Source organism: Arthrobacter sp. StoSoilB19, from assembly GCF_019977275.1.
In the GTDB taxonomy this organism is placed as follows: domain Bacteria; phylum Actinomycetota; class Actinomycetes; order Actinomycetales; family Micrococcaceae; genus Arthrobacter.
In genome coordinates, this window is the sequence record NZ_AP024650.1 from 1,713,296 (window position 1) to 1,828,638 (window position 115,343).

The window sequence follows — 115,343 nt, forward strand, 5'->3', positions numbered from 1 at the left end:
GCGCCGAGGAGAAAGTGCCGGCCCAGCCGTCGCGGCAGATTGTCTCCGAAAGCACGGCCCAACAGGTCCAGGACATCCTTGAAAGCGCTGTCACCGAAGGCGAAATCAAGGACGCCGGGATCGACGGCTACCGCGTTGGGGCCAAGACCGGCACGTCCGAATCACCGTGCGACGACGGCAAGTCCGGCTACTGCGGGTACACGGCCTCCATCGTGGGAATGGCGCCGATGGATGATCCGCGGTTTATTGTGGAGGTGGTGCTCCAGCGGCCGAAGGGCAGCATCTACGGCATCACCAACGGACCGGTGTTCCGGTCCGTCATGAGCCAGACGCTGCGGACCTACAACGTCCAGCCTTCCACCGGCCAGCCGGCCAGAATGCCTCAGTACGCCAAGTAGCAGCTGCGCCACGCCGGAAGTACCAGCAGCATCCAGCGCATCACAGTGCCCGGCGCGAACCATGCCGGGCACGCACTAGCACCATCGGAGATCCCCTTGTCAGAGTTCACCACGCCCGGCAACGACACGGCCCGGGACGACACGCCGGGCCGCTTCCGGCCTGCAGCCGTAGCGGCCGTGCCGCTGGCCGCCGTCGGACAGGCCGTTGGCGTAGCCGTCCCCGCCCCCGCCGCCGACGTGGAAATCACTGGCATCTCGATCAACTCACGCACCGTGGAGCCCGGCGACCTGTATGTGGCCCTCCCCGGGGCAAGCAGGCACGGGGCTGACTTCGCCACGGATGCCATCGGGGCCGGAGCTGCCGCCGTCCTCACGGACGAGGCCGGGGCGCGCCTGCTTGCCCTGTCCGCGGACACGCCCGTGCCCGTGCTCGTCCTCGACAATCCGCGCAACGAGGTGGGCCCCCTCTCCGCCATGATTTACCGGAGCCAGTCCGGCGACGGCCGCCCGCTGCAGCTTTTCGGCGTCACCGGGACCAACGGGAAGACCACCACCACCTACTTCATCACCTCCCTGCTGCGTGCACTGGGCCGCCAGCCGGGCCTGATCGGCACCATCGAGATCCTGGCCGGCGCAGAGCCGATCCCCAGCCTCCTCACCACGCCGGAATCGCCCGAAGTCCACGGGCTCCTCGCCCTCATGCACGAACGCGGGCTCGACACCGCAGCCATGGAGGTGTCCTCCCACGCCATCTCGTACCAGCGGGTGGATGGCCTGCTCTTCGACGTCGCCGGATTCACCAACCTCACCCAGGACCACCTGGACCTGCACCACACCATGGACGGCTACTTCGCCACCAAAGCCGAACTCTTCACACCGGGGCGCGCCAGGGCTGCCGTGGTGACGGTCGACGACGAGTGGGGACGGCGCCTGGCCGCCACCACCCAGGTGCCCGTCACCACGCTCAGCACCAGCGGCCAGGCCGCCGCGGACTGGACGGTCAGCGCTGCCTCGCCGCGCGGGCTCGGTACCGACTTCACCCTGACCGGGCCGGCCGGCGCCGTCCTGAACATCCACACCGGTTTGCCCGGCAGTTTCAACGTTGCCAACGCGGCCCTGGCGACGCTCATGGTGCTCACGTCCGGGGTGGAAGTCCCCGACCTCCAGGCCGCCCTGGACAGCAGCGACCCGTTCACCGTGGCCGTGCCGGGACGGATGCAGCTGGTCGCCGAGCAGCCCGCCGCCGTGGTGGACTTCGCGCACAACACCGACGCCCTGGCGCGGGCCCTGGAGGCAGTCCGCTCGCCGGAACCGGACTCCCGCCTGATCGTTGTCTTCGGCGCCACAGGCCAGCGGGACCAGGGCAAGCGGCCGGCCATGGGAGCCATTGCCGCCCGGCTTGCTGACACCGTGATCATCACCGATGACGACCCGCACGACGAAGACGCAGCAGCCATCCGGGCTGACGTGCTCGGCGGTGCCCGGGAGGCCGTGGAAAAGGAATCCCTGCAGGCTGACATCCTTGAGGTCTTTCCGCGGGACGAGGCCATCCGGCACGCCGCAGCGTTGGCGCGGCCGCAGGACACCATCCTGGTGGCAGGCCGCGGCCACGAGGTCTGGCAGGAAGTGAAGGGTGTGAACCTCGCCCTGGACGACAGGGTGGAGCTGCGCAGCGCCTTGACAGCCAGGGGATTCAACGTTCTCCACGACGACCGGATAGAGTCCTAGACCGAGATGATTGCATTTACTGCGGCGGAAATCGCCGAAATCACCAGCGGGCGCCTGGACGCCGATCCCGGAATTACGCCCCTCTCGGTGGTGACGGATTCACGCGAAGCCACCCCCGGTTCGCTGTACGTCGCAAAGCCGGGCGAGAACGCCGACGGCCACGACTTCATCGACGCAGCCTTTGCAGCGGGCGCCGTCCTGGCACTCGTCGAGCGCACCGTCGAGGCGCCGGAAGGCACTGCCTACCCGGCCGTCGTGGTTGAGGATGCAGTCCTGGCAATGGGCGCCCTTGCCGCCGAAGCCGTCCGGCGGATCCGCTCCGCCCGCTCAGAAGGGGGGGAGCAGCTTACCGTCGTGGGGATCACCGGTTCGGCCGGCAAGACCACCACCAAGGACCTGCTGGCCGGCATCCTGGCCGGACAGGGCAACACCGTGGCGCCGCAGGGCTCCTACAACGGTGAGGTGGGCGTTCCGCTGACCGTATTCCGGGCGGACACCGACACCCGCTACCTTGTCATCGAGATGGGAGCCACGGGCATCGGCCACATCCGCTACCTCGCGGAGATGGTCAAGCCGGACATCGGAGTGGTCCTGGCAGTCGGAACAGCACATGCCGGCGAGTTCGGGGGCGTGGAAAACATAGCGCAGGCGAAGGGCGAGATGGTTGAGGGCCTTTCCGCCGCCGGCACCGCCATCATCAATCTCGACGATGAACGCGTCGCCGCCATGCGCAGCCGTACCCCGGCCAAGGTCCTCGGCTTCTCCGCCGACGGACACCGGGACGCCCAGGTGCAGGCCCTGAATGCCGACACCGACGCCGGCGGCAGCCCAGAATTCGACCTGCAGCTGCCCGACGGCGGTGCTCCCCGCCACGTGGCCAGCCGGCTTATCGGAGCGCACCACACTGGAAACCTGCTGGCAGCCGCGGCTGCCGCATGGGCCGCCGGAGTACCGGCAGACCACATCGCAGCTTCGCTGAGCAGCCAGGCCGCCGCCAGCCGCTGGCGCATGGAACGCACGGAGCGGCCGGACGGCGTCACCGTGATCAACGACGCCTACAACGCCAACCCCGAATCGATGCGCGCAGCCCTCCGCACGCTGGCCGACCTTGGCCGCGGCCGCCGCACCTGGGCGGTCCTCGGAGCCATGCTGGAACTGGGGGATGACTCCATCCGCGAGCACACCGCCGTGGGCACCCAAGTGGTGCGCCTCAACATTTCCAGGCTGCTGGTGGTGGGCCGGGAGGCGCGGGCGCTCTACGTCTCCGCCGTGCAGGAAGGGTCCTGGGGCGACGAATGCCTCTTTGCCGAAACCGTGGAGGAGGCCCACGACATCCTGGACACCGAACTCCAGCCGGGTGACCTGGTGCTGTTCAAGTCCTCCAACAGTGTGGGGCTTCGCCATTTGGGCGATCGGATAGCATTACCCCCAACCCCGACCCCTGCCGACGAAAGGAGCACTCTGCTGTGATTGCTCTGCTGATCGGCGCAGGCCTGGCCCTGCTCTTCGCCCTGGTGGGCACCCCCCTTTTCATCCGCCTCCTGGTGCACCGCGGCTACGGCCAGTTCATCCGCGACGACGGCCCGACGTCGCACCACACCAAGCGTGGAACGCCCACCATGGGCGGAACCGTCGTCGTAGCCGCGGTACTGCTGAGCTACGGGCTAACGCACCTCATCATGCTGATGATGAACCCGGATTCGCCCGGGCCGTCCGCTTCGGCACTGATCCTGCTGTTCCTCATGGTCGGAATGGGCCTGGTGGGATTCCTGGACGACTTCATCAAGATCTCGCGGCAGCGGAGCCTGGGCCTCAACGCCAAGGCGAAGCTCATCCTCCAGGGAGCCGTCGGCATCATCTTCGCCATCCTGGCGTTGAACTTCCCCAACAGCGCGGGCCTGACGCCGGCGTCAACGAAGATTTCGCTGGTCCGCGACCTGCCATGGCTCGACCTCGCCTTCGGCGGAACCGTCCTCGGCGCCATCCTGTTCGTCATCTGGTCCAACCTGATCGTCACCGCCGCCACCAATGGCGTGAACCTCACGGACGGCCTGGATGGCCTTGCCGCTGGAGCCTCGATCATGGTGTTCGGTGCATATACCCTCATGGGCATATGGCAGAGCAACCAGGCCTGCGGCTCGCCCCGGGAAGCCGGCAGTGGCTGCTACCTGGTCCGGGATCCCCTTGATCTGGCCCTGCTGGCGGCGATCCTGAGCGCCGCCCTGGTGGGCTTCCTGTGGTGGAACACCTCGCCGGCCAAGATCTTCATGGGCGACACCGGGTCATTGGCTATTGGCGGAGCGGTGGCCGGCTTTGCCATCCTTTCCCGGACCGAGCTCCTGCTCGGCATTGTGGGCGGCCTCTTCGTGCTGATCACCCTGTCCGTCATCATCCAGGTGGGCTACTTCAAAGCCACCGGCGGAAAGCGCGTGTTCAAGATGGCGCCGCTGCAGCACCACTTCGAGCTGAAGGGGTGGGCCGAAGTCACCGTCGTGGTCCGGTTCTGGATCCTGGGCGGCCTCTTCGTCGCTGTCGGGCTTGGCATCTTCTACGCTGAATGGGTTGTTCTGCTGTGACCGTTTCCCCCCGCCTGGCAAATCTTGTCTCCTGGGACTCAGACTGGGCCGGCCTCCGCGTGGTCGTGACCGGCATCGGAGTATCCGGCTTCGCCGCCGCAGACACGCTGATCGAACTCGGTGCACGCGTGGTGGTGGTGGATGCTGCCACCAGCGACACGGCCCGGGCCCATGCCGACACCCTGAAGATCGTGGGCGCCGCCGACGTGCTGCTGGGACCGGACGCCGTCACCCACATACCCCGCATCGACGGCGAACTACCCGAACTGATCGTGACGTCACCCGGATGGCGCCCGGACCAGGCCCTGCTGGCTGCCGCGGCCCGGGCACACATTCCCGTCTGGGGCGACGTCGAACTAGCCTGGCGGGTGCGCACCCGGGAAGGCCGGAAGACGGCCGACTGGCTTGCCATCACGGGCACCAACGGCAAGACCACCACGGTTGGACTCACCGAATCGATGCTGCGTGCCGCCGGGCTCAAGGCGATCGCGGTGGGAAACGTCGGCACCCCTATCCTCGATGCCCTGCGGGACCCCGTGGAGTACGACGTCTTCGCCGTCGAACTCTCCAGTTTCCAGCTGCACTGGGCGGAATCCGTGTCGCCGGTAGCCAGCGTCTGCCTCAATGTGGCCGAAGACCACGTGGACTGGCACGGTTCCTACGACTCGTATCTCGCCGACAAGGCGAAGGTCTACGAGCGAACCCAAAAGGCCTGCATCTATAACGCGGAGCAGGTGGAAACCGAACGCATGGTGGAAAACGCGGATGTGGTGGAGGGTTGCCGCGCTGTGGGCTTCACGACGGTCACTCCCGCGGTCAGCATGCTCGGAGTGGTGGAAGGACTACTGGTGGACCGGGCGTTCATTGAGGAACGCAGGAACAGCGCTGCCGAGCTGGCCTCAATGACCGACCTTGGTCCGCTGGCTCCGCGCCACATGGTTGCCAATGCCCTGGCCGCCGCCGGCCTCGTGCGCGCGTACGGTGTGGACGCCAAGGCTGTCCGCCAAGGCATCCTGGACTATGTCCCGGGCGACCACCGGATCCAGCCTGTAGCCCGCCTGAACGGCGTCCTTTGGGTCAACGACTCCAAAGCCACCAACCCGCATGCGGCGTCCGCATCCCTGTCGGCCTTCAGCAACGTGGTCTGGATCGCCGGCGGCCTCTCCAAGGGCGTGAGCTACGACGACCTGGTGAGGGACCACGCAGCCCGGCTCAAGGCCGTGGTACTGATCGGAACGGACTCCTCCCAGCTCCGGGAGGCCCTCCGGCGACACGCGCCCGATGTCCCGGTGATCGAGCCGGGGGCAGGCGAGACTGAAGGAGTGCAGACTGCTCCGGCGCCCGGTGGCACTTCCGCCGGTTCCACCGGCAACGGAGAACAGGTGATGTCCCGGGCCGTTGCGTCAGCGGCACGGCTCGCCGAATCCGGCGACACCGTGCTGATGGCGCCGGCAGCTGCTTCCATGGATCAGTTCTCTTCCTACGCTCACCGTGGTGGTACTTTCATCGACGCTGTCCGCGAGCTGGTGGAAGGGAAGGCCCAGACCGGCGAGGAGTAACGATGGTCAGCACGCCCACCCGGCCGAAGGGTGGCAAGCCGCAGGGTGGCAAGCCACGCCCCGGCTCCACGGCCACCCGGCAGCCTGCTGCGGCGGGCGCGAAGCTGCGGACCCTCTACCGCCGGTTCTGGTCGGCGCTGGAGGGGACAGGCACGTCCCGGAACGGCTCCACGTACTACCTCATCCTCGGCGCCACGCTTGCGTTGACGGCTATCGGGATCATGATGGTCCTCTCCGCCTCCAGCGTTGAGTCCATCGCTGCCGGCAAGTCCCCCTACGGGGACGCCCTGAAACAGGGGATCTTCGCAGCGATCGGCATCTTCACCATGTTCGTGCTCTCGCGGATCAACGTCGTCTGGCTGAAACGCCTCGCATGGCCCGCCGTGGGTGTTGCCGTGCTGCTCCTGGGCCTGGTGCAGGTGGTGGGAGACGAGGTCAACGGCAACCGGAACTGGATCGACCTGGGCGGGATCACCTTCCAGCCTTCCGAAGCGGCCAAACTCGCCCTTGCCCTGTGGCTGGCAACGGTGCTGGCCCGGAAGGGCAAACTGCTCAGCCGGTGGCAGCACGTGCTGGTCCCCGCAGTGCCCATGGCAGCCATCGTCATCGTGCTGATCCTGGTGGGCAACGACCTCGGCACCGCCATGATCATCATGATGATCATGGCCGCCGCACTGTTCTTCGCAGGTGTTCCGCTTTACCTCTTCGGCATCGCCGGCATCATCGCTGCTGCCGGCACCGCTGTCATGGCCATCACCAGCTCCAACCGCATGTGCCGCATCACCTCGTGGTGGACCGGCCAGTCCTGCGCCGACGGCATCGACGCCAACTACCAGGCCACCAACGGCATGTACGGCCTTGCCTCCGGCGGCTGGCTGGGTGTGGGCCTGGGGCAGAGCCGGCAAAAGTACAGCTGGATCCCCGAAGCCCACAACGACTTCATCTTCGCCATCATCGGCGAGGAACTCGGCCTGGTGGGGACCGTCGTCGTCCTGGTCCTTTTTGCCATCCTGGGTGCCGCCATCTACCGCGTGGTGGTGGCACAGGAGGACATGTTCCACCGGGTCCTGGCCGGCACCATCATGGTCTGGCTGCTGGGCCAGGCAACCGTGAACATGTCCGTGGTCACGGGTTTGATGCCCGTCATCGGCGTGCCGCTGCCGTTCATTTCCTACGGTGGCTCGGCGCTGCTGATGTCACTGTGCGCCGTGGGCGTTGTCCTCTCGCTGGCGCGGGAGCAGATGGCTCCGGCCATGCGGCCCAAACGGATGCTGAAGTTCAAGGCCCGGCCAGGGCGGAAACAGAACCAACCAAAGAATTCCAGAAAGCGTGCCTGACCCCAAATGAGTGCGACACACCCTTCCATTGTCCTGGCCGGCGGCGGAACGGCGGGCCATATCAGCCCGCTGCTCGCCATCGCCGCCGCCCTCCGGAGCGAAGCCCCGGATGCCGCCATCCTGGCGGTTGGTACGCCCTCAGGCATGGAAACCCGGCTGGTTCCGGCCGCCGGCGTGCAGCTGGCCACGATCGACCGCGTGCCGCTTCCGCGCAAGCCCTCCGCAGACCTGCTCCGCCTGCCGGCCAGGCTGGCCGGCGCAGTCCGCCAGGCCGGCGCCATCCTGGACCGGGCGCAGGCCGATGTCCTGGTGGGCGTAGGCGGTTACGTGTGCACGCCGATGTACCTGGCGGCGCGGAAGCGCCGGATCCCCGTGGTGATCCATGAAGCCAACGCCCGTCCGGGACTGGCCAACCGTGTGGGGGCCTTCCTGAAGGGCCGGGTTGCCGTGGCCTTCGAGGGCACCCCGCTGCCCAATGCCGTGCACGTGGGCATGCCCATGCGGAAGGAGATTTCCGGCCTGGACCGGAAGAGCGCCCGCACCGCCGCACGCGAGGCGCTGGGGCTCGATCCCCAGCAGCCAACCCTGATCGTCACCGGCGGTTCCTCCGGCGCCCAGAGCATCAACCGGACAATCGCCGCCGCCGTTGGCCACCTTGCGGACGCCGGTATCCAGACCCTCCACATCACCGGCCGCGGCAAGACAGTCCTGGACCAAACGGGCCAACCCCTCGCTGCGGATGGCTACCGGCAGGTGGAGTACATCGACGGCATGGAGCTTGCCTATGCCGCGGCCGACCTTCTCCTGGCCCGGTCGGGAGCGGCAACGGTGAGCGAAGTGGCCGCAGTCGGCGTCCCGGCAGTCCTGGTGCCGCTGCCCATCGGAAACGGGGAACAGGCGCTGAACGCGGCCGGCCTGGTCGCCGCAGGCGGAGCAGTGCTGGTGGCCGACCGTGACTTCACTCCGGAATGGGTTGCCCGGGAGCTGATCCCGCTGGTCACCGATAAAGCACGGCTGGCCGAAATGGAAGCCAAGTCCTACCGGCTCGGAATCCGAAATGCCGACCAGCGCATGGCTGGTCTTGTCCTGGAAGCGGTATCTGCATGAGCCCCCACAACACCCCCCGGCTGGAATCCCTGGGAAAGGTGCACTTCATCGGCATCGGGGGAGTCGGCATGTCCGCCGTGGCCCGCATCATGGTGGCGCGCGGAGTCCCGGTCAGCGGATCCGATGCGAAGGACCTGCCCGTCATGGCCGACCTCGCCGCGGCCGGGGCGCGCATCGCCGTCGGCTACTCCGCCGGAAACCTGGCCGACGCGCAGACCGTGGTTGCGGGCTCGGCCATCCGCGGGGACAACCCCGAGCTCGCCGCGGCGCGGAAGGCGGGACTGCCCGTGCTGCACCGGTCCCAGGCCCTGGCAGCCACCATGGGCGACGACACCGTGGTAACGGTCGCTGGAACACACGGCAAGTCCACCACCACCTCGATGGTGACGGTGCTGCTCCGCGCGGCGGGCCTGGATCCGTCCTTTGCCGTCGGCGCCAACATCCCTGCACTCGGCGTGAACGCTGCGCATGGTACGTCCGGGATCTTCGTTGCCGAGGCTGATGAATCCGACGGCTCCTTCCTGAACTACCGGCCCCGCATCGCCGTCGTCACCAACGTGGAACCTGACCACCTTGATTACTACGGCACCGCTGAAGCCGTCTACGAGTCGTTCGACCGCTTCACGGCCCTGTTGCCCGCTGACGGCCTCCTGGTGGCCTGCGCCGACGACGCCGGAGCCCTGGCCCTGGCGGAGCGGACCCGGGCGCGGGGCAACACACGGGTGGTCCTGTACGGCACCGGTGATGCGGCGGACGTCAGGCTGGACGACGGCGGCCCGGGGCAGGTTGCCATATCCGCCGGCGGTGCGCGGTTGCCTTTGTCATTGCAGGTGCCCGGACGGCACAACGCGCTGAACGCCGCAGCCGCCTTTGCGGTGGCCCTCGAGCTCGGGGTGGACGCGGCAGCCGCGGCCGCCGGCCTGGCCCGCTTCTCCGGCGCGTCCCGCCGCTTTGAGCTCAAAGGTGGGGCACGGGGCGTGCGGGTATTCGACGACTACGCCCACCACCCCACGGAGGTTCGCGCCGCCCTCACCGCAGCCCGCTCGGTGGCAGGCGGCCACAAGGTCCATGTCCTGTTCCAGCCGCACCTGTTTTCCCGGACCCGTGAATTCGCGGCAGAGTTCGCCGATGCCCTGAACCTGGCCGATACCGCCCTGGTCCTGGACATCTACCCGGCGAGGGAAGACCCGATCCCGGGCGTCACGAGCCAGCTCATCGCGGACCACCTCACGGAGGGCGGTCGGCTGGTCACGGCCGACGACGCCGTAGGCACCCTGGCACGGGCCGCTGCGGACGGGGACGTTGTCCTTACCGTGGGCGCCGGCGACGTCACAGCCTACGGCCCGAAAATTGTGGAGGCGCTGAGTGCCTAGCTCCCGACGCCCCACCTACGCCCCGGCCGCCCGGAACAGGCGGCCCGATCCCGGCTCCGGGAAAACTGCCGCGAACAACGCAGGTGACAATGCCCCCAATGGGGCCGCATCTTCCCCGACCCCCGCAGCCGGTGGCAGCGGCGACGTGATTACCGCGTCCCGCAGCGTCCCGGACCAGGCGCCCTCCAATCCGGCCAAGGAACAGCAGGCCTCCGGCGCGACAGTCCTTGCGTTCCCTGAGCCCAAAGGCCGGCGCCGCCGGAAGAAGATCCTCCTCGCCGTGGGAACGGTGCTGGTTCTGGTGGCCGGGCTGCTGGCCGGAGCCGTCTACTCGCCGGTCCTTGCCCTGCAGAACGTCTCGGTGACAGGCACGCGGCTTCTCACCCCGGCCCAGGTGCAGGCTGCGCTGGAGCCCCTGCGCGGCAAGCCGCTGCCGCAGATCAGTGACGACGACGTCCGCAGGCTCCTGGACAACCTGATCCAGGTCAAGTCCGTGTCCGTCGAGGCACGGCCGCCGTCCACCCTCGCCGTCGCAGTGCACGAGCGGGTGCCCGTGGCGCTGGTCAAGCAGGGGGAGCAGTACCAGCTGGTGGACGTCGACGGCGTCCAGCTGGCAACCACGGACGATCCGGCGTCGGCGTCGCTGCCGGTGATCGACGGCGGCGCCGGCGCGATCGGCCAGGACCTGTTCCGCGCCACCGCCGCCGTCCTGGGGGCCCTGCCGGCCGACGTACTGGCGAAGCTCTCGAACGCGTCCGCGCAGTCCGTGGACGCCGTTGAACTCAAGCTGGTGGACGGCCAGACCATCGTGTGGGGCAACGCCTCCGAGAAGGAACTCAAGGCCAAGGTCCTGGCCGCCCTCCTCAAGGCTCCGGCCGATCCCAAGAATCCGGTCAGGGTCTACGATGTCAGTGTGCCCCGGCACCCCGTGACGCGCTGAGCGCTTTCTTTCCCGGTATTAATCCGACACGCGGACCCGGTTATTGAATGTGGGAACCAGAGGAAATACCGTCACAGACAAGAGTTACTTGACATAACTATAACCTTCAACTCGAAGGTTAAGGTTGCAGGCTTCAAGCTCTCCATCAGTTTTCGCAATAAGACACGAACAAGGGACACGTAACGTGGCAGCTCCGCAGAATTACTTGGCCGTCATCAAAGTCGTCGGCATCGGCGGCGGTGGCGTGAACGCAGTCAACCGCATGATCGAGGTCGGCCTCAGGGGTGTTGAATTCATCGCCATCAACACCGACGCCCAGGCCCTGCTCATGAGCGACGCCGACGTGAAGCTCGACGTCGGACGGGAACTGACCCGGGGCCTGGGCGCCGGCGCCAATCCCGAGGTGGGCAAGCAGGCCGCCGAGGACCACGCGGACGAGATCGAGGAAGTCCTGCGCGGCGCCGACATGGTCTTCGTCACCGCCGGTGAAGGCGGCGGCACCGGTACCGGCGGCGCGCCCGTCGTCGCCCGCATTGCCCGCTCGCTCGGCGCCCTGACCATCGGCGTGGTCACCCGCCCGTTCACCTTCGAGGGCCGCCGCCGTGCCGGTTCCGCCGAGGCCGGCATCGACGCCCTGCGCGACGAGGTGGATACCCTGATCGTGATCCCCAACGACCGTTTGCTGTCCATCAGCGACCGCAACGTGTCCGTGCTCGACGCCTTCCGCTCCGCGGACCAGGTCCTGCTGTCCGGTGTCCAGGGCATCACCGACCTCATCACCACGCCCGGCCTGATCAACCTGGACTTCGCCGACGTCAAGTCCGTCATGCAGGGTGCCGGCTCGGCCCTCATGGGCATCGGTTCCGCCCGTGGCGAAGACCGCGCCGTCAAGGCGGCCGAACTGGCCATCGCCTCGCCGCTGCTGGAAGCGTCCATCGACGGCGCCCACGGCGTCCTGCTGTCCATCCAGGGCGGCTCGGACCTTGGCCTGTTCGAAATCAACGAGGCCGCGCGGCTGGTCCAGGAAGTGGCCCACCCCGAGGCCAACATCATCTTCGGCGCCGTCATCGACGATGCCCTGGGCGATGAAGCACGCGTCACGGTCATCGCTGCCGGATTCGACGACGTCAAGGCCACCTCGCCCTCCATGGACCAGTCCCAGCCGCAGACCGCCCCGCAGCGGCCCGCTGCCCCTGCCGCGGCGCCCGCCTCTGCCCACCCCCAAAACGGAAACCACCAGGGCAACGGAAACCACCAGCAGAACGTCCAGCCGATCCATGCCGGTGTTGGTGCCGCGGGACTCAGCAACTGGGGGCAGCAGCGCCCCGCTGCCGTCCCCGCTGACTCGGGCTTCGACGTCGACCTGCCCTCCGTCGTGGAGCCGGACCTGACCGGCACCCACCCGGATGACCTGGATGTCCCCGACTTCCTGAAGTAGGCACCGGTTTGTTTCACTGGCGCGCCGACATCCTCCCCGGGGTGTCGGCCGCATTCACCGACGTGCATGCGGGAAACCTTGCCCTGCATGTAGGAGACGATCCCGCTGCCGTCCTGGAGCGCAGGGCACGCCTGGAGCGGTCCATCGGAGTCGCGCCCCGGGCGCTCCGCTTCATGAACCAGGTCCACGGGACCAGCGTGGCGCTGATGGAAGCGGAGTCTCCCGGCCCTGAAGCCGACGCCATGGTGTCCCGCGGACTTCCGCTGGCCGTCATGGTTGCGGACTGCATTCCGGTGCTGCTTGCCGGGGAGTCCGCGGCCGGGCCCGTGATTGCCGCGGTGCACGCCGGCCGCCCGGGCATCGCAAACGGTGTCCTTCCTGCCGCCGTGGACAGCATGCAGTCCCTTGGCGCGTCACGGATCCGGGCCTGGCTGGGACCCTCAATCTGCGGGTCCTGCTACGAGGTTCCTGCAGCACTGCGGGATGAGGTGGCTGCCGTGGTCCCCGCCGCCCGGAGCACCACGTCCTGGGGGACACCTGCCCTGGACCTTCCTGCCGGTGCGCGCAGCCAGCTCGAGGGTGCGGGCGTGGGCGTGGAATACGCAGGGGGCTGCACCCTTGAGACGGAAACGCTCTATTCGTACCGCCGCGACCGCAATACCGGCCGTTTTGCCGGGTTGGTCTGGTGCCATGACTGAGGTTGCAGGTACCGGGCACGGCAGTGCGGATGACTCGCGCAGTGCCGAACTTGCGGAACGGCTTGCCGCCGTACGGAAGCGCATCGCAGCCGCGGCTGCGGGCGCCGGCCGCGGGGACAGGCTGCCCTCCCTGATCGTGGTCACGAAGTTCCACCCCGCGGACGATATCCGGCGCCTGGCCGCCCTTGGAGTTACGGATGTGGGCGAGAACCGGGACCAGGAGGCTGCCGCCAAAGCCCTCGAGCTGGCAGACCTGGACCTGACGTGGCATTTCGTTGGCCAACTGCAGACCAAGAAGGCCAAGTCCGTGGCCCGCTATGCCTCCGCCGTCCATTCCGTAGACCGGCCCCAGCTCGTGGAGGCGCTGGCCAAGGCGGTTCGCCACGAAATGGACGCCACCGGGCGGGCACCCCTGGACTGCTTCATCCAGGTCAGCCTTGAGCACGACGGCGGCACGCACCGCGGCGGTGCGGACCCCACCGACGTGCCACTCCTGGCAGAACGGATCGCCGGGTCGGAAGGCCTGAACCTGGCCGGCGTGATGGCAGTTGCCCCGCTGGGCGCGCCACCTGAGCCGGCGTTCGAACAGCTCGCGGGAATTTCCGCCCGGCTGGCTGCGGACTACCCCTCCGCCACTGCCATATCGGCAGGCATGAGCCAGGACCTGGAGGCGGCCATCAAGTTCGGGGCGACACACCTGCGAATCGGTTCGGATGTTCTCGGTTCCCGTCCCGCCGTGGGGTAGCGTCGGAGCTATTGGAAGTGATGGGCGGGGGACTCCAGTGCTGTCAAATCATTGGGCGGCCCGCTTACGGGACACGATTAGGAGTCGACCATGGCCGGCGCTCTGCGCAAGACAATGATCTATCTTGGGCTCGCCGACGGCGATGAGCATTACGAGCCCGAGCAAACGACCACACGTAAGGATGAGGACGAACCGATGGAAGTTGACCGCGAGGAACGCCGCGCTCCGGCGCCGGTCCGCGAAGTCAGCCGCGAGGCGTCCTACGCCCCTGAAGAGGAATACCGCGCCCCTGTGACCCCCATTAAGCGTGCGGCTTCCAGCCGCGAAGAGAACACTGGACTTCGCCAGATCACTACCATCCACCCGCGCTCCTACAACGATGCCAAGCTCATCGGTGAGAGTTTCCGGGACGGGATTCCGGTGATCATGAACGTCACGGACATGGGTGAGGCCGATGCCAAGCGCCTGGTGGACTTCTCGGCCGGACTTGTCTTTGGCCTGAGGGGAAGCATTGAGCGGGTGACCAACAAGGTGTTCCTGCTCTCACCGTCCTACGTTGAAGTGATCGGTGACGACAAGAAGGCCAGCGATACGCAGGCCAGTTTTTTCAACCAAAGCTGAGCGCAGAGGCTGCACACAGATGCCAGGCAGGGACACCTGTCTGGCATCTGTGCTGAAATAGACAAGACACCGGCAGTACGATCCCGGCCGCCACGATGGATGGGCCGCACGAACATGGAGATATGAAATAAGTCATGGGAATTGTTTTCGGACTTCTCTATCTCGCCCTGCTGCTGTTCTTTGTCGCCCTCATCATCCGCCTGGTGTTCGACTGGGTGCAGATGTTTGCCAGGGACTGGCGGCCCCGGGGCGCGGCTCTGGTGGTGGCGCACGCCGTGTATTCCATTACCGACCCGCCGCTGAAGGGCCTGCGGCGCATGATCCCGCCGCTCCGGCTCGGCGGCGTCTCCCTGGACCTGGGCTTCCTGATCCTGTTCATTGGCGTCAGCATTGCGATGAGCGTCACCAGGGGACTGGCCTGATTTACCCACCAGGGCCGGGCAATGCAAGGTGTTCCCCCGGGAACAGCTAGTGTAAAGCGAAGAAACCTCGCGTTTGACACCGCAGTGTTGAATTAGAGTAAGCAGACCAAATTTAGGTACCGTAGTTTTGACGGCCGGAAGGCCTACTGACTAACCAGACCAGTGAGGTGACCAGATGGCTTTGACGCCAGAAGACGTTGTCAACAAGCGCTTTCAGCCCACCAAGTTCCGCGAGGGCTATGACCAGGACGAGGTTGACGACTTCCTGGACGAAATCGTCGTTGAACTCCGCCGCCTGAACCAGGAAAACGACGAGCTCCGCAAGAAGCTCGCCGAAGCAGGTTCGAGTGTTCCGGCCAGCTCAGCTGCCGCCCCCGTGGTGGAGAAGGTCCCCGCGCCGGTCAAGGCCGACAAGGACGAGGCCCGTGAAAAGGCTGAGGCCGAGGCGAAGGCTGCCGAAGCCAAGAAGAAGGACATCCAGCCGGCTGCCCCGGCTGCCGCCGCACCGGCCGCCTCTGCAGGCGTGGCCACTCCTTCCGCTGAATCCGCTGCCGGCCTGCTGGCCATGGCGCAGCAGATGCACGACCGCCACGTCGCCGACGGCCAGGCCCAGAAGGACAAGATCATCGCCGAAGCGCAGATCGAAGCCAGCAGCCTCGTCAACGACGCCCAGGAGAAGTCCCGCAAGATCCTCGGCGCGCTGGAGCAGCAGCGCTCCGTCCTGGAACGCAAGGTGGAGCAGCTCCGTGGCTTCGAACGCGACTACCGTTCACGCCTGAAGGCCTACATCGAGGGCCAGCTCCGCGACCTGGATGCCCGCGGCTCCGTAGCGACCCCGGAAGTCAGCGAAGCCAACTAAGTCTGGCAGCACGTATTCTGAAAGCCGGTGGCTGAGGATTCCTCGGCCGCCGGCTTTTGGCATTGAGACCCAGCACCACGAAATTGAAAGCACCATGACTGACGAACTCGCTGCGGATGCGGCACGCCCCGTCCCACCCTCTTCGCGCCCGCGCCGGGCAGTGCTGCTGTCCCTGTTCGTCGGGTTCGCGGTTTTCGCCTACGTCCTGGACCAGCTGACCAAACTCTGGGTGACTTCCACCATGGTGGAAGGGGAGCGGATTCCTGTCCTGCCGCCCCTCCTGCACTGGTACTTCATCCGGAATTCAGGCGCGGCGTTTTCCATCGGTGAGAATGTCACGTGGGTGTTCTCCATCATCATGGCCGCAGTGGCTGTCGCCATCCTTTTCCAGGTGCGCAGACTGGGTTCCGCCTGGTGGTCCCTTGCTTTGGGCCTGCTGCTTGGCGGGGCCTTGGGCAACCTCACCGACCGGCTCTTCCGGGAACCGTCCTTCGGCATGGGGCATGTAGTGGACTTCATCCAACTGCCCAATTTCGCCATTTTCAACATCGCCGACTCGGCCGTCGTCTCGGCCGTCACCATCATCTGCATCCTGACCATCCGGGGAATCGCGCTGGACGGAATGCGGCTGGGAAACGCGCACAAGGAAAAGACCGCCCATGACTGAGCGCATTGTGGTGGCTGACGAATACGGCGGGACGCGGGCGGACGCCGGGCTGGCAGGCCTTTTGGGGGTATCCCGCTCGGTGGCCGCGTCACTGCTGGCGGACGGCCACGTCCTGAACCGGGGCAAGGCACTGGGAAAGTCGGCGAAACTCATGGCCGGGGACATCCTGGATGTCACCGTCCCGGACCGGCGTGATCCGCTGGAAGTCGTGGAGGAATTTGTGGAAGGCCTGAACATCCTGCTCGACGACGACGATTTCGTCGTTGTCGACAAACCCGTGGGCGTGGCGGCCCACCCCTCACCCGGGTGGGTGGGGCCCACAGTGGTAGGCGGACTGGCCGCCGCCGGGTACCGCATCTCCACCTCGGGTGCCCCGGAGCGGGCAGGCATCGTCCACCGCCTCGACGTCGGGACTTCCGGGGTGATGGTCGTCGCAAAGTCCGAGCGGGCCTACACAGCCCTCAAACGGGCCTTCAAGGAGCGCACGGTGGACAAGGTCTACCACGCGGTGGTGCAGGGCCTTCCCGATCCCCTGACCGGCACCATCGACGCCCCCATCGGCCGCCACCCCGGGCATGACTGGCGTTTTGCCGTCATCGAGGACGGCCGCCCCTCGATAACCCATTACGAGGTCCTGGAGGCATTCGGCAAGGCCAGCCTCGTGGAGGTCCACCTTGAAACCGGCCGGACCCACCAGATCCGGGTCCACTTCTCCGCACTCCGCCACCCCTGCGCCGGCGACCTCACGTACGGCGCCGACCCCCGCCTTGCCGCCACCCTTGGGCTTACCCGCCAGTGGCTGCACGCCCGCGCACTGTCATTCGACCACCCCGTGACGGGGGAGCGCGTCACGGTCACCAGCGACTACCCCCAGGACCTGGCTTACGCACTGGAAGTACTCGAATCGGGACAGGCCTGACACGGGCCTCCTGGCGGAGCAGCAAAGCGGCAGCGCTTAGAATGGTGCGGTGAGTTCCAGCAAAGATTCGTTTGTCCACCTGCACACCCACACCGAATATTCCATGCTGGATGGAGCTGCCCGGCTGGGGGAGCTGTTCGACGAAACCGAGCGCCTGGGCATGCCTGCCCTCGCCACGACGGACCACGGCTACCTGTTCGGTGCCTTCGATTTCTGGCGAAAGGCCACGGACAAGGGCATCAAGCCGATCATTGGCGTCGAGGCGTACGTAACCCCCGGCACCGCTCGGACGGACAAGGAACGCGTCCGGTGGGGCGACGAATCCCAGCGCAAGGACGACGTCTCCGGCGGTGGGTCCTACACCCACATGACGCTGCTGAGCTACAACAACGTGGGCATGCGGAACCTGTTCCGGGCCTCGTCCATCGCCTCGCTTGACTCGGTGTTCGGCAAGTGGCCCCGGCTGGACCGCGAACTGCTGAACACCTACTCGGAAGGGCTGATCGCCACCACCGGATGCCCCTCCGGTGAGGTCCAGACCCGGCTCCGGCTCGGCCAGTACCGCGAAGCCTTGGAAGCAGCGGCCGAATTCCGGGACATCTTCGGCGCGGACAACTACTTCTGCGAACTGATGGACCACGGGCTGGACATTGAACGGCGCGTCACCGGTGACCTGCTGCGGCTGGCCAAGGACCTGAACCTGCCGCTGGTGGCCACCAATGACCTCCACTACACCCACGAGCACGACGCCAAGGCACACGAGGCGCTGCTGGCCATCCAGTCCGGCTCCACGCTGCTGGAACCTACCTATGACAACGGCGGTTCGCGGTTCGCGTTCTCCGGCAGCGGCTACTACCTCAAATCTCCCCAGGAGATGCGGGAGCTCTTCCGCGACCACCCGGAGGCATGCGACAACACCCTGCTCATCGCCGAGCGCTGCGAGGTGTCCTTCAACACGGATGCCAACTACATGCCGCGGTTCCCCTGCCCGCCAGGCGAGGACGAAACCTCCTGGCTGGTCAAGGAAGTGGACAAGGGCCTGAAGTACCGTTACCCGGGCGGCATACCGGACGAGGTCCGCAAGCAGGCCGACTACGAGCTCGGCGTCATCACCTCCATGGGCTTCCCGGGCTACTTCCTGGTGGTTGCCGACTTCATCAACTGGGCCAAGAACAACGGCATCCGGGTGGGCCCCGGGCGTGGTTCGGGTGCAGGCTCGATGGTGGCCTACGCCATGCGCATCACCGACCTCGACCCCCTGCGCCACGGACTGATCTTCGAACGGTTCCTCAACCCGGACCGCGTCTCCATGCCCGACTTCGACGTCGACTTCGATGACCGGCGCCGTTCCGAGGTCATCGACTATGTGACCCGGAAGTACGGCGACGAGCGCGTGGCCATGATCGTCACGTACGGCACCATCAAGACCAAGCAGGCCCTCAAGGACTCCTCCCGTGTCCTTGGCTACCCCTTCAGCATGGGCGAGCAGCTGACCAAGGCACTGCCGCCGGCCGTGATGGCAAAGGACATCCCGCTGGCGGACATCCAGAACCCGGAAGCCAAGCGTTACAGCGAGGCGGGGGACTTCCGGCAGCTCATTGCCACCGACCCCGAAGCCGCCAAGGTTTTCGAGACGGCACTGGGCATTGAAGGCCTGAAGCGGCAGTGGGGCGTGCACGCGGCCGGCGTGATCATGTCCTCCGACCCGATCATCGACGTCATCCCCATCATGCGCCGTTTCCAGGACGGCCAGGTGATCACCCAGTTCGACTACCCCACGTCCGAGGGCCTTGGCCTGATCAAGATGGACTTCCTGGGCCTGCGGAACCTGACGATCATTTCCGATGCCCTTGAGAACATCAAGATGAACCGGGGCATCGAGCTGGACCTGGAAAACCTCGAGCTGGACGATGCCGAGTCCTATGAACTCCTGGCCCGCGGTGACACCCTGGGTGTCTTCCAGCTCGATGGCGGTCCCATGCGGTCGCTGCTCAAGCTCATGAAGCCTGACAACTTCGAAGACATTTCCGCCGTCCTGGCGCTCTACCGTCCGGGCCCCATGGGCGCCAACGCGCACACCGACTACGCGCTGCGCAAGAACGGGATCCAGGAAGTGATCCCCATCCATCCGGAACTCGAGGAACCCCTCAAGGAAATCCTCGGCGGCACCTATGGCCTGATTGTGTACCAGGAGCAGGTCATGGCCGTGGCCCAGAAGCTGGCAGGCTATTCCCTGGGCCAGGCAGACATCCTCCGCCGCGCCATGGGCAAGAAGAAGAAGTCCGAGCTGGACAAGCAGTTTGCGGGCTTCTCCCAGGGCATGCAGGACAACGGCTACTCCATGGAGGCCGTCAAGACCCTCTGGGACATCCTGCTGCCCTTCTCCGACTACGCCTTCAACAAGGCGCACTCCGCCGCGTACGGCGTGATCTCCTACTGGACCGCGTACCTCAAGGCGCACTATGCGCCGGAATACATGGCGGCCCTGCTGACCTCGGTGGGCGATGACAAGGACAAATCGGCAATCTACCTCAACGAGTGCCGGCGCATGGGCATCACGGTCCTTCCGCCGGACGTCAACGAGTCCGCCCTGAACTTCACTCCGGTGGGGAACGACATCCGCTTTGGCATGGGTGCCATCCGCAATGTGGGCGTCAACGCCGTCGAGGCCATGGTGGCCGCCCGCGAAAGCGAGGGCGCCTTCACCTCGTTCAAGGACTACCTGATGAAGGTGCCGGCCGTGGTCTGCAACAAGCGGACCATCGAATCCCTCATCAAGTCGGGGGCGTTCGACTCACTGGGCCACCACCGCCGTGCCCTGGCAATGATCCATGAAGAGGCGATCGACTCCGTCATCACCCTCAAGCGCAACGAGGCCATTGGCCAGTTCGACCTTTTCGCCGGATTCGAGGAAGCGGGTTCGGAGTCGTCCTCCCTGAGCATCGAGATTCCGGACCTGCCCGAGTGGGAGAAGAAGGACAAGCTCTCCTTCGAGCGGGACATGCTGGGACTCTACGTGTCGGACCACCCGCTGCAGGGCCTCGAGGGACTTCTGGCCCAGCACGCCGAGATGAGCATCACCACTATCCTGGGCGAGGACGGTCCGCAGGACGGCGCCATCATCACCATCGCGGGCATGATCACGTCGCTGAGCCGGCGCATCGCCAAAGCCAGCGGCAACGCTTACGCCCGGGCGGAGGTCGAAGACCTGGGCGGCTCGATCGAGGTCATGTTCTTCGGGCAGGTTTACGGGCCCATCGCCTCCGTCCTCGCCGAGGACCTGATCGTGGTGGTCAAGGGCCGGCTGCAGAAGCGCGACGACGGCGCCATCACCCTGAACTGCATGGAGTTGTCCGTCCCGGACCTCAGCGAAGGGCTGAACGGGCCCCTGGTGATCACCATGCCCACCCACAAGGCCACCGAGGCCGTGGTCACCGAGCTGGGCGATGTGCTGCGCACCCACCGGGGCAATTCGGAGGTGCGGCTGCACCTGCAGGGAGACACCCGCACGGAAATCATGGGCCTGCCGGTCCACCTCCGCGTCAACCCCAGCCCGTCGCTGTTCGGCGACCTGAAGGTCCTGCTGGGCCCCGCCTGCCTGGACGCCTGACAAAGGAACAGCCGACGGCGGCCGGCACCTGCCGCCGTCGTGCCCTGCCCGGGTGCGTGGCTGGGGCTGGGGGTGGGGCTGCGTGCCGCGCCTAGATTTCGTAATCCAGCGGCATGGGCTGCCCGTAGGCGCCGCCGTGGTACAGCAGGGGTGATCCCTCGCCGCCCACCTGGCCGTCCACCACCTGGACCACCACCACCGCGTTGTTCTCGAAGGAGAGCCGCATCTGCACCTCGCCGATCAGCCACCCTGCGACGTCCTTCAGAATGGGCACACCGTGCGGACCGATCTCCCAGTGGTTGCCTTCGAAGCGGTTGCCCGGGCGGGCAAAGCGGGCGGCCAGTTCCTGGTTCTCCAGCCCCAGCATGTGCACACCCAGGTACTGGGTGTTGGCCACGGCCGGCCAGGACCTTGAACTGCGTGCCATGTTGAACGTGAACCGGGGCGGCTTGGCGGACAGCGACGCCACCGAGGTGGCGGTGAAGCCGTAGGGCTCGTCCTGGTAGTTCACGGTGATGATGGCAACGCCCGCGGCGTGGCGGCGGAACATCTCCCTGAACGTCTGCTCGAACGGCTCGCTGCTGTCGGTCACCGGAACTCCTGCACTAAGTGGTGTAACTCTTCCTCCAAGCCTATTGGCCCGCGGCCGGGGCGGAGAACAGCCGCACGCACTGCGTGGCCGGATTACCTGGCAGGAACCTTTGTTAAGGTGTGATGCATGACAAACTCCGCACGGCGGCTGCCCTGGTCCCTGCTGCTGGTTCCGGCGGCGGCCGGAATTCCGGCAGGCATCCTGTGGTGGCTCCTGGCGCCGGGCGGATTGAACCTGGTTACACGGGATCCCGCCCTGGCGTCGGGCACGGTTCCCCTGGTGTGGCTTCCGCGCGACCTCACCCTGGCAGGGATCCTGGTGCTGGCCGGTTGCCTCCTGGCCGTGTTCCTGGCGGATGGCAGGCGTGCGGACCCGCAGGCGGCCCTGCTGACCGGCCTTGCCGGAGCGCTGGCAGGCAGTGTACTCGCCTGGGGGACCGGGGTTTTTGCAGGCCGGCTCTTGGGACCTGCTGTTGATGCGTCGGCGAACGCCAGCATCGCCTTTTCCCTCCGGGCGTGGCCGGTGCTGCTGCTGTGGCCTGCCGCCACGGCAATGTCGGTCTTCGTGCTGGAACTGTTCGGCGGGGCGGGCAGGAAGCCCCGGGAGAAGGGGACGGAACAGGCAGGCGCGAACGGCCCCGTAAAATAGTCCGGTGACCACTTTCCCGGAGTTTCCCGCCCCCGCGGCAGCCGCCGTCGATTTCCGCACCGTCGACCTTCGCGGCCGCAACCTGACGCTCGCAGCCCTGCGCGCCGCCGTTCCCCGGGCCAAGGGCCAGACCGTGGCGGATGCCGAAGAAAAGGTCCTGGAGATCATCTCCGCCGTCCGGCAGCGCGGCTTTGCGGCGCTGGCGGACTTGGCGGAAAGGTTCGACGGCGTGGCCCAGGGCCACCCGCTGGTCCCCAGGGAGGCGATTGACGCAGCGCTGGCCCAGTTGGAACCGGAGGTGCGGGCCGCGCTGGAGGAATCGATCAGCCGGGCACGGAAATTCGCTGACGCCCAGCGCCCCCGCAACGTGGACGTCGAACTTGGCGACGGCGCCGTGGTCAGCCAGAACTGGGTCCCCGTGGCGCGGGTGGGGCTGTACGTTCCCGGCGGCCTTGCCGTGTATCCGTCATCGGTGATCATGAACGTCGTGCCCGCACTCGCGGCAGGCGTGGAATCCGTTGCCCTGGCCTCACCGCCGCAGAAGGAGTTCGGCGGCCTGCCGCACCCCACCATCCTGGCCGCAGCGGCGCTGCTGGGCGTCACCGAGGTCTATGCCATCGGCGGTGCGCAGGCCATCGCCGCCTTCGCGTACGGCGTCGAAGCCTCACCGGCCGGTCCCGCGCTGGAGCCCGTCGATGTGGTGACAGGGCCCGGGAACATCTTCGTCGCCACGGCCAAACGGCTGGTCAAGGGCGTTGTCGGAATCGACTCCGAGGCGGGAACCACGGAAATCGCCATCCTGGCCGACGACTCCGCCCAGCCGGCGCTGGTTGCCGCAGACCTGCTCAGCCAGGCCGAGCACGATCCCAAGGCCGCATCGGTCCTGATCACCGATTCGGAAGAGCTGGCCGCGGCCGTGCGCGCTGAACTGGAGCTTCAGGCCGCTGCAACCAAACACTCGGCGAGGGTCCGGGAGGCGCTGTCCGGCCCGCAGTCCGGCGTCGTGCTGGTGGACGGACTGGAGCAGGGGATCGCTGCCTGCGACGCCTACGCCGCCGAGCACCTGGAAATCATGACCCGCGATGCCGCAGCCGTGGCTGCACGGATCCGCAATGCGGGGGCAATCTTCGTCGGCGACTACAGCCCGGTGAGCCTGGGCGACTACTGCGCAGGCTCCAACCACGTGCTGCCCACCAGCGGCACCGCTGCCTTTTCGTCGGGCCTGAACGTCACCACCTTCCTGCGCGCCATCCAGGTGGTCAACTACAGCCGGGAAGCCCTGGCAGAGGTCAGCGGGCACATCGTGAGCCTGTCCCGGGCCGAGGACCTTCCGGCCCACGGCGACGCCGTCACGGCGCGGTTCCCCGGCCAGGGGTGACACCACTACATGTAGTAATTACAGGATTGTTATTACCCCACATGTGCCCGTAAACTGGGAGGCGCCACAGCATTGCCCCCGGCGGTGCTGATGGCTTCCAAGGAATCTTGCACACCACAAGCGAAAAGGGGGGAACGACATGTACTGCCCGTTCTGCCGCAACCCCGATTCCCGCGTGGTGGACAGTCGGATGGCGGATGACGGTTCAGCCATCCGCCGGCGCCGGCAGTGCCCCGAATGCGGCCGCCGGTTCACCACCGTGGAAACAACCAGCCTCTCCGTGATCAAGCGGTCCGGGGTGGGCGAACCCTTCAGCCGCAGCAAGGTCATCAACGGAGTCCGCAAGGCCTGCCAGGGCCGCCCCGTGAGCGAGGATGACCTCGCCATGCTGGCCCAGGAAGTCGAAGAACAAATCCGGGCGTCCGGTGCAGCCGAAATTGACGCCCACGAGGTGGGCCTGGTGATCCTTGGACCACTGCAGAAACTCGACAAGGTGGCGTACCTGCGCTTTGCCAGCGTGTACCAGGCGTTCGAGTCCCTTGAGGATTTCGAAACTGCTATCGCCCTGCTCCGCCACGAGGCCGAAGAGGACGCCAAAGGCCCGGCCGGCAACGCCAAGAGCTCCGAGAAGAGCCCCCTCTAGACTCCGGTGGCGGCAGCGGAGGGGAAGCCGCAGCCGCCACCGGCACCACTCCTACTTGGCCAGCTTGTGCTTCAGGGCGATTTCCAGGGCGGCGCCCACGATGCCTGCCTCGTTGCGCAGGACAGCCGGGACAATCGGGGTGCGGAGCTTGAGGTTGGGTAGGTACTCGTCCGCGCGCTTCGAGATTCCGCCGCCCACGATGAACAGTTCCGGCGAGAACAGGAACTCCACGTGGGAGAAGTAGCGCTGAAGCAGCACACTGTACTCGTCCCATGACAGCCCGTCCCGTTCCCGGGCCACAGCGGATGCCTTGGATTCGGCGTCGAAGCCGTCAATTTCAAGGTGGCCCAGCTCGGCGTTGGGGACCAGTTTGCCGTCGAAGATGAAGGCCGAACCGATGCCTGTACCGAGGGTGATGACCAGGACCGTGCCGGACACGCCGGCGCCGGCACCGTAGCGTGCTTCGGCCAGGCCGGCGGCGTCGGCGTCGTTGATGACCTCCACGGGACGGCCCAGCCGCGCGGTAAGGAGGGCATCGATGTCGGTGTCCAGCCAGCTCTTGTCCACGTTGGCGGCCGAATGGACCACGCCGTGCTGGATGATCCCCGGGAACGTCACGCCCACGGGAGAGCCGGCTTCAGGAGCCTCGGGGCGCGCAGAAAGCTCGGCCACCACCAGGGCCACGGCCTCGGCCACAGCCTCCGGGGTGGCGGGCTGGGGCGTGGGCACACGGAAGCGCTCACCCAGGAGCTTGCCCTTCTTCAGGTCGACAATGCCGCCCTTGATGCCCGTGCCACCGATGTCGATGCCGATCAGCGGTGCGTTCTTGTGCGGTTTTTCGTCCTTCTTGGCCAATGGGATTCCGTTCGTGTGACAGGGGCGGGCAGGAAAAGGGGCCGCTTGCGCGGCCGGTAACAGGTGTCCGGTCTGCGCCGGCAGCATGCCCGTGCGGGCATGGCCGGGTTACGGGAGGGTGAGGATTTCGGCGCCGGTCTCGGTGACCAGCAGGGTGTGCTCGAACTGTGCGGTGCGCCGACGGTCCCGGGTGACCACGGTCCAGTCGTCGCTCCACATGTCCCACTCCACGGTGCCCAGGGTGAGCATCGGTTCGATGGTGAACACCATGCCGGCCTCGATCACCGTGTTGTACGCAGGCGCGGCATCATAGTGCGGAATGATCAGCCCGGTGTGGAATGCCTCGCCAACCCCGTGGCCGGTGAAGTCGCGCACCACGCCGTAGCCGAACCGCTTGGCGTAGGACTGGATGGCACGGCCAATGACGTTGATCTCGCGTCCGGGCGCCACGGCCTTGATGGCGCGGTTCAGCGACTCCCTGGTGCGCTCCACCAGCAGCCGTGATTCCTCGTCAACGTCCCCCACCAGGAAGGTGAAGTTCGTGTCGCCGTGGACGCCGTTGATGTAGGCAGTGATGTCGATGTTCAGGATGTCGCCGTCCTGGACCACCGTGCTGTCCGGAATGCCATGGCAAATGACCTCGTTCAAGGACGAGCAGAGCGATTTGGGGAATCCGCGGTAACCGAGCGTGGACGGGTAGGCGTTGTGGTCCAGCAGGAACTCATGGCCCACCTTGTCCAGCTCATCCGTGGTGACGCCCGGCTGGATGTGCCTGCCCACTTCAACGATGGCCTGGGCCGCGATCCTGCTGGCAATCCGGATCTTCTCGATGGTCTCCGCGGATTTGACCTCGGAACCGGTGAACTTTGCCGGGGCGGGCTTGCCGACATACTCCGGACGGGGGATGGACGCCGGGACGGGACGCTGCGGACTCACGGTACCCGGGGTCAGGGTGCCAATGGGTGCAGTCGAGGCAAGGGAAGGCATAGATTGATCATATAAGGCACCACAGAACGCCTAACAACCGACAAGCGGCGGAGGGCACGCGTAAGTGTTTGTGTTACGTGGATCACCCCCGGCTTTCCCTGTCGCCGGAACGAGGAGCAACGATGACTGAGTACTGGTTCAACATCAAGACCCACGAGGTGGAAGAGGACCGGATGTCGGACTGGAGCCAGCTCATTGGGCCCTACCAGACCCGGGCGGAAGCCGAACACGCCCTGGAAAAGGTCAAAGCGCGCAACGAGGCCTGGGAAAAGGGCGACGACGACTGACCCGTTGGGTGCGTCCGGCCGCGCTGCAGCCGGCTTACCCGGGCGGGTTTAGAACGAGTGCTCCGGGCCGGGGAACTGGCCTGACCGGACGTCCTCGCCATAGGCGGTGGCGGCGTCGAGCAATGTGCTGCGCAGGTCCGCGTACTGCTTGACGAACTTGGCCATCCGGCCGCCCCGCAGGCCGGCCATGTCCTGCCACACGAGCACCTGGCCGGTCGTCGCCTTGCCGGCACCGATGCCAACCGTGGGAACGCTCACTGCCGCGTCGACCGCCGCCGCTGTTTCGGCAGGGACCATCTCCATCAGCACGCAGAATGCCCCGGCGTCCGCCAGCGCGACGGCGTCGTCAATCAGGCGCCGGGCATCGTCGCCGCGGCCCTGGACACGGTACCCGCCCAGGGCGTGTTCGCTTTGGGGGGTGAAGCCGATATGGGCCATGACCGGAATGCCTGCCTGCACCATGGCCCGGACCGTTGGAGCGTAGTACTTCCCGCCCTCGATCTTCACGGCGTGGGCCAGCCCTTCCTTCAGGAAACGGACACCGGCGGCCACGGCCTGTTCGGCGCTGACCTCGTAGCTGCCGAACGGAAGGTCCGCCACCACCAGGGCGCGTTTGGCGGTCCTGGCGACGGCCCGGCACAGGGGGAGCAGCTCGTCCACGGTCACCGGAAGGCTGGTCTCGTTGCCGAACACGTTGTTCGACGCCGAATCGCCAACCAGGAGCACCTCGATGCCGGCTGCGTCAAAGATCTCGGCCGTGTATTGCTCGTACGCGGTAAGCATGGCGAACTTGGTGCCGTCGTTCTTGGCCTGCTGCAGGTGGTGGATGCGGACCTTTGCCGGCTTCCGTTCCGCCGGGGCCGGGGCCGCAGCCGCGGCCGGTGTGCCCGGGCCGCTTCCGTAAGGTGCGGGTACTTCTGCGGACGCGCTGGAGTCGGAGCTGTTGCTGGAGGCCATGGGATGAGCGTAGTGCGGTACCCGGCGTCCTAGCTACCGCGGGCGGCGCCGGTCAAAGGTGATTAGCGTCATAGCGGCGCTTTGGACGGGTGCCAAAGGGCGCTGGAGACCCGGGCGGGGGGCGGCCTGGGCGGCCGAACAGGTTAATGCTGTGTTACGCACGGCGCAGGCTCAAGCATCGGCGCCGAATGATTAGTACAGTGATGATGAACTGCTGCCGGCTTTCCCCTTTGCGCGGGCCCCGGAGCATGAACGTTGACCGGAGAAGAGGCCATCATGGACCGCCAGCAAGAATTTGTCCTGCGCACGATCGAAGAGCGCGACGTACGTTTCGTGCGGCTGTGGTTCACCGACGTCGTGGGTTCGCTGAAGTCCGTGGCGCTGGCGCCGGCGGAAGTCGAGGGAGCGTTCGAGGAAGGCCTCGGCTTCGACGGTTCCTCCATTGAGGGCCTGGCCCGCGTCTTCGAATCGGACATGCTGCTGCAGCCGGACCCGGCAACCTTCCAGATCCTGCCGTGGCGCGGCGAGACGGAGCAGACCTCACGCATGTTCTGCGACATCCTGACTCCCGACGGCGAGCCCTCCACCGCTGATCCACGCAACGTCCTCAAGCGGACCCTTGCCAAGGCCGCGGACATGGGCTTCACCTGCTACACGCATCCCGAGATCGAGTTCTACCTGCTCAAGTCCCAGGAGCCGGGTCCGGACGGCGCACCCGTGCCGGTGGATGAGGGCGGCTACTTCGACCACGTTCCCGGCGGCGTGGCCCAGGACTTCCGCCGCACCGCCGTCACCATGCTGGAATCGGTGGGAATCTCGGTGGAGTTCAGCCATCACGAAGGCGGTCCCGGCCAGAACGAGATCGACCTTCGCTACGCCGACGCACTGCAGACCGCGGACAACATCATGACGTTCCGCACGGTCATCAAGGAGGTGGCCCTGCAGCAGGGAACCTACGCCACCTTCATGCCCAAGCCGTTCACCGACCACCCCGGTTCCGGAATGCATACGCACTTCTCGCTGTTCGAGGGGGACAGCAATGCGTTCTTCGAGGCAGGTGCCGAGTTCCAGCTGTCCAAGACGGCCCGCCAGTTCATTGCCGGCATCCTCAAGCACGCCCCCGAGTTCACGGCAGTCACCAACCAGTTCGTCAACTCCTACAAGCGCCTGTGGGGCGGCGGCGAGGCTCCCAGCTACCTGAGCTGGGGGCATAACAACCGTTCCGCCCTGGTCCGCGTGCCGCTGTACAAGCCGGGCAAGGGCCAGTCCGCCCGCATCGAGTACCGCGGCATCGATTCCGCGGCCAACCCCTACCTTGCCTATGCCGTCCTGCTCGGTGCAGGGCTGAAGGGCATTGAGGAAGGCTACGAGCTGCCGGCAGCCGCTGAGGACGACGTCTGGTCGCTCAGCTCGGCCGAGCGCCGCGCCATGGGCCACGATCCGCTGCCGGCAAGCCTGCACGACGCCATCCGCTCCATGGAGGACTCGGAGCTGATGCCGCAGATCCTGGGCGAGCAGGTCTACGAGCACTTCCTGCGCAACAAGCGCGCCGAATGGCAGGACTACCGGCTGCAGGTGACGCCCTACGAGCTGCAGCGCAACCTCGGCATCCTCTAGGTGCCAGGCGTGAGCCTGGCACGCCGCCTGATCGCGGCCGGATTCAGCGACCTGGAGAAGGGCGAACGGTTCCTTTCCGCGCGCGAACTCGAGGGCCTGGACCAGGACAGGCTCTTTGCCGGGCTGCACCTTGCGGCCAGTCCGGATACCGCGCTGCAGTCCCTGGTCCGGCTGATCGAAAAGCACCCGCAGCTGCGGGAGCTGGCGGACGCCGAGCCGGAGGCCAGCGAACCGATGTACCGGGTCCTGGGGGCCTCGGAGGCTTTGGGGGAGTTCCTCATCCGGCACCCCGAGCACCTGGAGGCCTTCGAGGTCCGCGCCAGTCCCGAGCCACTGCCGGCCAACCCGGGGCTGTTGCGCGCCACGCTCCTGCAATCCGTGGGGGCCGACCCCCGGGCGGCCCGTCCCGTGGCCGCCGTTACCGGCGTGGACGCCTATGCCGCCCTGCGCACCGCCTACCGGCGGGGACTTGTCGATCTCGCCGTCAAGGACCTGTGCGCCGCGGATCCGCTGGACTTCCTGCCATCGGTGGGCGGTGAACTGGCGGACCTTGCTGCTGCCGCCATCGAGGCTGCCCTCGCCGTCTCCCGGGCCGAGGCCGCGGAGCAGCACAGCGCTGCCGATGTGGCCGACGTCGGCCTTGCGGTGATCGGTATGGGCAAGTGCGGCGCCCGGGAGCTGAACTACATCTCCGACGTCGACGTCATCTACGTGGTGGACGCCGGCAGCCTGGAGGACGCCCACGCCAACACCATCGGCACGGCATTGGCGAGCGGGATCTCGCGGGCCATTTCATCAGTGGCCAGGGAGCCGGGACTTTGGGAGGTGGACGCGAACCTGCGGCCCGAAGGCAAATCGGGGCCGCTGGTCCGCACCCTCGCCTCCCACGAGACGTACTACGCCAGGTGGGCGGAAAGCTGGGAATTCCAGGCGCTCCTCAAAGCCCGTGCCATCGCCGGTGACGCCGCCCTGGGCCGCGCCTACGAGGACGCCGTGGCGCCGCTGATCTGGAGCTCGGCCGGCCGCGAGGGCTTTGTCGAGTCCGTCCAGGCGATGCGCCGCCGGGTCACCGAGCACATCCCGGCCGCCGAGGAGCAGCGCCAGATCAAGCTGGGGCGGGGCGGCCTGCGTGACGTCGAATTCACCGTCCAGCTGCTCCAGCTGGTGCACGGCAAGGCGGATGAGACATTACGACGGCGGGACACCACCTCCGCGATCGCCGCGCTGTCAGCCGGAGGGTACATCGGCCGTTCCGACGCTGCCGCCTTCGACAACGCCTACCGCTACCTCCGGCTGCTGGAACACCGGATCCAGCTGTTCCAGCTGCGCCGCACCCACCTGATGCCCGTGGCGGAGCCTGCGCTGCGCTCACTGGCCAAAGCCGTGCTGGGCCCCTTCTCCAACGAGCGGCCCAGCCCGGACTCCCTGTTGTCCGCATGGCAGCGCACCAAGCGTTCCGTCCGTGAACTGCACGAGCGCATCTTCTACCGGCCGCTGCTGAACACCGCGGCCAAGCTCAGCAGCGAGGACGCCAGGCTCACGCCCGAGGCAGCGCAGGGACGGCTGGCTGCCCTCGGCTACCGGGACCCCCAGGGGGCAATGCGCCACATTGAGGCGTTGACGGCCGGGGTAAGCCGCCGGGCCGCCCTGCAGCGCCAGCTCCTGCCCATCCTGCTGGACTGGCTCGCGGAAGGCGTGGACCCGGATGCCGGCCTTCTTGCTTTCCGCCGCGTCAGCGAGGCCTTGGGCACCACGCACTGGTACTTGGGCATGCTCCGGGACTCCAACGCCGCGGCCGAGCGCCTGTGCCACATGCTCTCCAATTCGCGGCTGATCGCAGACCTCCTGGAAGTTTCGCCGGAATCCGTCGCCTGGTTGGGACAGGACAAGGACCTGGTGCCGCTGGGCTTCGAGGCCCAGTGGCAGGAAATCACCGCGAAGATGGCACGGCACGCGGACCCGGAAAGCGCCATGCGCCTGATCCGCCTGATCCGGCGGCGCGAAATCCTGCGCATCGCTATCGCTGATTCCGCCGGCCTCCTGGACCAGGAACGGGTAGGCGGGGCGTTGGCCGACACGGACCGCGCCGCCGTCCTGGGTGCCCTGCGGGTGGCAGAAGGCATTGTCTCCGCCGGCGGCCCGCTCAAGACCACGGTGCTGGTGGTGGCCATGGGCCGCCAGGGCGGCCGCGAGATCGGCTACGGGTCCGACGCCGACGTCATGTACGTCCACCGCGCACTGCCGGGCTTCTCCGAAGCGGAGGCGCAGGAACAGGCCGCCCGCATCGTTGCCAAGGTATCCAGCCTGCTCACGCAGCCGCTGAAGCCTGCCATCATGGCGGAACGTGTCCTGCAGATGGACGCCGACCTCAGGCCCGAGGGCAAGAACGGGGCCATGGTGCGCTCCCTGGACTCGTTCGCCGAGTACTACCGCCGCTGGTCCCTGATCTGGGAAGCGCAGGCCCTGCTGCGGGCACGCCCCATGGCCGGCGACGACGCCCTGGCCGCTGACTTCATCAGGCTCATCGATCCCATCCGGTACCCGGAGTCCGTCTCGGAGCAGGACGTGCGCGAAATCAGGCGCGTCAAGGCGCGGGTTGAGTCCGAACGGCTGCCGCGCGGCGCCGACCCCGCACGCCACCTCAAACTGGGCCGCGGCGGCCTCAGCGACGTCGAGTGGCTGGTGCAGCTGCTGCAGCTCCAGCACGCCGGGAAGCATCCGGAGCTCCGGACCACCTCCACCCTGGAGGCCCTGGCAGCCGCGGCGGAACTGGGCCTGTTGGACGGCGCCGATGCCCGGCTCCTCGCCGAGGCCTGGCGGCTTGCCAGCCGTATCCGGTCAGCCAATGTCATCTGGAGCGGCAAGGCCTCGGACGTCCTGCCCTCCTCGCGCCGCGATCTCGAGGCTGTGGCCCGCTGGTGCGGCTATGAACCGGGCCGCGCCGCCGCGCTGGAGGAGGACTACCTAAGGGTGAGCCGCCGGGCCAGGGCAGTCTTTGAACGCCTCTTCTATGGGCACTGAACCAGCGCCGTGGGTCTGGCTGGTCCCGCTGCGGGACCTTGATTCGGACGCCCGCGCCATCCAGCTGGGCGCCATCGCGGAAATGTCGCTGGTGCCGGGCCAGGACCGCTTCGTCGGCGACCCGCTGCGGATGGCCCTTGCGGGACTGGAGGAAGAATCACGACGGCCGTACGTGGTCGAGGCCGGAGGCAGCGCCGTCGGCCTGTTGACCCTGCAGTCCGGGGCGGCAACGCTTGCAGGCTGGCCTGACGACCACTCAGCATGGCTGCTGCGCGGGTTCCTCATCGACCGGCCCCACCAGGGCAGGGGCCTGGGCACGCTCGCTGCCGCCGCCGCTGTGGAGGCCGGACGCAAGCTCACCGCGTGGCACCAAACTGGCGAGTCCGGCGTCGTACTGTCCGTCAACCAGGAAAACCCTGCGGGCCTGTCCGCCTACCGCCGCGCCGGCTTCGTCGACTCGGGACCGTATACCGGCGGGCCGGCAGGGCCCCAACGAACCATGTTCCGCAGCTTTTCGGCAACGGTACCGGCGTAACTCTCCGTACCGGCATTGCGCTTAGCAAGCGTTTGCCCGATCATGTGGATTGGCGGTGTTCTCCAACCTTGTTGGGGGGAAGGCTGGACAGTCTTCGTTCCGGGGGGCATTCGTCAGGGGGGCCGGCTCCCGGTCTCAGCACGTCTGGAGCCGGGCCCCCACCTAACAGCTGCCGCCCGTGCCACTGAAGGAACGGGCAACGCAAAAGGCGGCCACCGGTTCATCACCGGTGGCCGCCTTTTACTGTTCAGGATTCCTGCTGGGCAGGGCTGGAACTAGACGCCGTAGTAGAGCTCGAACTCGTAGGGGTTCGGGCGCAGGGACAGCGGGCGGATCTCGTTTTCGTACTTGTACTCGATCCAGGTGTCAATCAGGTCCTGGGTGAAGACGCCACCGGCCTGCAGGAACTCGTTGTCCTCGCGCAGGGCCTCCAGTGCTTCCTCCAGGGTGCCCGGAGCCTTGGGGATGTCCTTGGCTTCCTCGGCAGGGAGCTCGTAGAGGTCCTTGTCGATCGGAGCCGGCGGCTCGATGCGGTTGCGGATGCCGTCAATGCCGGCCATCAGCTGCGCAGCGAACGCCAGGTACGGGTTGGAGGAGGGGTCCGGAGCGCGGAACTCGATGCGCTTGGCCTTCGGGTTGGAACCGGTGATGGGGATACGGATACCGGCAGAGCGGTTGCCCTGGGAGTACACCATGTTGACCGGAGCCTCGAAGCCCTTGACCAGGCGGCGGTAGGAGTTCACCGTGGGGTTGGTGAAGGCCAGGACGGCGGAGGCGTGCTTGAGCAGGCCACCGATGTACCAGCGGGCGGTGTCGGACAGGCCGGCGTAGCCCTTCTCGTCGTAGAACAGCGGCTCGCCACCGTTCCAGAGCGACTGGTGGCAGTGCATGCCGGAGCCGTTGTCACCGAAGACCGGCTTCGGCATGAAGGTGACCGACTTGCCCCACGCGTCAGCGGTGTTCTTGATGACGTACTTGAACTTCTGCAGGTCATCCGCAGCGTGGGTCAGGGTGGTGAACTTGTAGTTGATCTCAGCCTGGCCGGCGGAGCCAACTTCGTGGTGGCTGCGCTCGACCTCGAGGCCGGCTTCGTCCAGGGCAACACACATGGCGTCGCGCAGGTCAGCCTGCTTGTCCTGGGGAGCAACCGGGAAGTAACCGCCCTTGACGGCCGTCTTGTAGCCGAGGTTGCCGCCTTCTTCCTCGCGGCCGGTGTTCCAGTAGGCTTCCTCGGAATCGATCTTGTAGAAGCTGCCCTGCGGGGAGGACTGGTACTGGACGTTGTCGAACACGAAGAACTCAGCTTCGGGGGCGAAGAACGCGGTGTCGGCGATGCCGGTGGAAGCCAGGTAGGCCTCAGCCTTCTCGGCTACGCCGCGGGGATCGCGGTGGTACGGGTCTCCGGTGCGCGGGTTGACGATCGAGAAGTTCAGCGCGAGGGTCTTCTCCATGCGGAAGGTGTCCAGGAACGCGGTGGTGACGTCCGGGATCAGCTGCATGTCAGATTCGGCGATGCCCTGGAAGCCACGGATGGAGGAACCGTCGAAGAGCTGGCCGTTGACGAAGAAATCAGCGTCAACACTCTTGGCGGGGACGTTGAAGTGCTGCTGGACGCCCGGAAGATCGGTGAAGCGGATATCGACGAACTTTACATCTTCGTCCTTGATGAACTTGAGGACTTCGTCCGCAGTCTTGAACATCTATGCTCCTAACGCATATGTAAATATCTGGCATGCAAGCCACATGATCCAGCGCAATCCAAAAGCAGGGAGAACGCGGGGTTTTCCCTGCTGCGTACCTGCCGGGGGATTGCTTGAAACTGCTAACAGACTATGGATGCGGCATTTCCCGTCCGTGTCCGCTTTGTTTCGGGCAGGTTACAGAATGCCCTGCTATGACCACGCTATCTTCCGTCCACACTGTGGTCGAGTCCTATCCACACTGTGGGCGCGCCGCCGTGCCGGGGATCGGTAAGCTTGGACGGTGGTAGATCGCAAAGACATTGGGTCCTGGCTCAGCGGACCGGACACCTCCGGTATTTCCAAATATCCGGGGGAGCGGCTGGGCCTTCCGGAGTCCGGTCCGGGCTCCATTGCCCGGGCGGGCCGCAGGATCGCAGCAATCTGCATCGACTGGGGGATCGCCCTGCTGATCAGCAACTTTGCCTTTGCCGGTGACTCCTGGGCCACCCTGGCGGTCTTCGCGATTGAGCAGATCCTGCTGGTGGGAACACTCGGATACAGCATCGGGCACCGGGTTATGGGCATCGCCGTGGTGAAGCCGGGAGGCGGCACCCCCGGACCCCTTGCGGCCCTGGTGAGGGCCGTGCTGCTCTGCCTGGTCATCCCCGCCGTGATCTTCGATCCGGATCAGCGCGGCCTTCACGACAAGGCAATGAACACGCTCCTCATCCGCCGCTGAGCACCGCGTGCCCCTTCTGCGCGTCCGCCGATTTCCTTAGCCGTTCACTTTCCGGTCCTTGCGCTGCCGGCGGAAGGCCGGCGCGTTGGTGATGACCACGCCGCCGATCACGATGGCGCCGCCCACCAGTTGCGCCGCTGTATGGACGTGCCCGGCGAGGATGGTGAGGACTGCTGTGAAGACCGTGATGAGGTTGAGGAACACCCCTGCGCCACCGGCGGGCAGGACCGTCAGGGCGCGGTTCCAGAGCAGGTAGGACAGCACCGACGGGAAGACGGCGATAAACAGCAGGGACGCCAGCGCGCTGCCGGTTGAGGGGAGGGCCAGTCCGCCTGTCAGGAAGCGGACCGGGGCCAGCAGGGCCACCGCTGCCGCTGCCTGGACAGCTGTGGCCGTGATCGGCGGGATTTTGGGGGCCAGGCGGCCGATGACTGTGTACGCCGTCCAGACAACCACGGCGCCCACCATCAGGACTTCGCCGGTCCCGAAACCGGCGGAGAGCAGCCTGCCGGCATCCCCTCCGCTGATCACGATCAGGACGCCGGCCATGGCCATCAGGACGCCGGCGACCGACAACGGTGTCAGCCGTTCGCGCAGGAAAACGGCGGCAGCCAGCGTGATGAGAGCGGGATTGAAGGCGTTGATCAGCGAGGCGTTGAACGCATCGGTGTGCTGCAGGGCGACATACAGCAGGAGGTTGTAGCCGAGCAGCCCGCACACGCTGAGCGCGAGAAGCCACGGCCAGGCGGCCAGGACCGACCGCCAGTCTGGCCGCTCCACAAGCCGGGCTATCACCAGCAGCGGCACCAGTGCGATGGCCCAGCGCAGGAGAACCAGGCTCAGGGGTTCAATGCTTTGGACGGCGCCCGCACCCACCACATAGTTGCCGGCCCAGAACAGCGTCGCCCCCAGGAGGGAGAGGACCGCGACCATTCGCTTACGGCCCTGGGCGCGTGGGGAGGACGGCCCTCCCTTGGCTGACGGCTGTGCCTGCAGTCCTGCATCAGAGGAGTCCACGGTCAGTGATGCGTCCGCCTACGCCCGGCTGGACGCAAGTTCAGCGGCAGGCGCTTCCGCCCCCGGGGCGCTGAGGAAACCGCGCCGTCCGGCCCAGCGCTCAAAAAGGAGGGTGGCGAACGGGAAGACGGCGGAGACGCCCGCCAGCAGAGCCACCATGAAGGGCCAGCGCTGCACCCGCCACAGCATCAGCGCGGCAACCCCATAGCCGACAAACAGCGCGCCGTGCACAGGTCCCGCCACCTGGACGCCAAGCTCAGTGGTTCCGGCGATCCATTTGAAGTACATCCCGGCCAGGAGCGCGGCCCAACTGCAGGCCTCGGCCACTGCGAGGATACGGAAGGCGCGGATGACGGTTGTCCTCGGGTTCATGGTCACGTCCTGTCATGGGTGGATGTCTGGGTCCGGCAGTGGGGGAAGGGGTGCGCCGTTAAGGCGCGCAGGCGGTTTAGGCTAGCGGTTCGGGCAAGCGGTTGGGGCGCAAGAAAAAACGCCCCGGCCGGCAGTGCCGGTACCGGGGCGTTCCCACCAGCTAGCGTCCGCGGTTGGGACGGGCCTTGTAGGGATCGATGCCCTTGGGAATGGGAAGCCGGGTACCCATCGAGGCGATGCGCTTGGACACGGTGCTGACTTCCAGCTTGGTCAGTTCATTCTTCATCTTGCCCATGTGCTTGGCCACCTGGCTCAGCGGCACCTGGCCTTCGCCGTGCCCGGTCTGGATGGTGTGCACAGGAACGTTGGGCAGGATGCGCGCCAGGCGCTTGCGCTCAGCATCGAGCAGCGGCTTCACGCGGTGGGCGGGGCCTTCACTGACAAGGACGACGCCGGGCCGGCCCACGGCGCGGAACACGGCATCCTGCGTGCGCGGATTGACCGCCACGGGCTGTTCCTCGGTGATCCAGCCACGGCGAAGCGTGCCCAGGGCAGCGCCGGAGGCGCCGGGCTGGTTTTCGATCTGTGCAAAGGCGGCGCGTTCGGCGCGGCGGGACAGGATGAAGGTGGCCGCCAGCAGGCCCAGCGGAATGCCGATGATCAGGCCGGTAATCCAGTTGTCCAACCAGAAGCCCACCAGGAAGCTCACCGCCACAACGCCCAGGAACGCCAGCAGCATCAGCCACGGAACCATGGGGTCGTGGCGGCGGGTCATGGTGAAGACCTCGCCGATCTGCTTAAGCCTGCTGGGCTTCTTGGCCTTTGCTTCCTTCGGCTTGCGCGTGAAGAGGCCGCGCTTCACCGCGCTCGAGCCAGACGGGGTGGAGTTGCTGGAGTCAGGGGATTTCGCCATAGTGCCTCAATTCTACGTGACAAAAGCCAAGGGCCGGACGCTGGAATCTTCCGGCGTCCGGCCCTTGGCCAGTTCATGGCAGGAGGTCAGGAATGTGCTGCCAGGAGGGTGGCGGCTTCCTGGCGGGTGGTGCCGGAGTCCTGGATGCCGTCGGCGATGTGGGCGAGTTCGGCGGGGATGTCGCGGCCTTTTTTGCGCATGGCGGTGGCCCAGAGCCGGCCGGCGCGGTAGGAGGAGCGGACCAGGGGGCCGGACATGACGCCGAGGAAGCCGATTTCCTGGGCTTCGTGCTGGAGGTCCACGAATTCCTGGGGTTTGACCCAGCGGTCCACGGGCAGGTGCCGTTCGGAGGGGCGCAGGTACTGGGTGATGGTGATCAGGTCGCAGCCGGCTGCGTGGAGGTCGCGGAGTGCTTCGCTGATTTCTTCGCGGGTTTCGCCCATGCCCAGGATGAGGTTGGACTTGGTGACCATGCCCAGGTTCCGGCCCTGGGTGATGACGTCCAGGGAGCGGTCGTAGCGGAACGCGGGGCGGATCCGCTTGAAGATCCGGGGCACGGTTTCGACGTTGTGCGCGAAGACCTCGGGGGCGGAGTCGCAGATGGCCTTGATGTGCTCGGGTTTGCCGGAGAAGTCCGGGATGAGCAGTTCCACGCCGGTGCCGGGGTTCAGTTCGTGGATTTTGCGGACGGTTTCGGCGTAGAGCCAGACGCCTTCGTCTTCCAGGTCGTCGCGGGCGACGCCGGTGACGGTGGCGTAGCGCAGCTGCATGGATTGGACGGAGCGGGCCACCTTGGTGGGTTCGAACCGGTCCAGGGGTGAGGGTTTGCCGGTGTCGATCTGGCAGAAGTCGCAGCGGCGGGTGCATTCGGAGCCGCCGATCAGGAAGGTGGCTTCCTTGTCTTCCCAGCATTCGAAGATGTTGGGGCAGCCGGCCTCTTCGCAGACGGTGTGCAGGCCTTCCTTTTTCACCAGGTTCTTGAGTTGGACGAATTCCGGGCCCATCTGGACCTTGGCCTTGATCCACTCCGGTTTGCGTTCCACCGGGACCGCAGCGTTGCGCTGCTCAATCCGCAGCATCTTCCGGCCTTCAGGTGCCAATGTCACAGTAGAGCTCCTTCAGGGCTCGAAACCAATGCTTCTTCATGCTTGTGGAATTCCTCCACGAACCGGTCCACGATATCCGCGGGCCGAATGTCCCGGCCTGTTTCCAGGGACATGGTGGTCACGCCGGCGTCGGTGATGCCGCAGGCGATGATCTGGCCGTAGGGTGCCAGGTCGTTGCTGCAGTTGATGGCAATGCCGTGCATGGTGACGCCGTTCAGGACCCGGATGCCGATCGCGGCGATCTTGCGGTCGGGGCCCTTGGCGTCAGCCTTGATCCACACGCCGGCCCGGCCCTTGATGCGTTCGGCCTTGATGCCATAGTCCGCCATGACCGTGATCATGATGTCTTCCAGCCGCTCCACGTAATCCCGGATGCCTGCGCGGTTCCTAAGCTTCAGGATGGGGTAGGCAATCAGCTGGCCCGGCCCGTGCCAGGTGAGTTTGCCGCCACGGTCCACCGCAACCACCGGCGTACCGTCAAACGGCCGCTCATGGTCCTCGGTCAGCTTGCCGGCCGTGTAGACGGCGGCGTGCTCCAGAAGCAGGACTGTGCTGGGTGCAGCTCCGGAGACAACCTTGTCATGGAGTTCGCGCTGGGCATCCCAGCCTTCCATGTAGTCAACGAAGTCAGGGGCAAGACCCAGCTGTGAAAACTCAAGAGTCATGGCATCCAGCTTAGACCCCGCAGCCGCACCGGCCCGGTTTAGTGTCCAAGCTCACCGGCGCCCCGCTTTGTGACCGCGGCGGCCACGCCTGTGGATAACTTCTGCAGCAGGGCCGAAACTCGACTAGACATGCAGTATGGACGATGCACAGGCGCCGGAGGTTCCCGGTTATGACGTCGGCAGGTTGCTGGGCCGGGGCGGCAGTGCCGACGTGTGGCTGGCCAGGGAACAAAGGACCGGCAGGGATTGCGCGCTCAAATGCTTCCGCGGCGCAGGCCGCCGGTCCCTGGGCAGCACGGCCGTCAGCGAAGAGGATGTGCGGCGGGAGATCCGGATCCTGTCGGTCCTGGACCACCAGCACCTCATCACGGCGCACGACGTGGTCCGGGTGGCAGGGCCCGGCGGCGGTACGGCCTTGACCATGGATTATGCCGCCGGCGGCTCGCTGGCCCAGTTGGTGTCTGCCCGTGGCAGGCTCACCGTAGGCGAGACGGTTACCGTCCTGACTCCCATCTTCCAGGCCCTGGGCTACCTGCATGGAAAAGGCTTCACGCACTCGGATGTCTCGCCCGGGAACGTGCTGTTCACCGGGCAGGGCAAGCCCATGCTCTCTGACCTCGGCGTCGCCAGGATGCTCGGCGACCCGGGCAGCGCGGCGACCTTTGGAACTGGCGGATTCCTGGATCCTTCCCCCGTGGACGCCGTCCGCGCCGGCCTCCAGCCAGGGCGCGATGTGTTCTCCGCGGCGGCCCTGGGCTGGTTCTGCCTCACGGGTGAGGCGCCCGGCCGCACTGCCGATCGTCCGCCGTTGTCCCTCCTGGTTCCAGGTGTCCCCAAGGATCTGGCGGCTGCCCTGGAAGCAGGACTGAACGAGGACCGGAGGCTGCGCCCTGACGCGGTGTCGCTGGCCGCGGCCGTTTACCGCAGCGCCGAACCCCAGCCGGTGGACCTCTCCGATGCCGTCCATCCCACCGTCCTGCCAGAGCTGCTGACACGGCGGCACGTTCCCGGTCCGTCCAAGGGCGGCAGCCTTCGCATGAAACTCCAGGGCATGCGCCGCCGGATGGAAACCTGGCGCTGGCCAGCGCGGCCGGTGCCGGCGCCGAACACCGCCCTGCCGCAGTCAAGCGCCCTGCCGCCGTCAAACGCGGCGCCTGCGCCGCGCGGAAGGCACGCGGATGGGACTGTTGCCGGCCGGGGCACTCGGGTGGTGGTGAGTGCAGTCATGCCGGCAGTTGCTGCGTTGGCAGCCGGAATATGGTGGTTGTCCGCGGCCGCCGGCCAGGGGGCGGGCCAAGGGGCGGGGCCGGATGGTCCCGCAGCCGGTCGGCCGCCGGTGTCCGCAGCCGCATCCGGGACTGTTGCCGGCGGGACGGAAGCGGTTGGTTCCGTTGACGAGGCCCGGCAGCGGGCAAGGGCTACTGATCCCGTGGTTGCCGTGCAGGGGCTGGCGGCGCTGCGGGATTATGCCTTCAGAGCAGGCAGGTTGGAGCTGCTGGGGGACGTGAACGCCGCCGGGTCACCTGCAGCTGCCGCCGACGAGCGCATCGCCGGCCAACTCCACCCTTCCGGGCACCGCCTCGCCGGATTTACCAGCACGCTGTCCGGGGTGGCGGCCGAAGACGGCGGGACCCCGGACCGGGCGGTGCTGGCGGTGACATCGGCCACCTCCGGGTACCAAACACTCGATGCGGCGGGTGCTGTGCTGGCAGCGGGGGCTCCCAGCCCGGAACGGCGGCTTCGGCTGGTCCTGGTGTTCGTGGACGGCCAATGGCGGGTCAGCGACATTCTGGCGGTCCGCGCGTCCGGGGAAGGGCCGGGCTAGGCGGCGGGGTCCTGGCCGGCCACCCAGCGGGCGGCGTCTTCCAGGCGCCCGTGCTGCCATTGGAATCCGGCCGAGGACAGGACTGCCGGTTCCATCCGCTGGCTGTGCAGCAGCAATTCCTCGCCGAGGCCCGGCATCACGGTGCGCAGCACGGGGGCCGGGACCCTGAGTATGGCGGGCCGGTGCAGGGCGTGGGCCAGCGCCGCGACGATCGTGTTGACGTTCGCCTGCTCCGGCGCGTTCACATTCACTGCGCCGGAGACCGGTGTTTCGAGGAGGAAGAGGAAGGCGGCCGTAACGTCCGGAAGCGTTACCCAGGGCCAGAACTGGCGGCCGTTGCCGAACGGACCACCAACTCCCAGGCGCAGCAGTGGAAGCAGCTTTCCCAGCGCGCCACCGGAACGGCTGAACACCACCCCGGTGCGGGGCGTCACCACGCGTACCCCTGCCGGCGCCATCAGCGCAGCCTGCTCCCACTCAACGCAGATCTGCGCCAAAGTCCCGGAACCGGCGGGTGCGTCTTCACGCAGGACAGTATTGCCGGCGTCGCCGTAGAAGCCGGACGCCGACTGGCTGATGAAGGTTGCCGGCGGGGCATCCAGCTGTGCCATGGCCTGCACCAGTGTCCTGGTGGGCCCCAGCCGGGAACTGAACAGCTCCGCCACCCGCTTCCGCGTCCAGGGTCTGTCGCCGATTCCGGCACCTGCGAGGTTGACGACGGCGTCTGCCCCGGCAAGGACGCCGGGGTCCAGGACACCGGCCGCCGGATCCCAGCGGATTTCGGTGGCACCGGCAGGCGGCCGGCGGACCAGGGACACCACCGAATGGCCGGCGCTGCGGAAGGCTGCGGACATGGAGCTGCCGATGAGCCCGGAGGCGCCGGCCATGACGATATGCATGGTCCATCTCACCACGGCAGCAAGGGCTGTGTACCTCCCGCGGCGCAGGGGAGGGGTTGACTATGATCGAACGATGACCTCTTCGAGCTACTTCCGTTTCCCGCATTTGCACGGCGATCTGGTCACTTTCGTGGCCGAGGACGACGTGTGGATTGCGCCCCTGGACGGCGGCCGCGCGTGGCGCGTCTCGTCGCTCCAGCTTCCTGCCCGCAACCCGCGTTTCACCCCGGACGGCAAGCGCCTGGTCTGGACGGTTGTGCAGGGAACGGCGCCGGAAGTTGTGTCGGCACGGGTCGACGGCGGCGGGTACCGCCAGCGCACCTACTTTGGCCACAGCACCACGAAGGTCAAGGGATTCACTGCCGGCGGTTCGGTGGTGGTCACCAGCGCCTTCCGCCAGGCCGAAAGCCGGCACACCCACGCATACAGTGTCCCTTTGGAGGGCGGCTGGGCGCAGGAGCTCCCCTACGGGCCGGTGGAATCCGTTGCATTTGGCCCCGAGGTGGGCGACGAACGTCCCGTGGTGCTGGCCAGCGTGCTGTCCCGCGAACCGGCCTGGTGGAAGCGGTACCGTGGCGGGACGGCGGGAAAACTGTGGATCGACCGCGACGGCAACGGGGAGTTCGAGCGGCTGCTGCCGGACGTTGACGGCAACCTCACCGATCCCCTGTGGGTGGACGGCCGGATTGCCTTCCTGTCCGACCACGAAGGCTACGGCAACCTGTACTCGGTCCTTCCCAACGGACAGGACCTGCGGCGCCACACCGACCACCAGGACTTTTACGTCCGGCACGCCGCCTCGGACGGCAAGCGCGTCATTTTCGAATCAGCCGGCGAACTCTGGGTCCTGAATGATCTTGGCTCGGAGGCTGTAAAGCTGGACATCACCCTTGGCTCGGCATCGCAGACCAGGCGTCCCGCCCTCCTTGATGCCGTCAAGCACCTCGGCGCGGTGGCGCCGGATGCGGCGGGGGCCGCCAGCGCGGTGGAGTCGCACGGAACCATCCACTGGCTGCGGCACAAGGACGGGCCGTCCCGCATCATCGAGGCCACCCCGGGAGTGCGGGCCCGGCTTCCCCGGCCCTTGGGGGATGGCCGCATCGCCTACATCGCGGACCACGACGGCGTGGAGGCACTGCATATCAAGGACATTGCCGCTCCAGTACCGCACGGCGCCGGGCACGCGCCGGCAAGCGGCGGCAAGGCCGGCGCAATCTCTGAAACTCCCGATTCTGGAAATCCCGCTCCCGCCGATACGGCACAGGACGGCGCGGCAGGGCCGGAAACGGTCAGCCTGCCGCAGCCTGTTCCCGCGTCCGGCGCGGCAGTGCTGTCCGGAGGGGCCGTCCACGTGCCCGCGGACGACGAACAGCAGGCAGATGTTGCACCGCAGGCCCCGGCCCCCGCGGCCGACGCCCAGGAACCCGCGGCAGAACCAGGCATCACCGTCCCCACGCCGTCACGCGCCAGTTCGCTGGAAGCAAGCCCCGACGGCCGCTGGGTTGCCCTGGGTACCTCGTTTGGCGACGTGCACGTCCTGGACACCCGCAGCGGAGATCTCTCGCGGGTGGCCAGCATTGGCGAAGGCAGCATCTCCGAGCTGGCATGGTCGGCGGACTCCCGCTGGCTGGCCTGGTCTGAACCGGTCACGTCCTTTGGCTCGCGCAGCCGGCTGCGCCTGGCCACCGTTGACCAGCTCGATGCCGAACCGGTGGACGTGACCGACGGACGCTTCCGCGACGCCTCGCCCGCCTTCACCCCGGACGGAAAGTTCCTCGCCTTCCTGTCCAACCGCAGCTTCGATCCCGTGTACGACGGACACTCGTTCGACCTCTCCTTCCCCAGCCCCATCAAGCCGTACCTCGTGGCACTCGCCGCGGAGACGCCGTCGCCCTTTGGCCCTTCCGTTGATCCCGCGGGCGCCGGGCCGGAAACCACAACGGACGCGGATGCCACAGCCGGCGCCGAAGCACGGGATGATGCCGTGCCTGCCGTGCACGTGGACGCGGAGGGCCTGGCGCACCGCGTCATCAGCGTTCCCGTGCCGCAGGGCAACTACAGCTCGCTGAAGGCCGTTGACGGCGCCCTCCTCTGGCTCGACTCAGCCCTGGCCGGCGTGACCGGCGACGGAAAGGCCAGCCAGGAGGACAAGGACGCCAGCCCCAGCCTGGTCCGGTACGACATCGGACGGCGCAGGCAGACCACCCTGGTGGACGCCGTGGACAGCTACCGGCTCTCCGGCGACCGCAGCAAGGTGGTACTGGTTTCCGACAAACAGGTCACCGTGGTGCCTTCTGACGCCAAGGCGGACGAGGACTCCGGCAAGGCAGTCAAAGTGGACCTGGGCCGCATCCGCGTCCTGATGGACCCGCTCAGCGTCTGGGGACAGGCGTTCGATGAAGCCTGGCGCCTGCAGCGGGACTTTTTCTGGACCGAGGACATGGCGGGGCAGGACTGGGAATCCATCCACGCCCGCTACCGGCCCCTGGTCGGGCGGCTGGGCTCCCACGATGACCTGGTGGACCTGCTGTGGGAACTGCACGGCGAGCTGGGGACATCGCACGCATACGTGCGCCCCGCTCCGGTTGCCGAACGCGGCAGCCGGGGACAGGGCAGGCTGGGCGCAGACCTGGCGCACACCGCCCACGGCTGGGAAATCAGCCGCATCCTGGCCGGCGAGTCCTCCGACCCGCTTGCCATCTCCCCGCTGACCAGGCCCGGGGTTGGGGCCAAGGCGGGAGACATCCTGCTGGCCATTGACGGCGTCCCGTTGTCCGGAGCCGTCACCCCGGCCATGCAGTTGGTGGGAGCGGCCGGCCGTGCCGTGGAGCTGACCCTCCTCAACGGCCCGGGGCACGGCGGTGCCCAAGGCACCCAGCGCCGGGTCGCCGTCGTGCCCATCAAGGATGAGGAGCGGCTGCGTTACCAGGAATGGGTTGCCGGCAACCGGCGCACCGTCCGGGAAGCGTCCAACGGAACCTTTGGCTACCTGCATATCCCGGACATGATGGCCAACGGCTGGGCGCAGCTGCACCGCGACCTCGATACGGAAACAGCTCTTGACGGCCTGATCGTCGATGTCCGCCGCAACCGTGGGGGACACACATCGCAGCTCGTCGCGGAACTGATAGGCCGCAAGGTCACCGGATGGAGCATGCCGCGCGGGGAAAAGCCGCGGACCTACCCCCACCACGCACCCAGGGGGCCCGTGATCATCCTCGCGGACGAGTTTGCCGGGTCCGACGGCGACATCATCACCCAGGTCTCGAAGCTGCGTGGCATCGGCCCGGTCATCGGAACACGTACGTGGGGCGGTGTGGTGGGCATCGACAACCGGTTCGCGCTGGCGGACGGCACCGGCGTCACCCAGCCCCGCTATGCCAACTGGTTCAGCGGCGGCGTGGGGTGGAGCGTGGAGAACTACGGCGTTGATCCGGACATCGAAGTGACCTTCCCGCCGCACGCCTACGCCGCGGGGCGCGATCCCCAATTGGAGTACGGCATTGGGGCGCTGAAGGAAATGATCCAGGAACTGCCGACCGACCGGCCGCCGGCGCGTTCCGGCTACCGCCGGTTGAAGCCCGCTCCGCTGCCCGCCCGCCGGCAGGAGAGCTAGCCTTCACCGGCAACAGCAAAGGCCCTGCCTTTCCGGGATTGCCCGGAAGGCAGGGCCTTTGCGTTGTGCAGACGGTGGCGCTCAGATCATGCGCTCAAGGCCGGCGTGGCCTAGGACTGCAGGGTGGCGTCCAGGGTGATCTCGATGCCGGCCAGGGCCTGGGACACGGGGCAACCCTTCTTGGCGGCTTCGGCAATGCGCTGGAAGTCTTCCTGCGAGATGCCGGGGATGCGGGCCTCCAGGGTCAGGTGGCTGCCGGTGATGCCGGTGCCGGGCTGGAAGCCAACCTCGGACCTGGTGTTGACCTCCTCCGGCGTGAATCCCGCCTGGCTGAGTTCGTGGCTGAAGGCCATGGAGAAGCAGGCGGAGTGGGCTGCAGCGATCAGCTCTTCGGGGCTGGTCTTTCCGCCGGCAGCCTCCGTGCGCGCCTTCCAGGTGACATCGAAGGTGCCCAGGCCGGAGCTGTCCAGGGTGGTGTTGCCAGAGCCCTCGGTCAGGCTTCCGGTCCATACCGTGTGGGCGTTGCGTGTTGTAGCCATGTCTCTCCTCAGCGTCGATTCGATCCGGGCCCGGCACCCGCGGCCGGACCCACCGTTTTCCATCCTAGGGACCAGGCACCTCCGGTGCACGGATTGTCCGCTCTCAGAGGATTATGACCGGGGTCCCCGGGGTGGAGCGGTTACTGCCAGATGGCGGCGATGGCGATGTTGACCAGGGCCAGCCCGCCCACGCCATGGGCGAGCACGGTGGAGACGGGCTGGCCGTTCTTGGCCTTGCGTGTCCCAATGACAGCCAGGACGGCGACCACGACGGCGATGACGAACTTGATGCCCAGCTTGGCGTAGTTGGGATCCTTGTCCGGCAGGAACGGCAGGATGCCCATCATGGCGATGCCGGTCAGCAGTTGCAGGAAGGCGCCGTCACGCTGGCGGGGGTGCACGGTGGGCGTCCGCATCGTGGCGATCCAGTAGCCCACGATCATGGCGGCTCCCACCACGTGCAGGAAAACCAGGATGTTGAAGAGAATATTCATGGCTCCAGCTTAGCCAGTCAGTTCTACGGCCCGTAGCAAAGCCACGCGCACGGGGGCTCCGGGCGCAGGCGGCTGCGTTGGTTAAACCGCGACGGCGGTGCCGGCTGCGGGAGGTTTCCCACCCATGCCGGCACCGCCGTTGTCGTATTGCTGCGGAGGCTAGAGCCCCAGGTCCGCTTCGAAGGCGCCTTCTTCGAGGCGTGCCTTCAGGGTCTGGAGGAACCGGCCGGCGTCGGCACCGTCCACCAGGCGGTGGTCGTACGTCAGGGACAGGTACATCATGGAGCGGATGGCGATCGAGTCGTCACCGTTTTCGTCAGCAACCACGACGGGCCGCTTGACGATGGCGCCGGTGCCCAGGATGCCCACCTGCGGCTGGTTGATGATCGGGGTGTCGAACAGCGCGCCCACCGAGCCGATGTTCGTGATGCTGAACGTGCCGCCGGACAGTTCGTCCGGGCCGATCTTGCCGTCGCGGGTGCGGGAGGCAACGTCGGCGATCTTGCCGGCGAGGCCGGCAAGGTTCAGGTTGCCGGCGTCTGCGATGACCGGAACCAGCAGGCCCTTGTCAGTGTCGACGGCGATCGCCAGGTGTTCGGCGTTGTGGTAGGTGATTTCCTGCTTGTCCTCGTCGTAGGCAGCGTTGAGCTTGGGGTGCTGCTTGAGGGCCTCGGCCACGGCCTTGGCGATGAAGGGCAGGAACGTCAGCTTGGTGCCGTTCTGGGCCTGGAAAGAGTTCTTGGCCCTGGCGCGCAGCTTGGCGACCTTGGTCATGTCCACCTCGTGGACCTGGGTGAGCTGGGTGGAGATCTCCAGGGACTCGCGCATGCGCCGGGCAATGACCTGGCGGATGCGGGGAGCCTTCTGGGTGGTGCCGCGCAGCGAGGAGGCAGCTCCAGCCGATGCGGCCGGTGCGGATGCGGCAGGGGTTGCGGCCGGTGCGGCAGCGGGAGCCGCCTTGGCTTCAGCGGCGGCGATGACATCCTGCTTGCGGATGCGGCCGCCGACGCCGGTGCCGGACAGTGAAGTGATGTCCACCCCGTGCTGGTTGGCCAGCTTGCGGACCAGGGGAGTGACGTAGCCGGATTCGGACCCGTTGGCCGGTGCGGCCTCCTGGGCTGCAGGGGCTGCAGCGGGAGCGGGGGCTGCCTTGGGCGCTTCCTGGGCGGGTGCCGGAGCAGCGGGGGCCGGGGCGGCAGCCGGAGCTTCCTGCTGGGGGGCTTCCTGCCGGGGAGCCTCGGCGGGGGCCGGTGCAGCCTGGGGAGCCGGAGCAGCGGCAGCGCCGGAGCCGATGACGGCCAGCACGGAACCGACTTCAACGGTCTCGTCCTCATTGACCCGGATTTCCTGCAGCGTGCCGGCAACCGGGGACGGGATCTCGGTGTCCACCTTGTCCGTGGAGACTTCCAGCAGGGGCTCGTCGACCTCCACCTGGTCGCCAACGGCCTTGAGCCAGCGGGTGACAGTGCCTTCGGTGACGCTTTCGCCCAGTGCGGGGAGGGTTACTTCATGGCTTTCGCCGCCGCCTGCGGCCGGTGCCTCCGGTGCGGAATTTTCCTGGGCGGAAGTTTCCTGGGCCGGGGCTTCAGGAGCGGGTGCCTCGGTGGAAGGTGCCTCCGCAGGAGCGGGAGCTTCCTGGGCCGGTGCCGCAGCGGGAGCTTCCCCGGCTGGGGCGGAACCGCCGCCGGAGCCGTCACCAATGCGTACCAGGGGTGCGCCTACCTCGGCGGTCTCGTCTTCAGCGACCAGGATTTCTTCAATCACGCCAGCTACAGGAGAGGGGATTTCAGTGTCTACTTTGTCGGTGGAGACTTCGAGCAGCGGCTCGTCCACCTCTACCCGGTCACCTACCTGCTTGAGCCAGCGGGTGACGGTTCCTTCGGTGACACTCTCACCGAGGGCGGGCAAGTTAACGGATTCAGACATGTCGTCCCCGTTCTCCTTATTGATCTTTAGTGCGAATGATTGCTGCCTTGTTGGAAGCCTAGTGCACCCGGTCTGGACGACCGGGTGCACCGGGCCTGGTAATGCTGCGGAAAACTAGCCGTGCAGCGGCTTGCCGGCCAGTGCCAGGTGCGCTTCGCCGAGGGCTTCGTTCTGGGTGGGGTGGGCGTGCACCAGCTGGGCCACGTCCTCCGGGTAGGCTTCCCAGTTCACGATCAGCTGGGCCTCGCCAACCTGCTCGCCCATGCGTGCGCCGATCATGTGGACGCCCACCACGGGGCCGTCCTTCTGGCGGACCAGCTTGACCAGGCCGGAGGTACCCAGGATGGAGCTCTTGCCGTTGCCGGCCAGGTTGTATTCCTGGGTCTGCACCTGGTCTTCGCCGAACTTTTCCTTGGCAGCCTTTTCGGTGTAACCAACGGTGGCGATTTCGGGGTCGGAGTAGGTGACCTTGGGGATGTTGATGTCCTCGACCACCACGGGCTTCAGGCCGGCAATTTCCTCGGCCACGAAAATGCCCTGCTGGTAGCCGCGGTGGGCCAGCTGCACGCCGGGGACGATGTCGCCTACGGCGTAGATGTTGCCCACGCCGGTGTGCAGGCGCTCGTTGGTGATGACGAAGCCGCGGTCGATGGTGACGCCGGCTTCCTCGTAGCCCAGGTTGGCGGTGACGGGGCCGCGGCCGACGGCGACCAGCAGCAGGTCGGCTTCGAAGGTCTTGCCGTCCACCAGGGTGACCTTGACGCCGTCGTCATTCTGCTCAACGCCCTGGAAGAAGACGCCGGTGGAGAACTTGATGCCGCGCTTCTTGAAGGCGCGCTCGAAGTTCTTGACGATCGTTGCGTCCTCGTTGGGAACGAGGGAGGGCAGGCCTTCGACGATGGTGACGTCCACGCCGAACGACTTCCAGACCGAGGCGAACTCGACGCCGATGACGCCGCCGCCCAGGATGATGGCGCTCTTGGGGATGAAGTCCATGGTCAAGGCCTGGTCGGAGGTGATGACCTTGCCGCCGATTTCCAGGCCGGGAAGGGTGCGCGAGTAGGAACCGGTGGCCAGGACGATGTTCTTGCCCTTGTACGCGGTGCCGTTCACCACGACGGTGTCGGTGCCCTGCAGCTTGCCTTCACCCTCGATGACGGTGATGCCCTTGGACTTGATGAGTCCCTGCAGTCCCTTGAACTTGCCGGCGATGATGCCGTCCTTGTACGCGTTGACGGCGTTGATGTCGATGCCGTCCAGGGTGACGTTCACGCCGTACTTGGCGGAGTCACGGGCGTGGTCGGCCAGCTCTGCGGAGTGCAGCAGGGCCTTGGTGGGAATGCAGCCGTTGTGGAGGCAGGTGCCGCCCAGCTTGCCCTTCTCCACGAGGCCGACGGTGAGGCCGAGCTGTACCGCACGCAGCGCCGCAGCGTATCCGCCGCTGCCGCCACCGAGTACCAGGATGTCGAATTCTTGCGCAGTTGCCTGATCGGCCACTAAAACGCTCCCTCGCGTGAACGATGACGCGTTCTGCGCGCATCATCTGGTCTTGGAACTTGCCCTGCCGTGATTATGTCAGCAGGGCAACTCTCTTGCATTTGTGACTACCGTGGTTCACCTTAGCGAACCACCTATCCATGCTCCACCTTGGCGCTGCGTTTGTGGAGCGCTTGTGTCCAGTGTCACGCGGCCCTGTGGCACAGCAATCACTGCACCGCAGGGCCGCGCGGCACGGGGCCTGGAGCCCGTGACCCAGGCAGTTTGCTCAGGCCGCAGCCAGGATGTCCTCCACGTAGGCAACCAGGGTACGGACAGTGCATCCGGTGCCCTGCTTGTGGGTGTAGCCGTAGGGGCTGCCGTTATTAAAGGACGGCCCCGCAATATCGATGTGCGCCCAGGGGATCTGTTCGCCCGCTTTGTCCTTACCCACGAATTCGCGAAGGAACACAGCAGCGGTCATCATGCCGCCGTGGCGTTCGCCAATGTTGGCCAGGTCCGCCACCTGGGAATCCAGGCTGGGGCGCAGCTCCTCCGGCAGGGGCATGGGCCAGACCAGTTCGCCGGCACGGTCGGCCGCCGCCTTGAGGGCGCCCGTGACGCTTTCCGAGCCCATGACACCGGCAGTGCGGTTGCCGAGGGCGATGAGCTGCGCGCCGGTCAGCGTGGCCACGTCGATGATGGCGTCCGGGTATTCGCGGCTGGCTGCAACGATGCCGTCCGCCATGACCAGGCGGCCTTCGGCGTCGGTGTTGAGGACTTCAACCGTCTTGCCGCCGAACATGGTCAGCACATCGGCCGGGCGCGACGCGCCGCCGCCCGGCATGTTCTCCGCGATGCACAGCCAGGCGGTCGCCTTCACGGGCAGGCCCAGGCCGGCAAGGGCCAAAACAGTATTAAGTACGACGGCGGCGCCCGCCATGTCGCTCTTCATGTCGCCCATGTTCAGGGCCGGCTTGAGGGAGATGCCGCCGGTGTCGAACGTGATCCCCTTGCCGACCAGCGCAACCTTGGCGGTGGCCTTGGCGGGGGAGTACTCCACCTTAACCAGCCGCGGCTGGCGGGTGGAGCCCTTGCCCACGCCCATGATGCCGCCGAAGCCTTCCTTCTCAAGCCGCTTCTCGTCCCAGACGGTGACCTTGACGGGGAGTCCCTTGGCAAGGTCCTTGGCGGCCTCGGCGAAGGACTCCGGGTAAAGGTGGCTCGGCGGCGTGTTGACCAGTGAGCGGGTCGCGTTGACGGCCTTGGCCACCAGTCCTGCCCGCTTCAGTGCGGCGCCCAGCTCCGTGCTGCCTGCCAGTTCCGTGAAGATGACGGCATTGCGGACGGGATCCTTGAGCCCGTCCGTGGAAGACCGGAACTCGGTGAAGGCGTAGGCGCCCAGCGCGGCACCCTCGGCGACGGCCGAGACATCCTGCACCGTCGCCGTCGGGAACGCCAGGGTTACGGTGGCGAGGCCGGCCAGCTGCCGGACCGCGGATCCCGCTGCCCGGCGGAGTGCCTCACCGGTGAGCGGTGTGCCTTCCGGTACCTTTCCCACTCCGGCGAGGACCAGGATGCCGGCGCCGGTTTCGGGCAGTCCCGGGAGGCGGACCAGCTGGTCCGCCGCGCCGGTAACTCCGAGTGCCTTGAGGGAGTCAGCCAGGGCCTCCGCGGACTTCGCCGTCAGCGGGTTGTCCAGCAGGACGGGCCCGTCGCTTCCCTGCCCTACCCCGATCACCACGGCATCGCTGGGGTTCCTCTTAAGGTCCCGCGAGACGGTACTAAGGTTGACTTCAGTATTCTTGACCACAGGGATGAGTCCTCAATTCTCGAAACGATCGGGCAGGGATGCATGTTGGGCGCTCTGCCATGGTGGCCCGGATCCGGCCGTTCTGGACGGTGCCCGGGTGGTTGCAAGCCCGCCTGGCAGGCCAGTTCCGATCGTAGCCGTTCCCCTGCGGAGCGACAGAATTTCCTGAGATGTGCGCCACACCGCGGCCCGGAATGCCGGGTGCCCCTGCGGCGTTATGAATGATGTCCACCCGTACCCCTGAAAGGAACACGCCGTGCTTGAACGGATTTCCGGCTCCCTGCTGGACCCCGACGCGCTCTATGCCAGCAACATCGAGCTGTTCCACAGCCCGGAGCTGCAGGGGCTGAACCTGGTCATGGGTTTCACCGGGTTCGCCGACGCCGGCCATGTGGTGAAGCAGATCAACGCCGAACTGCTGGATACCCTCGACGCCCAGCCCGTGGCGGTCTTCGATGCGGACCAGTTGATTGACTACAGGTCCCGCCGGCCGCACCTGAGTTTCGTGGAAGACCACATCCAGGACTACCAGGAGCCCCGGCTGGCCCTCTACCGACTGGTGGACGGGCTGGGGAAGCCATTCCTCCTCCTGGCCGGCTTCGAACCTGACCTGCAATGGGAACGGTTTGCCCGTGCCGTGGTGAATATCGTGGAAAAGCTGGACGTCAACCTGGTCACATGGATCCACTCCATCCCCATGCCCGTGCCGCACACCCGGCCCGTGGGCGTGACGGTACACGGGAACCGGCCTGAGCTGATCGAGGGCATCTCCGTGTGGAAGCCCACCGTTGAAGTTCCCGCCGCTGTTGGCCACATCCTGGAGCTGCGCCTCGTGGAGGCGGGCCGCAATGTTGCCGGCTACGTCATCCACGTCCCGCACTACCTCGCCGAGGCCGAGTACCCCACCGCCGCCGTCGCCGGCCTGGAATATCTTGGCGCCGCAACGTCCCTGATGCTGCCCACCGACCGGCTCCGTGAGTCCGGGCGCGAGGTCAGCCGGCAGATTGCCCAGCAGATCGAGGCGTCCGAGGAGGTCCAGCAGGTGGTCTCCCGCCTGGAGACACGCTACGACGAGAAGGCCGACGGCATCGTCCGCCGGTCGCTCCTGGCCAACGAGAACGACGAGCTTCCCGACGCCGACGACCTGGGTGCCGCCGTGGAGGCCTACCTGGCCAGGGAGAACCCGGGGCAGTAGCGGGACGTCACGGCTTCCGGGCTGCGGGCGCGCGCCGGGCATAATGAACTGGTGACTGCTCCCCGCGCCTGGCTTATCTGGACCATTGGAATTTTCGGGTACCTGGTGGCCGTGGCGCAGCGGACCTCCTTCGGCGTGGTGGGGCTCGAGGCCACGGAGCGGTTCCACGCCACGGCGTCCGCCATCTCCTTCTTCACCGTCCTGCAGCTGCTGGTGTACGCCGGGCTCCAGATCCCGGTGGGCCTGCTGGTGGACAGGTTCGGCTCGCGTGCCATGATCGCAGGCGGCGCTGTCCTGATGGGACTCGGACAGGTGCAGCTGGCCTTCGCCGAAAGCATCCCCGGGGGAGTCCTTGGCCGTGTCCTGGTGGGCGCCGGCGACGCCATGACCTTTATCTCGGTGATCAGGCTCATCCCGCTGTGGTTCTCCCCCGCCCGCGTCCCCCTGGTCACGCAGTTGACCGGCATGTCCGGCCAGTTGGGTCAGCTGTTCAGTGTCCTGCCCTTCGCGCTGGTCCTGCACCTGTCCGGCTGGACCCCCGCTTTCCTGATGCTGGCAGGAATGTCCGCACTCGCCGTCGTGCTGGTACTCCTGCTCCTGCAGGATGTCCCACCGGGGACCGAACGGCCGCACGCCCGGCAGGGGCTCAAGGCCACCGGCGCCTCACTGGCCCGTGCCTGGAGCCAGCCCGGAACCCGGCTGGGAATGTGGAGCCACTTCACCATCCAGTTCAGTGGCACCGTCTTTGCCATGACGTGGGGCTACCCGTTCCTGATCTCGGGCCAGGGCCTGGACGCAGCCACCGTCGCAGCGCTGATGGCCCTGTACGTTGCCGCAGCCATGGCAGTGGGCCCGTTCATCGGGCGCTTCGTTTCGCGCCATCCACTGCGCCGTTCCACCATGGTGCTGCTGATCGCCGGCGCCACCGCCACGGCATGGGCCGCGGTGCTGCTGCTGCCCGGGCGCGCTCCGCTGTGGCTGCTGGCAGGCCTGGTGGTGGTGCTCGCAATCGGCGGCCCCGGTTCCATGATCGGCTTCGACTTCGCGCGGACCTTCAACCCCGCGCACCGGATCGGCACTGCCACCGGCATTGTCAACGTTGGTGGCTTCATCGCTGCCCTGGTCTCCATCTTCCTGATTGGCCTTGTGCTCGACGTCCTGAACGCCACCGGGTTTTCACAGGGGGTGCTCTACGGCCTGGCACCCTTCCGGCTGGCTTTGAGCGTCCAGTTCCTGCTCCTGGGCATCGGTGCCGCAGCCATCCTGGCCTCCCGCCGGAAGGTCCGCCGGCAAATGGCCGCCCAGGGCATCGTGGTTCCGCCACTGCGCAGCGCCATCGCCCGGCAGCGCCGTGAAAGCCTGGCCCGCCGCCGCCAGCCGACGCCCACGGACGACTGAGCCACTCCCGTTCGCGGGTTCCCCGCACTCTTCCTCCACGGCACCGGTTACCCACATAGCCGGACTGGCCACTGCCCGCGCCCCCGCCGGCGGCGAATGCTGGAGCTATGACAGGTTCAGAACGATTAATTGTGCGCGGCCCGGAAGACATCCTTGGCTTCATTCCGCATTCGCTCGGGTACTGGCCAGCTGCCAGCCTGGTGGCCATGACGCTGCACGGCACCACGCTCGGAGCCACACTCCGGCTTGACCTTCCGGGTCCGGCGAACCAGGCCGACCCCGCCGCGTTTGCCCGTGCCGTCCGGCGCTACCTTGAATCAGACCAGGACGCTGACGGCTCTTTGCTGGCTGTCTTCACCAGCGACGCCGGAATGGGACCGCCATCCGCCTACGACCTCCTGGTCGACACGGTGCGACGTGCGCTGGACCAGGCCGGGATGCCTGTCCGCGATGCCTGGTTGGTGGGCGATGAGTACTGGCGGGACGCCCTGTGCAGCGACGCCTCCTGCTGCCCGCTTCCGGGACGTCCCGTGCAGGAGATCAGGGACAGCATGCTGAATACGGAGATGGTGTACCGGGGCAGCAGCATTGGACCCGCGCCACGAGCGGGGAGCCAGCCGGAAGCCCCGGTCCCCGCCATGCACCTGGCGGCCGTCCTTGAGGCACAGGCCGGCTGGGAGGACGAGCTCGGCGGGCAGTCCCGCAGCAGGGCACAGTTCAACGCAGTGCTTGACTTCTGGGAGTTGCTGCTGGAGCGGAGCCATGACGGGCAGTGGATTCCGGACGTTGAACGGGACGCCTTCCTGCGCGCCACGCTGCTCGTTCCCACCTGGCGCGACGCCCTGCTCGTGATGGCTGCGGCGGGACGGGCCGCCGCGGAGGCAGGCGCAGAACAGTTCGGCGTCCTTTCCGAGGACGGGGGCGACGTTTCCGCAGTGGCGCTGCCGTTGCTGCCTCCGCCGGGATTCGCCGGCCGGCAGCAGCGCCGGGCGGGCGGTGCCGCTTCCGGCGCTGTTCCTGCCGGCTATGGCGAGGTCCTCATGGGCCTGGCGCCGGCCGCGCCGGACTGGGCCGGACTGGACGCGCTGGACCGGATTCTGGGGCACCTGGCAGTGTTGGGCGGACACCCGGCCGCAGCAGCGCTCACGCTCCGAGGATGGGTGGCCTGGTCCCGGGGACGCGGCTCCTACGCGGCTGCCCACTTGGGCCGGGCGCTTGAGCTTGAACCGGAGTACCGGCTTGCCGAGCTCCTGCTGGATATCGTGGGCAGGGGGACGCTTTGTGGCTGGGCCGCCCGGAAGGAGGCGGCCTGGCAAAAGTTCCCGAAGGATCCTGCTGGGGAGAAGGAGACGCTGTGAGCCGGACCCGAGTGTCGTGAGGCCGGCCGGACATGCCCCGGCCGGGCCGGGCCCGCCGGGGCAACCGTAACGGATGGCGGCAGGGGAGGTTGGATCCGGGCAAATCGTGAGACAATGGATGCCGAGACCCGGTTGGGTCCGTGTATCGAGTGCTTGTAAGCGTCCCCGCAAGGGAACATTACAGCCACTCCGGGAGTTGTCTTAAGTGACTCTGCCGGCCGTGGTGGTGCTTGGTTTCCACCACGGACTTGACAGGGTCATAGTGGTGTTGCCCGTATGGTGATTCCACAGACCACCGCTAGAAAGGTTTTCTGTGACCCCGTCTTCCACGAAGAAGGATTCCGCCGCCCAGGATGTCTTGTCCCCTGAGGAGAAGCAGGCCGCGACCAATGCCAAGCGGGCAGCTACGCGGGCAGCCAACAAGGCTTCGGCCGGCGAGGCTGCAGGCGACAGCAAGCGCGAGCCCAAGAAGCGTGGGCCCAAGCCCGGCGCCAAGGCCGCAGCCGAGGCTGCGGGAAAGTCCGCCGCCGGTGACGTTGACCCGGACGAGGTCGAAGACGTCGAGGAAGACCTCGACGACATCGTCCTCGAAGGTCCGGACGCAGCAGAGGACGTCGACGCCGACCCCGTCAAGGGTGCCGCCGGCAGCGGCAAGGGCTTCGTCTACTCCGATGCAGACGACGACGACGCGCCCGTGCAGCAGGTTATGTCTGCCGGCGCCACGGCCGACCCCGTCAAGGACTACCTGAAGCAGATCGGTAAGGTGGCGCTGCTCAATGCGGAGCAGGAAGTCGACCTTGCGCTGCGGATCGAGGCCGGGCTGTTCGCCGAGGAAAAGATCGCCGCGGACGACGGCTCCATGGATCCGAAGTACAAGCGTGAACTCGAATTCATCATCCACGACGGCAAGCGCGCCAAGAACCACCTGCTGGAAGCCAACCTCCGCCTGGTGGTCTCTCTGGCCAAGCGCTACACCGGCCGCGGCATGCTGTTCCTGGACCTGATCCAGGAAGGCAACCTTGGCCTGATCCGCGCCGTGGAGAAGTTCGACTACACCAAGGGCTTCAAGTTCTCCACCTACGCCACCTGGTGGATCCGCCAGGCCATCACCCGCGCCATGGCCGACCAGGCCCGCACCATCCGTATCCCGGTGCACATGGTCGAGGTCATCAACAAGCTGGCACGTGTACAGCGCCAGATGCTGCAGGACCTGGGCCGCGAACCCACGCCCGAAGAACTGGCACTGGAACTGGACATGACGCCGGAAAAGGTGGTCGAGGTCCAGAAGTACGGCCGCGAGCCGATTTCGCTGCACACCCCCCTGGGTGAGGACGGCGATTCCGAATTCGGCGACCTGATCGAGGACTCGGAAGCCGTTGTTCCGGCTGACGCCGTGAGCTTCACCCTCCTGCAGGAACAGCTGCACTCCGTCCTGGACACCCTTTCCGAACGCGAGGCCGGCGTGGTTGCCATGCGCTTTGGCCTGACTGACGGACAGCCGAAGACTTTAGACGAAATCGGAAAGGTCTACGGCGTCACCCGCGAGCGGATCCGCCAGATCGAGTCGAAGACCATGTCCAAGCTCCGGCACCCCTCCCGGTCGCAGGTGCTGCGGGACTACCTGGACTAACCTCTTCCGCACGACAAAACAGGGGCCGTTCGGGAACCCACTGCACGGTGGGTTCCGGAACGGCCCCTGCTTGTTTATGAGCTCCCTCCGTGCGGCTAAAGGCCTGCGGGGCCCGTTAAACGCCTGCGGGGCCTTTCCGTAGTGGAAGGGCCCCGCAGGGTTCGTTGTTACCGATGCCTCATCTAGTCGATTTCCACGGCAGCTTTCTCGTGAAGCTTTCCCGTCTCGTCGTGCCAGCCGGAGCTCAACGGCTTGAGCGTCGCCTCCACTGCACGGGCGTGGTGGCCGCAGAACAACAGCTCACCGCCGGAGGACTCGAGTACAACCCGGACATATGCCTGAGCTCCGCAACGGTCGCACCGGTCGAGTGCGTTTAGTGTGCGGTCTGCCACTGCTGTTGTCATGTCGGCCTCCTTAGTAGATCAGTACATCTATATAACCAGTATTCGTATCCGATCCATCGCAAGGATGGGGCAAGTTCGCTGTCCGCGTATCCGCAAGGTTAGGTCAAGAATTGCCCAGTTCCGCGGATCACGGAGGCTGGTGGCGCGGCGCACAAGGCGCTGCGGGTGTGGCAGACGGCTGTCGCCGCTGCCGCCGACTACCCTAGAAGGTGCGGTCCCAGCGCCGCTTCCACGTCCCTGAAGGAGTTCATCACCAGTGGCACCAAGCTCTGAGTACACCGCCCGGCACCTTTCCGTACTGGAGGGCCTTGAAGCCGTCCGCAAGCGTCCGGGCATGTACATCGGCTCAACGGACTCGCGCGGCCTCATGCACTGCCTCTGGGAGATCATCGACAACTCCGTGGACGAGGCGCTTGCCGGGTTCGGCCACGACATCCGCATCATCCTCCACGCGGACAACTCCGTGGAGATCCACGACGACGGCCGCGGCATCCCCATCGACAAGGAACCCAAGACGGGGCTCACCGGCGTCGAAGTGGTGTTCACCAAGCTGCACGCCGGCGGCAAGTTCGGCGGCGGCTCCTATACCGCCTCCGGCGGCCTGCACGGCGTTGGAGCGTCAGTGGTCAACGCCCTCTCGTCGCGCCTGGACGTCGAGGTGGACCGCGGCGGCAAGACCTACCGGATGTCCTTCCGGCGCGGCGAGCCCGGACGCTTCAAGGACACCGGGTCCCGCCCGGACCCCGCAGCGCCGTTCACTCCGTTCGTCGATGACTCGGTACTGGACATTGTGGGCAAGGCCAAGCGCGGAGTCACCGGGACCCGGATCCGCTACTGGGCGGACCGGCAGATCTTTACCCCGGATGCCAAGTTCTCCTACGAGGACCTTGCTGCCCGCGCACGCCAGACCTCCTTCCTGGTGCCCGGCCTCAAGCTCACCGTGCGGGATGAGCGCAAGCTCCCCGGAACCCCGGGGGAAGCCGGCCCGCACGAGGAGGTCTTCCACCACGACGGCGGCATCTCCGAATTCGCCGAGTTCCTGGCCGCGGACCCGGCCGTGACCGACGTGTGGCGGCTGCATGGATCAGGGAAGTTCAAGGAGACCGTCCCGGTCCTTGACGAACGGGGGCACAGCCAGCTGGCCGAGGTCGAACGTGACTGCGAAGTGGACGTTGCACTGCGCTGGGGCATCGGCTACGACAGCACCGTGCGAAGCTTCGTCAACATCATCGCCACCCCCAAGGGCGGCACGCACCAGTCAGGGTTTGAGCAGGCGCTGGTCAAGACTTTCCGGAAAGCCGTGGAAACCAATGCCCGCAAACTCAAGGCCGGCAACGACAAGATCGAAAAGGACGACATCTTCGCCGGCTTGACCGCGGTCCTGACCGTACGGCTCGCCGAACCACAGTTCGAGGGCCAAACCAAGGAGATCCTGGGCACCAGCGCCGTGCGCGCCATCGTGGCCCGGGTGGTGGAGCGGGAGATCTCCGCCAAACTGTCCTCCAGCAACCGGAACGACAAGACCCAGTCGGCCCTGCTGCTGGAAAAAATCGTCAACGAGATGAAGTCCCGCATCTCGGCCCGCGTGCACAAGGAGACCCAACGGCGCAAGAACGCGCTGGAAACGTCCTCGATGCCCACCAAGCTCGCTGACTGCCGGACGGACGACGTCGAACGTTCCGAACTGTTCATCGTGGAAGGCGACTCCGCGCTGGGCACCGCCAAGCTGGCCCGGTCCTCCGACTTCCAGGCCCTGCTGCCCATCCGCGGCAAGATCCTCAACGTGCAGAAGGCATCGGTGGGGGACATGCTCTCCAATGCCGAATGTGCAGCGCTCATCCAGGTGGTGGGCGCGGGGTCCGGCCGCAGCTTCGACATCAATGCCGCCCGGTACGGCAAGGTGATCCTCATGACTGACGCCGACGTTGACGGCGCCCACATCCGGACCCTGCTGCTGACCCTGTTCTTCCGCTACATGCGGCCCATGATCGTGGAGGGAAGGGTGTTTGCCGCGGTTCCGCCGCTGCACCGGGTGGAGGTCATCAACGCCGGCCAGAAGGCCAACGAGATGATCTACACCTACTCCGAGGCCGAACTGCACGTCCTGCTGGCCCGCCTGGCCAAGGAGGGCAAGCGGTACAAGGAGCCGATCCAGCGGTACAAGGGCCTTGGGGAGATGGACGCCGAGCAGCTGGCGGAGACCACTATGGACCCGCGGCACCGCACCCTGCGCAAGGTGGGGATCGAAAACGCGCAGCAGGCAGAGGAGATCTTCGACCTGCTGATGGGCTCCGACGTCTCCCCGCGCAAGGACTTCATCATCGCCGGCGCGTCCAGCCTGGACCGGGAGCGCATCGACGCCTGACCGGGCGCAGGGTCGCCGGGCGCTGGGATGGGTTCGGCGATCCCGGGGCTTTGACAAGCCCACCCGCCGGGTTGAAGCGCGACGGCGGCGTCAGCCCAGCAGCCCCGGAACCACCAGCAGTGCCGTGGGCAGCGCCAGCAGCAGGACGGACCCGGCCAACACGGCGCTGCGGACGGCCGCAGGAAGCTGGGGCTGGGGGGTCAGGAGGCGGCTGACCCGGGAGGCCGCGGTCCTGACCGCGTCCGAGCCCGGTCCGCCCGACGCCGACTCCAGCCCGGACAGGGCCAACGAGGGCGAGGACGGGCGGATGTCGCCGGCGCCCGCGTTTCCGGTCGACCCGCTGGCAACGATGGCTATCGCCTTGATGAGGGTGGCCTTGCTCTCCGTCCGCAGTGCGACGTCGTCGGCCAGCATCTCGATCAGGGAGTTGACCGATTCCTGTGCAAGCCGGGTGGTGGGCAGCCACGGGAGGGCCTGCCGCCAGGCGGCAAAGGCCCAGAGCAGCAGGTGGTGCCGCTGGCTGAGGTGCGCGTTCTCGTGAATCAGGACGGCCCGCAGCTCGTCCGGTTCGAGGGCGGCCATCAGGCCGTCCGACAGCACGGTCACGGAGCGGGCGCCCCCCGGGAGGCAGTACGCGACGGGGGAGTCGTGGCTGATCACCAGCGTCCCGGCATCCTGGGCCGATGGGGAGGCCAACAGTGCGAGCAGTTCACGGTGCCGGCGCCGCTGCCGCTGGATCTTGTAGTACGTCAGCAGCAGCGTGAACACCAGGTGGGCCGTCAGCAGGGCAGCAGTGGACAGTGCGAAGATATGCCAAAAGCCCAACGCCGTGGTGGGGGCATTGAACAGCACCATTCCCGCCAGCGCGCGAAGCCCTGCGATGAGGTTGTCACCGATTGGTTCCAGGCCATAGACCAGCATGGCGCCGATCATGGAGAGTCCACCCGCGAGCGCGATCGCCTGCCACAGCAGCATGGCCGTGAACGGCGACCTTGCCGGCCATTGGGCCCGTGACAGGAGAATTGGCACCGGCCAGGCCAGGATTATCGCCAGGACCGCCAGCAGGTATGAGGCCCAGAACATGGTGTGCTAGAGGTGGCCCAGCAGTTTACGCAGCGTCTCGGCTTCACCTTCGGAAACGGACCCGATGAAGCGGGCCAGGACGGCCTCGCGGTCCGGGGCTGATCCGAGGACCTCATGCATGAGTTCGGCGGTGTGGTCCGCGCGGCTGGACACGGCCTGGTACCGGTGCGGGCGGGTTCCGCGTTCGCGTTCCACCAGCCCCTTCTTTTCCAGGCGGGAGAGTACGGTGAGCACCGTGGTGACGGCCAGTTCCTTGCCTTCGTGGCCCGGTCCGCCCTGCGCCGCGGACGTGCGCGCCAGCTGATCCCTCAGGGTATTGGCCGTAGCCGCTTCCTGGCCCGCCCAGAGCAGGTCCATGACTGCCCGTTCCAGTTCACCAAGACTAGCCATTTCACTTTTCCTTTTGTTTCCCCGCACCGCGCATTCTAAGGCGCCCGGTGACGTCGCGCGGTTGTTCAACTACATAACCAAATCTACCCCGAAAACCGCCCGGGTTCTACATCGGGTAGAACATGTGGCGCGCCGGCCCCTGCCGCGCCATGCTAGGGGAGGGCGATTGGTTTTCGCCCGCCACTGCCAATGTTCTACACTTTGTAGAAGTTACAGTTCTACAAAGCGTAGAAAACTACATTGGCTAAACAGTAGGGACTGCCATGGACGCCTTGGAAATCGCACGCTGGCAATTCGGCATCACCACCGTCTACCACTTCATGATGGTGCCGCTGACCATTGGCCTGGGCCTGGTGGTGGCCGTCATCCAGACCGCCTGGTACCGCACCGGCAAACCCGAGTACCTGCGCATGACCAAGTTCTGGGGAAAGCTGTTCCTCATCAACTTCATCATGGGCGTGGCCACCGGAATCGTGCAGGAATTCCAGTTCGGCATGGCCTGGAGCGAGTACAGCCGGTTCGTGGGTGACGTCTTCGGAGCCCCGCTGGCCCTCGAGGCCCTCCTTGCCTTCTTCGTCGAGTCCACCTTCCTGGGACTGTGGATCTTTGGCTGGAAGCAGCTAAAGCCCGCCATCCACCTTGCCTGCCTCTGGGTGGCCGTTATTGGATCGGCCCTCTCCGCCTACTTCATCATCGTGGCCAACAGCTGGATGCAGCACCCAGTAGGGGTGGAAATGATCAACGGCCGGCCCGTCATGACCGACGCGTGGGCCGTCTTCACCAACAACACCGCGCTCGTGGCCGTCCCGCACACCCTGTTCGGCGCCCTGGCCGTGGCCGGCGGCTTCCTCCTGGGCATCGCCTGGTACCATCTGTGGCGGAGGCGGCACGACGGCGTTGACACGGTGGGTGCCGACGGCAAGGTCATCCCCGGTGAAGACGTCCGCATCCCCGGCCGTGACCGTACAGACCACAGCGTATGGATCCGGTCCTTGCGGATCGGCGCCGTGGTGGCCATGATCTCCTTCGCCGGCACCGCGGTCACCGGCGACCTGCAGGGCAAGCTGATGTTCCAGCAGCAGCCCATGAAGATGGCCGCCGCGGAGGCGGCCTGCCACGACGGCACCGGTTTCTCCGTCCTGAGCGTCGGAAACGTGGGGTCCAGGAACTGCGACGACGTCGTGGCCGTCATCGAGGTTCCGGGCATCCTGTCCTTCCTTGCCAAGGGCGACTTCACCACCGAGGTCAAGGGCGTCAACAGCCTGCTGCCCGAGTACAAGGCCAACTACGGGACCAACCTGCCGGACAACCCCATCTACGGTGAGCGGGCCGGCCAGGAAATCGAATACGTGCCCGTCATGGAAGTCACCTACTGGGGATTCCGGATGATGATCGGATTTGGCGGACTCGCCGCCCTGGCAGCATTGGTGGCGCTGTGGCTCACCCGCAAGGGGACCGTGCCGGAGTCGCACTGGATGATGCGGCTGGCAGTCTTTGGCATCCTGGCCCCCTTCGGCGCCAATGCCGCCGGCTGGATCTTCACCGAGATGGGCCGCCAGCCGTTCGTCGTGGCGCCCAACCCGGATCCCAGCGGCATCGACCAGGTGTTCATGTTTACCGCCGCCGCCGTGTCGCCGGGTGTCTCCGCAGGGGAACTGATCGCCTCGCTGGTGGCCCTGACGGCCGTCTACGCAGTCCTGCTGGTGGTGGAGGTGAAGCTGCTGGTCAAGTACATCCGCGGCGGCGTGGTCTCCGCAATGCCCGAACTGGTCCACGCGCCGGTGGACGAGAACGAGGACGCCACCCCGGGACCCGGCGGCCCCGGGGACGCGAAACACGCAGACGACGTCCTGGCCTTCGCCTACTAGCCCGAAACCAAGCAGAGGAAACAAACAATGGAACTGCTTCCCACCATGTGGTTCATCGCCATCGCGGTGCTGTGGACCGGCTACCTCTTCCTGGAGGGCTTCGACCTGGGCGTGGGGATGCTGATGAAGCTCTTCGCCCGCGACAACACCGAGCGCCGGGTGCTGCTGAACACCATCGGACCCGTCTGGGACGGCAATGAGGTGTGGCTGCTGACCGCCGGCGGCGCCACCTTCGCAGCCTTCCCGCTCTGGTACGCGTCGCTGTTCTCCGCGCTCTATCTCCCGCTGCTGGTCGTCCTGCTGGCACTGATCTTCCGGGCGGTGGCGTTCGAATACCGCGGCAAGGTGGACACGGACAGCTGGCGGAACCGGTGGGACTGGGCCATCGCGCTGGGTTCCTTCTTTGCCGCCTTCGGTGTGGGCGCCGCACTGGCCCTCACCACCACCGGCCTTCCGCTGAACGCCAACGGCGACCGCGAAGGCGGCCCCATGGCCTGGTTCAGCGGCTACGCCCTGCTGGGCGGTATCGCCGTGGTGGGGTTCGCGCTGCTCCACGCGCTGGCGTTCCTCGCCCTCAAGACCGACGGGGAGGTACGGCACCGCGCCCGCCAGTGGTTCGTTCGGCTCCTGCCGGCCCTGCTCCTGCCTATCGCGGCGTGGGCCCTCGCCATCCAGTTCATGGACGGCAAACCCTGGACCTGGGCCGCCGTCGTCCTGGCCGTTGCTGCGGCCGTTACTGCCTGGCTGCTGGCCCGGAAGGGCTCCGAAGGCCGGTCCTTCCTGGCCCTGGGCGCCTTCCTGGTTCTGGGCACGGCGTCCATTTTCGGGGCCGTGTTCCCGGTGGTGCTGCCCTCCACGCTGGACAGCGCCTTTGACCTCACCATCTCCAACGCCTCCTCCTCGGACTACACCCTGGGACTGATGAGCATTGTGGCAGCCTTTGGCCTTCCCCTGGTGATCGCCTACCAGGCCTGGACCTACTGGGTCTTCCGCCGCCGCGTCAGCGCCGCCCACATCCCGGAAGCCCACAGCTTCCTCCCGGCGGTGGCCGCCAGGGCGTTCACCACCAAGGGCTGACGTGCGGCCAACCTTTCCCGCCGGTCCGGCCACCCGTTCAGCAATCTACTGGCTGGGCGTCCTGGCCGCGCTCAAGGCGCTTTCCCTGGTGCTGATCGGCCAGGCCGTGGCCTCCGTCCTGGCCGGACTCGTGGCCGGAAACCCGGGCTGGGCAACCCAGCTCGCCGCCGGGCTCGCCGGCGTCGTCCTCCGCTCCCTGAGCGTCTGGGGCCAGGCCGTCGCGGGCCGCCGGGCGGCGCTGGGGGTCAAGGAAGAACTCCGGGCAGAACTGCTGGGGCGTGCCCTGCGCACGGGCGTCCGGTCCTCCGGGCCGGGTGACGGCGGCCTGGCGGTGCTGGCCACCCGCGGCCTGGACGCCCTGGACAGCTACTACACCCAGTTCCTTCCCGCGCTGGTCAACTGCGCCGCCGTGCCGCTGCTGCTGGGGGCACGGATCCTCTTCGCGGACTGGGTGAGCGCGCTGGTCATTGTGCTCACGGTGCCCCTGATCCCGCTGTTCATGGTGCTGATCGGCCGGTACACCGAGGACAGCGTCCGCCAGGCCCAGTCGTCGCTGGCCCGGCTGTCCGCACACATGCTGGAGCTCGCCAAGGGCCTGCCGGTCCTGGTCGGACTGGGCAGGGCAACCGCCCAGCGCAAGGCCCTCGAAGAAATCTCCGAAGAGTACCGCTCCCGCACCATGGGCACCCTGCGGACCGCGTTCCTGTCCGCCCTGGCCCTGGAACTCATCGCCACTATCTCAGTCGCCGTGGTGGCGGTCTTCATCGGCGTCCGGCTGGTCCACGGCGACATGCCGCTGGAGGCCGGCCTGCTGGCGCTGCTCCTGGCACCGGACTGCTACCTTCCGCTGCGGGAACTGGGCACCGCCCACCACGCCAGCGACGACGGCCGGGTGGCACTCGCGGAAACAGCCGCCGTGACCGGCGCGGCCGAAGCGATACCCCTGCCGGCGGCCAGGGCCGGCAGGCCCGGTGCCCCACTCGAGGTCACCGGACTCACGGTGACCTACGCCGGCCGGTCCGGAGCCGCCGTCGGCCCCCTCACCTTCACCGCCCCCCAGGATCGGATCACCGCCCTGGACGGACCCAGCGGTGCCGGCAAGAGCACTGTCCTGGGCGTACTGGCCGGAACCATCGGCGCCGGTGACGGGACGGGCATCACCGGATCCATTAGCGGCCTGGACCGCAGTTCCGTAGCCTGGGTGCCGCAGCATCCCGTCATGGTGGCCGGAACCGTGCTGGAGGAGGTGCTGCTGTACCTCTCGCCGGACCCCACCCATGGCCCCGACCGCTTTACCGGCGAAGAGACTGCCCGCCGCTGCCTGGAGAGGGCCGGAGCCGCCCACCTGGCAGCGAAGCACCAGGCGGAGCTGAGCCCGGGCGAGCTGCGCCGCGTGGCACTGGCCCGCGGACTGGCCAGGATCGAGGCCGGTGCCACCCTACTGCTGCTGGACGAGCCCACGGCACACCTGGATGACGCCTCCGCACTCATTGTGGAGGAGGCCATCCGGCGGCTCCGCGGCCAGGCCACCGTGATCCTGGTGGCCCACAACCAGCGCACCCGCCGGCTCGCAGACCTGCTGGCGCCCGTCGTGCCGGCGGTCCGGGCCGCGGCAGCACGGCACCACAACGGGGGTGCAACCGGCATCCTGCCCGGCCCCGGGAGAAGCGGCTCCACCCAACCCGGCTCCGCCGACGCCGCTTCCGCCGGCAATGTCAGCGCACGCGTTGACGACGCGGCGGAAGCCGGCACCAGCGGGTCCGTCAGGAGTGCCGCAAGCGTCCAGCCTGCCGCAAACGTCCAGGCTGCCCCAAGCGTTCGCGCTGCCCCAGGCGCGGCCCGCCTCCTGGCGGCCCTCCTGGCGCCGGTGCGGGGCAGGTTCGCCGCCGCTGCTGTCGTGGGCACCCTGGCGGCCGTCTTCGCCGTCGCGCTTTCCGGCCTTTCCGGCTGGCTCATCATCCGGGCCAGCGAGCAGCCGCCCATTCTCTACCTGCTGACGGCGATCGTCGGCGTCCGGTTCTTCGGCATCGGCCGGGCCGTTTTCCGCTACTGGGAGCGGCTGCTGCTGCATGATGCCGTCTTCGCCGCGCTCACCCGCCTGCGCGGCCGGCTCTGGGAATCTCTGAGCCGCAGGGCGCTGTCGCTGCGCCGGCTCCTGCAGGGCGGCAACGTGCTGGGGACGGTCATCGACGATGTGGACACGGTCCGCGACCTCCTTCCACGCGTGGTCCTGCCACCCCTCACGGCGCTCGCGGTTTCCGTCCTGGCCGTGGCTGCCACCGGCGTGCTGGTGCCGGCGGCCCTTCCCGCAGTGGCCGGCGCGGCCATCAGCGGCCTGCTGCTGGCACCCGCGGCCGCCCTGTGGGGAGACCGCAAATCCGCCAACGCCGAGCAGTCCCTGCGCTCCGGGGTCCTGCGCCGCGTGACGGCAGCCCTGGACGCCAGGGCGGAACTGCACGCAAACGGCGTGGCAGCCCGTGTGCTTGAGGCGCTGCTGGCGGAGGACCGCGACGCCACGCGCGCATCCCAGCGCTCAGCCTGGGCCGACGGGCTGGGACACGCTGTTGCCACCGCCGCCTGCGGCACCGCCGCACTGGCCGCCGCATGGCTGGCGGCTCCCGGGGTCCTTGCGGCCCAGGTTGCCCCGGCCACGGCAGCCGTGGTGGTCCTCCTGCTGCTGGCACTGGTGGAACCCTACGCAGCGATGACGACGGCGGTCCGCCAGTTCCCCGCGCTCCGTGCCGTGATGCGCCGGGTGGGGGAGTCGGGCGCCCTTGACGGCCGCCTCGACGTGTCTGCTGGGATGCAGTCCGTTCCCGGCCGCGCCGGCGGCACTCCGGGCCTTGAACTGGTGGACCTGGCCGCGGCCTGGCCCGGAGACGTCCCGGTCTTCTCCGGCGTGTTCGCGGTGGCGGGTCCCGGGCGCTGGCTGGCGGTCACCGGACCATCGGGGTCGGGAAAGTCCACCCTGCTCTCGGTGCTGCTTGGCTTCCTGCCGCCGGCCGCGGGACGGGCGCTGGTCACCGGCCGGGCGGCGTGGTGTCCGCAGGAGGCACACCTGTTCGACTCCACCATCCGCGGCAACCTCATGCTGGGCCGGCCGTCCGGGAAGGGTGCACCAACCCTGGCGGACGACGAGCTGGAGTCTGTCCTGGCCGCCGTCGGACTTGCCGGCCTGGTGGCCCGGCTGCCGGCGGGCCTGGACACCCGGATCGGTCCCGGCGGTGCCTTCCTGAGCGGCGGCGAGCGCCAGCGGCTGGCCGTGGCGAGGACCCTGCTGACCGGTGCGGAGGTGATCCTGCTGGATGAGCCCACTGCCCACCTGGACGCCGAATCGGCGGCAGCCATGCTGGCGGACCTTCGCACGGGACTCCGGGACCGCACCGTGGTGCTGGTTACCCACAATCCCGCTGACATCAAGGCCGGCGACGCCAGGCTGGATCTTTCGGCCTTCGCCGGACAACCCCGGGAATCGTTGGCCGCTTCCCACTAAGGCGGGACGGTCCCCGGCGTGCCTGCGCCTTTAGCCGCTGACGTCGTGAAGGTGGTGGACGACGTCGTGCAGGAAGTACTGGGACAACGTGAGGACGGTGAACTGCGAGCCGTTGCTGCGCAGCCCCTTGCGTCCCCAGTCGTCCTCATGGACTCCGGCGAAGGACTCGGCGGCCTGGTGTCCTTCCGCCGCCAGTTCGCGGCCCACCTCGGCCGGATCGGCGTTGGCGTAGTCCTTCTCGATGGCGGTCCGGTCCTGGTCCCAATCCTCGAAGCGGGCGTCATCCTCTGCCAGCATCAGGTTCAGCCGCTGGTCGAACAGCGCGAAAACGTCCCGCACATGGCACGCGTACTCCAGCGCGGACCAGGTGTGGTCATCGGGGCGCTGCGCCGCGTCCGGCCGGCGCAGGACGGCGAGCCACCGGGGGATCAGGCTTTCGATGCTTCCCGGTACCGTTGCCGGGGTGGCGCTGGAAGCGTCGAAATGGCATTCCGGGCAGGGGCGGGACAGGACCCAGGTCCAGTCCTTTTCATCAGGAACGATAGGCATGGGAGCAGTCTAAGCGGTGGGCCGAAAGACTCTGGGACCCGTGCAGCGCCCGGCATAGCCTTGCCGCATGAGCCCGGAAGAGCGCGGGGGTGCGGAAAGCGGTGCGGAAAGCGGTGCCGAAAGCATGGTGCGGCTGGCGGGCCTGACCAAGCGGTTCGGCCGCAACACTGCGCTCGACGGCGTGACACTCACCATTGGGCCGGGCGAGGTGTTCGGCTACCTGGGCCCCAACGGGGCAGGCAAGACCACCACCATCCGGCTCCTGATGGGGCTGCTGCGGCCCACGTCCGGTACAGCGTCGGTGCTGGGACTGGACGCCTGGCGGCAGTCCCGGGACGTCCACCGCCTGGTGGGCTACGTGCCAGGTGAGCCGGCGCTTTACGACCGCCTCACCGGCAGCCAGCACGTGGCCTACTGCGCCCACCTCCGGCACCGGGACGACGGCAAACGGGCGGCCGAGGTGGCGGCCCGGCTGGAGCTGGACCTGGGCCGGCCCGCACGCACGTTGTCCCGCGGCAACCGCCAGAAGCTCGCCGTGGTCCTGGCGGTGATGTCGCGGCCGCGGCTGCTGGTGCTGGACGAGCCGACCAGCGGAATCGACCCGCTGGTGCAGCAGGTTTTCCATTCCATCCTGCGTGAACATACTGCCGAGGGCGGCTCCGCCTTGTTTTCCTCCCACGTGCTGGGCGAGGTGGAGCGCGTGGCAGACCGCATCGGGGTGGTGCGCCAGGGACAGCTGGTGGCGGTGGAGCGGCTGCAGGACCTCGCCGCACGTTCACTGCACCGGGTCCGGGCCCGCTTCGCGGCGGAGGTGTCCGCGGCGGAGTTCGCCGGCGTGCCCGGCGTGCGGGACCTGCTGGTGGATGGGACCACGTTGAGCTGCAATGCGCCGCAGGCGGCCCTGGATGCGCTGCTGAAGCTGGTCAGCGCCCGGGAGGTGGTGGACTTCGAATGCTCTGAAGCGCCGCTGGAAGAGACGTTCCTGAGCTACTACGGAATGGACGGACCCGGCAGCGCCAGCCTCGCCGGCGCGGGAACGGCGGCGCGCCATGCTGGCTAACGTCCTGCTGAAGACGCTCCGGGACCAGGGCAGGCTGCTGGTGGCGTGGGCCGTCTCCCTGGCACTCATCGTGGCAACGTACGCGGCAGTTTGGCCCGCGGTTAAGTCACAGCCCTCCATCAGCAGCTTCATCGAGCAGATGCCGGAGGCGTTCCGCTCGCTTTTCGCCACCTCCAGCGCCGACATGTCCACTCCCACCGGATACATCCAGGTGGAGCTGCTGTCCTTCATGGGGCCGATTGCGGTGCTGATCTATGCCATCAGTTCCGGCGCGGGCGCCATCGGCGGGGAAGAGGACCGGCACACGATGGACCTGCTGCTTTCCAACCCCGTGGGGCGGGGCCGGGTGGTGGTGGACAAGTTCCTGGCCATGGTGCTGGGCACCTTCCTGCTGGCCGCCGTGCTGGGAATATCGCTGGTGCTGGAGGGCAGCATGGTGGACCTGGTCCTTCCGGCCGGCAAGGTGGCTGCCGCCATGCTGCATTTAGCGCTGCTGGGCGTCGTTTTCGGTACCGGTGCCCTTGCCCTTTCAGCAGGGACCGGACGGACCGGCCTCAGCCGCGGTGTTCCGGCCGTGCTGGCCGTCCTCGCCTACATCGTCAACGCCCTCGCGCCGCTGGTGGATGCCTTCGACCGCATCCAGAAGGTGTCGCCGTTCTTCCAGTACGTTGCCCACGACCCCCTGCGGCAGGGCGTGGCCTGGGACAGCGTGCTGGTGTCCGCTGCCACCGTTGCCGTGCTGCTGGGGCTTGCCGTCGCCGGCTTCCGGCGCAGGGACATAGCGGGCTGAGCGCCGGACGCGCGGCATCGCCCGTGGCGCCCGGGCTCTATTCCCCGGCTGCCGGTCCGTCCGTCCATGCCATGGCCGGGCCCACTGCTTCGACGGCCTGTGAGAGCGGGACGCCGGAGCCGTCGCGGCGGCCATGCTCCTGCGGCAGCGACCGGGCCACCCCGGCAGCGGATGAAGCCTTGGCCGGGCCGTGCCCTGCCCAGGCCAGCAGCAGCATGTCCTCACCCTTCAGGAACCGGTGCGACCGGACCCCGGCGGTGGCACGGCCCTTGGCCGGATACTCGGAGAAGGCTGTGACCTTGGCGGTGCCAGGGGCCGTGCCCGGCAGGGCGCCGTTGGTCCCGGCGATGGTGACCACGACGGCGGCCTCGTCCTTGGGCTGGACGGCGCCGAAGAAGATCACCTGGTCACCTGCGGCGAGCTTGATGCCCGCCATCCCGCCGGCGGCACGCCCCTGCGGGCGGACGGCGGCGGCGGGGAACTTCAGCAGCTGGGCCTCCCTGGTGAGGAACACCAGTTCGGTGGCATCGTCACCGGCAGGAGCCACGCCCACCACGGTGTCCTTGTCCTTGAGGGTGATGACTTCCCAGTCTTCCCGGTTCAGCGGGTAGTCCGGCTGGACGCGTTTCACCACGCCCTGGGCGGTGCCGATGGCCAGGACCTCATCCAGGCGCACGAACGCCACCAGGGTTTCGCCCTTCACCAGCGTGAGGAAATCCTTTGCGGGGACGCCGCCCGCCAGGTTGGGCAGTCCGGCCACCGGCGCCAGGACCGGCATGTCCATGACCTGCAGCCGGAGCATGCGGCCCAGCGACGTGACGGCGGCGATTTCGCCGCGGGCCGACGTCTTAACCACTGAGGTGTACACATCATGCTTGCTCCGTGGCCCTGCCTCGGCCAGCGGCTCCTGGTTGCCGGTGCGAGCTATTTGGCCGGACGCGGTGAGGATGGCCCAGCAGGGGTCGTCCGCGATCTCCAGTGCCAGCGGCACGGCCTTGCCCTTCTTCCCGTTGGCCCCGGCAAGTTCGGCGGACGCAACGGTGGGGGACACCGCCTCGGACTCCAGCAGCACGGTGCGGCGCGGGGTGCCGTGGTCTTCGGCAATGGCACCCAGTTCGTCGGAAACCACGGTGCGCAGCAGTTCCTCCGAGCCCAGGATCGCCTCCAGCTCCGCGATCTCGCGGCGAAGCTCGTCCTGCTCCTTCTCCAGCTCGATCCGGGAATACTTGGTCAGCTGCCGGAGGCGCAGTTCCAGGATGTAGTTGGCCTGGATTTCGGTGAGGTCGTAGATGGACATCAGCCGCTCGCGGGCCGCGGCGGCCTCGTCCGAGGACCGGATGATCTGGATGACCTCGTCAATGTCCACGATGGCGATGAGGAGGCCCTCCACCAGGTGCAGGCGGTCCTTCTTCTTCCCGAGCCGGAAGGCGGTCCGGCGCCGGACGACGTTGATGCGGTGGTCGACGTAGACACGCAACAGGTCCACCAGGCCCAGCGTTTGCGGCTGGCCATCCACCAGGGTGACGTTGTTGATGCCGAAGGAGTCCTCCATCGGCGTGTAGCGGTACAGCTGCTGCAGCACCGCGTTCGGGTTGAAGCCGTTCTTGAGCTCGATGACCAGCCGCAGGCCGTGCTTGCGGTCCGTCAGGTCCACGATGTCGCTGATGCCGGTCAGCTTCTTGGCGTTGACGGCATCCTTGATCTTTTCGATCACCTTTTCCGGGCCCACCATGTACGGCAGTTCGGTGACCACCAGGCCGGTGCGGCGCGCGGAGAGCTGTTCCACCTCCACCTTGGCCCGGGTCTTGAACGAGCCGCGGCCGGTGGCATAGGCGTCACGGATGCCGTCCAGGCCGACGATCCGGCCGCCGCTGGGCAGGTCCGGGCCCGGGACGAACCGCATGAGGTCATCCAGGGTTGCGTCAGGGTGCGCGATGAGGTGCCGGGCGGCGGAGATGACCTCCACCAGGTTATGCGGGGCCATGTTGGTGGCCATGCCGACGGCGATGCCGGTGGCGCCGTTGACCAGCAGGTTGGGGAAGGCGGCGGGAAGGACGTCCGGCTGGGTCAGCTGGTTGTCATAGTTGGGGACGAAGTCCACCACGTCTTCGTCGAGGTGGTTGGTGAGGGTGAGGGCGGCCGCAGCCAGCCGGGCTTCCGTATAGCGGGGTGCTGCCGGGCCGTCGTCGAGCGATCCGAAGTTGCCGTGCCCGTCGATCAGCGGCAGCCGCAGCGAGAAATCCTGCGCCATGCGCACCATGGCGTCGTAGATGGCGGCGTCACCGTGGGGGTGCAGCTTTCCCATGACTTCGCCCACCACGCGGGCGCTCTTGACGTGGCCCCGGTCCGGGCGCAGCCCCATGTCGCTCATCATGTACAGGATGCGGCGCTGTACCGGCTTCAGCCCGTCGCGGGCATCCGGGAGGGCCCGGGAGTAGATCACCGAGTACGCGTACTCCAGGAAGGAGCCCTGCATTTCGGACGTGACATCGATATCGACGATGTTTTCCGTGTAGTCGCTCTCCACGATGGGCTTGGAACTTTGGCGGCGGGCCATGGGGTTTGGTGAATCCTTCTGGGGTTACTGTGCAGCCTTGGGGGTGTGCTGCGTTAGTTTTTGGCTAGGCTAAGCCTATGGTGGATCAGCCCGGGGACGGCGAATATCCGGAACATTGGGAAGCCGATGTCGTCCTGCGTGACGGCGGGACAGCGCATCTTCGGCCCATCCATCCGTCGGACGCGGACGCCGTGCAGGCCTTCCACACCGGACAGTCGCAGAATTCAATCTACATGCGCTTCTTTGCGTTCAAGGCCAGGTTGTCGGCCAAGGAGCTCAAGCGCTTCACCGAAGTGGACTACAGGGACCGGGTGGCCTTCGTCATCACCATCCGCGGCGAAATCGTCGGCATCGGCCGCTACGACCGGCTTGCCGATCCCACGGAGGCCGAAGTTGCTTTCAACATCTCCGACGCCCACCAGGGCCGGGGAATCGGCTCCATCCTGCTGGAGCACCTTGCCGCCGCCGCGCATGAAAACGGGATCCGGAAGTTCACCGCCGAGGTGCTGCCGGAAAACCGCAAGATGCTGATGGTCTTCTCCGACGCCGGCTACGACGTCAAGCGCCATTTCGACGACGGCGTCGTCAGCCTCGAGTTCAACATCGACCCCACCGAAAAATCGCGCGCCGTCATGGAATCCCGCGAGCACCGCGCCGAGGCGAGGAGCGTCCGGGACCTGCTGGCGCCGTCGTCCGTTGCCGTCATCGGTGCCAGCCGCAAATGGGGCACCGTGGGGTACCAACTGCTGGAGCACATCATCGAGGGCGGCTTCCACGGATCCGTGTACGCCATCAACCCGGAGGCGCTGGAACTGGCCGGGATGATGTCCTACGGCAAGCTCTCCGAAGTCCCCGAGCCCGTCCAGCTGGCAATCATCGCCGTTCCCTACGAGGAAGTGGCCGGCGTCGTGGCGGAGTGCGCGGCAGCGGGCGTCAAGGGCGTTGTGATCGCCTCGGCAGGTTTTGCCGACGACGGCGAGCGGGGCCTGCTGCGGCAGCGCGCCCTGGTGCGCCAGGCCCGGGCCAGCGGGATGCGGGTGATCGGCCCGGCGTCGCTGGGCATCGCCAACACTCACCCGGACGTGTCGCTGAACGCGTCGATGGCGCCCACCATGCCGCTGCGCGGCGGCCTGGGCCTGTTCAGCCAGTCGGCCGCCATCGGCGTCTCGCTCTACGCCGCCTCGGCCCGGCGCCGGCTGGGACTGTCCAGCCTGCTCTCGGCAGGCAACAGGGCGGATGTCTCTGGCAACGACATGATGCAGTACTGGGAAGACGATGCCGACACCTCCGCCGTAGGCCTCTACCTGGAGTCAATCGGCAACCCGCGCAAGTTCTCCCGGATCGCACGGCGCCTGGCCCGCACCAAGCCGGTCATCGTGGCCAAGTCGGACACCATGGGGCTCCGTCTGCCGCCCGGACATGCCGTCCGGACCACCCAGGCGCCGGCCGGGGCGCTGGATGCCATGCTGCGCCAGGCGGGCGTGATCCGCGTGGAAACCGTGGAACAGCTGGTGGATGTGGCGCAGGTGGTGTCCGGGCAGCCACTGCCCGCCGGAGCCGACGTCGCCATCTTCAGCAATTCCCAGGCGCTGGGCAACGTGGTGGCGGACAGTGCCGCCGCGCACGGGCTGGGCGTTGCCCGGGTGGTTTCGGGACTGGACCTTGATGCCGGCCAGTCGGTGGCCCTGCCCGCACTGCGGACCGCCCTCCTTGACGCCCTGGCCTCCGATGCCGTGCACGCCGCCGTCGCCGCGCTGCTGCCTGCCCGAGGGCTGACCGCCGACGCGGTGGCGCAGGTCCTGGCCGAATGTTCAGCTACTGCCGGGAAGCCGGTGGTGGCCGCCTTCACCGGCATCCTGGACCCCGCCATCAACGTGGAGGGCCTGGTGGGAGCGGAGGGCTGTACCGTCCCCTGCTTTTCCAACCCCGGGGCTGCCGTGGCCGCGCTCGCGGCCGTGGTCCGTTATGCGGAGTGGGTCGGCCGTGACCAGGGGCATTTCGTCGAACCCGCCGGCTGCGACCCCCGCAAGGCGGAGGCCGAGCTGGACGCCCTGCTCGGGGACGTCACGGGCGACCAGCTCAAGCAGCTGGACCCGGCCGCGGCTGCTTCGCTGCTGAAGCATTACGGCATCCCGGTCCTGCCCTCTGCAGGATTCACCACACCGGACGAGGCCGTGGCAGCGGCAGATGCGCTGGGCTGGCCGGTGGTGCTGAAAACCACCGACCCCGCGCTGCGGCACCGGCTTGACCTTGGCGGGGTCAGGCTTGGCATTGAGGACGCCGAATCACTGCGCCAAAACGTGGTGCAGATGCGGCGCGCGCTCGCGGCCTACGGTGATCCCGCCCTGGAAGTACAGGCCATGGCGCCGGTGGGACAGGCCTGCACCTTCCGTGCCATCGAGGATCCGTTGCTGGGCCCGGTCATTTCCTTCGGCCTCGCCGGCGACGCCGTCAACCTCCTGGACGACTGGTCACACCGGGTTCCGCCGCTCTCCGCGGCGGACGTGCACGACTTCATCCGAGCTCCGCGGGCGTCCCGGAAGCTCTTCGGCTACCAGGGCCTGCCGGCTGTCGACGTCCCTGCGCTGGAGGACCTGGCCGCCAGGCTGGCCTGGATGAAGGACAACCACCCGGAGATCGCGCTGGTGGAATTCAACCCGGTTTTGTGCGGCACCGCCGGGGCCACCATCCTCGCCGCTGACGTACGCATCGGCAACGCCGCGCAGCGCACGGACAGTGCCCGCCGCGCCATGCTGGGCTGACGCGGTTAGCAAGTGACCGGACGATCTGTGAAAATGGGGGCATGAGCTTCCAGCCTCCCGCTTCGGCGCCCGAAACGCCCGGCAATGAAAACCAGGCACTCCGCCAGCACAGCTCACACAACCACGGAACACAGGGCCAGAGCCTGGAAGACGCGCTGCAGAAGGCCGGCTTCTACCCCCGCCTGGTCTCCGACGTCGTCGACGACGCACTGGACGGCCGGGACTGCGTGGCCCACCTGGTGCACCTGGAAACCCACTTCGACCGGGCAGAGGTGCGCCGCCACATCACCGTGCTGGTCCTCACCGCGGACATGCTGGTGATCACCCACGTGGATGACCAGCAACTGGACGAGGCGGGGGAGCAAATCGTCGCCCAGATCTCCACCGAGTCCGTTCCCGTGGCCCAGATCCGGTCCGTGGTCCTGAGCTACATGTACGCCCAGCCGCAGAACTACAAGCCCTCCGACCCCGTCCGGGAACTCACGTTGTCCATTGCATGGTCCGGTGGCCAGCGACTGGACATGGGTCCGGCCAGCTGCGGCGATCCGCAGTGCGAAGCTGACCACGGCTACACCGGAACCATCGCCCAGGAAGACATCGTGCTCCGCATCAGCGCGGAGGCAGACGGGCTGCAGGCAGTGCAGGACGCCAAGCTCTTCGCCAGGGCCCTGCGGGCGGTCAACACCGGTTCCGCGGCTCCCGTAACCCATGCCCAGTCCATGGGTCCGCGGACGCGGTCCGGGGTGTTCGGAAACCGGCTCAGCCGCGGGCACCAGCAGCGCTGAGATGCCGGAAGACCGCCACCGCGCCATCCAGGAAACCCCAACCATCGGCCGCACGCCCGACCTTCCAGCCCCTCCCGCCTACGGACAGCGTTCCGTGGCTGAAGTCCTCACCAGCGCCGCGGCAAGCCTCGGCGTGGTGGGCTTTACCAATACCCTTGGGCTACCGGACGCGTCCCGGGTCTGCGTTGTACTGGCTGATGGCCTGGGCAGGAACCTGCTGAAGCAAAAGGCGGCCCACACGCCCTTCCTGCGGTCCGTGATCCAGACGGGGCAGGGCGAGGTCCCCGTGTGGCTGGATTCCGCCTTCCCTTCCACCACGGCGGCGGCGCTGTCCAGCTTTGGAACCGGACTTCCGCCGGGCCAGCACGGCATGGTGGGCTACGACGTCCTGGACCCTGACCAGGACAAGGTGGTCAATCTGCTGGGGAACTGGGATCCGGGCGTCGACCCGTCCACCTGGCAGCCTTTCCCCACGGTGTTTGAACAGATCGCCGAACAGGTGGACGTCAGCACCGTCAGCCTCTCCCAGTTCGACGGCTCGCCCATGACCCGCGCCGCGCTGCGGGGCGGCAGGTTCATCTCCGGGATAACCGCGCATGCGCGGACCGCGGCCGCGGCCGAGGCCATGGCGGCCTCTGGCCCGTCCCTCATGTACTTCTACGTCAACGAACTGGACAAGGCGGGCCACCGCCACGGCTGCCGTTCCGAGCAGTGGGAACACCAGCTGGAGGAGCTCGATTCCACCGTCAAACGGCTCAACTCCACGCTTCCCGCCGGCACCACCATTGTGCTCACCGCAGACCACGGCATGCTGGACGTCCCGGAATCCCAGCGGATTGATTTCTCCACCGACCCCGGGTTGGTGGACGGGGTGCGCCATACGGCCGGTGAACCGCGGATGGTGCACCTGTATCTGGAGGAGGCGGACCTGGAAGCCGGTGCTGGGGCAGCGGAACGTTTGCTTGCCGCCTGGAAGGCGCGGTTCGGCGACCGGGTATGGGCCTTTACGCGCCAGGAAGCCGTTGCCGGGGGACTTTTTGGTGACGTCCGTCCCGCTGTTGCGGGCAGGATCGGTGACGTGATGATCGCGGCGCGTGACGCCGTCGCACTTTATGACGGCCGGCGCATGCGGCCCACCGCCATGGAAGTGGTGGGCCAGCACGGCTCGCTGACGAAGGCGGAGCGGGAGGTCCCGCTGCTCTGCTTCACCGCCGAAGGAAGGAACCGCCGGCGTGGCTGAACTCATCTTCTTCTCCGGCACCATGGACTGCGGTAAATCGACGCTGGCGCTGCAGATGGACTACAACCACCGGGCCCGCGGCCGCGGCGGCGTCCGCTTCAGCCGCAACGACCGCGCCGGAGAGTCCCGGATCTCCAGCCGCCTGGGCCTGGAGACGGACGCCGTGGAGGTGCTGGACAGCACCGACTTCTGGGAAGAAGTCATGCTTCGCCGCACCCAGGGCCAGCGTGTGGATTACCTGATCTGCGACGAGGCCCAGTTCTACTCCCCGGAGCAGGTGGAGCAGCTGGCCAAGGTGGTGGACGAAATCGACGTCGACGTCTTTGCCTTCGGCATCACGGCCGACTTCCGCACCAGGCTGTTCCCGGGTTCGCAGCGGCTCATCGAGCTTGCCGACCGGGTTCAGGTGCTGCAGGTGGAGGCGCTCTGCTGGTGCGGGCGGCGTGCAACGCACAACGCCAGGACGGTCGACGGCGTCATGGTCACCGAGGGCGCGCAGGTGGTGGTGGGTGACGTGGACATGGTGGTTGAGGCTGCCGCCGCCCCGGACGCCGGGCATGTACCCGTAGTGGGCTACGAAACGCTGTGCCGGCGCCACTTCATGCGGCGGGTGACGGCCCACGGCGCCAACCTGATGGCCCAGCAGGACCAGTTGCTCCCGTTCGACGTCGACGCCTGCCTCTGGCGCGGTTCCGGCGGACCCGGCGGGAGCCGAGGGGCTTAGCCCCACCCTCTTCGTCAAAGAAACCCCTGAAGCGGGGCTGCCCTTGAAACTGAGGTGGCCAGCTCTGTTTGTCGGACCCCCTTGCCATGATGGGTTTATGGGGAAGGCGGCGGCGGTGAGGGCGTTCGAGGAGATCCGTGTTGCCCTTGCTGTGCTTCAGGCTGAGGTGGACGGGGCGGGTCTGGAGGCGTTCGCGGATGCTGATCCGCTGGCCGGTCTGGCCGATGGCTGCCTGGATATTCTTGCCGGGGCCCGGGAGGTGGAGGCGCGGGTTGCGGGGGTGAAGGCGAAGGCTGCGGTGGCGTACGCGGAGGCTGCGCATGCTGTGGCGGGGCCGGGGGCGCCGGTGGTGGCGCAGGAGATGGCGGTCGCGGCGGAGATCGGGTGCGTGCTGGCCCTGGGTCCGCGGGCGGCGGCGTCGTTCCTGGCCACCTCCCACGCCCTGACCAGCAGCTTGCCGCGGACTTTGGAGGCGCTGCAGTCCGGGACCCTGTCGTGGCAGCACGCGATAGTGATGGCAGATGAGACGGCGAGCCTTGATGCGGCGGGGGCGGCGGCGTTGGAGGCGCATTTCCTGCCACCCGATACACCGGACCCGGACGCCCCTGACCTGGACGCACATGACCCGGCCCGCGGCTGCCCGGTTGGGGAGCTGCCGGCGCACCGGTTCCGGGTCAAGGCCCGGACCTGGCGGGAACGCCACCACGCCGAATCGATCGAGAAGCGGCATGCCAGGGGTGTGGCGGAGCGGCGGGTGGAGTTCCGGGCGGACCGGGACGGGATGGCGTGGCTGGGCGCGTACCTGCCCGCGGACCAGGCCATGTCTGGGTGGAACCGGCTCACCGCTGCCGCACGGGGTTTGCAGGGGCCGGCCGAGGACAGGACCATGCCCCAGCTGCGGGCCGACAATTTCGCCGCAGCGATCCTCGGAGGCGGCAACACCCGGGGCGGCAGCACCAGTCTCATCAGTGCCAGTGCCAGTGCCACTGCCGGCGTCGTGGCTGCTGCCGGGCCGGGCGCCGGCACCAGCGGCAGCGGTACCAGCGCCGCATCGGGAACTGGCCACCGGCCGTCGCCGGTCCGCGCCGAGGTGCTGGTTACGGTTCCGGTGTTCGCGCTGATGGGCCTGACCGATGAGCCGGCGATGCTGGACGGGTATGGTCCGGTGCCGGCGTCGATGGCGCGGCGACTGGTCGCGGACGGGGCGGCCTCGTTTTACCGGGTGTTGGTGGACCCGCGGGACGGGGCGCCGTTGGAGATCGGCCGGAAGAGTTACCGGGTTCCCAGGGCGATGCGGGCCTGGCTGCGGATGCGGGACGGGAAATGCCCGTTCCCGGGCTGCAGCAACACCTCCCTGGACACGGAGGCCGACCATCTCCTCGCCTGGCACCACGGCGGCACCACCGGCATCAGCAACCTGGGACAGCCCTGCCCGAAACACCACCGGCTCCGGCACACCACCGCCTGGAAACCCACCCCGGCCAGCAAAAACAAACCACCCGGCTGGACCTCACCCACCGGCCGCCACTACACAAGCGAACACCAGGACTGGGAACCACCAAAGTGGCCGCCAGGATTCCTGCCCGGCGAACGAAGCCTCCTCGAAGAGGCACTTCAGGAATACCTCAGCGCTTGAGCCTTTGGAGCATGTCGCCGTACGTGAACGTGGCGGCCGTCAGTGTACGCGGCGATAGCGGATGTGCGTTGCCAGCGGCGAGTGGAGCACTTCGGCGGGTTCAAAGCCGAAGGATTCAACGCCGTCGAAAATCCGTTCCCCTGACCCGAGCAGCACCGGCGCGATGTCGAGGGTGAGTTCGTCGATTACTCCCGCGATCAGCGCCTGCCGGACGGTAGACGCCCCGCCGGCGATGTCCACGCCTTTGTCCCCGGCGGTGTCACGGGCGGCAGCGTAGGCGGCATCGAAGCCGTCGGTGATGAAATGGAAGGTCGTCCCGCCCTCCATCTGGAGGGAGTCGCGGGCATGATGCGTGAGGACGAACACTGGCGCGTGGTAGGGCGGTTCGGGTCCCCACCAACCGCTCCATTCCCCGTCCCAGTCTCCGCGGATAGGGCCGAACATGTTCCGCCCCATCACATAAGCGCCGCGCGGGCGCATAAGCCATTCGCTGGCCACCTTGTCGGCGTCGTTGGCCCGGGGGTCGCCCAGGTGCCACGCATGCAGTTCCATGCCGCGTCTACCCAAGGGGTTGTCGCGGCTTTGGTCCGGCCCGGCGACGAAACCGTCCAGGGAGATGGACATGTGGCAGGTTGTGTCCGGCACCGCAGACCTCCTGGTGATTGCGCTATGTGAAGCGGCCGTGTGGTGGGGAGCCTAGCACGCGCCCGTGCGTAACGCGGCCAATGCCATCATCGGTGCGGGGAGGGAGCTTCTAGTCGCTCCGCGTGCCAAAAACGATTTCGTCCCAGGACGGCACGCTGGACCGCTTGGGCCGTGCGGGCCGTTCCGGCGCCTCAGTCTCCGGCAGCTGTCCGGTGGAGGGGGAAGCGTCTTCCTGCTTCGCCGCCGGGCGGCGGGGATTGCTGCCCAGCAGCTCGTCCAGCCCGGCGCCGCCGGAAGTTCCGGAACCAGCCCCGGGAGTCGGACCGGAGGGCTTCTGCGGGGACGCCGCAATGGTGATTTCCCTCGTGTCGGTGCTGACGCCGTCGTGAAGCCGCAGCGCATCATCGTGGCTGTCACGGTGCGGCGGAAGGATGCTGAGCCTCGACAGCATGGAAGGCCTGGTGTCCCTGCGCCTGATGAAGGAGTCGCCCTGGGCTGCCGGCGCATCCCGCTGGTCATCCTGTGGTTCCGTCTCCCCGGCCTCAGGTTCAGCCGCCACTTCGGAAGGGCGCGGGTGGGCAGCGGGCACGCCATGGGTCAGCAGCAGCGCCAGTGCGTCGTCGGAATCCTCATCCACGCCCAGGCGCTGGCCGCGGCGGGAGCGGAGCATGTCAAGGAGGCCGTCGGATTCCTTGCCGGAATCCTGCACGGGCACTCCCTGGCCGGCCGGCGACGTCCTGGACGCATCCGCGTCCGTCTCGAAATCAAAGGGGCGGTCGGAAACCGCGGTGAGGCGGCGGGCAGGAACGGGCCCGTCCAGCGGTTCAAGTTCGCTCAGCTGCTGCGCCCAGCGGTTGGTGTTCTGCAGGGACTTCCGTGCCGGGCTGAAGGTCCACAGTGCAGGAGGTTCTTCGCCAATTCCCGAGGTACCCCCGGGCTTGGCTTCGAAACTTGCTGAGACAGTCCAGGTACCGTCCTGGCGCCGCCACGAGTCCCACTCCACGGTTGAGGGGTCGATGCCGTGGGCGGACAGGCGGTGGGCCACCATGTCGTTCAGCGTTGCCGGGTTGTCGCCGAAGGCGGACCGGTAGACGTCGTGGCCGGGGGAAGGCGCCGCGACTTCAACTTTCCGCGCCTGCTGGGCAACATATTCGCGCTCCGCCAAGACAGGGCCCTCGTAACGCTCCACCTTGGCCAGCGGCATCCCGGACAGCTCGGCGACGTCCGCAGCCGTGGCACCGGCACGGATCCGTGCCTGGATGTCCCGGGGGGACATGGGAACGGCCGGCCTCTCCGTCCGCGGCCTGGCCGTGGACCGGCTGGCCGTCCTGAGGGCCTCATCGATCGGCAGCTGGAACATCTCGCCGCCGGGCCCGCTTAACAGGAGATGCGTTCCGTCGTCGTGCACGCCTACAAGCCGTAGATCCTGCATACAAATCCTCCACCCTGGCATTACTATCAATCGAAACTCTGCCACCCGGCGGCGGGGAATTGGCTCAAGGAGCAGGGCGCGCCGTCATTTTCCGCTGGAAGCAGGCCCGAAAGGTGCGTGCGGGCGCAAGGACCGGCGGCCCCGGCGGCGTCAGTGCCGCGTCAGGGCTGCCGTCAGCTGGTCCGGATGGCGGGTCGAGGCGAGCCAGTAGGGGGTCCGGTCGGCGGGGTCCGTGATCTCGATTTTTACGACGGGATCGATCCAGCCGCGGATGCACAGGTAGGCGAGCCCGTTGAGCCGGGTGCCCCGTTCCGCGGTCGCCTCCCCGGCCTTGAACTGCTGCACAGCGCCGACGAAACGGCGTTCGATGGTGGCCCTTCCAACGGTGAGGGTGTCAGCCGTGACCGAAATGACGGGGGTGGAAACAACCAGGAGGACCGCGATGATGGCGAAAAGCACCAATGCCGCGGTGTAGCCTGCCGCCATGCTGATGGGGGCGAAAACCAGGATGCCCGCTGCGGAGACGCCGGCCGCGATGATCCAGATCCAGGCGTTGGGCCACAGCTTCTCCCTGTAGACAACAGGTGTCCCGGCAGAGGGTGTGCTGGGAACGGACGCAGGCGAGCTTGAATCGGGCATAGCCCAAGCTTTCCACCTTTGGCCGGCTATTTCACCTTGGGACAGGCTCTGCGGCCCGGCCTCCCCGGGAGTCTCCCTAGGAGTGATTTGGGGGCGCGGGTTAGAGTGAGTGACTGTGACTGATCATCCCGCCACGGTAGACCTTGTCCCGGACGCAGCCTTGCCCGCCACCGCCGCTCCCACCCTGCAGGTCCAGTTGAAGATGCTGGATCCTGAGCTGGAAGCACCGTCCTACGCACATCCGGGCGACGCCGGCGCAGACCTCCGCGCCCGCGAGGACGTGGTCCTGATGCCCGGTGAGCGCAAATTGGTCCCCACCGGCGTGGCCATTGCCCTTCCTTATGGGTTCGTGGCGCTGATCCACCCCCGCTCCGGCCTGGCCACCAAGCATGGCCTGACGATCGTGAACGCCCCCGGGACCGTTGACGCGGGCTACCGGGGCGAGATTTCGGTAACACTGCTGAACACCGATTCGTCCCAGCCCATTGAGCTCCGGCGCGGCGATAGAATTGCCCAAATGGTTATCCAGCGGGTGGAGCACGCCCAATTCATTCCTGTCAGCGAACTGAGCGGATCCGTGCGGGGCACCGGAGGCTTCGGTTCCACCGGCGGGTTCAGCGTCCCCGGAGCCTGACCTTTAGGCTGCACCCGCAGCCACGCCGGCATGCACGACGGCGGAACCTCCAAAGTTTCGCCGGCAGGTTTCAGGACTGGCACTTTTCCAGAATTAAGGAGTCACCCATGGTCTTTGGGTTCGGCAGGAAAGCAAAGAGTGAAGAGCCGGCAGAGCCGGCCGACGAGCTCACGGTTGCGGACGGCGAAGAAAGCGGATCCGCCACCGCCGCCCGCCGCCAGGACGGCCCCTTCGATGAGGCCGAGATCAGCAGCCGCGACGGCTATGTGGATCTTGGTGCCTTGCTGATCACGCCCAGCGAGGGCCTTCAGCTCCGCCTCGAAGTCGAGGAGGCAACACAGCGCGTGGTGGCGGTGACGCTCGACCTGGACGGCTCCAGCCTCCAGCTGCAGGCCTTTGCAGCGCCCAAAACCGAGACCTTGTGGGATGAGATCCGCGAACAGATCGGCCAGTCGGTCGGTGCGCAGGGCGGCCAGGTTGAAGAGGTGGAAGGGGCTTTCGGTACCGAGCTGGTGGCCAAGCTGCCTGCCGGGCTCCCGGACGGGAGCCAGGGCTACCGCGTGGCCCGGTTCATCGGCGTCGATGGTCCCCGCTGGTTCCTGCGCGGCGTCCTGGGCGGACCTGCGGCGCTGGAACGCCCCGCCGCGGAACCGCTCGAAGCACTGTTCCGGCAGGTCGTAGTGGTCCGTGGCGACAGCCCCATGCCCCCGCGGGACCTCCTGCAGCTGAGGCTGCCGAAGGACGCCTCCGCCACTCCTCCGCCCGCCGCGCCCACCCTGGAGGAGCCCGAACGTGGTCCCGAAATTACCCAGATCGGCTGAGTCTCCCTACAACAACCCGGTCCATGCGTCCGGCCGGATCACCCCACTGGAGCAACTTCCTGACAAGGGACGCGTCATGTGCCAGGGGCACATTGAATCGGTGACCTTTGTCCCTGCCGACCGGACCCCGGAATTCAGTGCCATTCTGTCCGAGGATGACGCCGAACGTCCGGGCCCTGGTCCGAAGCGGGGCAGGCCGCCCCGGCTCCGTGTCGTCTGGGTGGGCCGCCGCCGCGTGCCGGGCATCGAAGCGGGCGCGCGGATCCGGGTTGAGGGGATGCTGGCCCGGGGCGAAGACATGCCCACCATATTCAATCCCCGCTACGAGATACTGTCCCGCCAGGAGAACGAATGACCGCGCAAGAGCCCGAACAGCCATCCGGCCCTGCACATCCGGGCAGAGAACAGCAGGGCAGGCCGCAGGCTCCCGGTCCATCACCCGTTGCCGGCCTCGCCGCCGGGTACGCCGCCAAAGCGGGACTCCACCGCACCCACGACGGGCAGGTGGACGTGCTGCGCAGCGCCGGGGGAGTGCAGGGAATTGCCGAGAGCATCGTTCCCGGCCTGGTGTTCCTGGTGGCGTTCACCATCACCCGCGAGCTCACGCTGTCACTGGTGGCCGCCCTGGCATCGGCAGCCGTGTTCACCGTTGTCCGCCTGATACAGCGGCGGCCTCTGACCCAGGCCCTGGCGGGGATTGTCGGCGTCGGCATCTCCGCCTGGCTGGCCAACACCACCGGCAAGGCCGAAGACTTCTACCTCCCCGGCTTCTTCACCAACGCCGCCTACATCCTGGCGATGGTCATCTCTATTGCCGTGAAGTGGCCCGTGGCCGGGCTCCTCTTTGGCTTCATCCGCAACGAGGGCGTGGAATGGCGTAAGGAACCTGACCGGGTCAAGGCGTACCGCCTGGGCACCTGGATCATCGTGGGCGTCCTGGCGCTCCGGCTCATTGTGCAGGTGCCCCTCTACCTGATGGGCACCGACGGCCTGGCCGCCCTCGCCACCACACGGCTCATTATGGGCGCCCCCCTGTACATCCTGGGCGTCTGGGTGGCCTGGCTGGTGACCCGGCCTGCCCCGGCGGAGCCTGAAGCCGGCACAGACCAGCCCGCCTGACAGACCAGCCCGCCTGACGGCCAGGCCGCCCCGCCTCTCCCCGGGCAGCGGCGGACCTAGCCGTCGAAGCCGTCGTCCTCCGGGACCGGGCCGTATCCGCTGGCGGTGGCCGGCTGGGCGCTGCCGCCCGCCTGCTCTCCACCGTTGATGCCGGCGGTGTCGATGCTGCCGGGTGCGGAGGAAAGCAGCTCCCGCAGCCGGTCCTCGGCGGCGATGGTGGTGACGAAGAAGAGTTCATCGCCGCCGTCGATCACGTCGTCGCGGCTGGGGGTAATGGGTGCCTGGTCCCGCAGGATCGCCACCAGGGTGGCGTCCTCCGGCCAGTGGATGTCGCCCACGGTCATGCCGATCACGTGCGAATCATGCGGGACGGTGAATTCCACCAGCGACGCCACGCCCGTCTGAAGCGTCAGCAGCCGGACCAGGTCGCCGATCTCCACTGCCTCTTCCACCAGGGCCGTCATCAGCTGCGGGGTGTTCACGGCGACGTCGACACCCCATGAATCGTTGAACATCCAGTCGTTCTTGGGGTTGTTCACCCGGCCCACCGTCCGGCCAACCCCGAACTCGGTCTTGGCCAGCAGGGACACCACCAGGTTCACCTTGTCATCGCCCGTGGCGGAAACCACCACGTCGGCGTCTTCCACCTTCGCGCCCTGCAGCGTGGAGAGCTCGCAGGCGTCACCCACCAGCCAGTGAGCGCCCCGCAGGCCGCTGCGCCCGATCACTTCCGGTTTGAGGTCGATAAGGAGGATTTCGTGCTTGTGCGCCAGCAGTTCGCGGGCAATGGACGATCCGACGCTGCCGGCGCCGACAATAACGACTTTCACTGATACTCCTTGGCGGGGGCTTTGGCGAGGATCTGGGCGATCTGGGCGCTGCGGTCCACCTGCAGCATGGCGTGCACGGTGTCGCCATCCTGGTAGGCGGTTCCGGCGTCGGGCAGCAGGCCCTCGCCGAAGCGGGTCAGGTACGCCACGCGCACATCGGCAGCCTTCTCAATGCTGCTGATGCGGTGCCCGATCCAGCCGGCGTCGAGGTCCAGTTCGGCCAGGACCAGGCGTCCTGAGGGCTCCCGGAAGTCGCCCGCGAGGTGCTGTTCGGGAAGGATGCGGCGCAGCACCTGGTCGGCGCTCCAGCGGACGGCCGCCACGGTGGGAATGCCAAGGCGCTGGTAAATCTCGGCGCGTCCCGGGTCATAGATCCTTGCGACGACGTGCGGGACGTGGAAGGTCTCACGGGCCACCCGGGTGGCCAGGATGTTGGAGTTGTCCCCGCTGGAGACCGCGGCGAAGGCATAGGCCTCGCCCACCCCGGCCTGCTTGAGGGTGTCCCGGTCAAAGCCAATGCCCGTGACTTTCCGTCCGGTAAAGCCCTGGCGGAGCCGGCGGAAGGCGCGGTCGTCCTGGTCGATGATGGCCACGGAATGTCCGGCATCCTCCAGCGTGTGCGCCAGCGTTGCCCCCACCCGGCCACATCCCATGATCACGAAATGCGCCACCGTATCTCCTCCATATGTAAGTCAGGATCGTGCAGCTAGAACTCTACCGGCACGGCCCTGGTTAGGCCCGGCCGGGGCCCGTCATGACATCGTCCGCGATTCAGACTAGCTTTGTGGGGTGTTGACAATACTGAACGCCGTCAAACGCGTGCTGGTGGGCAGGCCGTTCCGGAACGACCGGCTGGCCCATACCCTGCTTCCCAAGAAGATCGCACTGCCGATCTTCGCCTCCGACGCCCTTTCCTCCGTAGCCTACGCGCCGGACGAGATCCTCCTGACCCTTGCCCTGGCAGGTGTGAGCGCCGTGGCGATCTCGCCCCTGGTGGGACTGGCGGTCATGGTGGTCCTGCTGACCGTTGTCGCTTCCTACCGGCAAAACGTCCACGCGTACCCGTCGGGCGGCGGCGACTACGAGATCGCCAACGTAAACCTCGGCAAGTACGCCGGGCTGACGGTAGCCTCGGCCCTCCTGGTGGACTATGTCCTGACCGTTGCCGTGTCCATGTCCTCGGCAGCGGCGTACCTCACCACTGCTGTACCGTCACTGCACGGTGAGCAGGCCGTCATCGCCACCATCGGCGTCGTCATCCTTGCCCTGGTCAACCTGCGCGGCATCAAGGAAGCGGGCAGCGTATTCGCCGTCCCCACCTACATCTTCATGGCATCGATCCTGGGCATGACCGCGGTGGGCGTGTTCCAGGCCGCAACGGGGCAGCTGGGGGAGGCGCCGTCGGCGGCCTTCACCATCGTCCCCACGGAAGGCTTCGACCAGGGCCTGGTGGGCCTGGCCGGCGCGTTCCTGCTGCTCCGGGCCTTCTCCTCCGGCGCCGCAGCGCTTACGGGCGTGGAAGCGATCAGCAACGGCGTGCCGAACTTCAGGCACCCAAAGAGCAAGAATGCGGCCACCACCCTCCTGCTCCTGGGGGTGATCGGCGCCGCGATGCTGGCCGGCATCATCTACCTGGCCAACGCCACCAAGGTCCACATCGTGCTGGATCCGGCCACGGAATTCCTGCTCGACGGGAACCCGCTGCCGGAGGGATACGTCCAGAACCCGGCCATCAGCCAGATTGCCCAGACCATCTTCGGCCCGGGCAGCATCCCGTTCTACATCGTGGTGGCGGCCACCGGCGTCATCCTGGTGTTCGCGTCCAACACGGCCTTCAACGGCTTCCCGGTCCTCGGCTCCATCCTGGCCCAGGACGGCTACCTTCCCCGCCAGCTCCGGACCAGGGGCGACAGGCTTGCGTTCAGCAACGGTGTCCTTGCCCTCGCGGCAGGCGCCCTGGTGCTCATCATTTCGTTCGACGCGGACGTCACCAAGCTCATCCAGCTCTACATCGTGGGCGTCTTCATCTCCTTCACCCTCAGCCAGCTCGGCATGATCCGGCACTGGGGGCGCGAGCTGAAGCTTGCCAAGGACAAAGCCGTCCGGCGCCGGATGATGAAGTCCCGCACCATCAACAGCATCGGCTTCGGCATGACCGGGCTGGTGCTGGTCATCGTCCTCATCACCAAGTTCGAACAGGGCGCCTGGATCGCCCTCCTGGCCATGTTCGTCCTCTTCCTGATCATGTGGAGCATCCGGGCGCATTACGACAACGTGGCCAAGGAACTCGCGGTGGATGAGGACTCCTCACCCCGGGCCCTGCCCACCAGGGTGCACGCCGTCCTGCTGGTGTCCCACGTCCGCAAACCCGTCCTGCGTGCGCTGGCCTACGCCCGTGCGTCCCGGCCCTCCCGGCTGGACGCCATAACGGTGGACATCGACGCGGAGGAAACGGCCCACACCATCGCCGACTGGGAAAAGCTCGAAATCCCGGTCCCGCTGACCGTCCTGGCCAGCCCCTACCGCGAGACGGTCACGCCCATCATGGAGTACATCAAGCAAATGCGCCTGGACTCCCCGCGGGACCTGATCGTGGTCTACATCCCGGAATACGTGGTGGGCAAGTGGTGGGAGCAGCTGGTGCATAACCAGACCGCCCTGCGCATCAAGACCCGCCTGCACTTCGAACCCGGAGTCATGGTGGCCAGTGTTCCGTGGCAGCTCAAATCATCCGAAGAAGCAAAGAACCTCCAGGACGTCCAGTGACCGCAAGAACTTCAACAGCCGCGCCGCAGGCACCGGACGCTGCCGGGCATGCAGGCGAAGAGGCGGTCCTCGACGTCGGGCCCGTGGCCCATGGCGGGCACTGTGTTGCGCGGCATGAGGGCAGGGTCATCTTTGTCCGGCACGCCATCCCGGGAGAGAAAGTCCGGGTCCGGCTGACCGATGCAGCGGACGACGCCAAGTTTTGGCGGGCGGACGTCATCGAGGTGCTCGAGGCTTCCCCCGACCGGGTGGAGCACTTTTGGCATCCTGCGGATTCCCGCCGGGCATGGGGCCACGGCCACCCGCCTGTGGGGGGTGCGGAGTTCGGGCACATGACACTGGCCCGGCAGCGCAGCCTCAAGGCGGATGTCCTGGCCGAACAGCTCACTCGGCTGGCCGGCTTTGAGCAACTGCCCGCCGCCTGGGCGGGCAGCGTGGAGGCGGTAGGGGAAAAGTACGACGGCGGCACCGGCCTTGGGTGGCGCACACGGGCCAGCTTTTCGGTCACCCCCGGCGGCAGGCTGGGAATGCACGCTCACCGTTCCAGCCAGATCATCCCGGTGCGGGAGATGCCCCTGGCCAGCGGCGCCATCAACGCGCTGCGCTTGTGGGACTTGGACCTCCAGGGCATCGAGCGGGTTGAGGTGGCCGCTCCGGCCAACGCTTCCCGGCCCCTGGTGCTCCTTGCGCCCGCGCCCGGGACAAAGGACAAACGGCTGAGGGCAATTGCTGCGGAAGTGGCGGGGGACGTTTCCGTGGCGGCCTTTGATGCGCTGACCGGTGACGTGACACAGCTCCGCGGCCGGACCTGGGTGCAGGAGTCCGCCGAGGGACACGATTTCCGCGTTACCGGAGAGGGCTTCTGGCAGATCCACCGCGACGCGCCCGGGACACTTGTGGGGGCTGTCACAGAATTCCTCCGGCATGGAGACTTCCTCCACCCCGGAGCCGTGGTGGCCGACCTCTACGCAGGAGCCGGGCTCTTCACCGCTGTCCTGGCCGACGCCGTGGGGGAGACCGGGTCCGTGCTCTCGGTCGAAGGGGCGCCCGGCGCCAGCCGCGACGCCCGGAAAAACCTGCACTCCGCGCCGCAGGTGGAGGTGGTCCAGGGCCGCGTGGAACGGGTCCTGCGCCAGAAGCCGCGGAATTTCGACGCCCTGGTCCTTGACCCGCCCAGGGCCGGAGCCGGGAAAGCCGTCGTCGGCCAACTCGTTGCCTCGCAGCCCCGGGCCATTGCCTACGTGTCCTGCGACCCGGCGTCGTTCGCCCGTGACCTGGGTTACTTCCGCCGCTCAGGGTGGGACCTCGCCGGCCTCCGGGCCTTCGACCTGTACCCCCACACCCACCACCTTGAGACCGTGGCACTGCTGGCTCCGGCTCCGTGATGCGGCCGCGGTTTTGGACTACGATGACCGTAGTAGTCCCACGTCGCGCCCGAATTCTCGGCCGGCCGTGTGCAATTTTCGGGCCCTGTAACTACTTAGGGCGTCCTAACTAGCAGGCGGTCAACCGCGCGACAAAGATGAAACTGTTGCGAGAGGAGTCCTGCGATGAGCACTGTGGACAGCTTCGGTTCAAAAGGCAAACTTAATGTAGCCGGAACCGAATACGAAATTTTCCGGTTGAACTCCGTTGAAGGTGCAGAAGCCCTTCCGTTCAGCCTCAAGGTATTGCTTGAAAACCTGCTGAGGACCGAGGACGGCGCGAACATCACTGCCGATCACGTTCGCGCTTTGGCAGGCTGGGATCCGAATGCGGAGCCCGATACAGAAATCCAGTTCACGCCGGCACGCGTGATCATGCAGGACTTCACCGGCGTTCCCTGCGTGGTTGACCTGGCGACGATGCGTGAAGCCGTCAAGGAACTGGGCGGCGACCCCAAGCGGGTCAACCCGCTGGCGCCGGCCGAGATGGTCATCGACCACTCGGTCCAGATCGATGCCTTCGGCAACTCCGGCGCGCTGGAGCGCAACATGGAGATCGAATACCAGCGCAACGGTGAGCGCTACCAGTTCCTGCGCTGGGGCCAGACCGCGTTCGACGACTTCAAGGTGGTTCCCCCGGGAACCGGCATTGTGCACCAGGTCAACATCGAGTACCTGGCCCGCACCGTCATGACCCGCGAAGTGGGCGGCGTCCTGCGCGCCTACCCTGACACCTGCGTAGGCACCGACTCCCACACCACCATGGTCAACGGCCTGGGCGTGCTGGGCTGGGGCGTGGGCGGCATCGAAGCCGAGGCCGCCATGCTCGGCCAGCCCGTCTCCATGCTGATCCCGCGCGTTGTGGGTTTCAAGCTCAGCGGCAGCATCCCCGCCGGCGCCACCGCAACCGACGTAGTGCTGACCATCACCGAGATGCTCCGCAAGCACGGCGTGGTGGGCAAGTTCGTGGAGTTCTACGGCGAGGGTGTCGCAGCGGTGCCGCTGGCCAACCGCGCCACCATCGGCAACATGAGCCCGGAATTCGGCTCCACGGCTGCCATGTTCCCGATCGACGACGTCACCCTGGACTACCTGCGCCTCACCGGCCGCTCCGAGCAGAACGTCGCCCTCGTGGAGGCGTACGCGAAGGAACAGGGCCTGTGGCACGACGCGTCGCGCGACATCAAGTTCTCCGAGTACCTGGAACTGGACCTGTCCACCGTTGTCCCGTCCATTGCAGGCCCCAAGCGCCCGCAGGACCGCATCGAGTTGACCGAGGCCAAGGACGAGTTCCGCCACGACCTCAAGAACTACGTGTCCCATGACGCCAACGCGGGCACCCTGGACGAGTCCCTCGAAGAGAGCTTCCCGGCCTCCGACGCCCCGTCCTTCACCTCCGGCGGAACCCACGTCTCCGACACCGACCGCGAACCGCCGAAGTACTCGGCGGCCCACGGCGGCGCCGGGCGGATCACCAGCCCGGTTCCCGTGAAGATGGCTGACGGACGCGAGTTCGAGCTGGACCACGGCGCGGTCACCATCGCGTCCATCACGTCCTGCACCAACACGTCCAACCCCTCGGTCATGCTGGCCGCCGCCGTCCTGGCGCGCAACGCCGTCGAAAAGGGCCTCACCGCCAAGCCGTGGGTCAAGACCTCAGTCGCCCCGGGTTCGAAGGTTGTCACCGACTACTACGAAAAGTCCGGCCTGACCCCCTACCTGGAGAAGCTCGGCTTCTACATCGTGGGCTACGGCTGCGCCACCTGCATCGGCAACTCCGGCCCGCTGGAACCCGAGATCTCCGAGGCCATCCAGGCCAACGACCTCGCCGTCAGCGCCGTCCTGTCGGGCAACCGCAACTTCGAAGGCCGGATCAACCCGGACGTCAAGATGAACTACCTGGCGTCCCCGCCGCTGGTCATCGCCTACGCCCTGGCCGGTTCCATGGACTTCGACTTCGAGACCGACGCGCTCGGCAAGGACGAGGCCGGCAACGACGTCTTCCTGAAGGACATCTGGCCCAACCCCGTAGAGGTCCAGCAGGTCATCGATTCCTCGATCGACAAGGAAATGTTCGCCAAGGGCTACGAGGGCGTCTTCGACGGCGACGACCGCTGGAAGGCACTGGACACCCCGGCTGGCGACACCTTCGCCTGGGATCCGAACTCCACCTACGTCCGGAAGCCCCCGTACTTCGAGGGCATGCAGGCGACGCCGGAACCGGTCAAGGACATCACCGGCGCCCGCGTGCTGCTGAAGCTCGGCGACTCCGTCACCACCGACCACATCTCACCGGCCGGTTCGTTCAAGTCCGACACCCCCGCCGGCCAGTACCTGCTGGCCAACGGCGTGGAGCGCAAGGACTTCAACTCCTACGGCTCGCGCCGTGGCAACCACGAGGTGATGATCCGCGGTACGTTCGCGAACATCCGCATCAAGAACCAGCTCCTGGACGGTGTTGAGGGTGGCTTCACCCGCGACTTCACCCAGGCTGACGGCCCGCAGGCCTACGTCTACGACGCCGCGCAGAACTACCAGGCAGCCGGCACCCCGCTGGTGGTCCTGGCCGGCAAGGAGTACGGCTCCGGTTCGTCCCGTGACTGGGCCGCCAAGGGTACCGCCCTGCTGGGTGTCAAGGCTGTCATCGCCGAAAGCTACGAGCGCATCCACCGCTCCAACCTGATCGGCATGGGCGTCCTGCCGCTGCAGTTCCCGGCCGGGGAGAACGCTGCCAGCCTGGGCCTGACCGGCACGGAAACCTTCTCGGTGGAGGGCGTCACTGCCCTGAACGAGGGCACCACGCCCAAGACCCTGAAGATCACCGCCACCGCCGAGGACGGCTCCTCGAAGTCGTTCGACGCCGTCCTGCGCATCGATACGCCGGGTGAAGCGGACTACTACCGCAACGGCGGCATCCTGCAGTACGTGCTGCGCCAGATCTCCGCCAACTAGCGGTAACTGCCAGCAGGCACCATCCTCCCGAAGCCCCGGCCGGTCACCGACCAGCCGGGGCTTCGGCTTTGCAGCCAAGCCAAGGCGTTAGAGTTAAACGGCACGTCTACCACCCGAAGGAGGGGTCATTGGGAATCTTGGACACCATCCGGAATCCGCAGGACCTGAACGAGTTGACCGAGGAACAGCTGGAACAGCTGGCCTCGGAGATCAGGGAATTCCTGATCACTAACGTTTCCCAGACGGGCGGCCACCTCGGACCCAACCTCGGCGTCGTGGAGCTGACGCTGGCCGTGCACCGCATTTTCGAATCGCCCCGCGACAGCATCGTCTTCGACACGGGCCACCAGTCCTACGTCCATAAGCTGCTGACCGGACGCCAGGACTTCAGCACCCTTCGCCAGGAAGGCGGACTCTCCGGCTACCCCGCGCGGGCCGAATCGGAGCACGACATCGTCGAAAGCTCCCACGCATCCTCCTCCCTGTCCTGGGCCGACGGCATCTCCCGCGCCCGCCAGCTCACGGGAGAAGGCGACAGGCACGTCGTCGCCATCGTGGGCGACGGCGCCCTCACCGGAGGGATGGCCTGGGAAGCCATCAACAACATCGCCGCGGACAAGAAGCGCCGCGTCGTCATCGTGGTCAACGACAACGGCCGCTCCTACGCACCCACCGTCGGCGGATTCGCCGACTACCTTGCCTCCCTGCGCCCCACCATCGACTCCTTCCGCGCCGCGCCGGCGTATGAGGGCGCACTGGACTGGTGGAAGAAGAAGCTCCAGAACGGTGGCCCGGTGGGCCAGTTCACCTACAAGAGCCTGCATGCCATGAAGAAGGGCATCAAGGACTGGTGGGCCCCGCAGGGCATGTTCGAGGACCTGGGCATGAAATACATCGGTCCGGTGGACGGGCACAACCTCCAGGCCATGGAACACGCGCTCTCCACCGCCAGGAACTACGGCGGCCCCGTCATCGTCCACGCCATGACGGAGAAGGGCCACGGCTACGCTCCTGCCCGGGCCCATGAAGCAGACCAGTTCCACGCCGTCGGCATCATCGACCCCGAGACCGGCGAACCAACCGGCAGTGGGGGCGCCCAGTCCTGGACCTCCGTCTTCGCCGATGAGATCGCCGCCATCGCCGACGAGCGCGAGGACATTGTCGGCATCACCGGCGCCATGCTGATCCCGGTGGGCCTGCACAAATTTGCGGCCAAGCACCCCGAGCGCGTGATCGACGTCGGGATCGCCGAACAGCATGCGCTCACCGCGGCCGCCGGCATGGCCTTTGGCGGGCTGCATCCGGTGGTTGCCGTCTATGCCACTTTCCTGAACCGTGCCTTCGACCAACTGCTGATGGACGTGGCCCTGCACAAGGCAGGCGTCACCATTGTCCTGGACCGTGCAGGGGTCACCGGCCCGGACGGCGCCAGCCACCACGGCATGTGGGACATGGCCATGGTCCAGATCGTCCCCGGCCTCCACCTGGCAGCGCCCCGCGACGCCACCCGGCTCCGGGAGGAACTGCGCGAAGCGGTGGCCATCAGCGACGCCCCCAGCGTGGTCCGCTTCTCCAAGGGCTCCGTTGGTCCGGCGGTCGAGGCGCTGGAGCGGTTGAGCGACGGCGTGGACATCCTTGCCCGCCGCCCCTCCGGCTCCACCGAGAACGACGTCCTGATCGTCAGCGTCGGCGCGATGTCCGAGCTGGCCCTCGACGTTTCCAACCGGCTCGGGGCGCAGGGCATCAGCACCACCGTAGTGGATCCGCGCTGGGTCCTCCCGGTCCGTCATTCCATCATCGCGCTGGCCTCGCACCACCGGCTGGTGATCTGCATCGAAGACGGCGTCCGCGCCGGTGGCGTGGGATCGCGCATCCGGCAGGAGATGCGGGCGGCAGGCGTGGACACCGCCCTGAACGAGGTTGGCCTGCCCGTCGAGTTCCTGGAGCATGGCACCCGCAACCAGGTGCTGGAGCGCGTTGGGCTGACCGCCCAGCAGATCACTCACGACGTCGTTGCGCAGGTCCTGGGAACCAAGGTTCCGTTTGCGCGGCCCCTGCCCGGGCAGCAGCACCCCACCACCGGCAGCCTCCCGATCCTGTGAGGGACGAGGACGAGCTGAAGTATCCCGGCCCCGCCGGGGAGTCCGGACCGGTCCTGCACACCACCACCACGCGCGTTCCCAACGGTCTAAAGCCGGGACAGCTGGTGGTCTCCCGGAACCGGAAGTGGAACGGCAAGGCCCACTGGGTGGTGCCGGGCCGGTACCTGGGCGAAGACCGGCACGGGTGGTGGATCTTCCAGGGCACCAACGAGTTCTGCTCCCGCCCCGGCGCCGCTTTCTACACGCGCTCCGACGCCGTCCTGCTGGTGCCGCGCGAGGGTGACTGGGTGGCCACGTTCTACGACTCCGCGCATCCGGCGGGAGTACGGGTCTACATCGACCTGGCGGTGGGCCACGAATGGACACACATCCGGCCGGCGGTGACCGAGTTCCACGTGATCGACATGGACCTGGACGTCATCCGGACGGCTGACCGCGGCGTCTTCATCGACGACCAGGACGAGTTCGCCGAACACAGCGTCTCCATGCGCTACCCGCAGCAACTGATTGAGGACATCCAAGCCGCAGCGGACGGGCTTTACCACGCCGTGAAGGCACAGCAGGCGCCATTCGACGGCACCGACGTCGAATGGTTTACAGAAGGACGTAAATGAGCGGCATTGTCAGGGTCTACAAGCGCGACGACGAGGGCACCCTCCACTTCCGGGAGGCCTGGTTCGACGAGGAGTACTCCCAGTTCGTCATGAACTTCGGAGCCGTGGGGCACCAGAGCAAAACCGAGGAAACCGACGTCCCGGATGCTGCTGCCGCGGAGGGCCTCCTGGACGCCTTCGCAGCCCAGTGCGCGGAGGACGGCTACGCCGGGATCCCCACCGAGGAACAGTTCTGGGTGGTGGCGCAGTTCGCGCTCAAGACCAGGGAGGGCACCGACCGGGACCGCTACCTGGAGCAGAAGGCCACGGACGCCCTGATCAGCCACCTCGCCTGGCGCGGCCTGGGCACGGTGGAGCGGTCCGAATTCACTGACTACAAGCTCAACATCTTCTGCCTCTGCCCGGACGTGAACAAGGCCGTCAACGCCATCAAAGTCTGCGCCCGCGGCGAGGACCTTGACTTCACCAAGCTCAGCATCGGCGCCGCCCCCTACGGCGACCCTGACCACTTCAAGCTCAAGCACTCAGCCAAGCCCGCCAGCAACTTCACCCTCTAGGAGGCGTCCTTGACCAGTTACCGCCGCGTTGGAAAATCCGGCCTGACCGTCTCCACCGTGGGCCTTGGCTGCAACAACCTTGGCCGCGCCAATACCGCCACCGAGACGCAGGACGCCACGGACGCCGTCGTCCACGCAGCGGTGGATGCCGGCATCACCCTCTTCGACGTTGCCGACACCTATGGGCGGGAGCCCGGATTGAGCGAAACCATGCTCGGCAAGGCTCTCGGAAACAAGCGCTCCGGCGTCGTCCTGGCCACCAAGTTCGGCATGGACATGAAGGGCGGCAGCGGGCCGGACTTCGGCGCCCGCGGGTCGCGGCGCTACATCATCCAGGCGGTGGAGGCCTCGCTGCGGCGCCTCGGCACGGACTGGATCGACCTCTACCAGTTCCACACCCCGGATCCGCTGACCCCCATCGATGAGACCCTCGCGGCGCTGGACACCCTGGTCCGCAGCGGCAAGGTCCGCTACATCGGCCACTCCAACCGTTCCGGCTGGCAGATCGCCCAGGCGGAGTACGTGGCCCGCGAACTGGGCACGGCCCGCTTCATCTCCACCCAGAACCACTACAACCTCCTGGACCGCCGTGCCGAGCTTGAGGTGACGCCCGCCGCGGAGGAGTTCGGGCTCGGTGTCCTGCCGTACTTCCCGCTGGCCAACGGACTCCTCACCGGCAAGTACTCACCGGGCCATGCCCCGGAGGGGTCCCGGCTCAGCCACACCCGCACCAACATGGTGGACGACGCCGACTGGGACCAGTTGGGCCGGTTCAGCGCCTTCGCGAAGGAACGCGGGCTGACCGAAATCGAGGTGGCCTTCTCCTGGCTTGCCGCCCAGCCCTCGGTGGCCAGCGTCATCGCCGGGGCCACCAGGCCGGAGCAGGTCAGGCAGAACGCGGAAGCGGCGAACTGGGTCCCCACGCCCGAAGACCTGGCTGACCTGGAGGGGATCTTCCCGGCAGTGCCCAAGGTCGCGCTCTTCTAGGCCGCCGTGCCCGCCTACCTCCTGGATGTTGACACCGGGATCGACGACGCCCTGGCCCTTGCCTACCTGGCCGCCCTCCCGGACACGGAGATCGTGGCGGTCACGGCCTCTCCCGGCAACGTGGACGCGGACCAGGTTGCCCGCAACACCCTGGCCCTGCTGGAACTGTGCGGCAGGTCCGGGGTCCAGGTGGCGGTTGGTGCCCGCCAGCCCCTGTCCATCCCGCTGCTCACCACCCCTGAGACCCACGGACCGCAAGGGATCGGGTACGCCGTGCTGCCCGAACCCGCCGGGCGGCTCTGCGACCGGGACGCCGTGGACCTCTGGATCGAACATGCCAGGGCCAGGCCAGGCGAGCTCACCGCGCTCATCACCGCACCGCTGACCAACTTCGCCCTGGCCCTGCGCAAGGAACCGGAACTGCCCAACCTCCTGGCCAAGGCAGTAATCATGGGCGGCGCCTTCTACCACCAGGGCAACACCACCCCCACCGCCGAGTGGAACACGCACGTGGATCCGCACGCCGCCAAGGAGGTCTACGCCGCGTACCGGGGATGGCCGCTGGAGAAACTCCCCATCGTCTGCTCCCTTGACACCACCGAACGCATTGAACTGCACCCGGCCCACGTCACGGCACTGGCCCGGGCCGCGGGTGCCGGCGTTCCCGAACTGCTGCTCCCGGAACAGCCGGAAGGGCGGCGCAGCACCTCCGACAACACCCTCATCAGGCACCTTTCAGATGCCCTGCGGTTCTACTTTGAATTCCACCGGCTCTACGACCAGGGATACCTGGCCCACGTCCACGACTTCTTTGCCGCAGGAGTCGCGGCAGGCACGCTCGAGTACACGGCGCGGACCGCCACCGTGGACGTCGAAACGGATTCGCCGCTCCTGGCGGGAACCACTGTGGCCGACTTCCGCGGGCTCTGGGGCACACCCCCAAACGCCAGGATTGTCGCCACCAACAACCCGGAGCAGGCGTTCCGCGAACTCGTGTCCGCCATCGGAAGCCTGGCCCGCCGGGTTGGCTGACAGGGCAGGGGCGGACCCGTCATGACCGGGCCACCCGGCACGGGACGCTGCCGGACGATGGCCGGTAGAATGGGCCACGGACCGGCCCGGCGCAGTTGCCGCCGGCTGCTGCCGAGGTGACATAGGCAGCCACACTCCGGCCCGGCACTGCCGGGCCACTGCCTGCACCCAAAGGAACATTCCCCATGTCATCGCCCTCTTTGACGCTTCCGTCCCAGGAACGCCCGGCGGCCCGCCGCCGGCTGCTGGAGATCCTCGGCGCCCTGGCCATCGCGGCCACCTATGTCTACCTGGTGCTCAACCAGCCGGCAGACATCACCGGAGGTCCGGGCAGCGCATCGGCCCTGATCGCCCTCACCGGCTTCCTGGCAGGCGCAGTCCTGCTGATCGTCGCCGTCCTGCCCACGCTGCCCGCGTCCACCCTGGTGCTCATTCCGGTGGCCCTGGTCCTGAACATCGTGCTCGGCCAGTTCGTTGGCAGCACCCTGGTTCCCTTCTACCTCGACGCCATCGGCACGGTGTTGATCGCGGTCCTGGCCGGCCCGGCCGCCGGTGCCGCCACCGGAGCGCTCAGCAGCATCGTCTGGTCCTTCTTCAACCCCACGGTGCTTCCGTTCGCAGCCGGCGCCGCGCTCATTGGCTGCCTCGCCGGGCTGGCAGCACGCTACGGCCTCTTCCGCCGCTTCTACCTGGCTCCCGTGGCCGGTTTCGCCACCGGAATCATCGCCGGCGTGGTGTCCGCCCCGGTGGCCGCCTTCGTCTTCGGGGGCACCTCCGGCGTGGCCACGGGGGCCATCGTCAGCGCCTTCCGGGCCATGGGGGACACCCTCCTGGCCGCGATCACCAAGCAGGCACTGATCTCCGACCCTATGGACAAGGCCATCGTGTTCACAGTCGTGGCCATCCTGGTCTATGCGCTGCCCCGCAGGGTACGCCTGCAGTTCCCTTTCGTGCGGCGCCACCGGGTCCTGGCCGGCAACACCCCCGTGGAGGCCGCGGCTGACGCTCCCGCACAGGGGCCCGGGCACGGTCCCGCGCAGGGCACCTCCCCGGATTCTGCACGGAAGGGCTGACCGCAACGCTGTGACGGCATCATCGGCAGGCAGGACGGCAGCGCCGGCCAGGCGGGAACGCCTTAACCCGCTGACGTCGCTGACGGCTGCCGCGGCCACGGCGGCCATTACGACGGCGGCCGGCACCTGGCCGTTGTCCCTCGCCGTGGTTGCCGCCTGCCTTGGCCTGTCCGTGGCGGGCGGCACGGCCCGGCGGGTGCTCCCGGCGGCTGCGGCAGTCCTGGTCCCGCTTGGCCTGTCGCTGCTGTGGCTGCACGGACTGTTCTTCCCGGAGGGCAGGACCGTCCTGGCAGAGTGGGGACCTGCCCGTATCACCCAGGAGGGCCTGGCCTTCGCCGGGCAGCGGTTCCTGCAGCTGGCGGCCGTGGTCCTGGCCCTCCTGCTGTTCTCCTTCAGCGTCCGCGTGCCCGACCTCGTGGCGGCCTTGTCCGCCCGCGGCGTACAGGGCCGGTTCGCCTTCGTACTGGCGTCCACCCTGACCCTGCTGCCGGCCATCGCCGCCCGGGCGCAGCGTATCCGGCAGGCCCAGGAATCACGCGGCCTGGTGGTCTCCCGCAGCCTGGTGTCCAGGTTGGGCGCGTTCCGGCTGCAGGCCGTTCCGCTGGTCCTCTCCCTGATCGATGATGCCGGCACCCGTGCTGCCGCCCTGGAAGCCCGGGGACTCAGCAACACCGGGCCGCGGACCAGCTACCGCGAGGTGGCTGATTCCGGCCGGCAGCGGACAGTACGCATCGTGCTGGTGCTCGCTGCCCTGGCGGCAGTGGTTCTCCGGGTAGTGCAGGCGGGCGCAGGTGGCTGAGCCCATGGTGTCCCGCGGCCAACGCAACGCCGGTAATGCGGGCAATGCCAGCGATGCCAGTAATGCGGCCACGTCAGGCAAGCCGGTGCTGGCCGCCGGGATCCGGCACTTCACCTTCCACGACGGGCAGGTCCCGGCCCTGCAGGATGTCGCCATATCTCTTGCACCGGGCTCCTTCACGGCCATCCTGGGCGCCTCCGGAAGCGGGAAGTCCACCCTGGGCCGCCTGCTGGCCGGGTGGCTGCCTCCGGGCGGCCACGGATCGCTGGCAGGGTTCCTTGAGTTGTCCGGCACGCGCCTTGAGTTTGCCGGCGGCGCGGGGGACCCGCGGATCGATCCCGCCCAGTGGGGCCGCCACGTGGGCTTTGTCCCCCAGGACCCCGGCGCCGTGCTGTCCACCGTCCGCGCCACGGTGGCGGAGGAACTCGCGTTTGGACTGGAGAATGCCGGTACGGGGCGTGGTGACATGCAGGCGGCGGTGCAGCGCACGGCCGGGCTGCTGGGACTTCAGGGCCTGCTGAACCAGGACCCCGGGACGCTTTCCGGTGGCCAGCTCCGCCGGCTGGCCATCGGCTGCGCCATCATCGCCGGACCTCCTGTGCTGGTCATGGACGAGCCCTTCGCCTCCCTGGACGCGGCAGGGGCGGAGGATCTTGCCACCCTGGTCCTGGACCTGCTGAAGCGGGGTACCGCCGTCGTAATCCTCAGCCAGGTGGTCGACCCCCTGCTCCTGGACGCAGACACATGGGTGGTACTCGCTGGGGGCATGGTCACGGCAGCGGGGCATCCCGCCGGTATGGGAGCGGGGCATGCCAACGATGGCGGTGTCCCGCCAGTGCTGCCCCGGGCAATCAGGCGTCCTGCCGTGCCGGAGTCCGCGGTACCGCCAGGGCGGCCTGCAGCCCGGCAGGCGGGGCCGGCTGCCCTGCAGCTCCGCGGCGTCTCCTTCGCGTACCCGGACCCGCAGGTTCGCGGAAAAGAAAGCCGCAGAAGATGGGGCAGGGCGGCACCGGCGGGCGGCCTGAACACAGGCACCCCAGTGCTGCAGGACATCAGCCTGCAGGTCCACCCGGGGGAGATCGTGGCGGTCACCGGGCCCAACGGCGCCGGAAAATCGACGCTCCTGCGGCACTTCAACGGGCTGCTGCGACCCACCGCGGGAACTGTCCTGGTCAGCGGCAGCGACATCTCAAGCGACCCCGTCGGACGGACCGCTGCATCCGTGGGCCTGTTGTTCCAGCAGCCGCGCGACCAGCTGTTTGAACGGACCGTACTGCGGGAGGTCAGCTTCGGGCTGGAGCGATTGGTGGGCCGGGACATGGTTGCCGGCCGCGCCGCCGCGGCGCTTCAGGCCGTCGGGCTGGCGGAGGCCGCCGACGAGCACCCCGCCGAGCTGCCGGCATCCGCCCAGCGCCTCCTGGCGCTGGCCACCGTCCTGGCGCGCAGGCCCGCCGTCCTGGCGCTGGACGAACCTACCGTGGCACTGGACGGGGACGGGCTGGCCCTGCTGGACGCCGCCGTCGGATCGGCAGCAGCGGCGGGCGCCGCCGTCGTGCTGGTCACCCATGACCTGGGCTACGCACGGACGGCGGCGCACCGGCTCCTGACGCTCGACGGCGGCCGGCTGACCCCGGCCTGACAGGCAGCACCCACCGTCCTGGCTGCCGGCCTGGTGCCGGTTACCCTGCGGCGGGGGACGCGACGCCCGGTGCCAGGAAACGCCTGCCGTTGACCCGCTCCGCGGCCCCCACCCGGTCCAGGTACGGCGTGATGCCACCCAGGAACATGGGCCAGCCCGCGCCCAGGATCATGCACAGGTCGATGTCCTCGGGTCCGGCGACGACGCCCTCGTCCAGCATGAGGCCGATTTCCTCAGCCAGGGCATCCTGGACGCGGTGCAGCACCTGCTCCGCCGTGGACGGGCTGGAGCCAAAGGACAGCAGCTCAAGCGTGGACTGGGGGATGGTCCGCGAACCGTCCGGGGCGGTCTCCCACAGTGCTTTGACGTTGTTGTCGATGAGCTTCTTGAGGTTATCGGAGACCGGGAAGCGGTCGCCGAAGGCGGCGTTCAGGGACTCCTGGACATGCTGCGCAACGGGCAGGCCCACCATGGCCAGCAGCGTGAACGGCGTCATGGGCAGCCCCATGGGCCGCAACGCGGCGTCCGCCACCTCCGCCGGGGTGCCCTCGTCGAAGGCCGCCGTGACTTCCCCCATGAGCCTCAGCAGGATGCGGTTGACCACGAACGCGGCCGCATCCTTGACCAGCACGCCGTTCTTCTTCAGCGCCTTGGCCAGCTCGAAGGCGGTGGCCAGCACGGCATCGTCCGTGCGCGGGGCGCGGACGATTTCCAGCAGCGGCATCACAGCCACGGGATTGAAGAAGTGGAAGCCCACCAGCCGTTCGGGATGCTGCAGGTCCGCGGCCATTTCCGTCACGGAGAGCGAGGACGTGTTCGTGGCCAGGATGCACTCCGGCGCCACGATGCCTTCCAGCTCGGCGAAGACCTGCTTCTTGATGTGCATTTCCTCGAAGACGGCCTCGATCACGAAGTCGGCGTCAGCGAAGGCGTCCTTTGACACCGAGCCCGTCACCAGCGCCTTGGTCCGGTTGGCCGCGTCCTGGCTTAGGCGCTGCTTGGCCAGCAGCTTGTCCACCTCGGCGTGGACGTACGCAACGCCTTTGTCCACGCGCGCCTGGTCGATGTCGGTCAGGACCACGGGCACCTTCAGCTGGCGGGCAAAAAGCAGGGCCAGTTGGCCGGCCATCAGTCCGGCGCCCACCACGCCCACCTTGGTGACGGGCCGGGCCAGCTTGCGGTCAGGGGCGCCGGCCGGGCGTTTGGCACGCTTCTGCACCAGGTCGAGGAAGGCGTAGACGGTGGAGCGGAACTCATCCGTCTGCATCAGCCCGGCCAGTGTTTCGCATTCCAGCGCGGCGGACTCCGCCGCTGTCATGGTGCGGTTTGCCTCGAGGATGTCCAGGACCTTGGCTGGGGCTGGGGAGGCGTTGGAGGTCTTGGCCTCGACGAAGGCCCGCCCCGCGTCCACCGCGGCGGCCCAGCGGGTTGCCGCGTCAGGGGAGGAAGGGTCGACGGCGTTGGCCCGCTCCGGGACCACCTCACCGGAGATGACACCGGCCGCCCAGGCCAGCGACTGTTCCAGGAAGTCTGCAGGCTCGAAGAGGGCGTCGGCGATGCCCATGCCGAATGCCTGCGCACCGGTGAGGGGGCGGTTGTTGCTGAGCGGGTTTTCGATCATGACCTTTACGGCATTTTCCGGGCCCACCAGGCGGGGAAGGATGTAGACGCCGCCCCAGCCGGGCACCAGGCCAAGGAAGGCTTCCGGAAGCGCCAGGGCACCCGCCCCCGTGGACACCGTGCGGTAGGTGGACTGCAGGGCGATTTCCAGGCCGCCGCCCAGCGCGGCGCCGTTGATGAAGGCGAAGCTGGGGACGCCAAGGTTTGCCAGGGTTGCATAGACGTCGTGGCCCAGCTGTGCCATCCACAGCCCGTGCTCACGCTTTTCCAGCGACTTCACGGCGGAGAGGTCCGCGCCCGCCACCAGGTAATGCGGCTTGCCGGTCACCCCGACGCCCACAATCTCGCCACGGGCCGCACGGTCGCGCAGGCCCTCCAGGACGGTGCCGAGCTCCACCAGGGTGTTGGGGCCCAGGGTGGTGGGTTTGGTGTGGTCCAGGTCGTTGTCCAGGGTGACGAGGGCAAAGGTGCCCGGGCTGGGCCTTCCCGCCGTGCCTGGCAGGGCGATGTCCTGCACATAGGAGTGGGTCACGGTTTCGTTGGGGAAAAGGTCCGCCAACTTGCGGTAATCTGCGGCGCTCATGCCATGGCTCCTTCGGAAACGGCGGCGGTCTTCCCGGAGGGGGTTCCGCTGTAGTCGGGGTGGTGCGGGTTCTCCCAGATCACGGTGCCGCCCATGCCAAGGCCCACGCACATGGTGGTGATCCCGTACCGCACGGAGGGGTCCTCTTCGAACTGGCGGGCCAGCTGGATCATCAGCCGGACACCGGAGGAGGCAAGGGGGTGCCCCACGGCGATGGCGCCGCCGTACCGGTTGACCCGGGGGTCGTCGTCGGCGATGCCGTAGTGGTCAAGGAAGCTCAGGACCTGGACGGCGAACGCCTCGTTGATCTCGAACAGGCCGATGTCCCCGATGGTCAGCCCGGCGTTCTTCAGTGCTTTCTCGGTGGCCGGGACGGGGCCGATGCCCATCACTTCGGGCTCCACCCCCGCATAGGCGTAGCTCACCAGCCGCATCTTCACGGGCAGCCCCAGCTCTGCGGCGGCCTCGGAGGAGGCAAGGACAGCGGCGGTTGCGCCGTCGTTCAGGCCGGCGGCGTTTCCGGCAGTAACCCGGCCGTGGGCCCGGAACGGCGTGCGCAGGGCGGCCAGGTCGTCCATGGTGGTGCCCGGGCGCGGCGGTTCGTCCTTGCTGTGGACGGTCCAGCCCTCGCCCGGCTTCCGGGCGGCAACGGGAACCAGGTCCGGCTGGATCCTGCCGTCCTGGTAGGCGGCTGCCAGCTTGTCCTGCGAGGCCACCGCGTAGGCATCGGTGCGCTGCCTGGTGATGGCGGGGAAGCGGTCGTGCAGGTTCTCGGCCGTGTTTCCCATGTTCAGGGCTGCCGGGTCCACCAGCCGCTCGGACATGAATCGGGGGTTGGGGTCGGCGCCGGAGCCCATGGGGTGGTGGCCCATGTGTTCCACTCCGCCGGCAACCACCACGTCGTAGGCGCCGAATCCGATGCCGCCGGCCGTGGTGGTGACGGCCGTCATGGCACCGGCGCACATCCGGTCGATGGCGAAGCCGGGGACCGTCCGGGGGAGACCGGCCAGCAGCGCGGCGGTCCGGCCCAGGGTGAGGCCCTGGTCGCCGGTCTGGGTGGTGGCGGCAATGGCCACCTCATCGATCCGCTCCGAAGGCAGGGACGGGTTGCGGCGAAGGAGGCCGCGGATGCACTTCACGATCAGGTCGTCGGCCCGGGTTCCGGCGTAAATTCCTTTCTCGCCGGCCCTGCCGAAGGGTGTGCGGATGCCGTCCACAAAGACGACGTCGCGGACAGTGCGCGGGGATGCGCCGCTTCCGTGCTGGCTCACGTGTAACTCCTCATCGAGACGTAGCGCCGGGCGCATGCCGGAGTGCGGCACTCACCTGGCGTCGGTCACACCGATGTTACTCGTGAGTAACTTAGCCTGCAAGGGCTGACGCGAAAAGGTTATTGGCCGGCCGCCGCAGCGGCCTGTTTGGGTTCCTTGGGTGGAAGCGGCTGCGGGTCCAGGAAGGCGGCGGAGATCAGCGGAGCCGTGAGTTCCACCTGCCACGGGCGGGCGCCCAGGGTCCGCAATTCCGCGGAAATCGAGTCTTCAGTGACGTCCGCGGGCGGCCGCCAGGCCACGCGCCGGAGGTAGTCGGGCGTCAGGAGGTTCTCCAGCGGGAGGTTCAATTCCTCGGCTTTCGCCTGGAGCAGGGGCCGGGCCGTGGCCAGGCGGGCAGCGGCTTCCGGATCGCGGTCGGCCCAGACCCGCGGCGGCGGCGGGGCGTTGGTGGCCAGGTGCAGGGGTGGCAGGTCCTCCAGGTCCCGGGCGGCCGTGATGCAGCGCAGCCACCGCGGCGCTTCGCGCTGGGCAGCGCGCCCGTGGAACCCCTTGGTGGTGAGCAGCTGTGGGACGGTGGCGGGCATGGCCTTCGCCGCGGCGACGAGGGCCGAGTCGGGGAGCAGCCGGCCCGGTGCCACATCGCGTTTTTGCGCCAGCGAGTCGCGTTCCAGCCACAGTTCGCGGACTGCGGCCAGCTGGCGGCGGTCCCGGATCTGGTGCAGGCCCGAGGTCTTCCGCCACGGGTCAACGCGCGGGGGAGCGATGCCCGCTGCGAGGATTGCCGCAAATTCCTGCTGGGCGTACTCCAGTTTCCCGTCCGCCTCCAGCAGCTCGATAAGTTCCTCACGCAGTTCGGTCAGGACTTCCACGTCCAGGGCGGCATAGCGCAGCCAGGGCTCCGGCAGGGGCCGGGTGGACCAGTCGGCCGCGGAGTGTTCCTTGGCAAGCCCGAATCCCAGCAGCTGCTCGATGACGGCGGCCAGGCCTACCCGGGGCAGCCCGGCCAGGCGCGCGGCGAGTTCGGTGTCAAAGAGCTTGTCCGGCCACATCCCGAGCTCGGAAAGGCAGGGCAGGTCCTGGGTGGCGGCGTGCAGGATCCATTCGACGCCCCGCAGGGCGTCGTTGATGATGTCCAGGTTCTCGAACGGTTCGGGATCGATCAGCCAGGTTCCGGCGCCCTCGCGGCGGATCTGGACCAGGAAGGCGCGCTGTCCGTAGCGGAAACCTGATGCGCGCTCGGCGTCCACGCCGGCGGGTCCGGTGCCGGCGGCAATGGCCGCGGCACACCGCTCCAGGCCGGACGCAGTTTCGATGACCAGCGGAACGCCGTCCCGGGGGGAGTCAAGGTCGATGATTTCGGGGATGGGGCTGTCAAAGCCCTCCACCGTGATGTGGGATGCGGCAGCAGCAGCCGGGACGCCGGCCGTGGTGTTTTCCGGAATGTTTGGGGTCATGATGCCCCCAGTTTACCGGGCTGCCCCATAACCGTTCTGCTGGCTTCGCCGACGGGGTGGGAGTGCGGTGACGCCGTCGGGGAGCGGCGGCAGGCCGGCGAACGTGCACACCATGTCGGACCAGGCCTCAAGGTGGGCCTGGACATCGGAGGAAGCGGGCGTCCAGGAGGCCCGGAGTTCGATGTCGATGGACCCGGGCCGCCCGGCCAGTGTCCCGAAGCTTTCGGAGAGGACGCGGGTGGCGGTGCCGCCGGCGGCCCGGTATGCCGCCTTGTGGTTTTCCAACGCCTCCACCAGCCAGGTCCACGCCACGGTTCCCAGCATCTGGTCGTTGCCCATTTCCGGTTCCAGCTCTGCACGGATGTAGGTGACGATCCGGAATTCGCCATCCCAGACCGCCGAGCCATCCGGATCGTGCAGCAGGATGAAGCGTCCGGTGGCCAGCTCCGTTTCGTCCTCGTCCGCCGGTCCCGGGGCGGCCGTTCCGGATGCGGCGGCAAACGCCATGGCCGCAGGTCCGTGGACCGGCGTGGACGGGGTTGCGGCGCCCGGTGCCATCACCTCTGCGCCCAGCGCGACGGCGAAGGGTGCCAGCCGCGCGGGGGCTGGGATCTCCGCGAGGCGAAGTTCCTTCCGGCAGCGGGCTTTCCTGAGGGTTCCCAAGGCGTGGAGAAAATCCGGGGGAACCTGGTCCAGTGCGTTCACCTTGGCAGATTACGGGGCGGGACGGGCCGGGGCAGGAAGGCTCGCCGTCGGCGGCCGCTCACCCGGCCTGGCCGGCGCGGTATTCCCGGAGCTCATGGCGGATCGCGGCAGCAAAGGTATCGACGTCCTCCTCCGTGGTGTCAAAGGAACACATCCACCGAACTTCCCCTTTCGCCTCATCCCAGTCGTAGAACCGGAAGGACTTCCGCAGACGGTCCGCCGTACCGGGGGGAAGGATGGCGAAGACTCCGTTGGATTCGGTTTCCTGGGTGGGCCGGACGCCCTCAATGGTGTCGACGGCGGCACGCAGCCGGGTGGCCATGGCGTTGGCGTGTGCGGCCGAGCGCAGCCACAGGTCGCCTTCCAGGAGGGCGATGAACTGGGCGGACATGAAACGCATCTTGGAGGCCAGCTGCATGTCCATCTTGCGCAGGTAGACCAGGCCGTGGGCGGCTTCCGGGTTCAGTGCCACCACTACTTCGCCGAAGAGCAGCCCGTTCTTGGTGCCGCCGAAGGAGAGGATATCGACGCCGGCGTCCCGGGTGAAGGCGCGCAGGGGCACGCCCAGGTGGGCTGCCGCGTTGGCCAGCCGCGCCCCGTCCATGTGCAGCTTCATGCCCCTGGCGTGCGCGTGGTCGGCGATGGCACGGACTTCTTCCGGCGTGTAGCAGGTGCCCAGTTCCGTGGTCTGGGTGATGGAGACGGCGAGCGGCTGGGCTCGGTGCTCGTCACCCCAGCCCCAGGCCTCCCGGTCGATCAGTTCAGGAGTCAGTTTCCCGTCCGGCGTGGGCACGTGCAGGAGTTTTAGGCCGCCGATGCGTTCCGGTGCCCCGTTCTCGTCCATGTTGATGTGGGCGGTGGAGGCGCATACCACGGCACCCCAGCGGGGGAGCAGGGACTGCAGCGACAGGACGTTGGCGCCGGTGCCGTTAAAGACGGGGAAGCATTCGATGCCTGGGCCGAAGTGGTCAACCATCAGTTCCTGCAGCCGCGCGGTGTAGTCGTCTTCGCCGTAGGAGACCTGGTGTCCGCCATTGGCTGCGGCAAGGGCTGCCAGGACTTCCGGGTGGACCCCGGAGTAGTTGTCGGAGGCAAATCCGCGCACGTTGGGATCATGCAGCCGCAGCGCCGCACGGGTTTCTGCTGTGGTGGTCATAGGGTTGCTCACGCTTTCAGTTTAGGTACTGCCACGCCAGGCAAAGCCAGACAGGCGGTCAGTCCGCCAGCCGGAGCCGGGCGCCGTTGAGTTCGGCGGACGGAGTGGTGAAAAGCCGGACGACGGCGGCAGCCAGGTCAGTTACGTCCGTTGCCCCCGGGAATTTCCGCTGGGGATGGGCGCGGCGCAGGTCATCGTCCACCAGCGCCTTGACCACCAGGATGGTGGCGGCCGCCGGGCTACCGCTGCTCCCGGAGGCCTGGCGGAAGCCATCGGCCATGGCCATGGTCCAGGTTTCCGCGGCGGCTTTCGCCGCCACGTAGCTGGCGACCGCTGCGGCGGGCTGATCCAGGGCAGTGGATGAAACCATCGCAAACCTTCCCGACGTGGAGGCGGCGATGTCGTCGAAAAAGACGCGTGACACGTTGCGCAGCGTGGTGATGGCGCCGCGTTCCAGGAAGTCCCAGTCGTCGTCGGACTGGTCCGCGATGCCCTTGGCCCCGCGCCAGCCGCCCACCAGGTGGATCACGCCGTCCACCGCCCCCAAGGCGCCGGTGACGTCGTCGCGCAGCCGCCGGACGTCCGCCAAAACCGCCAGGTCGCACGCAAATGGACTGACGCCGTCGCCCGCTTTCCGCGCTGCCTCCGTGATCCGGGCCTGGTCGGAGCCCGCCGTGGCCACCCGGTGCCCCGCGGCAGCCAGTGCCCGCGCCACGGCGATTCCCGACGCGCCGCTGCCGCCGGCCACCAGGACAGTGAGCGGCCGGGCGGAGGGCGCGCCCCCGGCCGGACCGGCGCTGCTCACAGCGCGGAGCGGCCGGTGATCCCGGCGGTGGACTCAATGACGGGGCGCATCTTCTTCTCCAGTGCCTCGTAGAACATGGACAGCGGGAACTCGTCGTCCAGCACCTGGTCCGTAAGTCCGCGGGGCGTCCCCGCCAACGGCAGCGCGTCCGGGCCCTTGGCCCAGACGGAGGCGGGGTTGGGCGTGACGGTGGCCGAAACCAGCTGGTAGGCCGCCAGCCAGTGGGCGGTCTTGGGACGGTCAATGGACCGCCAGTAGAGTTCGTCGATGCTGGCACCCAGGGCGATCACGGCGTCCGCCACCTCATCCCAGTCGATGGTAAGCCGGGTATCCGTCCAGTGCAGCACGTGGTGCTGGTGCAGCCAGGCAAAGAGGAGCTGGCCGCCCAGGCCATCGTAGTTGCGGACCCGGCTGCCGGTGATGGCGAAGCGGAAAATGCGGTCGAAGATGATTGCGTACTGTACGAGCTTCGCGTGCCGCCGTGCGTCGGGGTCGGCGTCGTCGTCCCTTTCGATCCGCACCGATTCGCGGAAGGCCGTGAGGTCGCAGCGCAGTTCTTCCAGCGAATACAGGAAGTAGGGCATCCGCTGCTTGATCATGAACGGATCGAACGGCAGGTCCCCGCGCATATGCGTCCGGTCGTGGATCAGGTCCCACATCACGAAGGTGGCCTCGGTGAGGTCCTGGTCCGCGAGCAGTTCAGCGGCGGCCTCCGGCAGCTCCAGGGCCGTGATCTCCGCGGCGGCCTTCAGCACGCGGCGGAACCGGGCGGCTTCACGGTCGGCAAAGATGGCGCCCCATGTGAACGTGGGGGTCTGGCTGACGGCCACAGTCTCGGGGAAGAGGACGGCCGAGTTCGTGTCGTAGCCGGGAGTGAAGTCGACGAACCGGATGGGGACGAACAGCTTGTTCGAGTAGTCCCCGGCCTCCAGTCCGGCGATGAATTCGGGCCAGATGACCTCCACCAGCACAGCCTCCACCAGCCTGTTGCTGCTGCCGTTCTGGGTGTACATCGGGAACACCACAAGGTGCTGCAGCCCGTCGCGGCGGTGCTCCTGCGGCTGGAAGGCCAGGAGCGAGGAGAGGAAGTCGGGGACAGGAAAGCCGCCGGCGGCCCATGCCTCGAAGTCTTTGCAGGCGGCGTCCAGGTAGTCGGCGTCGTGCGGAAAGGCGGGGGCCAGGGCCCGGATGGCGGCCACAATGGCATCCACGTACTGCGCTGCCTCCCCGTGGTCCGCGGGGTTGGGGACGGACCCGTCCTGGACCTGGAGCGCCTGCAGTGCGGTGGCGGCGGCCTTGAGCCGGAGCCAGTCGTGGTCCTGTGCGGAAATCCCGGTGACGGCGGTGGTCAGGGTCTCTGTCATCGTCGGCTGCCTTTCTGGTTGCTTGCTTCTCCGGTGAGCGTAACAAGCAACCAGCAGGACTTATGCCAAAACAACTCATTCGTAAGAAACGCTTAGCCTCGATGGTTTCCGGGAAGGACCGAGACTGTCCCTCCGCTGTGGGATCAGTCCCGGAACGCTGCCCTCTCCGGCTCAGCTTTCCGGCGTACTGTCCCCGGCATCATCCCTGGCCACCAGCCGGAGTGACACCGAATTGATGCAGTAGCGCTGGTCGGTGGGCGTTCCATACCCCTCGCCCTCAAAGACGTGGCCCAGGTGCGAGTCGCACGACGCGCACCGCACCTCAATCCTTTCCATGCCCAGGGTCCTGTCGTGGATGTAGCGCACATTCCCCTCAGCCAGCGGAGCCCAGAAGGAAGGCCAGCCGCAGTGCGAGTCGAACTTTTCGTTGCTGGTGAACAGTTCGGCGCCACACGCCCGGCACTGATACACACCCTCTGTGTGGGTATCCCAGTACTCACCGGTGTAAGGGCGCTCGGTTCCGGCCTGCCGCAGCACGTGGTACTCCTCCGGCGTCAGTTCCTCCCGCCACTGTTCATCGCTCTTCCTGACGACAGTTTCCGGGATGCCGGTGTCCTGCTGAGGGGTGTCCTGTGTGGCAGGGTCATGCCGGGCAGGGTCCTGCGTGGCATTGGCCGGTGCCCCGCCAACAACGCCTGCCGACTTGTTACCGAAGATGCTGTTTCCAAAGATGCTCATAGCATTCCCAACGCTCAGGAGTCGCCGATAAATCCCGAGCCCGCGTACAGGTGGAGCACAGGGACACCGAGCTGGTCCTGCGCCTTGTTGGCCCAGTCGGTGTGGAAGGTATCGGCCACGGCATGCGGCCTGGTGATCACTACGGCCTGCGAGGCGCCGGTTTCCCGGACCTTCGCCACAAGGCCGTCCACCGCCTTCCCCTCCACCACCTGGCCGCTCACACCCGAGCCCAGGCCCTCCAGCGCGGCAAGCGAGGTGGCGAGCGTTTCATCCGCGTGCGCCCGCTCGGCGGCGGCGTCCGGGTTGCGGCCGGCGAGTTCCCGGAATGCCTTGGCAACGTCCAGCATGGAGAGGTTTTCGAGGAAGTCCACGAGCAGGTGGCGCTCGGTGTTCGCAGGGACCAGGACCAGCAGCCGGCTGTCCGACCCATCCACCAGCCGTTCAATGTTCACGCGGTCGTCCGCGCCCAGGGGTTCTTCGGTCAGGATGATGATCGGATCACTCATGGCCTTAGCCTAGCGCCGCTCGGGGGCGCCCGCACCGCACTTGGAGAAAGTGCCGGAACACGACCGGAGAGCCGTGCGCCGCCGTGCCGTTCCTGCCCGGGAATGCGGGTATCGGCGGCAACGCCGGTAAGAATAGTCCCATGGCACCTTTCCGGCGAGCGCGCCCTGCAATGACTGCAACCACCAGGGATTCCGGCGGAATGTCACCGGGGGCGAAGTGGGCCATCGGCGGAGCCGTCGCCGGCGGCTCCGTGGCCAGCCTGCTGGGCGCCGGTTCGTCCGCGCTCGCCGTGTACTTTGCCCGCCGCGTCATTACCCCGGCCCGGCAACGGGCAGCGGACAAGGAACTGCTGGCCGTAATCCGGGACGGGCAGAAGCAGCAGGTGATCCTGGCCGCCAACGACGACACCACCGTGGATGGGGTTTACGGATTCTTTTTCGACGGCGGCAAGGGCCACGCGCGGATCGGCCGCATCATCTCCTACTCGCCGGCCGAACGCACGGTCCTGCGCGAGGTCGAAGCCGTCTACAGCGGCGACCTGTCCACGGCCCGCTGGGGATGGTGGAGCGGCGCGACCTACCCTGACCCGGCCGCCGTCGGAATTCCTGCCGAGGACGTACTGATACCCGTGGAGCGCGGGGGAGCGCCGGCCTGGCTGGTCCGGGCCAAGGGGACAGCCCGCACCTGGGCCATCATGGTGCACGGCCGCGGAGCCACCCGGCAGGAAGCGCTGCGGGCGGTGGGACCGGCACTGGAGTTGGGCCTGACCAGCCTGCTGGTGTCCTACCGCAACGACGGGCTGGCGCCGTCGGCCGATGACGGACGGTACGGCCTGGGCTCCACGGAGTGGCAGGACATCGAAGCCGCCATTGAGTATGCGCTGGCCGAGGGGGCCGAGGAAATTGTCCTGTTCGGCTGGTCCATGGGAGGGGCCATCTGCCTGCAGACCGCGGACCTTTCCCGGTACCGGCACCTGATCCGGGCCATGGTGCTTGACGCACCCGTGATCGACTGGGTGACCGTGTTGGCGCACCATGCACAGCTGAACCGGATTCCGTCGCTGGTGGGCCGCTACGGGCAGCTGATGCTGGGCCACCCGCTGGGGCGCCGCCTGACCGGCCTGTCGGCACCGGTGGACCTGAAGGTCATGGATTGGGTGTCCCGGGCCGTGGAGCTGCGGACACCCACGCTGATCATCCACAGCGTTGACGACGAGTACGTGCCCTACGGACCGTCCGCGCTCCTGGCCGAACGGAACCCGGAGATGGTCACGTTCGAGACGTTCAACCACGCACGGCACACCAAGGAATGGAATGTGGACCCCGAGCGCTGGGAACGGCTGGTTAAGGCCTGGCTCCGGCAGCAGCTCGCTCCGCGCCTCAACCCCGGCACGGGGCTCACCCCTGGAACGCTGGCCGGGCACACCGCTGCGGGGGCGTGACATGGCGGACCAACTCCACGAACAACAGCCCGGGACGGCGGCCTTGAGCGCGCGGGGCCGGGATCTCGCCGCGGGACTGTCAAGGCTGGTTGCGGCAGCACCGGGCGCCCCGACGCAGGCTTCGCACGCACCCTTTGACGGCACGCTTGTGGGCGAAGTGCCCGTGTGCAGCGCACCCGACGTTGATGCCGCCGTCGGAACTGCCCGCGTGGCGCAGCGGTACTGGGCAGGCGTTTCCGTCGAAGACCGTTGCAGCGTGATCCGGCGCTTCCGCCGGCTGGTGCTGGACCGGGAGCAGGACATCCTGGACCTGGTGCAGGCAGAGAGCGGCAAGTCCCGGCTGAGCGCCTTTGAGGAACTTGCGGACGTGGTCCTGACGGCGGACTACTACGCGCGCACCGCAGAACGGCACCTTGGGCCGCGCCGCCGGAAGGGCGCCGCGCCGGTCCTGACCCGCACCACCGAACACCGTCTTCCCAAGGGAGTGGTGGGGGTCATCAGCCCTTGGAACTACCCGCTGACCCTTGCGGTCTCGGACGCCGTCCCGGCCCTGCTGGCCGGGAACGGCATCGTCCTGAAGCCGGATTCGCAGACGCCCTTCACCGCCCTGCTGATGCTCAAACTGCTCCGGCAGGCGGGGCTTCCCGCAGGCCTGTTCCAAGTGGTCACAGGGCCCGGCACTGCAATTGGCCCTGCCTTGATCGCGCGGGTCGACTTTCTGATGTTCACCGGATCCTCGCAGACCGGCAAGACGGTGGCGCGGCAGTGCAGTGAGCGGCTGATCGGCTTCTCGGCCGAACTCGGCGGCAAGAACCCCATGCTGGTCCTGGCCGATGCGGATGTGGGCAAAGCCGCCGCCGGCGCGGTACACGCCTGTTTTTCCAACTCCGGACAGCTGTGCGTCAGCATCGAACGGATCTACGTGCACACAGACGTCCATGACAGCTTCCTGGCCGCCTTCGCGGCCGCGGTGAAAGGCATCCGCGTGGCTCCCGGACCGGACTGGGACATCGGCATGGGATCCCTCATCAGCCCGGGGCAGCTGGAACGGGTTGACCGCCACGTCCAGGATGCGCTCGCCAAAGGAGCCCAACTGGTCACCGGCGGACGGCACCGGCCGGATCTGGGGCCGCTGTTCTACGAGCCAACGGTCCTGACGGGAGTCACGCAGGAGATGCTCCTTGCCAGGGAAGAGACCTTTGGGCCGGTGGTGGCCGTCTACCGCACAACGGACGACGACGAAGCCGTTGCCCTGGCCAACGATTCCGACTTCGGACTGAATGCCAGCGTCTGGTCGGCCCGGCGGGGCGAGGCAGTGGCCCGCAGGCTTCTGACGGGAACGGTCAATGTCAATGAAGGCTACGCAGCCACCTGGGCATCCCATGATGCACCGATCGGGGGCATGAAGGAGTCCGGCGCAGGCCGCCGCCACGGCCGGGAAGGCATCCTCAAGTACACCGAGCCGCAGACCATCGCCGTGCAGCGGCTGCTCCGTGTTGCACCCCTTCCCGGCATGTCCAACCGGACCTACGCACGGATCATGAAAGGGGCCATCAGGGTGATGGGCCGCGTACCCCGAAGCCGTCAAAGGACACTGCCCGTGGCGCCGGGACACGCGCCGCCAACATCGCAGGAGGACTGATATGCCCCAGGGAACCAGGCTTTCCGGCG

96 protein-coding genes (2 of these 96 running past the window's edge) are annotated in these 115,343 nt (G+C 67.5%); 61 read left to right on the plus strand and 35 right to left on the minus strand.

From position 1 onward, the window contains the following. The 18 genes from LDO86_RS07905 to dnaE form a co-directional block, all read left to right on the plus strand. On the plus strand, positions 1-398 hold the 3' end of the coding sequence (locus LDO86_RS07905; RefSeq protein ID WP_018771514.1) for a penicillin-binding protein 2. It extends 1,408 nt beyond the left edge of the window; 398 of the gene's 1,806 nt are visible here — the last part of the coding sequence; its start codon lies beyond the left edge, outside the window; its stop codon occupies positions 396-398. 96 nt (positions 399-494) lie between these two features. Further along, positions 495-2,126: a UDP-N-acetylmuramoyl-L-alanyl-D-glutamate--2,6-diaminopimelate ligase gene (locus LDO86_RS07910; protein WP_018771515.1), complete on the plus strand. Its 1,632-nt coding sequence runs from the start codon at positions 495-497 to the stop codon at positions 2,124-2,126. 6 nt (positions 2,127-2,132) lie between these two features. Further along, positions 2,133-3,596, plus strand: coding sequence for a UDP-N-acetylmuramoyl-tripeptide--D-alanyl-D-alanine ligase (murF, locus tag LDO86_RS07915; RefSeq protein WP_018771516.1), 1,464 nt, complete (start codon positions 2,133-2,135; stop codon positions 3,594-3,596). Next, positions 3,593-4,702, plus strand: a complete 1,110-nt coding sequence (gene mraY / locus LDO86_RS07920; protein ID WP_018771517.1) for a phospho-N-acetylmuramoyl-pentapeptide-transferase — start codon at positions 3,593-3,595, stop codon at positions 4,700-4,702. Before murF ends, mraY begins: the two co-directional genes overlap by 4 nt. After that, positions 4,684-6,261 carry a UDP-N-acetylmuramoyl-L-alanine--D-glutamate ligase gene (gene murD / locus LDO86_RS07925; protein WP_026266110.1) on the plus strand — a complete coding sequence of 526 codons (1,578 nt, stop codon included), beginning with the start codon at positions 4,684-4,686 and terminating at the stop codon, positions 6,259-6,261. The genes mraY and murD overlap by 19 nt, the downstream gene beginning before the upstream one ends. A 2-nt stretch (positions 6,262-6,263) precedes the next feature. After that, entirely contained in the window at positions 6,264-7,598 is a 1,335-nt protein-coding gene (ftsW, locus tag LDO86_RS07930; RefSeq protein WP_018771519.1) for a putative lipid II flippase FtsW, read from the plus strand. A gap of 6 nt (positions 7,599-7,604) precedes the next feature. Continuing rightward, positions 7,605-8,705 carry an undecaprenyldiphospho-muramoylpentapeptide beta-N-acetylglucosaminyltransferase gene (gene murG, locus LDO86_RS07935; RefSeq protein ID WP_018771520.1) on the plus strand — a complete coding sequence of 367 codons (1,101 nt, stop codon included), beginning with the start codon at positions 7,605-7,607 and terminating at the stop codon, positions 8,703-8,705. After that, the gene (gene murC / locus LDO86_RS07940) at positions 8,702-10,078 is read left to right on the plus strand and encodes a UDP-N-acetylmuramate--L-alanine ligase (protein WP_018771521.1); all 1,377 of its coding nucleotides are present in this window, start codon (positions 8,702-8,704) and stop codon (positions 10,076-10,078) included. Before murG ends, murC begins: the two co-directional genes overlap by 4 nt. A 145-nt stretch (positions 10,079-10,223) precedes the next feature. Then, complete coding sequence (locus LDO86_RS07945) at positions 10,224-11,018, plus strand: FtsQ-type POTRA domain-containing protein (RefSeq protein ID WP_018771522.1); 795 nt, start codon at positions 10,224-10,226, stop codon at positions 11,016-11,018. 184 nt (positions 11,019-11,202) lie between these two features. Beyond that, positions 11,203-12,456, plus strand: coding sequence for a cell division protein FtsZ (ftsZ, locus tag LDO86_RS07950; RefSeq protein ID WP_018771523.1), 1,254 nt, complete (start codon positions 11,203-11,205; stop codon positions 12,454-12,456). A gap of 8 nt (positions 12,457-12,464) precedes the next feature. Further along, positions 12,465-13,154, plus strand: a complete 690-nt coding sequence (gene pgeF, locus LDO86_RS07955) for a peptidoglycan editing factor PgeF (protein WP_018771524.1) — start codon at positions 12,465-12,467, stop codon at positions 13,152-13,154. Further along, positions 13,147-13,899 carry a YggS family pyridoxal phosphate-dependent enzyme gene (locus LDO86_RS07960; RefSeq protein ID WP_018771525.1) on the plus strand — a complete coding sequence of 251 codons (753 nt, stop codon included), beginning with the start codon at positions 13,147-13,149 and terminating at the stop codon, positions 13,897-13,899. Before pgeF ends, LDO86_RS07960 begins: the two co-directional genes overlap by 8 nt. 90 nt (positions 13,900-13,989) lie before the next feature. Next, positions 13,990-14,520: a cell division protein SepF gene (sepF, locus tag LDO86_RS07965; RefSeq protein ID WP_018771526.1), complete on the plus strand. Its 531-nt coding sequence runs from the start codon at positions 13,990-13,992 to the stop codon at positions 14,518-14,520. Positions 14,521-14,654: 134 nt separating this feature from the next. Beyond that, complete coding sequence (locus LDO86_RS07970; RefSeq protein WP_018771527.1) at positions 14,655-14,942, plus strand: YggT family protein; 288 nt, start codon at positions 14,655-14,657, stop codon at positions 14,940-14,942. Positions 14,943-15,117: 175 nt separating this feature from the next. Next, the gene (locus LDO86_RS07975) at positions 15,118-15,801 is read left to right on the plus strand and encodes a DivIVA domain-containing protein (protein WP_018771528.1); all 684 of its coding nucleotides are present in this window, start codon (positions 15,118-15,120) and stop codon (positions 15,799-15,801) included. Positions 15,802-15,895: 94 nt separating this feature from the next. After that, on the plus strand, positions 15,896-16,468 hold the full coding sequence (gene lspA / locus LDO86_RS07980; protein WP_018771529.1) for a signal peptidase II: 573 nt from the start codon (positions 15,896-15,898) through the stop codon (positions 16,466-16,468). Next, positions 16,461-17,387, plus strand: a complete 927-nt coding sequence (locus tag LDO86_RS07985) for an RluA family pseudouridine synthase (RefSeq protein ID WP_018771530.1) — start codon at positions 16,461-16,463, stop codon at positions 17,385-17,387. Before lspA ends, LDO86_RS07985 begins: the two co-directional genes overlap by 8 nt. A gap of 49 nt (positions 17,388-17,436) precedes the next feature. Next, positions 17,437-20,997: a DNA polymerase III subunit alpha gene (dnaE, locus tag LDO86_RS07990; RefSeq protein WP_018771531.1), complete on the plus strand. Its 3,561-nt coding sequence runs from the start codon at positions 17,437-17,439 to the stop codon at positions 20,995-20,997. Positions 20,998-21,088: 91 nt separating this feature from the next. Here dnaE and LDO86_RS07995 read toward each other — a convergent pair whose 3' ends face one another. Continuing rightward, the gene (locus LDO86_RS07995) at positions 21,089-21,589 is read right to left on the minus strand and encodes a flavin reductase family protein (RefSeq protein WP_018771532.1); all 501 of its coding nucleotides are present in this window, start codon (positions 21,587-21,589) and stop codon (positions 21,089-21,091) included. Positions 21,590-21,715: 126 nt separating this feature from the next. Between LDO86_RS07995 and LDO86_RS08000 the strand changes: the two genes are divergently transcribed. From LDO86_RS08000 to nrdR, 3 genes are all read left to right on the plus strand, one after another. Further along, a complete protein-coding gene (locus LDO86_RS08000; protein ID WP_018771533.1) occupies positions 21,716-22,237 on the plus strand; it encodes a hypothetical protein in 522 nt (173 codons plus the stop codon). Between the two features lie 4 nt (positions 22,238-22,241). After that, entirely contained in the window at positions 22,242-23,615 is a 1,374-nt protein-coding gene (gene hisD / locus LDO86_RS08005) for a histidinol dehydrogenase (protein WP_018771534.1), read from the plus strand. A gap of 139 nt (positions 23,616-23,754) precedes the next feature. Further along, the gene (gene nrdR, locus LDO86_RS08010) at positions 23,755-24,258 is read left to right on the plus strand and encodes a transcriptional regulator NrdR (protein WP_018771535.1); all 504 of its coding nucleotides are present in this window, start codon (positions 23,755-23,757) and stop codon (positions 24,256-24,258) included. 51 nt (positions 24,259-24,309) lie between these two features. Here nrdR and LDO86_RS08015 read toward each other — a convergent pair whose 3' ends face one another. Together LDO86_RS08015 and map are read right to left on the minus strand one after the other, a co-directional pair. Beyond that, positions 24,310-25,113, minus strand: a complete 804-nt coding sequence (locus LDO86_RS08015; RefSeq protein WP_018771536.1) for a polyphosphate--glucose phosphotransferase — start codon at positions 25,111-25,113, stop codon at positions 24,310-24,312. Between the two features lie 108 nt (positions 25,114-25,221). After that, positions 25,222-26,100, minus strand: a complete 879-nt coding sequence (gene map / locus LDO86_RS08020) for a type I methionyl aminopeptidase (RefSeq protein ID WP_018771537.1) — start codon at positions 26,098-26,100, stop codon at positions 25,222-25,224. Between the two features lie 122 nt (positions 26,101-26,222). Here map and LDO86_RS08025 point away from each other — a divergent pair, with 122 nt between their 5' ends. After that, positions 26,223-26,387: a hypothetical protein gene (locus LDO86_RS08025; protein ID WP_018771538.1), complete on the plus strand. Its 165-nt coding sequence runs from the start codon at positions 26,223-26,225 to the stop codon at positions 26,385-26,387. Between the two features lie 48 nt (positions 26,388-26,435). Here the strand turns inward: LDO86_RS08025 and panB are convergent, their stop codons facing one another. Next, a complete protein-coding gene (gene panB, locus LDO86_RS08030; protein WP_018771539.1) occupies positions 26,436-27,344 on the minus strand; it encodes a 3-methyl-2-oxobutanoate hydroxymethyltransferase in 909 nt (302 codons plus the stop codon). Between the two features lie 276 nt (positions 27,345-27,620). Between panB and glnA (LDO86_RS08035) the strand changes: the two genes are divergently transcribed. From glnA (LDO86_RS08035) to LDO86_RS08045, 3 genes are read left to right on the plus strand one after another with little or no spacing between them, the layout of a single operon-like run. Continuing rightward, positions 27,621-28,961: a type I glutamate--ammonia ligase gene (gene glnA, locus LDO86_RS08035; protein ID WP_026266112.1), complete on the plus strand. Its 1,341-nt coding sequence runs from the start codon at positions 27,621-27,623 to the stop codon at positions 28,959-28,961. A 9-nt stretch (positions 28,962-28,970) separates the two neighbouring features. Next, positions 28,971-31,982, plus strand: coding sequence for a bifunctional [glutamine synthetase] adenylyltransferase/[glutamine synthetase]-adenylyl-L-tyrosine phosphorylase (locus LDO86_RS08040; protein ID WP_018771541.1), 3,012 nt, complete (start codon positions 28,971-28,973; stop codon positions 31,980-31,982). Next, on the plus strand, positions 31,972-32,517 hold the full coding sequence (locus LDO86_RS08045) for a GNAT family N-acetyltransferase (protein WP_018771542.1): 546 nt from the start codon (positions 31,972-31,974) through the stop codon (positions 32,515-32,517). Before LDO86_RS08040 ends, LDO86_RS08045 begins: the two co-directional genes overlap by 11 nt. Positions 32,518-32,792: 275 nt before the next feature. Here LDO86_RS08045 and glnA (LDO86_RS08050) read toward each other — a convergent pair whose 3' ends face one another. Then, positions 32,793-34,217 (minus strand): type I glutamate--ammonia ligase, encoded by a 1,425-nt coding sequence (gene glnA, locus LDO86_RS08050; RefSeq protein ID WP_018771543.1) that lies wholly within the window; start codon positions 34,215-34,217, stop codon positions 32,793-32,795. Positions 34,218-34,500: 283 nt separating this feature from the next. Here glnA (LDO86_RS08050) and LDO86_RS08055 point away from each other — a divergent pair, with 283 nt between their 5' ends. Further along, positions 34,501-34,938, plus strand: a complete 438-nt coding sequence (locus tag LDO86_RS08055; protein WP_018771544.1) for an RDD family protein — start codon at positions 34,501-34,503, stop codon at positions 34,936-34,938. 36 nt (positions 34,939-34,974) lie between these two features. On the opposite strand, the gene LDO86_RS08060 is transcribed toward LDO86_RS08055, so the two are convergent. From LDO86_RS08060 to lipB, 5 genes are all read right to left on the minus strand, one after another. Beyond that, positions 34,975-35,871 carry a DMT family transporter gene (locus LDO86_RS08060; protein ID WP_018771545.1) on the minus strand — a complete coding sequence of 299 codons (897 nt, stop codon included), beginning with the start codon at positions 35,869-35,871 and terminating at the stop codon, positions 34,975-34,977. A gap of 102 nt (positions 35,872-35,973) precedes the next feature. Continuing rightward, the gene (locus tag LDO86_RS08065) at positions 35,974-36,327 is read right to left on the minus strand and encodes a DUF3817 domain-containing protein (RefSeq protein ID WP_018771546.1); all 354 of its coding nucleotides are present in this window, start codon (positions 36,325-36,327) and stop codon (positions 35,974-35,976) included. A gap of 160 nt (positions 36,328-36,487) precedes the next feature. Next, positions 36,488-37,240 (minus strand): DUF4191 domain-containing protein, encoded by a 753-nt coding sequence (locus LDO86_RS08070; RefSeq protein ID WP_018771547.1) that lies wholly within the window; start codon positions 37,238-37,240, stop codon positions 36,488-36,490. A gap of 86 nt (positions 37,241-37,326) precedes the next feature. Then, positions 37,327-38,346, minus strand: coding sequence for a lipoyl synthase (gene lipA, locus LDO86_RS08075; RefSeq protein ID WP_224084417.1), 1,020 nt, complete (start codon positions 38,344-38,346; stop codon positions 37,327-37,329). After that, positions 38,343-39,011: a lipoyl(octanoyl) transferase LipB gene (lipB, locus tag LDO86_RS08080; RefSeq protein WP_018769665.1), complete on the minus strand. Its 669-nt coding sequence runs from the start codon at positions 39,009-39,011 to the stop codon at positions 38,343-38,345. The genes lipA and lipB overlap by 4 nt, the downstream gene beginning before the upstream one ends. A 136-nt stretch (positions 39,012-39,147) precedes the next feature. Between lipB and LDO86_RS08085 the strand changes: the two genes are divergently transcribed. Further along, positions 39,148-40,836, plus strand: a complete 1,689-nt coding sequence (locus LDO86_RS08085; protein WP_018769666.1) for a serine/threonine-protein kinase — start codon at positions 39,148-39,150, stop codon at positions 40,834-40,836. On the opposite strand, the gene LDO86_RS08090 is transcribed toward LDO86_RS08085, so the two are convergent. After that, the gene (locus LDO86_RS08090) at positions 40,833-41,735 is read right to left on the minus strand and encodes a TIGR01777 family oxidoreductase (RefSeq protein WP_018769667.1); all 903 of its coding nucleotides are present in this window, start codon (positions 41,733-41,735) and stop codon (positions 40,833-40,835) included. The genes LDO86_RS08085 and LDO86_RS08090 overlap by 4 nt on opposite strands. Positions 41,736-41,808: 73 nt before the next feature. On the opposite strand from LDO86_RS08090, the gene LDO86_RS08095 reads away from it, so the two are divergent. Further along, positions 41,809-45,351, plus strand: a complete 3,543-nt coding sequence (locus LDO86_RS08095; protein ID WP_224084418.1) for a S41 family peptidase — start codon at positions 41,809-41,811, stop codon at positions 45,349-45,351. A gap of 110 nt (positions 45,352-45,461) precedes the next feature. On the opposite strand, the gene LDO86_RS08100 is transcribed toward LDO86_RS08095, so the two are convergent. The 5 genes from LDO86_RS08100 to LDO86_RS08120 all read right to left on the minus strand — a co-directional run bounded on the left by LDO86_RS08100 (position 45,462) and on the right by LDO86_RS08120 (position 51,599). Further along, the gene (locus LDO86_RS08100; RefSeq protein WP_018769669.1) at positions 45,462-45,890 is read right to left on the minus strand and encodes an OsmC family protein; all 429 of its coding nucleotides are present in this window, start codon (positions 45,888-45,890) and stop codon (positions 45,462-45,464) included. Between the two features lie 140 nt (positions 45,891-46,030). Then, positions 46,031-46,384 (minus strand): hypothetical protein, encoded by a 354-nt coding sequence (locus tag LDO86_RS08105; protein ID WP_018769670.1) that lies wholly within the window; start codon positions 46,382-46,384, stop codon positions 46,031-46,033. Between the two features lie 159 nt (positions 46,385-46,543). Continuing rightward, complete coding sequence (gene sucB, locus LDO86_RS08110; protein WP_018769671.1) at positions 46,544-48,310, minus strand: 2-oxoglutarate dehydrogenase, E2 component, dihydrolipoamide succinyltransferase; 1,767 nt, start codon at positions 48,308-48,310, stop codon at positions 46,544-46,546. 114 nt (positions 48,311-48,424) lie between these two features. After that, positions 48,425-49,807 carry a dihydrolipoyl dehydrogenase gene (gene lpdA, locus LDO86_RS08115; RefSeq protein WP_018769672.1) on the minus strand — a complete coding sequence of 461 codons (1,383 nt, stop codon included), beginning with the start codon at positions 49,805-49,807 and terminating at the stop codon, positions 48,425-48,427. 268 nt (positions 49,808-50,075) lie between these two features. Next, positions 50,076-51,599, minus strand: coding sequence for a leucyl aminopeptidase (locus LDO86_RS08120; protein ID WP_018769673.1), 1,524 nt, complete (start codon positions 51,597-51,599; stop codon positions 50,076-50,078). Between the two features lie 256 nt (positions 51,600-51,855). Here LDO86_RS08120 and LDO86_RS08125 point away from each other — a divergent pair, with 256 nt between their 5' ends. The 4 genes from LDO86_RS08125 to LDO86_RS08140 all read left to right on the plus strand — a co-directional run bounded on the left by LDO86_RS08125 (position 51,856) and on the right by LDO86_RS08140 (position 57,180). Then, complete coding sequence (locus LDO86_RS08125) at positions 51,856-52,794, plus strand: PAC2 family protein (protein ID WP_018769674.1); 939 nt, start codon at positions 51,856-51,858, stop codon at positions 52,792-52,794. 51 nt (positions 52,795-52,845) lie between these two features. Continuing rightward, positions 52,846-54,192, plus strand: a complete 1,347-nt coding sequence (locus tag LDO86_RS08130) for an MFS transporter (protein WP_018769675.1) — start codon at positions 52,846-52,848, stop codon at positions 54,190-54,192. 107 nt (positions 54,193-54,299) lie between these two features. Further along, on the plus strand, positions 54,300-55,550 hold the full coding sequence (locus tag LDO86_RS08135) for a DUF4192 domain-containing protein (protein WP_026265831.1): 1,251 nt from the start codon (positions 54,300-54,302) through the stop codon (positions 55,548-55,550). A gap of 313 nt (positions 55,551-55,863) precedes the next feature. Next, positions 55,864-57,180 carry an RNA polymerase sigma factor gene (locus tag LDO86_RS08140; RefSeq protein ID WP_018769677.1) on the plus strand — a complete coding sequence of 439 codons (1,317 nt, stop codon included), beginning with the start codon at positions 55,864-55,866 and terminating at the stop codon, positions 57,178-57,180. A 182-nt stretch (positions 57,181-57,362) separates the two neighbouring features. Here LDO86_RS08140 and LDO86_RS08145 read toward each other — a convergent pair whose 3' ends face one another. Further along, on the minus strand, positions 57,363-57,584 hold the full coding sequence (locus LDO86_RS08145; RefSeq protein ID WP_018769678.1) for a hypothetical protein: 222 nt from the start codon (positions 57,582-57,584) through the stop codon (positions 57,363-57,365). 256 nt (positions 57,585-57,840) lie between these two features. Between LDO86_RS08145 and LDO86_RS08150 the strand changes: the two genes are divergently transcribed. Continuing rightward, positions 57,841-59,949 carry a DNA topoisomerase IV subunit B gene (locus LDO86_RS08150; protein ID WP_018769679.1) on the plus strand — a complete coding sequence of 703 codons (2,109 nt, stop codon included), beginning with the start codon at positions 57,841-57,843 and terminating at the stop codon, positions 59,947-59,949. Between the two features lie 90 nt (positions 59,950-60,039). Here LDO86_RS08150 and LDO86_RS08155 read toward each other — a convergent pair whose 3' ends face one another. Next, the gene (locus tag LDO86_RS08155) at positions 60,040-61,032 is read right to left on the minus strand and encodes a M56 family metallopeptidase (protein WP_026265832.1); all 993 of its coding nucleotides are present in this window, start codon (positions 61,030-61,032) and stop codon (positions 60,040-60,042) included. Between the two features lie 6 nt (positions 61,033-61,038). Continuing rightward, on the minus strand, positions 61,039-61,422 hold the full coding sequence (locus LDO86_RS08160; protein WP_018769682.1) for a BlaI/MecI/CopY family transcriptional regulator: 384 nt from the start codon (positions 61,420-61,422) through the stop codon (positions 61,039-61,041). A gap of 263 nt (positions 61,423-61,685) precedes the next feature. Between LDO86_RS08160 and LDO86_RS08165 the strand changes: the two genes are divergently transcribed. Genes LDO86_RS08165 through cydD form a run of 3 tightly spaced genes read left to right on the plus strand, consistent with a single transcriptional unit; the run spans position 61,686 to position 67,860 of the window. Beyond that, on the plus strand, positions 61,686-63,290 hold the full coding sequence (locus LDO86_RS08165) for a cytochrome ubiquinol oxidase subunit I (protein WP_018769683.1): 1,605 nt from the start codon (positions 61,686-61,688) through the stop codon (positions 63,288-63,290). A 27-nt stretch (positions 63,291-63,317) separates the two neighbouring features. Then, on the plus strand, positions 63,318-64,367 hold the full coding sequence (gene cydB, locus LDO86_RS08170; protein ID WP_018769684.1) for a cytochrome d ubiquinol oxidase subunit II: 1,050 nt from the start codon (positions 63,318-63,320) through the stop codon (positions 64,365-64,367). Between the two features lies 1 nt (position 64,368). Next, positions 64,369-67,860 (plus strand): thiol reductant ABC exporter subunit CydD, encoded by a 3,492-nt coding sequence (gene cydD, locus LDO86_RS08175; protein ID WP_224084419.1) that lies wholly within the window; start codon positions 64,369-64,371, stop codon positions 67,858-67,860. A gap of 30 nt (positions 67,861-67,890) precedes the next feature. On the opposite strand, the gene LDO86_RS08180 is transcribed toward cydD, so the two are convergent. Then, positions 67,891-68,409, minus strand: coding sequence for a DinB family protein (locus LDO86_RS08180; RefSeq protein ID WP_018769686.1), 519 nt, complete (start codon positions 68,407-68,409; stop codon positions 67,891-67,893). Between the two features lie 67 nt (positions 68,410-68,476). Between LDO86_RS08180 and LDO86_RS08185 the strand changes: the two genes are divergently transcribed. Both LDO86_RS08185 and LDO86_RS08190 read left to right on the plus strand, forming a co-directional pair. Next, positions 68,477-69,469 carry an ABC transporter ATP-binding protein gene (locus LDO86_RS08185; protein ID WP_018769687.1) on the plus strand — a complete coding sequence of 331 codons (993 nt, stop codon included), beginning with the start codon at positions 68,477-68,479 and terminating at the stop codon, positions 69,467-69,469. Further along, positions 69,459-70,259, plus strand: a complete 801-nt coding sequence (locus LDO86_RS08190; protein WP_018769688.1) for an ABC transporter permease subunit — start codon at positions 69,459-69,461, stop codon at positions 70,257-70,259. Before LDO86_RS08185 ends, LDO86_RS08190 begins: the two co-directional genes overlap by 11 nt. Positions 70,260-70,296: 37 nt before the next feature. Here the strand turns inward: LDO86_RS08190 and LDO86_RS08195 are convergent, their stop codons facing one another. Then, on the minus strand, positions 70,297-72,816 hold the full coding sequence (locus tag LDO86_RS08195; RefSeq protein ID WP_018769689.1) for a DNA topoisomerase IV subunit A: 2,520 nt from the start codon (positions 72,814-72,816) through the stop codon (positions 70,297-70,299). 77 nt (positions 72,817-72,893) lie between these two features. On the opposite strand from LDO86_RS08195, the gene LDO86_RS08200 reads away from it, so the two are divergent. The 5 genes from LDO86_RS08200 to LDO86_RS08220 all read left to right on the plus strand — a co-directional run bounded on the left by LDO86_RS08200 (position 72,894) and on the right by LDO86_RS08220 (position 79,963). Then, complete coding sequence (locus LDO86_RS08200; protein ID WP_018769690.1) at positions 72,894-75,578, plus strand: bifunctional GNAT family N-acetyltransferase/acetate--CoA ligase family protein; 2,685 nt, start codon at positions 72,894-72,896, stop codon at positions 75,576-75,578. Between the two features lie 41 nt (positions 75,579-75,619). Further along, entirely contained in the window at positions 75,620-76,363 is a 744-nt protein-coding gene (locus LDO86_RS08205) for a DUF5998 family protein (protein ID WP_018769691.1), read from the plus strand. 1 nt (position 76,364) lies between these two features. After that, complete coding sequence (locus tag LDO86_RS08210) at positions 76,365-77,603, plus strand: nucleotide pyrophosphatase/phosphodiesterase family protein (protein ID WP_018769692.1); 1,239 nt, start codon at positions 76,365-76,367, stop codon at positions 77,601-77,603. After that, entirely contained in the window at positions 77,596-78,327 is a 732-nt protein-coding gene (locus tag LDO86_RS08215; RefSeq protein ID WP_018769693.1) for a thymidine kinase, read from the plus strand. Before LDO86_RS08210 ends, LDO86_RS08215 begins: the two co-directional genes overlap by 8 nt. A 97-nt stretch (positions 78,328-78,424) precedes the next feature. After that, a complete protein-coding gene (locus tag LDO86_RS08220; protein WP_224084420.1) occupies positions 78,425-79,963 on the plus strand; it encodes an HNH endonuclease signature motif containing protein in 1,539 nt (512 codons plus the stop codon). Positions 79,964-80,002: 39 nt separating this feature from the next. Here the strand turns inward: LDO86_RS08220 and LDO86_RS08225 are convergent, their stop codons facing one another. The 3 genes from LDO86_RS08225 to LDO86_RS08235 all read right to left on the minus strand — a co-directional run bounded on the left by LDO86_RS08225 (position 80,003) and on the right by LDO86_RS08235 (position 82,679). Then, the gene (locus tag LDO86_RS08225; protein WP_026265995.1) at positions 80,003-80,608 is read right to left on the minus strand and encodes a dihydrofolate reductase family protein; all 606 of its coding nucleotides are present in this window, start codon (positions 80,606-80,608) and stop codon (positions 80,003-80,005) included. Positions 80,609-80,717: 109 nt separating this feature from the next. Continuing rightward, the gene (sepH, locus tag LDO86_RS08230) at positions 80,718-82,040 is read right to left on the minus strand and encodes a septation protein SepH (protein WP_026265996.1); all 1,323 of its coding nucleotides are present in this window, start codon (positions 82,038-82,040) and stop codon (positions 80,718-80,720) included. Between the two features lie 150 nt (positions 82,041-82,190). Next, positions 82,191-82,679, minus strand: a complete 489-nt coding sequence (locus tag LDO86_RS08235; protein WP_018770730.1) for a DUF3093 domain-containing protein — start codon at positions 82,677-82,679, stop codon at positions 82,191-82,193. Between the two features lie 115 nt (positions 82,680-82,794). Between LDO86_RS08235 and dut the strand changes: the two genes are divergently transcribed. From dut to LDO86_RS08255, 4 genes are all read left to right on the plus strand, one after another. Then, positions 82,795-83,313: a dUTP diphosphatase gene (gene dut / locus LDO86_RS08240; RefSeq protein WP_018770731.1), complete on the plus strand. Its 519-nt coding sequence runs from the start codon at positions 82,795-82,797 to the stop codon at positions 83,311-83,313. 107 nt (positions 83,314-83,420) lie between these two features. Further along, positions 83,421-84,134, plus strand: coding sequence for a DUF3710 domain-containing protein (locus LDO86_RS08245; RefSeq protein WP_018770732.1), 714 nt, complete (start codon positions 83,421-83,423; stop codon positions 84,132-84,134). Positions 84,135-84,234: 100 nt separating this feature from the next. Next, a complete protein-coding gene (locus LDO86_RS08250) occupies positions 84,235-84,489 on the plus strand; it encodes a hypothetical protein (protein WP_326498069.1) in 255 nt (84 codons plus the stop codon). Continuing rightward, positions 84,486-85,253 (plus strand): DUF3159 domain-containing protein, encoded by a 768-nt coding sequence (locus LDO86_RS08255; RefSeq protein ID WP_018770734.1) that lies wholly within the window; start codon positions 84,486-84,488, stop codon positions 85,251-85,253. Before LDO86_RS08250 ends, LDO86_RS08255 begins: the two co-directional genes overlap by 4 nt. 56 nt (positions 85,254-85,309) lie before the next feature. Here LDO86_RS08255 and LDO86_RS08260 read toward each other — a convergent pair whose 3' ends face one another. Both LDO86_RS08260 and LDO86_RS08265 read right to left on the minus strand, forming a co-directional pair. After that, positions 85,310-86,083 (minus strand): NAD-binding protein, encoded by a 774-nt coding sequence (locus LDO86_RS08260; protein WP_018770735.1) that lies wholly within the window; start codon positions 86,081-86,083, stop codon positions 85,310-85,312. Then, a complete protein-coding gene (locus tag LDO86_RS08265) occupies positions 86,080-86,754 on the minus strand; it encodes a TrkA family potassium uptake protein (protein WP_018770736.1) in 675 nt (224 codons plus the stop codon). Before LDO86_RS08265 ends, LDO86_RS08260 begins: the two co-directional genes overlap by 4 nt. A gap of 118 nt (positions 86,755-86,872) precedes the next feature. Here LDO86_RS08265 and LDO86_RS08270 point away from each other — a divergent pair, with 118 nt between their 5' ends. The 11 genes from LDO86_RS08270 to LDO86_RS08320 all read left to right on the plus strand — a co-directional run bounded on the left by LDO86_RS08270 (position 86,873) and on the right by LDO86_RS08320 (position 102,028). Next, positions 86,873-88,849: an APC family permease gene (locus tag LDO86_RS08270; protein WP_043425214.1), complete on the plus strand. Its 1,977-nt coding sequence runs from the start codon at positions 86,873-86,875 to the stop codon at positions 88,847-88,849. Then, the gene (locus tag LDO86_RS08275; protein WP_018770738.1) at positions 88,846-90,234 is read left to right on the plus strand and encodes a TRAM domain-containing protein; all 1,389 of its coding nucleotides are present in this window, start codon (positions 88,846-88,848) and stop codon (positions 90,232-90,234) included. The genes LDO86_RS08270 and LDO86_RS08275 overlap by 4 nt, the downstream gene beginning before the upstream one ends. 165 nt (positions 90,235-90,399) lie before the next feature. Next, entirely contained in the window at positions 90,400-93,225 is a 2,826-nt protein-coding gene (locus LDO86_RS08280) for an aconitate hydratase (RefSeq protein WP_018770739.1), read from the plus strand. Positions 93,226-93,353: 128 nt separating this feature from the next. Beyond that, the gene (dxs, locus tag LDO86_RS08285) at positions 93,354-95,327 is read left to right on the plus strand and encodes a 1-deoxy-D-xylulose-5-phosphate synthase (protein ID WP_018770740.1); all 1,974 of its coding nucleotides are present in this window, start codon (positions 93,354-93,356) and stop codon (positions 95,325-95,327) included. Then, positions 95,324-95,941, plus strand: a complete 618-nt coding sequence (locus LDO86_RS08290; RefSeq protein WP_018770741.1) for a DUF402 domain-containing protein — start codon at positions 95,324-95,326, stop codon at positions 95,939-95,941. The genes dxs and LDO86_RS08290 overlap by 4 nt, the downstream gene beginning before the upstream one ends. Then, positions 95,938-96,498: a hypothetical protein gene (locus LDO86_RS08295; RefSeq protein ID WP_018770742.1), complete on the plus strand. Its 561-nt coding sequence runs from the start codon at positions 95,938-95,940 to the stop codon at positions 96,496-96,498. Before LDO86_RS08290 ends, LDO86_RS08295 begins: the two co-directional genes overlap by 4 nt. A gap of 9 nt (positions 96,499-96,507) precedes the next feature. Beyond that, positions 96,508-97,485: an aldo/keto reductase gene (locus LDO86_RS08300; protein ID WP_018770743.1), complete on the plus strand. Its 978-nt coding sequence runs from the start codon at positions 96,508-96,510 to the stop codon at positions 97,483-97,485. 6 nt (positions 97,486-97,491) lie between these two features. Beyond that, complete coding sequence (locus LDO86_RS08305) at positions 97,492-98,517, plus strand: nucleoside hydrolase (RefSeq protein ID WP_018770744.1); 1,026 nt, start codon at positions 97,492-97,494, stop codon at positions 98,515-98,517. A 185-nt stretch (positions 98,518-98,702) separates the two neighbouring features. Continuing rightward, the gene (locus tag LDO86_RS08310) at positions 98,703-99,590 is read left to right on the plus strand and encodes a hypothetical protein (protein ID WP_043425216.1); all 888 of its coding nucleotides are present in this window, start codon (positions 98,703-98,705) and stop codon (positions 99,588-99,590) included. A gap of 10 nt (positions 99,591-99,600) precedes the next feature. Beyond that, positions 99,601-100,389, plus strand: coding sequence for an energy-coupling factor transporter transmembrane component T (locus tag LDO86_RS08315; protein WP_018770746.1), 789 nt, complete (start codon positions 99,601-99,603; stop codon positions 100,387-100,389). After that, the gene (locus LDO86_RS08320; protein WP_018770747.1) at positions 100,382-102,028 is read left to right on the plus strand and encodes an ABC transporter ATP-binding protein; all 1,647 of its coding nucleotides are present in this window, start codon (positions 100,382-100,384) and stop codon (positions 102,026-102,028) included. Before LDO86_RS08315 ends, LDO86_RS08320 begins: the two co-directional genes overlap by 8 nt. 40 nt (positions 102,029-102,068) lie before the next feature. Here the strand turns inward: LDO86_RS08320 and LDO86_RS08325 are convergent, their stop codons facing one another. The 9 genes from LDO86_RS08325 to LDO86_RS08365 form a co-directional block, all read right to left on the minus strand. Further along, a complete protein-coding gene (locus tag LDO86_RS08325; RefSeq protein ID WP_018770748.1) occupies positions 102,069-104,231 on the minus strand; it encodes a 3-hydroxyacyl-CoA dehydrogenase NAD-binding domain-containing protein in 2,163 nt (720 codons plus the stop codon). Beyond that, the gene (locus LDO86_RS08330) at positions 104,228-105,502 is read right to left on the minus strand and encodes an acetyl-CoA C-acyltransferase (protein WP_018770749.1); all 1,275 of its coding nucleotides are present in this window, start codon (positions 105,500-105,502) and stop codon (positions 104,228-104,230) included. Before LDO86_RS08330 ends, LDO86_RS08325 begins: the two co-directional genes overlap by 4 nt. Positions 105,503-105,621: 119 nt before the next feature. Next, the gene (locus LDO86_RS08335) at positions 105,622-106,956 is read right to left on the minus strand and encodes an HRDC domain-containing protein (RefSeq protein WP_018770750.1); all 1,335 of its coding nucleotides are present in this window, start codon (positions 106,954-106,956) and stop codon (positions 105,622-105,624) included. 12 nt (positions 106,957-106,968) lie between these two features. Continuing rightward, a complete protein-coding gene (locus LDO86_RS08340) occupies positions 106,969-107,661 on the minus strand; it encodes a DUF3000 domain-containing protein (protein ID WP_026265997.1) in 693 nt (230 codons plus the stop codon). A 58-nt stretch (positions 107,662-107,719) separates the two neighbouring features. Continuing rightward, positions 107,720-108,817, minus strand: a complete 1,098-nt coding sequence (locus LDO86_RS08345) for a low specificity L-threonine aldolase (RefSeq protein ID WP_018770752.1) — start codon at positions 108,815-108,817, stop codon at positions 107,720-107,722. Between the two features lie 58 nt (positions 108,818-108,875). After that, positions 108,876-109,622 carry an SDR family NAD(P)-dependent oxidoreductase gene (locus LDO86_RS08350; protein ID WP_018770753.1) on the minus strand — a complete coding sequence of 249 codons (747 nt, stop codon included), beginning with the start codon at positions 109,620-109,622 and terminating at the stop codon, positions 108,876-108,878. Then, a complete protein-coding gene (locus LDO86_RS08355; RefSeq protein ID WP_018770754.1) occupies positions 109,619-110,986 on the minus strand; it encodes a DUF6421 family protein in 1,368 nt (455 codons plus the stop codon). The genes LDO86_RS08350 and LDO86_RS08355 overlap by 4 nt, the downstream gene beginning before the upstream one ends. Positions 110,987-111,157: 171 nt before the next feature. Beyond that, positions 111,158-111,724, minus strand: a complete 567-nt coding sequence (msrB, locus tag LDO86_RS08360) for a peptide-methionine (R)-S-oxide reductase MsrB (RefSeq protein WP_018770755.1) — start codon at positions 111,722-111,724, stop codon at positions 111,158-111,160. A 14-nt stretch (positions 111,725-111,738) separates the two neighbouring features. After that, on the minus strand, positions 111,739-112,230 hold the full coding sequence (locus LDO86_RS08365) for a hypothetical protein (protein ID WP_018770756.1): 492 nt from the start codon (positions 112,228-112,230) through the stop codon (positions 111,739-111,741). A gap of 170 nt (positions 112,231-112,400) precedes the next feature. Between LDO86_RS08365 and LDO86_RS08370 the strand changes: the two genes are divergently transcribed. The 3 genes in view from LDO86_RS08370 to LDO86_RS08380 are tightly spaced (at most 1 nt apart) and all read left to right on the plus strand, a layout consistent with a single transcriptional unit that may run on beyond the window. Next, positions 112,401-113,672, plus strand: a complete 1,272-nt coding sequence (locus LDO86_RS08370; RefSeq protein WP_018770757.1) for an alpha/beta fold hydrolase — start codon at positions 112,401-112,403, stop codon at positions 113,670-113,672. A 1-nt stretch (position 113,673) separates the two neighbouring features. After that, complete coding sequence (locus tag LDO86_RS08375) at positions 113,674-115,314, plus strand: succinic semialdehyde dehydrogenase (RefSeq protein WP_018770758.1); 1,641 nt, start codon at positions 113,674-113,676, stop codon at positions 115,312-115,314. Position 115,315: 1 nt separating this feature from the next. After that, on the plus strand, positions 115,316-115,343 hold the beginning of the coding sequence (locus LDO86_RS08380) for an SDR family oxidoreductase (protein WP_018770759.1). 851 nt of this gene lie beyond the right edge of the window; 28 of the gene's 879 nt are visible here — the first part of the coding sequence; it begins with the start codon at positions 115,316-115,318; its stop codon lies beyond the right edge, outside the window.

What these genes read in the sequence shown, in the direction of transcription:
- LDO86_RS07970 (WP_018771527.1), top strand. Translation starts at nt 14,655, where the DNA reads ATGGGAATTGTTTTCGGACTTCTCTATCTCGCCCTGCTGCTGTTCTTT.
- LDO86_RS08295 (WP_018770742.1), top strand. Translation starts at nt 95,938, where the DNA reads ATGAGCGGCATTGTCAGGGTCTACAAGCGCGACGACGAGGGCACCCTC.
- LDO86_RS08200 (WP_018769690.1), top strand. Translation starts at nt 72,894, where the DNA reads ATGGTGGATCAGCCCGGGGACGGCGAATATCCGGAACATTGGGAAGCC.
- LDO86_RS08070 (WP_018771547.1), bottom strand. Translation starts at nt 37,240, where the DNA reads ATGGCGAAATCCCCTGACTCCAGCAACTCCACCCCGTCTGGCTCGAGC.
- sucB (WP_018769671.1), bottom strand. Translation starts at nt 48,310, where the DNA reads ATGTCTGAATCCGTTAACTTGCCCGCCCTCGGTGAGAGTGTCACCGAA.
- LDO86_RS08025 (WP_018771538.1), top strand. Translation starts at nt 26,223, where the DNA reads ATGACTGAGTACTGGTTCAACATCAAGACCCACGAGGTGGAAGAGGAC.
- LDO86_RS08190 (WP_018769688.1), top strand. Translation starts at nt 69,459, where the DNA reads ATGCTGGCTAACGTCCTGCTGAAGACGCTCCGGGACCAGGGCAGGCTG.
- LDO86_RS08085 (WP_018769666.1), top strand. Translation starts at nt 39,148, where the DNA reads ATGGACGATGCACAGGCGCCGGAGGTTCCCGGTTATGACGTCGGCAGG.
- LDO86_RS08245 (WP_018770732.1), top strand. Translation starts at nt 83,421, where the DNA reads ATGGTCTTTGGGTTCGGCAGGAAAGCAAAGAGTGAAGAGCCGGCAGAG.
- LDO86_RS08210 (WP_018769692.1), top strand. Translation starts at nt 76,365, where the DNA reads ATGCCGGAAGACCGCCACCGCGCCATCCAGGAAACCCCAACCATCGGC.
- LDO86_RS08135 (WP_026265831.1), top strand. Translation starts at nt 54,300, where the DNA reads ATGACAGGTTCAGAACGATTAATTGTGCGCGGCCCGGAAGACATCCTT.
- LDO86_RS08090 (WP_018769667.1), bottom strand. Translation starts at nt 41,735, where the DNA reads ATGCATATCGTCATGGCCGGCGCCTCCGGGCTCATCGGCAGCTCCATG.
- LDO86_RS08000 (WP_018771533.1), top strand. Translation starts at nt 21,716, where the DNA reads ATGACAAACTCCGCACGGCGGCTGCCCTGGTCCCTGCTGCTGGTTCCG.
- LDO86_RS08160 (WP_018769682.1), bottom strand. Translation starts at nt 61,422, where the DNA reads ATGGCTAGTCTTGGTGAACTGGAACGGGCAGTCATGGACCTGCTCTGG.
- LDO86_RS08165 (WP_018769683.1), top strand. Translation starts at nt 61,686, where the DNA reads ATGGACGCCTTGGAAATCGCACGCTGGCAATTCGGCATCACCACCGTC.
- ftsW (WP_018771519.1), top strand. Translation starts at nt 6,264, where the DNA reads ATGGTCAGCACGCCCACCCGGCCGAAGGGTGGCAAGCCGCAGGGTGGC.
- LDO86_RS07985 (WP_018771530.1), top strand. Translation starts at nt 16,461, where the DNA reads ATGACTGAGCGCATTGTGGTGGCTGACGAATACGGCGGGACGCGGGCG.
- LDO86_RS08375 (WP_018770758.1), top strand. Translation starts at nt 113,674, where the DNA reads ATGGCGGACCAACTCCACGAACAACAGCCCGGGACGGCGGCCTTGAGC.
- LDO86_RS08065 (WP_018771546.1), bottom strand. Translation starts at nt 36,327, where the DNA reads ATGAACCCGAGGACAACCGTCATCCGCGCCTTCCGTATCCTCGCAGTG.
- lipB (WP_018769665.1), bottom strand. Translation starts at nt 39,011, where the DNA reads ATGACTCTTGAGTTTTCACAGCTGGGTCTTGCCCCTGACTTCGTTGAC.
- murF (WP_018771516.1), top strand. Translation starts at nt 2,133, where the DNA reads ATGATTGCATTTACTGCGGCGGAAATCGCCGAAATCACCAGCGGGCGC.
- cydB (WP_018769684.1), top strand. Translation starts at nt 63,318, where the DNA reads ATGGAACTGCTTCCCACCATGTGGTTCATCGCCATCGCGGTGCTGTGG.
- map (WP_018771537.1), bottom strand. Translation starts at nt 26,100, where the DNA reads ATGCCTTCCCTTGCCTCGACTGCACCCATTGGCACCCTGACCCCGGGT.
- murG (WP_018771520.1), top strand. Translation starts at nt 7,605, where the DNA reads ATGAGTGCGACACACCCTTCCATTGTCCTGGCCGGCGGCGGAACGGCG.
- LDO86_RS08195 (WP_018769689.1), bottom strand. Translation starts at nt 72,816, where the DNA reads ATGGCCCGCCGCCAAAGTTCCAAGCCCATCGTGGAGAGCGACTACACG.
- LDO86_RS08045 (WP_018771542.1), top strand. Translation starts at nt 31,972, where the DNA reads ATGGGCACTGAACCAGCGCCGTGGGTCTGGCTGGTCCCGCTGCGGGAC.
- LDO86_RS08280 (WP_018770739.1), top strand. Translation starts at nt 90,400, where the DNA reads ATGAGCACTGTGGACAGCTTCGGTTCAAAAGGCAAACTTAATGTAGCC.
- LDO86_RS08155 (WP_026265832.1), bottom strand. Translation starts at nt 61,032, where the DNA reads ATGTTCTGGGCCTCATACCTGCTGGCGGTCCTGGCGATAATCCTGGCC.
- LDO86_RS08205 (WP_018769691.1), top strand. Translation starts at nt 75,620, where the DNA reads ATGAGCTTCCAGCCTCCCGCTTCGGCGCCCGAAACGCCCGGCAATGAA.
- nrdR (WP_018771535.1), top strand. Translation starts at nt 23,755, where the DNA reads ATGTACTGCCCGTTCTGCCGCAACCCCGATTCCCGCGTGGTGGACAGT.
- panB (WP_018771539.1), bottom strand. Translation starts at nt 27,344, where the DNA reads ATGGCCTCCAGCAACAGCTCCGACTCCAGCGCGTCCGCAGAAGTACCC.
- lspA (WP_018771529.1), top strand. Translation starts at nt 15,896, where the DNA reads ATGACTGACGAACTCGCTGCGGATGCGGCACGCCCCGTCCCACCCTCT.
- LDO86_RS08355 (WP_018770754.1), bottom strand. Translation starts at nt 110,986, where the DNA reads ATGACAGAGACCCTGACCACCGCCGTCACCGGGATTTCCGCACAGGAC.
- LDO86_RS08220 (WP_224084420.1), top strand. Translation starts at nt 78,425, where the DNA reads ATGGGGAAGGCGGCGGCGGTGAGGGCGTTCGAGGAGATCCGTGTTGCC.
- glnA (WP_026266112.1), top strand. Translation starts at nt 27,621, where the DNA reads ATGGACCGCCAGCAAGAATTTGTCCTGCGCACGATCGAAGAGCGCGAC.
- sepF (WP_018771526.1), top strand. Translation starts at nt 13,990, where the DNA reads ATGGCCGGCGCTCTGCGCAAGACAATGATCTATCTTGGGCTCGCCGAC.
- LDO86_RS08105 (WP_018769670.1), bottom strand. Translation starts at nt 46,384, where the DNA reads ATGAATATTCTCTTCAACATCCTGGTTTTCCTGCACGTGGTGGGAGCC.
- LDO86_RS08370 (WP_018770757.1), top strand. Translation starts at nt 112,401, where the DNA reads ATGACTGCAACCACCAGGGATTCCGGCGGAATGTCACCGGGGGCGAAG.
- LDO86_RS08365 (WP_018770756.1), bottom strand. Translation starts at nt 112,230, where the DNA reads ATGAGTGATCCGATCATCATCCTGACCGAAGAACCCCTGGGCGCGGAC.
- LDO86_RS07975 (WP_018771528.1), top strand. Translation starts at nt 15,118, where the DNA reads ATGGCTTTGACGCCAGAAGACGTTGTCAACAAGCGCTTTCAGCCCACC.
- LDO86_RS08180 (WP_018769686.1), bottom strand. Translation starts at nt 68,409, where the DNA reads ATGCCTATCGTTCCTGATGAAAAGGACTGGACCTGGGTCCTGTCCCGC.
- LDO86_RS08255 (WP_018770734.1), top strand. Translation starts at nt 84,486, where the DNA reads ATGACCGCGCAAGAGCCCGAACAGCCATCCGGCCCTGCACATCCGGGC.
- msrB (WP_018770755.1), bottom strand. Translation starts at nt 111,724, where the DNA reads ATGAGCATCTTTGGAAACAGCATCTTCGGTAACAAGTCGGCAGGCGTT.
- sepH (WP_026265996.1), bottom strand. Translation starts at nt 82,040, where the DNA reads ATGCAGGATCTACGGCTTGTAGGCGTGCACGACGACGGAACGCATCTC.
- murD (WP_026266110.1), top strand. Translation starts at nt 4,684, where the DNA reads ATGGGTTGTTCTGCTGTGACCGTTTCCCCCCGCCTGGCAAATCTTGTC.
- LDO86_RS08185 (WP_018769687.1), top strand. Translation starts at nt 68,477, where the DNA reads ATGAGCCCGGAAGAGCGCGGGGGTGCGGAAAGCGGTGCGGAAAGCGGT.
- LDO86_RS08325 (WP_018770748.1), bottom strand. Translation starts at nt 104,231, where the DNA reads ATGAGCGCCGCAGATTACCGCAAGTTGGCGGACCTTTTCCCCAACGAA.
- LDO86_RS07960 (WP_018771525.1), top strand. Translation starts at nt 13,147, where the DNA reads ATGACTGAGGTTGCAGGTACCGGGCACGGCAGTGCGGATGACTCGCGC.
- glnA (WP_018771543.1), bottom strand. Translation starts at nt 34,217, where the DNA reads ATGTTCAAGACTGCGGACGAAGTCCTCAAGTTCATCAAGGACGAAGAT.
- murC (WP_018771521.1), top strand. Translation starts at nt 8,702, where the DNA reads ATGAGCCCCCACAACACCCCCCGGCTGGAATCCCTGGGAAAGGTGCAC.
- LDO86_RS08335 (WP_018770750.1), bottom strand. Translation starts at nt 106,956, where the DNA reads ATGACCCCAAACATTCCGGAAAACACCACGGCCGGCGTCCCGGCTGCT.
- LDO86_RS08235 (WP_018770730.1), bottom strand. Translation starts at nt 82,679, where the DNA reads ATGCCCGATTCAAGCTCGCCTGCGTCCGTTCCCAGCACACCCTCTGCC.
- LDO86_RS08145 (WP_018769678.1), bottom strand. Translation starts at nt 57,584, where the DNA reads ATGACAACAGCAGTGGCAGACCGCACACTAAACGCACTCGACCGGTGC.
- LDO86_RS08100 (WP_018769669.1), bottom strand. Translation starts at nt 45,890, where the DNA reads ATGGCTACAACACGCAACGCCCACACGGTATGGACCGGAAGCCTGACC.
- LDO86_RS08310 (WP_043425216.1), top strand. Translation starts at nt 98,703, where the DNA reads ATGTCATCGCCCTCTTTGACGCTTCCGTCCCAGGAACGCCCGGCGGCC.
- LDO86_RS08095 (WP_224084418.1), top strand. Translation starts at nt 41,809, where the DNA reads ATGACCTCTTCGAGCTACTTCCGTTTCCCGCATTTGCACGGCGATCTG.
- LDO86_RS08060 (WP_018771545.1), bottom strand. Translation starts at nt 35,871, where the DNA reads ATGGTCGCGGTCCTCTCCCTCCTGGGGGCGACGCTGTTCTGGGCCGGC.
- LDO86_RS08345 (WP_018770752.1), bottom strand. Translation starts at nt 108,817, where the DNA reads ATGACCACCACAGCAGAAACCCGTGCGGCGCTGCGGCTGCATGATCCC.